General features: G+C 50.3%; 116 protein-coding genes and 1 other annotated feature (2 of these 117 cut by a window edge). Of the genes, 45 read left to right on the top strand and 71 right to left on the bottom strand.

The features are described from left to right. The 3 genes in view from FGB90_RS01160 to FGB90_RS01150 are tightly spaced (at most 34 nt apart) and all read right to left on the bottom strand, a layout consistent with a single transcriptional unit that may run on beyond the window. On the bottom strand, positions 1-422 hold the 5' portion of the coding sequence (locus FGB90_RS01160; RefSeq protein WP_138808739.1) for a DUF1648 domain-containing protein. It extends 76 nt beyond the left edge of the window; only the first 422 of its 498 coding nucleotides appear in the window; it begins with the start codon at positions 420-422; its stop codon lies beyond the left edge, outside the window. Between the two features lie 34 nt (positions 423-456). Then, positions 457-1653, bottom strand: a complete 1197-nt coding sequence (locus tag FGB90_RS01155) for a glycosyltransferase family 4 protein (protein ID WP_138808738.1) — start codon at positions 1651-1653, stop codon at positions 457-459. Next, entirely contained in the window at positions 1650-2948 is a 1299-nt protein-coding gene (locus tag FGB90_RS01150) for a UDP-glucose dehydrogenase family protein (protein ID WP_171051654.1), read from the bottom strand. The genes FGB90_RS01155 and FGB90_RS01150 overlap by 4 nt, the downstream gene beginning before the upstream one ends. Before the next feature lie 186 nt (positions 2949-3134). On the opposite strand from FGB90_RS01150, the gene FGB90_RS01145 reads away from it, so the two are divergent. Beyond that, positions 3135-3959, top strand: a complete 825-nt coding sequence (locus tag FGB90_RS01145; RefSeq protein ID WP_138808736.1) for a UTP--glucose-1-phosphate uridylyltransferase — start codon at positions 3135-3137, stop codon at positions 3957-3959. 147 nt (positions 3960-4106) lie between these two features. Here the strand turns inward: FGB90_RS01145 and fabI are convergent, their stop codons facing one another. The 3 genes from fabI to FGB90_RS01135 all read right to left on the bottom strand — a co-directional run bounded on the left by fabI (position 4107) and on the right by FGB90_RS01135 (position 7579). Then, entirely contained in the window at positions 4107-4886 is a 780-nt protein-coding gene (gene fabI / locus FGB90_RS01140) for an enoyl-ACP reductase FabI (protein WP_171051738.1), read from the bottom strand. Positions 4887-5267: 381 nt separating this feature from the next. Then, the gene (locus FGB90_RS19535) at positions 5268-5441 is read right to left on the bottom strand and encodes a hypothetical protein (protein ID WP_171051631.1); all 174 of its coding nucleotides are present in this window, start codon (positions 5439-5441) and stop codon (positions 5268-5270) included. A gap of 101 nt (positions 5442-5542) precedes the next feature. Further along, positions 5543-7579, bottom strand: coding sequence for a cation:proton antiporter (locus FGB90_RS01135; RefSeq protein ID WP_138808734.1), 2037 nt, complete (start codon positions 7577-7579; stop codon positions 5543-5545). 209 nt (positions 7580-7788) lie between these two features. On the opposite strand from FGB90_RS01135, the gene prpE reads away from it, so the two are divergent. Then, positions 7789-8529, top strand: coding sequence for a bis(5'-nucleosyl)-tetraphosphatase PrpE (gene prpE, locus FGB90_RS01130; protein ID WP_138808733.1), 741 nt, complete (start codon positions 7789-7791; stop codon positions 8527-8529). A 31-nt stretch (positions 8530-8560) separates the two neighbouring features. Here prpE and FGB90_RS01125 read toward each other — a convergent pair whose 3' ends face one another. From FGB90_RS01125 to FGB90_RS01110, 4 genes are read right to left on the bottom strand one after another with little or no spacing between them, the layout of a single operon-like run. After that, a complete protein-coding gene (locus FGB90_RS01125) occupies positions 8561-9397 on the bottom strand; it encodes an RluA family pseudouridine synthase (protein ID WP_281280025.1) in 837 nt (278 codons plus the stop codon). Positions 9398-9440: 43 nt separating this feature from the next. Beyond that, a complete protein-coding gene (locus tag FGB90_RS01120) occupies positions 9441-10235 on the bottom strand; it encodes an NAD kinase (RefSeq protein ID WP_138808732.1) in 795 nt (264 codons plus the stop codon). Positions 10236-10252: 17 nt separating this feature from the next. Beyond that, a complete protein-coding gene (yjbM, locus tag FGB90_RS01115) occupies positions 10253-10891 on the bottom strand; it encodes a GTP diphosphokinase (RefSeq protein ID WP_138808731.1) in 639 nt (212 codons plus the stop codon). 49 nt (positions 10892-10940) lie between these two features. Further along, positions 10941-11339 (bottom strand): UPF0738 family protein, encoded by a 399-nt coding sequence (locus FGB90_RS01110; RefSeq protein ID WP_138808730.1) that lies wholly within the window; start codon positions 11337-11339, stop codon positions 10941-10943. A gap of 256 nt (positions 11340-11595) precedes the next feature. On the opposite strand from FGB90_RS01110, the gene FGB90_RS01105 reads away from it, so the two are divergent. The 5 genes from FGB90_RS01105 to FGB90_RS01085 all read left to right on the top strand — a co-directional run bounded on the left by FGB90_RS01105 (position 11596) and on the right by FGB90_RS01085 (position 14812). Further along, positions 11596-12177, top strand: a complete 582-nt coding sequence (locus FGB90_RS01105; RefSeq protein WP_438502666.1) for a CYTH domain-containing protein — start codon at positions 11596-11598, stop codon at positions 12175-12177. A gap of 13 nt (positions 12178-12190) precedes the next feature. After that, entirely contained in the window at positions 12191-12760 is a 570-nt protein-coding gene (locus FGB90_RS01100) for a lytic transglycosylase domain-containing protein (RefSeq protein ID WP_138808729.1), read from the top strand. A 377-nt stretch (positions 12761-13137) separates the two neighbouring features. Continuing rightward, on the top strand, positions 13138-13515 hold the full coding sequence (locus FGB90_RS01095) for a globin domain-containing protein (RefSeq protein WP_138808728.1): 378 nt from the start codon (positions 13138-13140) through the stop codon (positions 13513-13515). A 33-nt stretch (positions 13516-13548) separates the two neighbouring features. Then, the gene (locus FGB90_RS01090; protein ID WP_138808727.1) at positions 13549-14475 is read left to right on the top strand and encodes a ClpXP adapter SpxH family protein; all 927 of its coding nucleotides are present in this window, start codon (positions 13549-13551) and stop codon (positions 14473-14475) included. Positions 14476-14626: 151 nt separating this feature from the next. Further along, a complete protein-coding gene (locus FGB90_RS01085; protein WP_138808726.1) occupies positions 14627-14812 on the top strand; it encodes a hypothetical protein in 186 nt (61 codons plus the stop codon). 81 nt (positions 14813-14893) lie between these two features. Here FGB90_RS01085 and pepF (FGB90_RS01080) read toward each other — a convergent pair whose 3' ends face one another. The 4 genes from pepF (FGB90_RS01080) to mecA form a co-directional block, all read right to left on the bottom strand. Beyond that, on the bottom strand, positions 14894-16711 hold the full coding sequence (gene pepF / locus FGB90_RS01080) for an oligoendopeptidase F (protein WP_138808725.1): 1818 nt from the start codon (positions 16709-16711) through the stop codon (positions 14894-14896). A 217-nt stretch (positions 16712-16928) separates the two neighbouring features. Continuing rightward, positions 16929-18182, bottom strand: coding sequence for a competence protein CoiA (locus FGB90_RS01075; protein WP_138808724.1), 1254 nt, complete (start codon positions 18180-18182; stop codon positions 16929-16931). 131 nt (positions 18183-18313) lie between these two features. Then, a complete protein-coding gene (gene cls, locus FGB90_RS01070) occupies positions 18314-19825 on the bottom strand; it encodes a cardiolipin synthase (RefSeq protein WP_138808723.1) in 1512 nt (503 codons plus the stop codon). Positions 19826-19970: 145 nt separating this feature from the next. Then, positions 19971-20621: an adaptor protein MecA gene (mecA, locus tag FGB90_RS01065; RefSeq protein WP_138808722.1), complete on the bottom strand. Its 651-nt coding sequence runs from the start codon at positions 20619-20621 to the stop codon at positions 19971-19973. Positions 20622-20910: 289 nt separating this feature from the next. Between mecA and FGB90_RS01060 the strand changes: the two genes are divergently transcribed. Next, a complete protein-coding gene (locus FGB90_RS01060) occupies positions 20911-21588 on the top strand; it encodes a TerC family protein (protein WP_246056001.1) in 678 nt (225 codons plus the stop codon). A 267-nt stretch (positions 21589-21855) separates the two neighbouring features. On the opposite strand, the gene spxA is transcribed toward FGB90_RS01060, so the two are convergent. The 7 genes from spxA to FGB90_RS01030 form a co-directional block, all read right to left on the bottom strand. Then, the gene (gene spxA / locus FGB90_RS01055; RefSeq protein WP_138808720.1) at positions 21856-22257 is read right to left on the bottom strand and encodes a transcriptional regulator SpxA; all 402 of its coding nucleotides are present in this window, start codon (positions 22255-22257) and stop codon (positions 21856-21858) included. Positions 22258-22708: 451 nt separating this feature from the next. Further along, on the bottom strand, positions 22709-22840 hold the full coding sequence (locus tag FGB90_RS20045; RefSeq protein WP_268877395.1) for a hypothetical protein: 132 nt from the start codon (positions 22838-22840) through the stop codon (positions 22709-22711). A 40-nt stretch (positions 22841-22880) separates the two neighbouring features. Beyond that, positions 22881-23450, bottom strand: a complete 570-nt coding sequence (locus FGB90_RS01050) for a GNAT family N-acetyltransferase (RefSeq protein ID WP_138808719.1) — start codon at positions 23448-23450, stop codon at positions 22881-22883. Positions 23451-23792: 342 nt separating this feature from the next. Further along, positions 23793-25181, bottom strand: a complete 1389-nt coding sequence (argH, locus tag FGB90_RS01045; protein WP_138808718.1) for an argininosuccinate lyase — start codon at positions 25179-25181, stop codon at positions 23793-23795. After that, complete coding sequence (locus tag FGB90_RS01040; RefSeq protein WP_138809918.1) at positions 25130-26425, bottom strand: argininosuccinate synthase; 1296 nt, start codon at positions 26423-26425, stop codon at positions 25130-25132. Before FGB90_RS01040 ends, argH begins: the two co-directional genes overlap by 52 nt. A 527-nt stretch (positions 26426-26952) precedes the next feature. Beyond that, positions 26953-28179, bottom strand: a complete 1227-nt coding sequence (locus FGB90_RS01035) for a putative glycoside hydrolase (protein WP_171051653.1) — start codon at positions 28177-28179, stop codon at positions 26953-26955. Between the two features lie 188 nt (positions 28180-28367). Further along, positions 28368-30215 (bottom strand): UbiD family decarboxylase, encoded by a 1848-nt coding sequence (locus tag FGB90_RS01030; RefSeq protein ID WP_138808717.1) that lies wholly within the window; start codon positions 30213-30215, stop codon positions 28368-28370. Between the two features lie 206 nt (positions 30216-30421). Between FGB90_RS01030 and FGB90_RS19530 the strand changes: the two genes are divergently transcribed. The 4 genes from FGB90_RS19530 (at position 30422) to FGB90_RS01015 (ending at position 33921) form a co-directional block, all read left to right on the top strand. Next, the gene (locus FGB90_RS19530) at positions 30422-30589 is read left to right on the top strand and encodes a hypothetical protein (RefSeq protein ID WP_171051652.1); all 168 of its coding nucleotides are present in this window, start codon (positions 30422-30424) and stop codon (positions 30587-30589) included. Positions 30590-31252: 663 nt separating this feature from the next. Then, positions 31253-31633 carry a hypothetical protein gene (locus FGB90_RS01025; protein WP_138808716.1) on the top strand — a complete coding sequence of 127 codons (381 nt, stop codon included), beginning with the start codon at positions 31253-31255 and terminating at the stop codon, positions 31631-31633. 448 nt (positions 31634-32081) lie between these two features. Then, positions 32082-32639 carry an HD domain-containing protein gene (locus FGB90_RS01020; protein ID WP_138808715.1) on the top strand — a complete coding sequence of 186 codons (558 nt, stop codon included), beginning with the start codon at positions 32082-32084 and terminating at the stop codon, positions 32637-32639. Between the two features lie 283 nt (positions 32640-32922). Next, positions 32923-33921, top strand: a complete 999-nt coding sequence (locus tag FGB90_RS01015; protein ID WP_246055999.1) for a sodium:calcium antiporter — start codon at positions 32923-32925, stop codon at positions 33919-33921. 465 nt (positions 33922-34386) lie between these two features. Here FGB90_RS01015 and FGB90_RS01010 read toward each other — a convergent pair whose 3' ends face one another. The 3 genes from FGB90_RS01010 to FGB90_RS01000 form a co-directional block, all read right to left on the bottom strand. After that, entirely contained in the window at positions 34387-34959 is a 573-nt protein-coding gene (locus FGB90_RS01010; protein ID WP_171051651.1) for a peroxiredoxin family protein, read from the bottom strand. Positions 34960-35050: 91 nt separating this feature from the next. Further along, positions 35051-35347 (bottom strand): hypothetical protein, encoded by a 297-nt coding sequence (locus FGB90_RS01005; protein ID WP_138808713.1) that lies wholly within the window; start codon positions 35345-35347, stop codon positions 35051-35053. 118 nt (positions 35348-35465) lie between these two features. Further along, entirely contained in the window at positions 35466-36605 is a 1140-nt protein-coding gene (locus FGB90_RS01000; protein WP_138808712.1) for a dicarboxylate/amino acid:cation symporter, read from the bottom strand. 195 nt (positions 36606-36800) lie between these two features. Next, positions 36801-37072, top strand: a binding site (T-box leader). A gap of 84 nt (positions 37073-37156) precedes the next feature. On the opposite strand from FGB90_RS01000, the gene trpS reads away from it, so the two are divergent. After that, positions 37157-38146: a tryptophan--tRNA ligase gene (trpS, locus tag FGB90_RS00995; RefSeq protein ID WP_138808711.1), complete on the top strand. Its 990-nt coding sequence runs from the start codon at positions 37157-37159 to the stop codon at positions 38144-38146. Positions 38147-38290: 144 nt separating this feature from the next. Next, a complete protein-coding gene (locus tag FGB90_RS00990) occupies positions 38291-38491 on the top strand; it encodes a hypothetical protein (RefSeq protein WP_138808710.1) in 201 nt (66 codons plus the stop codon). Positions 38492-38892: 401 nt separating this feature from the next. Here FGB90_RS00990 and FGB90_RS00985 read toward each other — a convergent pair whose 3' ends face one another. From FGB90_RS00985 to FGB90_RS00975, 3 genes are all read right to left on the bottom strand, one after another. Beyond that, positions 38893-39888: an aldo/keto reductase gene (locus FGB90_RS00985; protein ID WP_138808709.1), complete on the bottom strand. Its 996-nt coding sequence runs from the start codon at positions 39886-39888 to the stop codon at positions 38893-38895. Positions 39889-40066: 178 nt separating this feature from the next. Next, positions 40067-40813, bottom strand: coding sequence for a YjbA family protein (locus tag FGB90_RS00980; RefSeq protein WP_138808708.1), 747 nt, complete (start codon positions 40811-40813; stop codon positions 40067-40069). 73 nt (positions 40814-40886) lie between these two features. Further along, positions 40887-41123: a YuzI family membrane protein gene (locus FGB90_RS00975; protein WP_246055996.1), complete on the bottom strand. Its 237-nt coding sequence runs from the start codon at positions 41121-41123 to the stop codon at positions 40887-40889. A gap of 92 nt (positions 41124-41215) precedes the next feature. Here FGB90_RS00975 and FGB90_RS00970 point away from each other — a divergent pair, with 92 nt between their 5' ends. Next, on the top strand, positions 41216-42580 hold the full coding sequence (locus FGB90_RS00970) for an amino acid permease (protein WP_138808707.1): 1365 nt from the start codon (positions 41216-41218) through the stop codon (positions 42578-42580). Here the strand turns inward: FGB90_RS00970 and FGB90_RS00965 are convergent. The 8 genes from FGB90_RS00965 to FGB90_RS00930 all read right to left on the bottom strand — a co-directional run bounded on the left by FGB90_RS00965 (position 42561) and on the right by FGB90_RS00930 (position 50740). Next, the gene (locus FGB90_RS00965) at positions 42561-43196 is read right to left on the bottom strand and encodes a LysE family transporter (protein ID WP_138808706.1); all 636 of its coding nucleotides are present in this window, start codon (positions 43194-43196) and stop codon (positions 42561-42563) included. The two genes, FGB90_RS00970 and FGB90_RS00965, sit on opposite strands and share 20 nt — an antisense overlap. Before the next feature lie 1032 nt (positions 43197-44228). Further along, entirely contained in the window at positions 44229-44513 is a 285-nt protein-coding gene (locus FGB90_RS00960) for a hypothetical protein (protein WP_138808705.1), read from the bottom strand. A gap of 93 nt (positions 44514-44606) precedes the next feature. Then, positions 44607-45434 (bottom strand): DUF2268 domain-containing putative Zn-dependent protease, encoded by an 828-nt coding sequence (locus tag FGB90_RS00955; protein WP_138808704.1) that lies wholly within the window; start codon positions 45432-45434, stop codon positions 44607-44609. Between the two features lie 468 nt (positions 45435-45902). Beyond that, the gene (locus FGB90_RS00950; protein ID WP_138808703.1) at positions 45903-46523 is read right to left on the bottom strand and encodes a response regulator; all 621 of its coding nucleotides are present in this window, start codon (positions 46521-46523) and stop codon (positions 45903-45905) included. Between the two features lie 47 nt (positions 46524-46570). Continuing rightward, on the bottom strand, positions 46571-47785 hold the full coding sequence (locus tag FGB90_RS00945) for a sensor histidine kinase (RefSeq protein ID WP_138808702.1): 1215 nt from the start codon (positions 47783-47785) through the stop codon (positions 46571-46573). Then, positions 47778-48788, bottom strand: a complete 1011-nt coding sequence (locus tag FGB90_RS00940; protein WP_138808701.1) for a cell wall-active antibiotics response protein — start codon at positions 48786-48788, stop codon at positions 47778-47780. The genes FGB90_RS00945 and FGB90_RS00940 overlap by 8 nt, the downstream gene beginning before the upstream one ends. A gap of 178 nt (positions 48789-48966) precedes the next feature. Then, the gene (locus FGB90_RS00935) at positions 48967-49755 is read right to left on the bottom strand and encodes an ABC transporter permease (protein WP_138808700.1); all 789 of its coding nucleotides are present in this window, start codon (positions 49753-49755) and stop codon (positions 48967-48969) included. Further along, on the bottom strand, positions 49736-50740 hold the full coding sequence (locus FGB90_RS00930; protein ID WP_138808699.1) for an ABC transporter ATP-binding protein: 1005 nt from the start codon (positions 50738-50740) through the stop codon (positions 49736-49738). The genes FGB90_RS00935 and FGB90_RS00930 overlap by 20 nt, the downstream gene beginning before the upstream one ends. A 197-nt stretch (positions 50741-50937) precedes the next feature. Between FGB90_RS00930 and FGB90_RS00925 the strand changes: the two genes are divergently transcribed. From FGB90_RS00925 to FGB90_RS00915, 3 genes are all read left to right on the top strand, one after another. Beyond that, positions 50938-51825: an aminoglycoside 6-adenylyltransferase gene (locus FGB90_RS00925; protein WP_171051650.1), complete on the top strand. Its 888-nt coding sequence runs from the start codon at positions 50938-50940 to the stop codon at positions 51823-51825. Further along, the gene (locus tag FGB90_RS00920) at positions 51806-52513 is read left to right on the top strand and encodes an MmcB family DNA repair protein (RefSeq protein WP_138808697.1); all 708 of its coding nucleotides are present in this window, start codon (positions 51806-51808) and stop codon (positions 52511-52513) included. The genes FGB90_RS00925 and FGB90_RS00920 overlap by 20 nt, the downstream gene beginning before the upstream one ends. A 137-nt stretch (positions 52514-52650) precedes the next feature. Next, the gene (locus tag FGB90_RS00915) at positions 52651-53679 is read left to right on the top strand and encodes a hypothetical protein (RefSeq protein WP_138808696.1); all 1029 of its coding nucleotides are present in this window, start codon (positions 52651-52653) and stop codon (positions 53677-53679) included. 265 nt (positions 53680-53944) lie between these two features. On the opposite strand, the gene FGB90_RS00910 is transcribed toward FGB90_RS00915, so the two are convergent. After that, positions 53945-55387: a carbon starvation CstA family protein gene (locus tag FGB90_RS00910; protein ID WP_138808695.1), complete on the bottom strand. Its 1443-nt coding sequence runs from the start codon at positions 55385-55387 to the stop codon at positions 53945-53947. Positions 55388-55651: 264 nt separating this feature from the next. Between FGB90_RS00910 and FGB90_RS00905 the strand changes: the two genes are divergently transcribed. Then, complete coding sequence (locus tag FGB90_RS00905; protein ID WP_138808694.1) at positions 55652-56428, top strand: class I SAM-dependent methyltransferase; 777 nt, start codon at positions 55652-55654, stop codon at positions 56426-56428. 424 nt (positions 56429-56852) lie between these two features. Here FGB90_RS00905 and FGB90_RS00900 read toward each other — a convergent pair whose 3' ends face one another. The 6 genes from FGB90_RS00900 to FGB90_RS00875 all read right to left on the bottom strand — a co-directional run bounded on the left by FGB90_RS00900 (position 56853) and on the right by FGB90_RS00875 (position 64089). Continuing rightward, positions 56853-57599: a LytR/AlgR family response regulator transcription factor gene (locus FGB90_RS00900; protein ID WP_138808693.1), complete on the bottom strand. Its 747-nt coding sequence runs from the start codon at positions 57597-57599 to the stop codon at positions 56853-56855. Beyond that, positions 57596-59338, bottom strand: a complete 1743-nt coding sequence (locus FGB90_RS00895) for a sensor histidine kinase (RefSeq protein ID WP_138808692.1) — start codon at positions 59336-59338, stop codon at positions 57596-57598. The genes FGB90_RS00900 and FGB90_RS00895 overlap by 4 nt, the downstream gene beginning before the upstream one ends. Positions 59339-59409: 71 nt before the next feature. Further along, positions 59410-60339 carry a ribonuclease H family protein gene (locus FGB90_RS00890; protein ID WP_138808691.1) on the bottom strand — a complete coding sequence of 310 codons (930 nt, stop codon included), beginning with the start codon at positions 60337-60339 and terminating at the stop codon, positions 59410-59412. Positions 60340-60683: 344 nt separating this feature from the next. Continuing rightward, positions 60684-61835, bottom strand: coding sequence for a thiolase family protein (locus FGB90_RS00885; protein WP_138809910.1), 1152 nt, complete (start codon positions 61833-61835; stop codon positions 60684-60686). Positions 61836-61850: 15 nt separating this feature from the next. After that, complete coding sequence (locus FGB90_RS00880; protein ID WP_138808690.1) at positions 61851-62996, bottom strand: acyl-CoA dehydrogenase family protein; 1146 nt, start codon at positions 62994-62996, stop codon at positions 61851-61853. A 331-nt stretch (positions 62997-63327) separates the two neighbouring features. Continuing rightward, positions 63328-64089, bottom strand: a complete 762-nt coding sequence (locus FGB90_RS00875; protein WP_138808689.1) for a 3-hydroxyacyl-CoA dehydrogenase — start codon at positions 64087-64089, stop codon at positions 63328-63330. A gap of 135 nt (positions 64090-64224) precedes the next feature. On the opposite strand from FGB90_RS00875, the gene FGB90_RS00870 reads away from it, so the two are divergent. Beyond that, positions 64225-65943, top strand: coding sequence for a WG repeat-containing protein (locus tag FGB90_RS00870; RefSeq protein WP_138808688.1), 1719 nt, complete (start codon positions 64225-64227; stop codon positions 65941-65943). A gap of 63 nt (positions 65944-66006) precedes the next feature. Here the strand turns inward: FGB90_RS00870 and FGB90_RS00865 are convergent, their stop codons facing one another. Beyond that, positions 66007-67122: a M20 peptidase aminoacylase family protein gene (locus FGB90_RS00865; RefSeq protein ID WP_138808687.1), complete on the bottom strand. Its 1116-nt coding sequence runs from the start codon at positions 67120-67122 to the stop codon at positions 66007-66009. Between the two features lie 149 nt (positions 67123-67271). Next, a complete protein-coding gene (gene htpX / locus FGB90_RS00860; RefSeq protein ID WP_138808686.1) occupies positions 67272-68192 on the bottom strand; it encodes a protease HtpX in 921 nt (306 codons plus the stop codon). 178 nt (positions 68193-68370) lie between these two features. On the opposite strand from htpX, the gene FGB90_RS00855 reads away from it, so the two are divergent. Beyond that, positions 68371-68784, top strand: a complete 414-nt coding sequence (locus tag FGB90_RS00855) for a YflT domain-containing protein (RefSeq protein ID WP_171051649.1) — start codon at positions 68371-68373, stop codon at positions 68782-68784. Positions 68785-68932: 148 nt separating this feature from the next. On the opposite strand, the gene FGB90_RS00850 is transcribed toward FGB90_RS00855, so the two are convergent. Continuing rightward, positions 68933-69784 carry an AraC family transcriptional regulator gene (locus FGB90_RS00850; RefSeq protein ID WP_138808684.1) on the bottom strand — a complete coding sequence of 284 codons (852 nt, stop codon included), beginning with the start codon at positions 69782-69784 and terminating at the stop codon, positions 68933-68935. A gap of 49 nt (positions 69785-69833) precedes the next feature. Continuing rightward, entirely contained in the window at positions 69834-70328 is a 495-nt protein-coding gene (locus FGB90_RS00845; RefSeq protein WP_138808683.1) for a DinB family protein, read from the bottom strand. A 77-nt stretch (positions 70329-70405) separates the two neighbouring features. On the opposite strand from FGB90_RS00845, the gene FGB90_RS00840 reads away from it, so the two are divergent. Then, positions 70406-70708: a hypothetical protein gene (locus tag FGB90_RS00840; protein ID WP_138808682.1), complete on the top strand. Its 303-nt coding sequence runs from the start codon at positions 70406-70408 to the stop codon at positions 70706-70708. A gap of 52 nt (positions 70709-70760) precedes the next feature. On the opposite strand, the gene FGB90_RS00835 is transcribed toward FGB90_RS00840, so the two are convergent. Continuing rightward, complete coding sequence (locus tag FGB90_RS00835) at positions 70761-72365, bottom strand: ABC transporter permease (RefSeq protein ID WP_138808681.1); 1605 nt, start codon at positions 72363-72365, stop codon at positions 70761-70763. Beyond that, positions 72346-73269, bottom strand: a complete 924-nt coding sequence (locus FGB90_RS00830) for an ABC transporter ATP-binding protein (RefSeq protein WP_138808680.1) — start codon at positions 73267-73269, stop codon at positions 72346-72348. The genes FGB90_RS00835 and FGB90_RS00830 overlap by 20 nt, the downstream gene beginning before the upstream one ends. A 153-nt stretch (positions 73270-73422) precedes the next feature. Here FGB90_RS00830 and FGB90_RS00825 point away from each other — a divergent pair, with 153 nt between their 5' ends. Then, positions 73423-74013 (top strand): TetR/AcrR family transcriptional regulator, encoded by a 591-nt coding sequence (locus tag FGB90_RS00825; protein WP_138808679.1) that lies wholly within the window; start codon positions 73423-73425, stop codon positions 74011-74013. A gap of 355 nt (positions 74014-74368) precedes the next feature. Beyond that, positions 74369-75130, top strand: a complete 762-nt coding sequence (locus FGB90_RS00820) for a histidine phosphatase family protein (RefSeq protein WP_246055994.1) — start codon at positions 74369-74371, stop codon at positions 75128-75130. A 96-nt stretch (positions 75131-75226) separates the two neighbouring features. Here FGB90_RS00820 and FGB90_RS00815 read toward each other — a convergent pair whose 3' ends face one another. From FGB90_RS00815 to FGB90_RS00800, 4 genes are all read right to left on the bottom strand, one after another. Beyond that, positions 75227-75673 (bottom strand): NUDIX domain-containing protein, encoded by a 447-nt coding sequence (locus FGB90_RS00815; RefSeq protein WP_138808678.1) that lies wholly within the window; start codon positions 75671-75673, stop codon positions 75227-75229. Continuing rightward, positions 75670-76011 carry a hypothetical protein gene (locus FGB90_RS00810; RefSeq protein ID WP_138808677.1) on the bottom strand — a complete coding sequence of 114 codons (342 nt, stop codon included), beginning with the start codon at positions 76009-76011 and terminating at the stop codon, positions 75670-75672. Before FGB90_RS00810 ends, FGB90_RS00815 begins: the two co-directional genes overlap by 4 nt. Next, complete coding sequence (locus FGB90_RS00805; RefSeq protein ID WP_138808676.1) at positions 76008-77264, bottom strand: S41 family peptidase; 1257 nt, start codon at positions 77262-77264, stop codon at positions 76008-76010. Before FGB90_RS00805 ends, FGB90_RS00810 begins: the two co-directional genes overlap by 4 nt. A gap of 139 nt (positions 77265-77403) precedes the next feature. After that, positions 77404-77607 (bottom strand): hypothetical protein, encoded by a 204-nt coding sequence (locus FGB90_RS00800; protein ID WP_138808675.1) that lies wholly within the window; start codon positions 77605-77607, stop codon positions 77404-77406. Between the two features lie 83 nt (positions 77608-77690). Between FGB90_RS00800 and FGB90_RS00795 the strand changes: the two genes are divergently transcribed. Both FGB90_RS00795 and FGB90_RS00790 read left to right on the top strand, forming a co-directional pair. After that, the gene (locus FGB90_RS00795; protein WP_138808674.1) at positions 77691-78158 is read left to right on the top strand and encodes a DinB family protein; all 468 of its coding nucleotides are present in this window, start codon (positions 77691-77693) and stop codon (positions 78156-78158) included. Continuing rightward, a complete protein-coding gene (locus FGB90_RS00790; protein ID WP_138808673.1) occupies positions 78155-78556 on the top strand; it encodes a VOC family protein in 402 nt (133 codons plus the stop codon). Before FGB90_RS00795 ends, FGB90_RS00790 begins: the two co-directional genes overlap by 4 nt. On the opposite strand, the gene FGB90_RS00785 is transcribed toward FGB90_RS00790, so the two are convergent. Both FGB90_RS00785 and FGB90_RS00780 read right to left on the bottom strand, forming a co-directional pair. Further along, entirely contained in the window at positions 78549-78749 is a 201-nt protein-coding gene (locus FGB90_RS00785; protein WP_138808672.1) for a PspC domain-containing protein, read from the bottom strand. The genes FGB90_RS00790 and FGB90_RS00785 overlap by 8 nt on opposite strands. Before the next feature lie 77 nt (positions 78750-78826). Next, on the bottom strand, positions 78827-79135 hold the full coding sequence (locus FGB90_RS00780) for a hypothetical protein (RefSeq protein ID WP_138808671.1): 309 nt from the start codon (positions 79133-79135) through the stop codon (positions 78827-78829). Positions 79136-79376: 241 nt separating this feature from the next. Between FGB90_RS00780 and FGB90_RS00775 the strand changes: the two genes are divergently transcribed. Beyond that, positions 79377-79661 carry a DUF6199 family natural product biosynthesis protein gene (locus tag FGB90_RS00775; protein ID WP_138808670.1) on the top strand — a complete coding sequence of 95 codons (285 nt, stop codon included), beginning with the start codon at positions 79377-79379 and terminating at the stop codon, positions 79659-79661. A gap of 151 nt (positions 79662-79812) precedes the next feature. On the opposite strand, the gene FGB90_RS00770 is transcribed toward FGB90_RS00775, so the two are convergent. Beyond that, on the bottom strand, positions 79813-81945 hold the full coding sequence (locus FGB90_RS00770; RefSeq protein WP_138808669.1) for a type IA DNA topoisomerase: 2133 nt from the start codon (positions 81943-81945) through the stop codon (positions 79813-79815). A gap of 135 nt (positions 81946-82080) precedes the next feature. On the opposite strand from FGB90_RS00770, the gene FGB90_RS00765 reads away from it, so the two are divergent. Continuing rightward, a complete protein-coding gene (locus tag FGB90_RS00765; protein WP_138808668.1) occupies positions 82081-82269 on the top strand; it encodes a hypothetical protein in 189 nt (62 codons plus the stop codon). A 172-nt stretch (positions 82270-82441) separates the two neighbouring features. Beyond that, entirely contained in the window at positions 82442-82594 is a 153-nt protein-coding gene (locus tag FGB90_RS00760; RefSeq protein WP_246055990.1) for an aspartyl-phosphate phosphatase Spo0E family protein, read from the top strand. A 175-nt stretch (positions 82595-82769) separates the two neighbouring features. Here FGB90_RS00760 and FGB90_RS00755 read toward each other — a convergent pair whose 3' ends face one another. After that, positions 82770-84509: a nitrilase-related carbon-nitrogen hydrolase gene (locus FGB90_RS00755; RefSeq protein WP_138808666.1), complete on the bottom strand. Its 1740-nt coding sequence runs from the start codon at positions 84507-84509 to the stop codon at positions 82770-82772. Positions 84510-84621: 112 nt separating this feature from the next. Here FGB90_RS00755 and FGB90_RS00750 point away from each other — a divergent pair, with 112 nt between their 5' ends. Continuing rightward, positions 84622-84933 (top strand): hypothetical protein, encoded by a 312-nt coding sequence (locus FGB90_RS00750; protein WP_138808665.1) that lies wholly within the window; start codon positions 84622-84624, stop codon positions 84931-84933. A 7-nt stretch (positions 84934-84940) separates the two neighbouring features. Here the strand turns inward: FGB90_RS00750 and FGB90_RS00745 are convergent, their stop codons facing one another. Further along, complete coding sequence (locus tag FGB90_RS00745; protein ID WP_138808664.1) at positions 84941-86311, bottom strand: S8 family serine peptidase; 1371 nt, start codon at positions 86309-86311, stop codon at positions 84941-84943. An 83-nt stretch (positions 86312-86394) separates the two neighbouring features. After that, positions 86395-87903, bottom strand: a complete 1509-nt coding sequence (locus tag FGB90_RS00740; protein ID WP_138808663.1) for a S8 family serine peptidase — start codon at positions 87901-87903, stop codon at positions 86395-86397. Between the two features lie 467 nt (positions 87904-88370). Here FGB90_RS00740 and FGB90_RS00735 point away from each other — a divergent pair, with 467 nt between their 5' ends. From FGB90_RS00735 to FGB90_RS00715, 6 genes are all read left to right on the top strand, one after another. After that, positions 88371-89597, top strand: coding sequence for a dicarboxylate/amino acid:cation symporter (locus FGB90_RS00735; protein ID WP_138808662.1), 1227 nt, complete (start codon positions 88371-88373; stop codon positions 89595-89597). Positions 89598-89730: 133 nt separating this feature from the next. Further along, entirely contained in the window at positions 89731-89901 is a 171-nt protein-coding gene (locus tag FGB90_RS19525) for a hypothetical protein (RefSeq protein WP_171051648.1), read from the top strand. Positions 89902-90488: 587 nt separating this feature from the next. Further along, on the top strand, positions 90489-90779 hold the full coding sequence (locus tag FGB90_RS00730; protein WP_138808661.1) for a DUF4190 domain-containing protein: 291 nt from the start codon (positions 90489-90491) through the stop codon (positions 90777-90779). A 54-nt stretch (positions 90780-90833) separates the two neighbouring features. Continuing rightward, complete coding sequence (locus FGB90_RS00725; RefSeq protein ID WP_138808660.1) at positions 90834-91520, top strand: Na-translocating system protein MpsC family protein; 687 nt, start codon at positions 90834-90836, stop codon at positions 91518-91520. Positions 91521-91609: 89 nt separating this feature from the next. Then, positions 91610-91771 (top strand): DUF1540 domain-containing protein, encoded by a 162-nt coding sequence (locus FGB90_RS00720; RefSeq protein WP_138808659.1) that lies wholly within the window; start codon positions 91610-91612, stop codon positions 91769-91771. Positions 91772-92134: 363 nt separating this feature from the next. Further along, complete coding sequence (locus FGB90_RS00715) at positions 92135-92314, top strand: hypothetical protein (RefSeq protein ID WP_138808658.1); 180 nt, start codon at positions 92135-92137, stop codon at positions 92312-92314. Between the two features lie 127 nt (positions 92315-92441). On the opposite strand, the gene FGB90_RS00710 is transcribed toward FGB90_RS00715, so the two are convergent. The 4 genes from FGB90_RS00710 to FGB90_RS00695 all read right to left on the bottom strand — a co-directional run bounded on the left by FGB90_RS00710 (position 92442) and on the right by FGB90_RS00695 (position 96459). Beyond that, the gene (locus FGB90_RS00710) at positions 92442-93095 is read right to left on the bottom strand and encodes a carboxymuconolactone decarboxylase family protein (protein ID WP_138808657.1); all 654 of its coding nucleotides are present in this window, start codon (positions 93093-93095) and stop codon (positions 92442-92444) included. A gap of 138 nt (positions 93096-93233) precedes the next feature. Next, entirely contained in the window at positions 93234-95036 is a 1803-nt protein-coding gene (gene pepF, locus FGB90_RS00705) for an oligoendopeptidase F (protein ID WP_138808656.1), read from the bottom strand. A gap of 338 nt (positions 95037-95374) precedes the next feature. Beyond that, positions 95375-95917 (bottom strand): hypothetical protein, encoded by a 543-nt coding sequence (locus tag FGB90_RS00700; RefSeq protein ID WP_138809906.1) that lies wholly within the window; start codon positions 95915-95917, stop codon positions 95375-95377. 8 nt (positions 95918-95925) lie between these two features. After that, on the bottom strand, positions 95926-96459 hold the full coding sequence (locus FGB90_RS00695) for a dihydrofolate reductase family protein (protein ID WP_138808655.1): 534 nt from the start codon (positions 96457-96459) through the stop codon (positions 95926-95928). Between the two features lie 299 nt (positions 96460-96758). On the opposite strand from FGB90_RS00695, the gene FGB90_RS00690 reads away from it, so the two are divergent. Next, entirely contained in the window at positions 96759-98111 is a 1353-nt protein-coding gene (locus FGB90_RS00690; protein WP_138808654.1) for an amidohydrolase family protein, read from the top strand. A 69-nt stretch (positions 98112-98180) separates the two neighbouring features. Here the strand turns inward: FGB90_RS00690 and FGB90_RS00685 are convergent, their stop codons facing one another. Together FGB90_RS00685 and FGB90_RS00680 are read right to left on the bottom strand one after the other, a co-directional pair. Beyond that, the gene (locus FGB90_RS00685) at positions 98181-99563 is read right to left on the bottom strand and encodes a hypothetical protein (protein WP_210237222.1); all 1383 of its coding nucleotides are present in this window, start codon (positions 99561-99563) and stop codon (positions 98181-98183) included. Positions 99564-99609: 46 nt separating this feature from the next. Next, complete coding sequence (locus tag FGB90_RS00680) at positions 99610-100959, bottom strand: LuxE/PaaK family acyltransferase (RefSeq protein ID WP_138809904.1); 1350 nt, start codon at positions 100957-100959, stop codon at positions 99610-99612. Positions 100960-101227: 268 nt separating this feature from the next. On the opposite strand from FGB90_RS00680, the gene FGB90_RS00675 reads away from it, so the two are divergent. After that, a complete protein-coding gene (locus FGB90_RS00675) occupies positions 101228-103090 on the top strand; it encodes a terpene cyclase/mutase family protein (RefSeq protein ID WP_138808653.1) in 1863 nt (620 codons plus the stop codon). A 209-nt stretch (positions 103091-103299) separates the two neighbouring features. On the opposite strand, the gene FGB90_RS00670 is transcribed toward FGB90_RS00675, so the two are convergent. After that, positions 103300-104016: a DUF2071 domain-containing protein gene (locus FGB90_RS00670; RefSeq protein WP_171051647.1), complete on the bottom strand. Its 717-nt coding sequence runs from the start codon at positions 104014-104016 to the stop codon at positions 103300-103302. A gap of 125 nt (positions 104017-104141) precedes the next feature. On the opposite strand from FGB90_RS00670, the gene FGB90_RS00665 reads away from it, so the two are divergent. Then, on the top strand, positions 104142-104504 hold the full coding sequence (locus FGB90_RS00665; protein ID WP_138808651.1) for a hypothetical protein: 363 nt from the start codon (positions 104142-104144) through the stop codon (positions 104502-104504). A 41-nt stretch (positions 104505-104545) separates the two neighbouring features. Here FGB90_RS00665 and FGB90_RS00660 read toward each other — a convergent pair whose 3' ends face one another. Continuing rightward, positions 104546-104872, bottom strand: coding sequence for a DUF3221 domain-containing protein (locus FGB90_RS00660; RefSeq protein ID WP_138808649.1), 327 nt, complete (start codon positions 104870-104872; stop codon positions 104546-104548). Positions 104873-104956: 84 nt separating this feature from the next. Between FGB90_RS00660 and FGB90_RS00655 the strand changes: the two genes are divergently transcribed. The 6 genes from FGB90_RS00655 (at position 104957) to FGB90_RS00635 (ending at position 110011) form a co-directional block, all read left to right on the top strand. Then, on the top strand, positions 104957-105547 hold the full coding sequence (locus FGB90_RS00655) for a hypothetical protein (RefSeq protein ID WP_138808647.1): 591 nt from the start codon (positions 104957-104959) through the stop codon (positions 105545-105547). Positions 105548-105832: 285 nt separating this feature from the next. Then, positions 105833-106906 carry a Delta(5) desaturase DesA gene (gene desA / locus FGB90_RS00650; protein WP_138808645.1) on the top strand — a complete coding sequence of 358 codons (1074 nt, stop codon included), beginning with the start codon at positions 105833-105835 and terminating at the stop codon, positions 106904-106906. Positions 106907-107044: 138 nt separating this feature from the next. Continuing rightward, a complete protein-coding gene (locus tag FGB90_RS19520) occupies positions 107045-107200 on the top strand; it encodes a hypothetical protein (protein ID WP_171051646.1) in 156 nt (51 codons plus the stop codon). Between the two features lie 134 nt (positions 107201-107334). After that, positions 107335-107769, top strand: a complete 435-nt coding sequence (locus FGB90_RS00645; protein WP_138808643.1) for a hypothetical protein — start codon at positions 107335-107337, stop codon at positions 107767-107769. Between the two features lie 122 nt (positions 107770-107891). Next, positions 107892-108854, top strand: coding sequence for a calcium/sodium antiporter (locus FGB90_RS00640; protein WP_138808642.1), 963 nt, complete (start codon positions 107892-107894; stop codon positions 108852-108854). 305 nt (positions 108855-109159) lie between these two features. After that, complete coding sequence (locus FGB90_RS00635; protein WP_138808641.1) at positions 109160-110011, top strand: DUF2268 domain-containing putative Zn-dependent protease; 852 nt, start codon at positions 109160-109162, stop codon at positions 110009-110011. Positions 110012-110053: 42 nt separating this feature from the next. On the opposite strand, the gene FGB90_RS00630 is transcribed toward FGB90_RS00635, so the two are convergent. The 5 genes from FGB90_RS00630 to FGB90_RS00610 all read right to left on the bottom strand — a co-directional run. Next, positions 110054-110506 (bottom strand): NUDIX hydrolase, encoded by a 453-nt coding sequence (locus FGB90_RS00630; RefSeq protein ID WP_138808638.1) that lies wholly within the window; start codon positions 110504-110506, stop codon positions 110054-110056. Between the two features lie 26 nt (positions 110507-110532). After that, the gene (locus FGB90_RS00625; protein WP_171051645.1) at positions 110533-111249 is read right to left on the bottom strand and encodes an alpha/beta fold hydrolase; all 717 of its coding nucleotides are present in this window, start codon (positions 111247-111249) and stop codon (positions 110533-110535) included. Between the two features lie 38 nt (positions 111250-111287). Next, positions 111288-111767: a tetratricopeptide repeat protein gene (locus tag FGB90_RS00620; RefSeq protein ID WP_138808634.1), complete on the bottom strand. Its 480-nt coding sequence runs from the start codon at positions 111765-111767 to the stop codon at positions 111288-111290. Between the two features lie 146 nt (positions 111768-111913). Next, positions 111914-113179, bottom strand: coding sequence for a (Fe-S)-binding protein (locus FGB90_RS00615; RefSeq protein WP_438502677.1), 1266 nt, complete (start codon positions 113177-113179; stop codon positions 111914-111916). 25 nt (positions 113180-113204) lie between these two features. Further along, positions 113205-113932 carry the 3' portion of an FAD-binding oxidoreductase gene (locus FGB90_RS00610; protein WP_138808630.1) on the bottom strand. Its footprint extends 721 nt past the window's final position, so only the last 728 of its 1449 coding nucleotides appear in the window; its start codon lies beyond the right edge, outside the window; it ends in the stop codon at positions 113205-113207.

Here is a 113932-nt window from a genome sequence, read left to right as displayed (position 1 = left end):
AAAACAGCTGCCAAAAACGCGGCTGCCGGCCACATCACCGCCCGCTCCGCCTCCCCGGCCGCAAGAAGAATCGACTGGTACTGCATCCAGAAAAACATAAGCTGCATCACAAGGAGTCCTTTCAGTAAAAAGGAACCCAGAATGTCCTGCAACTGTTCCTTTTCCTCCAGGGTGGCCCGGACCGGGATTGAGACCATGGCGGGAAAATAATAAGCAGGGATCATCACGACCATTAGAAAAAGAGCCATGCCGGGCACAAAAAAGATAAATGGTTTAGACGCCCAGCTTGTCACTTCGCCAAGGTGATTGATATGTCCCGGCGCTCCCCCCGGCATACTGTCCCAGCTGACAATCGTCATAATTATCATGGCAGTTGCAACAGCAGCTGCTGCTGCCAGAAGTAACCTGTCCTTTCGTTTCAACGTAAGCTCCCCCTCTCACCGGGTCTCTGATCACTTACGTATCATCTAAGGGATTGGTTTCAGGAGATGCCGATCTCTCTGCCATACTGATCAGGCCGAAGAATCTCCAGGCATCAAGCAGCCTTTCTGCTGCGTGACGGAACTGAAATGCCGTTTCAACGAGTGTACGCCCGTTTTCCGTCAACACAGAGGTAAAGGAAGGATTCTGAAGGCAGTAATCAATCGCTTCTGTATATAATACCGGGTTCATACAGTCTGATATCAGCCAGGCGTTCTGCCTATGGAGCACCACTTCCCCATTACCGCCTCTGTCTGTTGTAATAACCGGGATTCCTGCAGCCATCGCTTCGTAATGAACCCGCGCAAGAGGCTCCTCCCATAAAGACGGGCATACAAAAATATCCCCTGCCAGAAACAGGTTTCCAATCAGGTGTGCAGGCACAAATCCAGTGAAAATCACCCGGCCCTTTAATTTCGCCGCCTTCCACTGAAGCTTTCTTGTGTAACGGTTCATACCGTCATCGCTGAACCACTTGCCCCCGGCCACCATAAGAACGAGATCAGGATACTTTGAAAGTAAAGGAATCAGTGCATCCATCAGGATATGTGGACCTTTATTCCTCGAAAGACGTCCGGCAAAAAGGACGACTGTACGGTTTTCCACCCCATACCGCTTCCGGTAAATGTTCCTGAGCAGCGTTCCTTCCTCCGACTTTCGATCAGGGAAGAGACCGAGGTCGACCCCGGAATAAACGACACGTGTTTTCCCTTCAGCCTCCGGAAATCTTTCGGTTACTTTTTTTCTTATAAAATTACTGATCGTAACAATTCCTGCAGCTGACTCGATCACCCGCTCCCCGTCTTCTGCACTGATTTTTTCAGGTGCCAGCATATCGTTATGAAGCCCCAGGACAAATTGTGTTCGAGGCGCTGCATCGGCGTAAGTGAGAAAATCCAGGGGACGGTTAAACACATGGGCAAAATCGTAGTCTTCCTCCGTCAGGTGCGCTGCCACTGATTCCGTATAAACTTCTTTGGGAAAACGCACATACCTGATCCCGTTTTGCACTTCGTTTTCCGGCAGTGACGGATCGGTAATCGAACAGACTGTCAGATCAAGTGCAGCAGCTGCGAAGGGCGCTGTACCATCTATGAACATTTGAATGGCACCGCCTTTTACAGCCGGTGCAGGAAGACTCTCCGTGCAGATCAAAACAGCCTTTTTCTTCACTCACCGTCATTCCCGTCAGAAAAACGGGCAACAGCTTTGTAACAGAGACCGGCCGCTTTTATTTTTTCAGGAGAGAGAACGTTCCTGCAGTCCATCACGGTGCTTCCTTTCATCATCATGCTTACCGTTAACCAGTCCGCTTCACGGAAAACATCCCATTCCGTTGCAAGTGCCAGTGCGTCGGCATCCGTTACAGCACTGTACATGTCAGGGTGGGAAACGATCCCTCCAGGTGCTTCCTTTACGACAGGGTCATAGGCCAGAACCTCTGCCCCTTTTGCCTGAAGTGCATGAATCAGTGCTGCAGCCGGTGAGTGGCGGGTGTCATCGGTATCCGGTTTAAAACTCAGGCCCCAGACAGCTATTCTTTTCTGACGAAGTGTCCCCAGCTCCCCTTCCAGCAGCCGGATATAGTCACCAGCAGTCCTGGTGTTCACTTCAGCCGCAGCCGGGAGAAGAACGGGTTTCAGTCCTTTTTTTTCGGCTGCATATATAAGGGCGCTCAGATCCTTCGGAAGACACGATCCCCCATAACCGAGACCAGGACGAAGAAAAGCCGGACCTATTCGGGGATCCGCACCTATTCCCCTCGCCACTTCCTCCACGTTTACGCCATACGCGTGGCAGATGGCAGCCATTTCATTGATAAATGATATTTTCGCAGCAAGAAACACGTTGGAAGCGTACTTGATCATCTCAGCACCGGTAAGGGAAGTGATGTGCCATGGAGCGTCAATAAATGAAAACAGCTTCCTGACTGTTTCCACACCCTCCGCACTCCTGCTTCCTGCCACCATTCTGTCCGGGTTAAGGGTATCCGCGAGGGCGGTTCCTTCCTTCAGAAACTCAGGGTTTGATACTACGGTAAACAGGCTCCGGTCCTTCTTTTCTGCAAGTTCTGCGTCAATCCATTCATTCGTCCCCGGAGGCACTGTACTTTTCGTCACGATGGTTTTTCTTACAGTAAGATTTTCCGCTATATCCGAAACAGCTTCCTTCAGAAAGGTCAGGTTGGGTGAACCGTCCTCTTCAGGAGGTGTGCCTACTGCAATCATAATCACATCCCCGTGAGAGTAGGCTTCTTTCTTTTCCCCTGTAAATTTCAGCATCCCGCTTTTAAGAACCCTGGCAAGCACATCATCCAGACCTGGTTCATAAAATGGGACTTCCCCGTTCATAAGTCTGTTCAATTTGCCGGCATCCACGTCCAGACAGACAACTTCATGACCTTGATCAGCCAAAACACATGCGGTGGTAAGCCCTACATAACCGGCACCGGTAATCGTTACTTTCATTGCCCGTTCCTCCCTGTCAGCACACGTTTTCCTGCTATATCGTACTGGCATTTCCGCTGTTCGTGCGGAGCAGGTAAAAAATGTGCTGATGCCCGGTCATTCACTGCGCCCGTTTGAGCGGGGACAAACTTCAGGCCGCGTGTTCGGGGAATAAACAGGTAATAAGACATTGAAAGGAGGATCGCCATGGAAATCAGAAAAGCGATTATTCCTGCAGCCGGATACGGAACGAGAAGCCTGCCCATTACAAAAGTTCTTCCAAAGGAAATGTTTCCTGTTGCCGGGAAGCCGGCAATCCACCATATTGTGGAAGAGGCTTCCCTTGCCGGAATAAACGAAATCCTGATCGTTGTATCCCGTAATAAAAATATGATTCTTGATTATTTCGACCGCTCACTTGAGCTTGAGGCCTTTCTTGCAATGAACAATAAGGAATACCTGCTTGAACAGACTGTTCTCCCGGATGTTCACATCCAGTATGTACGCCAGCCTTTTGCGAGAGGGCTCGGGGATGCTGTCCTTCTCGGTGAACGCTTTGCAGGCTCCGCTCCATTTGCCGTACTGCTTCCGGACGACCTGTTTGTCAGCTCCGAAAAACCGGCAGTCAGCCAGGTGCTTGACGCTTTTACATTAACCGGTTCCAACATAGTTGGTGTGCAGAAAGCCCCTCACGAGGAACTTCACCAGTACGGTGTTGCAGCACCGGCCTCCCCCGGTCCAAAAGGCAGTGTCTTTGCACTGGGTGATCTCGTGGAAAAGCCGAAAAAAAATCCTCCATCAAATCTTGCTGTCTGTGGACGTTATGCCTTCACACCTGAGATTTTCTCTTACTTAAAAAACGGAAAACCCGGTGCCGGCGGTGAAATTCAGCTGACTGACGCGATGAAAAGCATGCTCGGGGAGCATCCCTACAGTGCTGTCGTTATAGAAGGAGAGCGGTTTGATCTTGGTAAGGAGGATGACTACTACAGGGCGATCGCCTGGCATTTAAACCGCAGAAACGGCTCGTGAAGAGGTCCTGGCACCCTGTGAGGTAAGTTGAGTTACTTGTGGTGAGGTTAGGGGGGCCGCGGAGCCACAGAATTGCGCGTCGACAGGGAAGTCTGGACAAAAAAAGACAGCCTGCCATTTCAATGCAGGCTGTCTTTCAGTTTCAAATTACATCATTCCGAGTGTGCTGTAACCGCCGTCCACATGCAGAATTTCACCTGTAATGGCACGGGACATGTCACTGAGAAGGAAAAGAGCAGAATCTCCCACTTCCTCCTGGGTTACCGTCCGCTTAAGCGGGGCTTTCTCCTCAATTTCCCTGAGGACTTCGTTAAAACCGCCGATGCCTTTAGCTGCAAGAGTACGGATCGGTCCGGCAGAAATAGCATTTACGCGGATGTTCTCTTTCCCCAGGTCGTTTGCAAGATATTTTACACTTGCGTCAAGTGAGGCTTTTGCCACACCCATTACGTTATAGTTCTTCACTACACGTTCGCCGCCAAGGTACGTCAGCGTTACAATTCCCCCGCCTTCCGTCATGAGAGGGCGTGCGGCTTTTGTGACTGCCGTCAGCGAGTAGGCGCTGATGTTCTGGGCAAGCAGGAATCCATCACGGGTAGTATTAAGATACTCTCCATCGAGCTCCTCGCGGTTTGCAAACGCAATACAGTGGGCAACCCCGTGGATCGTTCCCACCTCTTCCCCGATTTGCTGGAATGTACGTTCAATTTCCTCATCATCAGTTATGTCGCAGGGAAGTACAAGTGAATCGTTACGTTCAAGTCCCTCCGCAAGCTGTCGGACGTTTCGTTCCAGCCGCTCCCCGGCGTATGTAAAAATCAGTCTTGCTCCTGCATTTGCAAGTGACTGGGCAATGCCCCAGGCAATACTTCTTTTGTTTGCTACACCCATCACTACATATGTACGGTTCGATAAATCCAGATTCATCATAATAATACGACCTCCCCTTTGTTTATAAGTTCATATTAAGAGCTGGTACTAAACTTAATGCAGATTTATTATAACAGAAATACAGGACAATTTCACTTTGTTCCCTGCAGGACAGATCGAAAGAGGCTGGGCCAGATGGGTTTTTTCAGTCGCAGATTGCTGCTATTACTCCACTACAGGCGGACGGTTTCCGCGGGCAGGGCCTCAGCCAGCAGAGCAGTTACCGTGCTTCTTCCTCTGCCAGTAGCGCTCCGGCTTCGTATAAAAGTAACAATTTCTACGAAAAAAGCCAACCAATCATATATACCGCCTGCTGACTTTTTGAGGGAGTCTTTTTTAACCACTACTTATGCCCCTGCCTCAGTGATCCGTTACTTATTACCCTTTACTGGTGTGAATGTTCTTTCTTTCGTACCCGCAGTCCGGACAGTTGAAGATCACATTCTGATTGGACTGCGCTGTAAGAACCTGATTAAAAGTATGCCGGCGCTGACAGCCCGGACATTCCACTATAGGTTCTGAAGATACATCGGGTGCTTTTGGTTCAAACATCTTGATTCTCCTTTACAAAACAGCTGGATGATCTTTTTCACCGCCTGGTTCCGGGGTTTAGTGGCGGCAGTTACTTTTTATTATCTGCAGAAGCCTCCTGTTCAATCCCTGCTCACAATTGTCGCCTTTGTACCACGGTCATCCACGGCTGCCTCCTCAGGGAAAAGGACGATAAAACTGACAATCCTTGTTTTCTGAATATAAACGGGAAGACGCTCCAGCTGATAGTGCCAGCTTACTGTTCCTCTCCGGGCACTGAGTATAACCAGGAGATCTGTCTCATCGAACGTATCGTAAAACTGTTCCCTGAGGTCAGACCAGTCAGCCGCTTCCCCTGATTCCACGGAAATGGAAGGCTTTATGCTGTCCAGAATACCGGTATACTTCTCAGCACCCTCTCCGACAGAAATAACGAGTAAAGTGGCACTCGTTCGGCTCGCCAGTTTTTTTAAGGTCCTGAAAGCTTCATCCGAACCTGACATATGGTCGAACCCTTTTGGAATAACCACCACAATTCTTTTTGTCAGGTTTAACGGGTGTGACAGTTTACTCACAAGAACCTGTCTGTCAGTGGTATCAATGACATCATCAAGCACGTTTCCGAACATCCCTCCGTGACGGCTCTGTTCACCGTCCCAGCCTGCAACAACCATGGAAATCCGGTTATCGGTCATGGCGTAACTGATCCGCTTGGCTGCATTTCCCCCTGCACGTGTAAGAGGGTGAACGGGTACGTCTGCTGCAGCTGCGTAAACTACAGCGTGGCCAAGCATTTTCTCAGCTCTGGCAATGTTCTGCTCACGGTTCTCCTTTCCTCCCTCCACGACCGTCATGGGATAGAGAGGCTCAGTGGAGAGGGGGTTTCTAAGAATGATTGCCAGTTCAAGAAGGTGATCCATCGTATATGGATTTGCCATCGGGATGAGAATTCTTTCAGGTACCTGGTCTGCACGGACAGGCTCATTTTCCTCGGCATATGCAAGCTTTCGCCCGAAGTGTTCTGTTACGAGAGGACCTGTAATACACGTCACAAGAATCATAAGAATGACACCATTTACAACCGCCACATCAAACAGACCCAGATCATACCCCACGAGGGTGGCAGCCAGCGTTGCAGCCGCCTGGGGGATCGTCAGACCGAACATGACCTCCCGCTCGCTTGCCGAGTAGCTGTAAAGCCTCGCTGCAGCTGCTGCAGCAAGCCATTTACCGGCATTAACAAAAGCGACTACTGCTCCTGCCAGCACAAGTGATGAAGGGTTTTCAATCAGTACCCGAAAATCCATGAGCATTCCGACCGATAACAGGAAGAAAGGGATGAACAGGGCGTTACCGACAAACTTAATCCGATTCATAAGAGCCCCGTTTTCAAGGATCATTCTATTCAGGGCAAGCCCTGCAAGAAATGCCCCGATAATCGGCTCCACACCCGCAAGAACCGCAAGAAAAGCACAGATAAACATAACGCTCATTACAAATACATAATCGAGCGAACCTCCCCCGCTGATTCTTCTGAAGAACCTTTTCGAAAGAAACGGGACTCCGAAAATGACAAGAACCGAAAATGTGGCGAGACTGACAATCAGCTGCCCCCAGAACATCAGTGTGAGTTCGCCCTGAACAGATCCGGCAACGACAGCAAGTACCAGCATAGCAAGAGTATCGGTCAGAATTGTCCCGCCGACACTCGTAGTAACAGCTCTGTTTTTCGCTATACCGAGCCGGCTTGCCGCAGGGTAGCCGAGAAGAGTATGGGATCCGAGAAGGGATGCGAGAAGGATCGATGACCCGACCGGGTAACCAAGGAGAAGGCCCGCGCACAGTCCAAAAACAAACGGGATGAAAAAAGACATAAGACCGAATACTACACTTCGCCGACGGTATTTCTTAAACCCGTCGAGGTCGATTTCCAGACCAGCTACAAAAATGATATAAAGAAGACCAACCGTTCCCAGAATGACGATCGTTTCATTTCTCTCAAGAAGACCAAAGCCGTTCGGGCCGATCACCATACCGGCAACTAGAATACCGATAATTCCCGGTACCCGTAAACGTGACATTACAAGGGGAGCAATAAGAAAAATGACCATGGCTAAAGCAAAAATAAAAACCGGATGTGCTGTGGGTTCCTGTATCATGTCATGCTCCTTTACTTAAAATTATGTATGTACAAGTCACACGAAAAGATATCGTATGATAACTGACGGAGCACTGTCAATTACAGAACGAGTTAAAAAAATTTCGATTATTTAGCTGTATTCGTGGAATTTCACCATTATGAGGATTCATCCCCGGACACAATAATAATGGATCTGCTACACTGAAATAACTTAAGGAGGCGCTGCTTTTGTTTGATATTATCGGTGATATTCACGGATGTTATGAAGAAATGGATACTCTTTTACAGAAAGCCGGCTACAAAACAGATACTGAGGGTCTTTTATCCCATCCGGACCAGCGCACGCTCGTGTCACTTGGCGATCTTACCGACCGGGGTCCCTATAACACCGAGGTTCTGAAGTTTGCCATTACCAACTGGAAAGCAGGCCGGCTTCTTTACTGTCCCGGGAATCACTGTGACAAACTCTACCGCTACTTCCTCGGCCGCAACGTCAAAATTAATAACGGTCTCGAAACAACCGTAGCCGAACTGGATAAACTTAACCGGAAAGAGTACACCTTCATTTCGGAGGGATTTAAGAAGATGGTGGAGAACTCCCCTCTCTACCTTGAGCTGGACAGAGGCGGGCTCGTTGTGGCTCACGCCGGCATCCGGGGAGATCTAATCGGAAAAACGAGTAAAAAAGTAAAAACATTCGTCCTTTACGGCGACATTACCGGTGAAACCCACCCTGACGGACGGCCGGTAAGGCGCGACTGGGCGAAGGAGTATACACATGATACGTTCGTTGTCTACGGCCATACTCCGGTGAAAGAGCCCCGTTTTCTGAATCATACGGTAAACATCGATACAGGATGCGTGTTCGGGAACACGCTCACCCTGTTTCAGTGGCCGGAAAAAACAACGATTTCCGTTGATTCAACCCTGCCATACGTGGCAGAAAAGTTCCGGGAGCCTGGAGAGTAACGCCCAAAAAAGAGCCTGATCCGAAAATGGATCAGGCTCTTCGCCAGAGATTATTCATATCCGCGGGTATATCCGCCTTAAATTGCAGTAGTTTACCGGTAATCGGATGTCTAAAAGAAGTTTCTGCTGCATGAAGAGCCTGACGGCCAATGAGGCTGCCGTCCCCTCCGTACAGAGTATCTCCAGCCAGCGGATGTCCTTTGTGTGAAAAGTGTACCCGGATCTGGTGTGTCCTGCCCGTTTCGAGATGAACCCTGACAAGCGTTAACCCGTTCCCTTCGCCGATGACTTCAAAATGCGTTACCGCCCTTTTTCCTCCCGGCTGAACGGTTCTCTCAATAATACTGCCCGGTTTCCTGCCGATTGGCTGATCGATCTTTCCGCACTTTTCACTGAGCGTGCCCTGGACGATTGCCAGATACGTTCTGGCTGCCCCTTGCTCGGAAAGCTGATGATGGGCATAACGGTGTTTGGCCAGAACAACAAGACCGGACGTGTCCCTGTCCAGTCTGGATACAGCATGAAACGTACTGGGAATTTTACGTTGTAAAAAGTACGCCGCTGCAGCCCCTGCAAGTGAGCGCCCCGGGCTGTCAGGAGAAGGTACTGTCGGAAGGCCCGGGGGCTTGCTCACAACGAGAAGGTGATCATCCTCGTAAATTACCATTAACGGCAGATCAATCGGAACAATGGCCGGAGACGGCTGCTCAGGAGGAAAGACAACGGTAACAAGGTCGCCTTCTGCAACAGTACTTCTGACCGTCTCCTCCACTCTGTTCAAAAGCAGCTTCCCACCACCGTGTTTAATTTCAGCCAGTGTTTTTCGTGACATATTCCGGTGACTCCGCAAAAACTCACGGAGCAGCATACCGTCGCAGGTACCCGGGACGACCCACTCAGCCTCGGGAAGATCAGTCATCAATGAACGATTCCTTTACTCTTTTCCAGAACGGAAACGGCCGGAAGCGGGCAAACCGCACTTTTTCCTCTGCTACACGGCACTGAATCGATTTTACGTCCTGCTGAAGAAGCGTCAGGTGATCAATCGTAACCTGGAAATCCACATCATTTTTCGGTTTCAGAAGGCACGTGTGATGCTGAGGCAGCACAAGCGGTGAACCGATCGTCCGGTAAACCCTGTTATTGATCGACGCCATCTCCGCGAGCTGAATGGAAGCGAGGGACGGGTGAAGAATCGCACCTCCGAGTGCCTTGTTATAGGCAGTTGAGCCTGAAGGTGTGGAAATGCAGAGCCCGTCTCCCCGGAACGTTTCGAAGAGTTCCCCTTTGATTTCAATGTCCATCACAAGCGATCCTTCCATACTTTTGATGGAACATTCATTCAGAGCAAGAAAACGTTCGCTTTTCCGGTCACCGTTGTGGCGGACAATCACTTCAAGAAGCGGGTATTCAACGACCTTAAACGGCGTTTTGGCAATGTGAATGACGAGCTTTTCCACTTCGTCAGGCTGCCAGTCGGCGTAGAAACCAAGGTGGCCGGTATGTACGCCGACAAAAGCTGTGTCATCCAGGCGGTGGCTGTATTCATGAAAGGCTTCCAGAAGTGTTCCATCGCCGCCGACTGATATAACTACATCAGGTTCTTCCTTGTCATGTGAGAGTTCAAATTCATGAAGGTATGTTTTCACTTTCCGGGCGATCGCATCAGACGTTTTGTCGCCGCGGGAGGTAACCGTATATTTCATCGGACATCGTCCTTTCCTTACCCGTTCGGCTTGTTGAGGGGATCTGTGGTTGATGAGATGATTTTCTGGGCTTCCCGCACTTCACCGCGGATTTGTGACATTTCTTCATCAAGGCGGAAGGCTGCTTCCGCTGCCCGGTGCAGACGCGCCTCGATTTCACGGGGTATCTGACCGGAATATTTGTACTGCAGGGAGTGCTCAATCGTCGCCCAGAAGTTCATGGCGAGCGTCCGGATCTGCAGCTCAACGAGAACCGGGTGCTCACCGTCAATCGTCTGGACCGGGTACTCAAGCACCATATGATAGGAGCGGTAGCCGCTTTCCTTTTTATGCTTAATGTAGTCGATTTCATCGACAATCCTGAAGTCATTGCGGATTTTGATCAGTTCCACGACAGTATCGATGTCACCGACAAACTGGCACATAATCCTGATACCTGCCAGGTCGGTAATGTTCCCCTCGACCTGATCGACAGGGACCCCTTTCCGCTTGGCTTTTTGCAGAATACTTGAAACCGGTTTTACACGTCCTGTGACAAATTCAATCGGGGTGTGTCTGGGAGAGTGCCGGTACTGTTCACGGATTCCTTTAAATTTTACTTTAAGCTCGTCTACTGCCTGCTTATAGGGAGCAAGCAGTTCTTCCCATTCCTTCATGTTTCATCACCACCGCCGTTGGTCTCTGTACAGCCTGGGGCTCCTTTTGTTACCGGCTGTGAAAAGCCTTTTCAACTGCTTCCATCATTTCGTCCCCGTAATTGGCATTACCTTCGATGTTATCCACCAGGTAGTCAACCTCCTGCCAGAAATCAGACAGCGTGATCCGTACTGTTTCCCTTTCGGCAGAAGAAAGTTCAAGGACAACCGGTACAGCTTCCCCTCTGACGGAACTGAGCGCTTCCCAGGAAGCATCCGGGAAGCGGATATATGTAAAGGATGATTCATCTTCTATTACGTAGATCAGTGTTTTGGCATCCGAATCAGCAAGCATGCGGCTGCCGGCTTCAAGTGTTTCAAGATCGACTTTCGATTCATCAGTTTCAGTTTTCACAATGAGCTCTTTTCCGTTCCGTTCGAGCTCGGATATGGTCCATTGTCTGGTCATCGTACATTCCTCCAAAAAACATAAATCACTTACTTACGTAAGTTTATCATAATTCGCTTCTGTACGTTAATGATACCCTTAATCCTTCAGTAAAAGCCTCATTGTCTTACGCCGGGCTGTGTGAAATAATAAAACAGGAATGTTAACTTAAAAAAGACGAGTGCACCGCCGCGGAAAGCGGGCGAATGGCACGCAGCTGCTTCCGTTTGAGTCACATAATAAATAAATACAGCAGTATTCTAATAGAGCAGGTGAAATGATGAACCAGGAAATTGAAATCGAATATAAAAATCTTCTGGATGAAAACGAATACTCCCGTTTAAAGGATACTTTCTTTACCCGGGACACTCCTTTTTCACAGACGAACCATTACTTTGATACAGAGGATTTTCTATTAAAAGAACACGGCTCCATGCTCAGAATCCGCGAAAAAAATAGTGGTTACGTTCTGACACTTAAACAGCCACACGAAAAAGGACTGCTTGAAACACACCAGAATCTTTCGGAAAACGAAGCCGATGCGGCCTTTAACGGATCAGGTATTCCGGAAGGTGACGTTCTGCATCACCTGAACAAAAGTCTGAATGTGGAAGGCAGGTTCCTCACCTATCTCGGGAGCCTTACTACGAAGAGACTTGAGACTGAGATGGATGAGGGTCTCCTTGTACTCGATGAAAGTACTTATCTTGGAGTTACAGATTATGAGCTGGAATTTGAAAGTTCTGATGAAGACCGGGGCAGAAAAGCGTTTCAGCAGCTCCTCAGGGAATTCAGCATCAAAGAACGACACACCATGAGCAAGAGCCACCGCTTTTTCAATCGCTCCCGGAATAACTAAAGGACGTGAACCTATGCCTTTTCAGATCGATCCGAATCATTACCAGTGGCAGCTTTTCAAAAGCTTCGCCTCCCGACTGGAACAGTCACTGGGGCAGACTTCCTCTTTTAAGAACCTGATGTCCCAGGCAGCTTCACCAGTACAGCCGGAAAAAGTACACGCGCCCAAGCCTGAGGGGCATTCGGGAGGCAACATTGGAGGATCGGATTATTCCTCTTTGATTGCCGCAGCCGGAGAAAAACACGGTGTCGATCCCCGGCTTATCCATGCCATCATCAAACATGAATCCGGCTTCGACCCTGAAGCAAGAAGCCACGCCGGTGCCATGGGGCTAATGCAGCTTATGCCCCGGACTGCCCAGGGTCTCGGTGTGGAAGATATTACAGATCCGGCCCAGAATATTGACGGCGGTACACGCTACATCCGTGCAATGCTGGATAAATACAACGGCAATACAGAGCTTGCCCTCGCTGCTTACAATGCCGGACCCGGTAATGTTGACAGGTACGGTGGTATTCCGCCATTTGCGGAAACACAGGCATATGTTCCAAGAGTGATGGAGACATACAGTCATTCAGTCTGAACCTTCCCCCAGGGGAAGGTTTTTCTGCGTTGCGGAAAGGGGCTGGGACATAAGGAAAGTGTTTAGATTAGAATCCGAACAAAAAGCTGATAAGCGGATGAAATATTCGCCGACTCCTGCGGGAGGAAAAGCGCAGGTGAGACCCCGCAGTGCGAAGCACGCGGAGGCTCAGCCGCTTCCCGCGGAAAGCGGCGAATATTTCAGGAGCGATTTACCTGCACCGCATATTGGCTGTTCGGATTTTCGTCTGTGAAAATACTTCTGTTCCCAGCCACTTTCTGCGTTGCGGAAATCCTTATCAGAGTCAGATTTGTTGCCCATTATTCATATGCTTGCTACAATAATCATAAATTACGGATAGCAAAAGGAGTTTGAAGATGAAGAAGGCGCGTACACCTTATGATCTAATCGGAGAACAGACACTGGACAGACTGGTTGATGCCTTCTATACAAACGTCGCGCTCGATCCGGAACTTGCCCCTCTCTTTCCTGATGACCTGACGGAGACAGCAAGAAAACAGAAACAGTTTCTGACACAGTTTCTCGGAGGTCCGCCAGCCTATTCCGAAGAGCACGGGCATCCGATGCTGCGGGCAAGGCATATGCCTTTTCCCATTACACCCTCCCGGGCAGAAGCCTGGCTCAGGTGTATGGATGAGGCCATGGACGAAACAGAACTTGAAGAGCCGTTTCGCTCTGCATTTATGGAGCGCCTGACACAGACGGCCCGCCATATGATAAATACAACGGAGTAACAACACTCCTTTACCGGAGGAGGGGGACGACATATGAAAACCAGAGAAAACAGCACCGTATGCTATGACGACTTAGGGATCTGTTGTCCGGAGGAACCAGCTTCCTTTTACATGCAGAACCAGGGAAAAAAACCCCTGGAAATATATATGTTTATCGACCCTCTCTGCCCTGAATGCTGGGCACTTGAGCCGATTATTAAAAAACTTCAGATGGAGTATTCCAGGTATTTTAAAATCCGGACTCTTCTCGGCAATCAGACAAGACGCATGCAGCCCTGCCCCGACAGAAAGAAAGCCACTCGCAACCAGCGGCAGATGGCAAAAGCCTACGATGAAACAGCTTCCCGTACAGGGATGCCGTGTGACGGGGATGTCTGGTACGAACAGACGATTTCCATGCCTTATGCAGCTTCACTGGCTGTAAAAGCCGCAGAACTTCAGGGTGGTGCAACCGGAACGAAGTACCTGCGCATTCTTCGCGAGGCTCTTTTCTGCCACAAGAAGAACATTGCAGACGAAAATGTCCTTCTTGAAGTGGCCGCAAAAGTCAAAGGGCTGGATCTGTGCGAGTTCCAGCATGATCTCCACTCTGAAAATGCGGAAAAAGCGCTTCGGGCAGATGCCTGCACTACGCGAGAAATGGACGTGAACACCCTCCCTACGCTCGTCTTTTTTAATGATGATGTAGATGAACCGGGGCTTAGTGTACCCGGCCTCTACGATTATGAAGTGTATGCAGGAATTCTGAAGGAAATGCTCGGCTACGAACCGGAAAAATGTCCGCCTATTTCCATAGAACGGTTTTTAAAGTTCTATACCCTCTGCGCATCAAAAGAAATCGCCGTTGTGTTCAACATGACGTGCGAAGAAGTGGACCGGGAGATGAAAAAGCTCCAGATTCAGCAGAAAGTCAAGTGTCTTCCGGTAAAATCCGGCAACCTCTGGCGTTATACCGGCTGATTCAGCTCTCAGCCATACAGTGAGAAAAGCTGCTCCTCCAATGAGGAAGCAGCTTTTTTTCTGTTTGTGTACGCCCGGGTATGTAATGCACTGGAGGTTTCCTGCATAAAATGAGGACAGGTACCAGCTGATGAAAAAGGAGTGTCGCAACTTGCAGTTTCAGAATGTCATAATCATGACCGGTGTCGTTCTCATACTCGCAAGCTTCTGCCTGACGTTACTGAGTCTGATGAATATCTTTCCCAAATGGGTCGCTATGCCTCTTCTTTTAGGCACCATCGTTTTTACAGCACACACGATCAACCACCGTCACCGCTTTAAAGGGTTTAACGGATGACGGATTCCCGACAGTAATGCAGAGAAACCCCTGAGGAACTTTCCGCAGGGGTCTTTTTGGTGCAGGCTGAAGCTTCACCGGTTATTTTTCTTCAAAAAGCAGTTCCTCCAGCTCGGAAAGTGTTTCCTCGAATACTTTCATTGCCTGTTCAATTGGTTCCGGGGAGGTCATATCCACCCCTGCTTTTTTCAGTACCTCAATCGGATAATCGGAGCTTCCGGCCTTAAGGAAATCAAGGTAACGGGTGACGGCCGTGTCCCCTTCCTCCTGAATCTGTTTTGCCAGCGTTGTTGCTGCACTGTATCCGGTAGCGTACTGGTAAACGTAGAAATTGTAGTAGAAGTGTGGAATCCGTGCCCACTCGAGTGCAATTTCCTCGTCCACGACAATGTTTTCCCCAAAGTACTTCTTATTGAGGTCATAGTAAATCTCAGAAAGAAGGTCAGGTGTGAGGGACTCACCATCTGCAGCTCTCTCGTGAATCAATTTTTCAAACTCAGCGAACATCGTCTGACGGAACACCGTCCCCCTGAACCCTTCGAGAAAATTATTCAGGAGATAAAGCCGCTTCTGCCTGTCATCCGTAACTTCAAGCAGGTGATCGTTTAACAGTGCTTCGTTGCACGTGGACGCCACTTCCGCCACGAATATGGAGTAGTTCGCATACGGGAACGGCTGATACTTGCGCGTGTAGTAGCTGTGTACCGAATGGCCGAATTCATGGCTGAGCGTAAACAGGTTGTTTACATTGTTCTGCCAGTTCATCAGGATATAAGGCATTGTTCCATAAGCACCGGAAGAATAGGCACCACTGCGTTTACCCACGTTTTCCTCCACGTCCACCCATCGATTTTCAAAGCCTTCCTGAACGATGCTTACATACTCATCTCCAAGAGGTTCAGCTCCCTTTTTTACAAGCTCCCTGGCTTCTTCGTAGGAAATTTCCATTTTCACATCCTTCACAAGCGGCGTGTAAAGGTCATACATGTGAAGTTCGTCCACGCCCAGTGCACGCTTGCGCACATCAACATAACGGTGAAGGAGGTGAAGATTTTTATTTACTGTGTCCACGAGCTGGTCATACACCACTTCGGGAATATGGTTTTTGCTCAGTGCCGCCTCGCGTGCAGAACTGTAGTTGCGGACACGGGCGTTAAAAAGGTTCTTTTTCACATTGCCGCCGAGCGTGCTTGCAAAAGTATTTTTATATTTTCCGTAGGTTTCATAGACAGCCTTAAATGCAGCCTCACGGACTGAACGGTCGTCACTTTCCAGAAACCGGAGATAACGGCCGTGGGTAACCTCTGTTTCCCTGCCGTTTTCGTCCTTTACTTTCGGAAATTTCATGTCGGCGTTATTAAGCATCCCGAATGTATTGGACGGTGAACTCGTCACTTCACTTACCTGGGCCAGAAGAGATTCTTCTTTTTCCGTCAGTACATGAGGACGGTTTTCGTTCAGCTCGTTGAGCATATGCTCATAAAGCTTTAAATCCTTATGCTCCTCGACGAACCCTTTCAGTTTTCCTTCGGGGATTGACAGAATTTCAGGTGTTACAAAGGAAGCTGTACTACTGACCTGGGAGACGAGCTGGGATGCCCGGTCGTTGAGCCCCTGATAAAAGGAGTTTGTTGTATCCTGGTCGTATCTCATATGGGCATATGTATAAAGGCGGCCCAGTTTCTTTGAAATTTCATCCTGGTAGCTGAGCGCTTCGTAAAGTTTGTCAGCGGAATCTCCAAGGTGCCCTTTGTATTCTTTCATTTTCGGAAGCATGTCTTTCACTTCCTGAAAACTCTCTTCCCACTTGTCATCAGTTTCAAAAATATCCTCGAGATTCCATGTCAGTTCTTCGGGAATCTCCTCTCTCTTCGGCAAAGCTGTTGTCTGTTCTGCCATACCGGCACCTCCAAATGTCATGAGTTTACTTTTTTACGGGCTTTGTTAAAGCCGCCTGTTTATTATACTTCAGATCCATCACTGGATTCGTTATGTGTGAACAGTCTTTCTGTTCATCACGGCAATCCAGGATGCATAAAAGTGCTTCTTCTCTAACTTCGCCGGTCACCACTTAATCCCTTCTTTTTTCCGAAAAAAACTTTGACAGTCGAAATAATCAGCTGTTAAACCAGTGTTCCTTCCAGTACTTTTTCATATAGTTTTGAATATGTTCATCGTCTTTAAGAAGAATATCCATCGGCTTTTCCACCGTAATATGACGTACAACTTCATATACAGTGTTTCCTGCTTTAACGAGGACGCCAAAAGAGACGAGAACATCGAGGTATTCTGTGAGCAGAAGCACGGCCATTCCCTTCCTGCCGAACGGCAGGTCCCGAATAATAAACCGCTGATGTTCTGCATGCCGCAGAAAAGAAGCTGCAAGCTGGTTCACACTGAATCTTATTCCCGGGCTGATCTCATTGATAAATCCAAGAAGTACCCATGACTGCCACAGTAAAGGCGGGGTGTGAAGAAAAAACTGCGATGGAAGTGGAATGAATGCCAGTGCGGGGAAAGTCGAAAGGTTCTTTCCAAAACTGCAGAGCAGACGGGAAATGTATTTTTCCCCGGTATTCAGCCTGCCGTTACGCCTCCGACTTCTCGCAGATGAAACTTCTTTTTTCCAGTGCACGAAGTAGTCATCCACTTCCCGGCCCGTAAGTTGAAGTCTGTCCGTTTCCGGATGAAAAAGCCGGTCTGCTGTAAGGTCGCCTGCACGTATTGGAGTAACCGGGATAAAGACTTTAAGGGGAGAGAGGAATAGAAAGGGGCCATGAAAATAAAAGGTGCCTGTTACGTAGTTCAGATAAACTGCAGAAAGACTGAGGATACTGCCGTTAGCCGGACAGGAAGCAAGAAAGCCGTCCAGGGCAGACATACGATCCACTCTGGTTTCCCGCCCTGCTGATTTGTTCTCAGTAATGCCCAGCCACCTCAGTGCGTATCCGTTCTGCTCGTATTCCGCTGTCCTTTTCCTGAACTGCTGAAATGGAATGGAAGAATGCTGAAGCTCAATCACGGCTGTGTACTCTTCTGTTTTGTAACAGAGATCGGGCCGTCTGCCGAGGTGTGGGAGAGGATATTCAATGTGGGGATTAAGGTGCTGCTCACGAAGCCAGTTATAAAGAAACCATTTTCCCTGAACATGTGCTTCCGTTTCTTTCTTCATCGAGGCCGTACATAACGGTGAGTGCAAGTGGGCAAAGTGCCAAGCTTTTTTTGTACCGAGCTTCAGTACCAGCGGTTCTCCGCATTCCGGGCAGAAGAACTGCTCGGTCAACCTGAGCTCTGTAAGCTCTTTCCTTGTCCAGGCGTCACTCAGTATAAAGGTACTTCCATCGTTTTTGACCGCTGTCAGCATAGGCATCAGTCCTCTCCATCGAATGGATTAATTATACAGTTCAGGGGAACGTACGTTCAAGCGAAACGATGGATTTCCGTCCGGACCTGCGGCAAAAAAAGAACCGCACTCTGAAATCAGTGCGATTCCCCCTGTCATTAAAGCAGTGGCGACAGCAGTCTGGAAGTTGACTCGATGAGTTTATAGAAAAACGACCTGCGGATAAAGGTTTCCTGTCTGATCACGTTTGAATGCTCCATGTCATAAACAAAGTCACTGGCAAGCGCTTCGACACTTCTCGTTTTATAAAGGAAGGCGTTGACTTCGAAATTAAGATGAAAGCTGCGCATATCCATATTCGCCGTGCCGATCGAAGCGATTTCGTTGTCGACAATGATAATTTTACTGTGCATGAAGCCCCTGTGGTATTCGTAGATTTTAACCCCCGCTTCAAGGAGCTCCGGAAAATAAGAGCGTGACGCGTGAAAAACAATCCGTTTGTCCGGTCTGCTCGGCACGAGAATCCGGACATCTATTCCACCCAGTGCCGCTATTTTTATTGCCGAGAGCATGTCCTCGTCGGGAATAAAATAGGGGCTCGCAATCCAGATTGATTTTTTAGCAGATGTGATCATTGTAAAGAACAGTTTCTTAATAACCTCCCAGCGGCTGTCCGGACCGCTGGCGATCATCTGGACCCCGCCTTCGTAATCTGCATCCGGGAGTGCAGGGCTGAGGTACCCCGGTTTAAGAGCCGTTTCCCCGGTGACATAATACCAGTCTCTGAGGAAAATAAGCTGCAGACTGCGCACCGCTTCTCCTCTCACCATAAGATGGGTATCACGCCAATGGCCGAAATAACTGCTTTTCCCCAGATATTCATCTCCAATATTCAGCCCGCCGATAAACGCGCTGTTCGAATCGACCACAATGATTTTCCGGTGATTCCGGTAATTGATCTTGTTTGTAAAGAAAGGAAGCTTAACAGGGGCAAACGGCACCATTTCCACTCCTGCGCTGTGGAGCTCCTGTATGTACCCCTTCGGCAGTTTCCAGCACCCTACAGCGTCATAAAGAAACCGCACTTCAACCCCTGCCCGGGCTTTTTTCATGAGAATGTCTTTGATCTCACGGCCGAGTCCGTCGTCACGGACAATATAGTATTCCATGTGAATGTGCTCTTCAGCTGCATTGAGAGCTCTTTTAATATAGGCGAATGTTTCCTTCCCGTCAGTGAGCACCCTGGTATCAGACTGAAACGAAATGGGATTGTTGGCAAGGCGATGGGCCAGGCGGAACAGTTTCTGCTGATTCCCGCGCATCAGGCCGAGCTGGTCTTCATCCAGGGGACGGTTTCCTTCGATTTTATAGAAGGCCTGTTCATCCATAATCGCCTTTTTGGTAAAGGATCTTCTTTTTCTGTAATTCTGACCGAACATAAGATAGAAGATAAAGCCGAGTACCGGGAAGACACCGAGTACCATAAGCCACGTCAGCGTTTTCGTCGGGTTCCGGTTTTCAAAAAAGATGACGACAGCGATAAAGAAGGCTGTCAGTGAGAAGAAAATCGATGCCCAGCCTACCAGCCAGCCTTCCCAGTATTCACGTGTCAGAAATAATCCTGCTACAACGATGGCCAGAAACAGAATAACCTGCAGTCTCTTTAACATCCGTTCTCCCTCTTCTCTTTGTCTCAACAGGAGTTTGTTCTTTTTCCATTATAACGCAAATCGGTCTCTTTCAGTATGCTGCGTCTGCCACATTCAGGAATGTAATGGAGACAAAAAAAAGAGCCGACGTACAATCGGCTCCCTTTTAATTGAATTGCCCGCTGATCACCTTCAGGGCATTGTCTCCTACGATCTCTTTTCCATACTCCCGGATCCGGTGGATCGTAATATCTGATTCATACCCGTACTCCAGCATGCGGCTGAGATGGTTATCCTGCTCTTCATCCGTAAAACGTTCGTCAAGTGTAACGTAGATATAATAGCGGCCTTCGAAATGGTAAAGACTTGTTTCGACTTCCTCGTCAAAAGCCTTGCTCAGGCTGATCACATCTTCAAAGTCGTTAAAACCGATGACAATACTGAGTGTGAGTTCCTTTTCACCGTCTTCATCCTCTGAACGGACACGGCCTTCAAGCATTTCTGCAATATTATCATCCACACTCTGCGCATCTTTTTCGTCGCCTACCGGGATCTCCAGCTTAACGTTGCCGTCATTAACCTGCCCACGGGTAACGATTACTTCCAGACCACGCTCAAGTGCATGAACCTGAACCCAGAGAGGACCATCGATTTCGAAATTTTCCTGGTCGTTCGCCTCGTTCATCATTTCGAAAAAGAGCTCTTCTCCCCGCTCGCGGTTATACCAGATCTCGTCTTTATCAAAACCACGTTTTTCAATATCTTTATATGTGATGAAAAACTTTAATGTTGTATCATTTACACGTTCGATCTCCATGTGCTGCTCACCCTTCCGATTGAGAATTGGTGCACGCCAATCTGCCTTCGCTGTTCTCATTGTTTACCCTGAATGATGTGGTTTCAATCAACCGGGCTTAACTCCATTTTAAAAGAATTACGGTTCAAATGAAATAGTCCTGCTTATATTCATCTTCTCTCTGCCTGCCGGTTCTGATTCTGGTACAAGTTGTATAAGGTATTATGAAATGAGTTTTTGAACAGGCCTGCACCGCCGGAAATTTATGATTTTAACTGATTTTATCGTTTATGAGGGGAGGAATCAACCATTGAATTCAGATTTTTTTGTCGCATTACTTACAATAATCGGAATTGATCTGATTCTGGGAGGTGACAATGCCATTGTGGTTGCCATGGCCTGCCGGAAGCTCCCTCCTCACCTCAGAAATAAAGCCATTTTTATCGGTATTCTCTTCGCCATAGCGGCAAGAGGTCTGTTAACCGTTATTGCCATTCATTTATTGTCTATACCCTATTTAATGGGGATTGGGGGCATTTTATTACTTTATATTGCCTACAGGCTGCTGACGGCCCCCGAAGAGGAGACAAATATCGCAGGCTCAACCGGGATAATCGCGGCTATAAAAACGATCGTTATTGCCGATATTGTCATGGGGTTTGACAACGTCCTTGCTGTAGCCGGGGCGGCGGACGGAAATATCATTCTCGTCATGACGGGCCTGGTCATCAGCATCCCCATCCTTATCTGGGGCAGCCGTCTTATCCTGTGGGCGATGAAAAAGGTTCCTTCCATATTATATATGGGCGCCGGAGTTTTAACGTTCACCGCCGCCGGAATGATTGTCCATGAGCCGTTTGTCTATTTCTGGCTGCTGGACCACGGCATTCCCGTTTATGCGTTTTCAGGCGCCCTTACAACAGCGATCCTGCTGGTCGGCTGGCTGAGAAATAAGGTCAGGAATGTCATCGTCATCCAGGCTTCCTGAATTTACCTTCTGAAAAGCTGCTTTCGGAAAGGTTTTTGTTTTATTCCGCTGCAGGCGGACGCTTTCCGCGGGCATCGCTTCAGCACAGGAAGATTTCCTGCTTCTTCCTCTGCCTGTTATGCTCTGAAGTCTACTGCGTCGAAGCAACTCGAAGATAACTCACGGAGTAATCGCTCGTCGCTGGAGTCATAATTAACAACAATTTATACGAACACAGCTTACTGAAAAAACACAAAGCCTTCTGCATTTGACAGAAGGCTTTTGTACTTATTCGTTTACAAGTTTTTTAGCTGCTTCCTGAAGCTGGAACGTTCTGACTTTACGCGGCAGGAAACGGCGGATTTCAGCTTCATTGTAGCCAACCTGGATGCGCTTCTCGTCCAGGATGATCGGACGGCGCAGAAGGCCGGGATGGTCACTAATCAGCTGAAACAGATCCTGAAGCGGCATATCGTTGATATCCACTTCAAGTTCCTGAAAGACCTTGGACCTTGTGGATATAATTTCATCGGTGCCGTCCTCTGTCATGCGGACCACCTCTTTAACTTCATCCACTGATAATGGTTCGGAAAAGATGTTACGTTCCACAAATTCGATATCGTGCTCCTGAAGCCACGCTTTAGCTTTTCGGCAAGAAGTGCAACTTGGCGATGTGAACAACGTTACCATGTAAACCGATTCTCCCTTCCATTCTTGTAAGTTCCATGTATAAAAAAGCACATTGTCTGCTCTCTCTTGTGTGAAGGTTACAACTCTTATTATACAATAATAATTTTAATTTGGCCATATGTTTTTGTCAAAAAAACTTATACGGACCTTATACAACGTGTATAACTTATTACGAGCAGAATTATATAGTATATACCACGTTTTGAAGGTATCTAAACACGTTCGCGACTTTTCTCGGTTTGTATGAGAAATGCTGAACAAACTAAGGTGTAAAAAAACGAAGCATTGCCGGTGTACAATAAGTGCAGCCCTTAATGAGAGCCCTTTCATTATCACTTACGTTTATGTATTCTCAACCTGCATCTACAATTATAACATGGAAAAACTGCCCCCGGGGGCCCGGGAACAGTTTTTCACTCTTTTTTAGAATTAAAGCTGCGGCAGCCGGACGTCAGGCGATCGTTTTCGACTGAGACGTAGGCTCACGCCGCGGGATCCGATTGACTTCGTTCCATTTCCGTTTTAAAAGGTCCTGCCACAACTGCTTTTTACGGTTTTTGCGACGTTTCTCTTTACCCTTCATCGAAAACTCACTCCTTTTTTTATTCCGGCCGTAAAACGGCTTATGCCTCCGGCCGAGCTTTTTCTTCCTGCTCTTCAAACGTAAATACTTTATCTGTATCTTCATACGATTCACCGTACAGTTCCTCGTCCTTATAGGTGTGAATCGTTTCGTATGTCTGTCTCATTTTATTATAGATACTTTCTTCCGTTTCGTTCGTCGGTGACCAGTACAAAATTTCCATTTCATTAATTTTCCCTGTATCAAGTGAACGTCTGCGGTAGCCGATTGACTTGGCATGTTCAAAACCTTCACGCTTGTAGAACCGCTGACGTTTTTCCGTGTCCGTATCTTCATAGTCCACAGGTTCCACTTCGAGAATGATCGGCTTATTCCTGCTTTTAAGCTTATCAAGCAGCTTTTTTCCGATTCCCATTCCCCGCGCTTTTTTTGAAACGAACAGATAGTCAATGAAGATAAAATCCTTCGCTTCCACATACATCAGCACATGGTATTCGCTTTCATCCTTTTTATAGATGTCTTTCTTTTCCTTCAGGAGAAGGTCCATGTGCTCCTTGGATTTCATTTCCTCGACCGGAAAATACTGATTGAGTTTGTCATACCAGTTCATTGTCCGTTACCTCCATCATTTCTGCTCTGCGGTGGGGCTCTGCAGAGCTTCTCTACCTATATTATATGCCAAAAAGGCCAAATGACAAAATACGAGGAGCGGCGGTAAGGTAATAAACAATGTGGTACTTCCAACTAAGAGGCGTACACAGGCAGATAGGTAAGAAAAGCGCTTGCATCCTCCTGATTTCGTATACCTGTGATCAGACTAACGTCTTAATACACTAAAGCAGAAATAAAAATGACCCGGGAAGAGTATGTTTCTTCCCGGGCCATTTCCTTTCTTTCATGTCTGCTGAAACAAGGGTCAGTTCCTTGCGCAGTGAGGCTCGAGGGCATGTAATCAGCCCTGTTCCTGAAGTTTCAGTTTTTCCTTTGCCAGGCTGAGCTGCTTCTCGACCTCGGAAAAAGCAGTCCCTCCTTCGCTGTCCCGTTTGCCGACGACGGTTTCAGGAGAAACAGCTTCAAAAACATCCGATTCGATCAGCGGACTGAATTCTTTCAGATGGTTAAGATCAAGCTCCAGCAGCACCAGCCCCTTCTGGATCGCGTCCAGTACAATACGGCCTGTCACAGCATGTGCCTCCCTGAAAGGCATCCCTTTTTTGACCAGGTAATCGGCCAGGTCCGTCGCGTTGCTGTAATCGGTAGTAACAGCCTTTTTCATTGCGTCCGTATTTACATTCATTGAACCGATCAGAGGAGCAAGCAGGCCAAGGGACCCTTCGATCGTCTCCACTGTATCAAACATTCCTTCCTTATCCTCCTGCATGTCTTTGTTATAGGCAAGCGGGAGTCCCTTCAGAACCGTGAGCAGCCCCATCAGGTCGCCGTACACGCGCCCTGTCTTTGCTCTAAGCAGTTCGGGAACGTCAGGGTTTTTCTTCTGCGGCATAATACTGGAACCGGTGCAGAAAGCGTCATCGAGCTCAATAAAGTTAAATTCCTGGCTGCTCCAGATCACAAGCTCCTCAGAGAGCCTCGAGATGTGCATCATCATGATCGAAGAGGCACTGAGGAACTCCAGAATAAAATCCCTGTCACTGACGGCATCCATGGAGTTTGGATAAACGCCCGAGAAACCGAGAATTTCCGCCGTTCTTTTACGATCGATGGGAAAAGTGGTACCGGCCATGGCGCCGGCTCCCAGCGGTGATAGATCCACCCGTTTCATACTGTCCAGAAACCGCTCCTTATCTCTTTCCAGCATCCAGAAATAAGCAAGCAGGTGGTGGGCAAGCGAGACCGGCTGGGCACGCTGGAGATGGGTGTAGCCCGGAATCATCGTGTAAATATGGTCTTCCGCCTGTTTCAGAAGGGCCCCCTGCACAGACTCAATTAATTCAATTACAGTCTGTGTATGCTTTTTCAAATACAAATGCATATCTGTTGCCACCTGATCGTTCCTGCTTCTGCCTGTGTGCAGTTTTCCGCCGACCGGTCCGATTTCATCAATCAGAAATTTTTCAATGTTCATGTGGATGTCTTCATCAGCCTCGGAGTACTCCAGTTCACCCCGGTCCATCTTTTCCTTCACCTGAATGAGGCCCTTACGGATGAGGGAAGCTTCCTCTCCTGATATGATCCCCTGCTCGGAAAGCATCTGTACATGGGCAAGGCTTCCCTGTATATCCTCTTCAGCAAGTTTCTGGTCGAAGCCGATGGAAGAAGTGAGACGGTCTACGAGTTCATTTGTGTCTTTTGTGAAACGTCCTCCCCAGAGTTTTGACATGCAGCAGCACCTCCTTTTTCCGTGTGTACATCGGCGTACACTTTCGTTGAAAGCCCAAAGAGTTTAATGAATCCTTCTGCAGCCTTGTGATCGAAGGCGTCTCCTTTGGAGTAGGTAGCCAGGTCCGCGTTGTAAAGGCTGTTCGGTGATTTTCTTGCCACTACAGTATGCATGCCTTTGAACAGTTTCACTTTTATCGTCCCGCTGACTACTTTCTGGGTTTCGTCAATAAAAGCTTCCAGTGCTTTTTTAAGAGGCGAGAACCAGAGGCCTTCATATATCAGCTCTGTCATTTTCTCATCAATTCCGGTTTTATATTTGGTCACTTCACGTGGCAGAGTGAGAAGTTCCAGTTCCTTATGTGCCTGAATCAGAATAAGTGCAGCTGCATTTTCGTACACTTCACGTGACTTGATCCCAACGAGACGGTTTTCCACGTGATCGATCCGACCGACACCGTGGGCCCCGCCAAGCAGATTCAGCTTTTCAATAAGGGGAACGAGATCCATCTCTTCCCCGTTAAGAGCCACAGGCACCCCATTTTTGAATTCAATATCAACATATTCAGGCTGATCGGGGGTCATGGAAACAGGAGCCGTCCATTCGAAAGCCTCTTCGGGGGCCTCCGCCCATGTATCCTCCAGAACTCCCGCTTCACACGCGCGGCCCCAGATATTCGCATCAATGGAAAACGGCTTTTCTGTGTTGACCGGGACATCTATGCCTTTTTCCATGGCATAGGCGATTTCCTCGTCACGGTTCATTCCCCACTCACGCACAGGAGCCACAACTTTCAGGGACGGATCAAGTGCCTGGATGGACACGTCAAAGCGTACCTGATCGTTTCCTTTTCCCGTACAGCCGTGCGCAACCGCCACTGCTCCATGAGCGTGCGCCGCCTCAACGAGCTTTTTGGAAATGAGCGGACGGGATATGGCGGAGGATAAAGGATATTTCCCTTCATATAGGCAGTTTGCCTTCAGCGCGGGAAGGATGTATTCTTCGGCAAATTCCTTTTTCCCGTCGATGACGATGGCCTCTTTTGCCCCTGTGCGAATGGCCTTTTCCTTAATGTGGTCGAGGTCCTTCCCTTCACCTACGTCAATTCCCAGCGCTACTACGTCGTAGCCGTAATGGTCTTCGATCCATTTAATAGCCACGGATGTATCAAGGCCCCCGGAGTAGGCCAGAATGACAACCGGTTTATTTCCTTCGTGCTGCTGGTGCAGCGAATCTGTATGCATGTTATTCACAGTGATCTCCCCTTCTGTCTGATTATTATTGTTTGTATAAAAATCCTCGAAATATTGTTTTTATACATTCTAATTAAAAAAATAATGTTCATTCACTATTTATTCAATGTTAGCGGCGGCGTGCCTGTTTACCCTGTTGAAACCTGCGCCGTTCACGGCGGAAAACACAGGAACGATTGGGCTTATCCATCAATATCCGTTCCTCCCTCCCGTTTGGTCGATGGTATGATTATAAGATTAAAGAGATAATTATTCAACCCATTTTTCAAAAAAATCATAAAAAAACCTCAGGAATGTTTCCTGAGGCTTTTCATTCAAGAAGGCTGTGTTCGTATAGATTGTTTCTATTAATCAAATTAACTATAGAGCGAAAGGCGGCGACTCCGGCGGGAAGAGCAGGAGCAGAAGACCCCGCAGGGTGATTTTCCCGAGGAGGCTGAGGCCCTGCCCGCTGAAAGCGTCCGCCTGCAGTGGAATAAAACAACAATCTTTTCCGAAAACAGCTTTCAGGAACCTGTTCAGTCCTCTTTTCCGACCAGGTAATCCACGCCTTTGGTATAGCGGTTGCCGGCATTCCAGAGCAGGAACTCGTCAACGCCGTTTTCGTAAAGGGCACGAATCTGTGCTTCCACTTCATCGACTCCGTAAGGGATGTAATTACCTGCTCCAAGATAAGAGGCCGTAAAGTCCTGCAGCCATGGACGTGAAACCGGCGGCTCGTCCAGCTCTGCAAGTTTGTCGTTTTCAAGCTTAATGTATTCCGTTACCAGTTCGTATGGGTATAGATCCGGCTTGTCCAGACCGAAATGTGCCGTCCAGTGACTCGGATAAATCATAGAGCTGATCACGTCCACGTGCTCGGAAATCCGGGTAAAGTTCTGGCCGATCCCCGGAGCTTCCGGAAGCGTTGCCGTGTAGCCGAAGATGTCCACACTCACATCCACATCGTAAGGCTGCAGCCGTTCATTGGCATACTCAACAAAATCGGTGACCGCATCAACGCGTCGCTGTACGTTGTCTCCTTCACTGTCTTTGTATTCTCCGACATCATAATTCAGGTCTTCATCCCGGCGTTCGAACCCTTCAGGATACCTCACATAGTCGAATTGAATCTCCTGAAAGCCCATTTCCGCAGCCTTAATGGCGATATCCACGTTATAGTCCCACACTTCTTTCAGGAACGGGTTGACGAAGGCCTCACCCCGTCTGTTTTTCCAGACAGACCCGTCGTCATTTGTAAACGACCATTCAGGCTTTTTCTCGGCCAGCACCGTATCCTTGAATACTACAACCCGGGCAATCGGATACACTTCATGCTCTTCCAGTCTCTCCATCATTGCTTCCGGATTGCTGATGAAGTTTTTTGAGATATCTTCGTACGGTGAACCTTCGTCAGGCTTGTAGGTGAGCCAGCCGTCATCATCCTTAACATCAATCACCATGGAATTCAGATCCGTATTGTCCATCAGATCGATAAGGGTATCCATCCGGGAGCCCCCCGCTGAATGTGCCGTCACGAAAATACCGCGGACCGCATCAGGGTATTCAAACGTGTACCCTGAATCAAAGCCGAACCGTGCCACTCTCTCCGGCCATTCACGTACTTCCAGCGCCGTTTCCTTGGTGCCATGCTCCCCCATAACCACTGTCTCATTTTCCTCTGCGTACCCTGCATTTGTCCCAGACAGCCAGACTGCAAACCCTGCAGCAATCGCGCCGACCGTGAATCTGAATTTTTTCCCCATCTTTTCACTACCTTTTCATAATATGTAACCGGGCTTTTCCCCTTTGCCACCATTATACAATGGAAGGAGATATTAACCAATGACTATTCTGCTTTCCGTTCGGTCAATTTATCATTTCCTCTATCCGAAGCATTGAATCCTCACTCAAAATAAAAAAAGAGTACCCCGCAGGATACTCGTAATAAACGTTATTCTTCTTTCTTTCCATTATAGTCAGCCAGATCGGCTCCGGCTTCAAAAAATCGCCTGATATTTTTTTCAACACTCTCATCGGCAATAAGCGGCGGGGCGTGATGAGGTTTAATCCGGACATCGATAATGACATTGTCGCAGCCCCAGTGCTTATTTTCATATCCGCTGTTTACGCCGTATATATCGTGTGACGGGTTACTTCTCGTAAATGTAACCCAGACAAAATCAGCGATGGAATTACTTACAAAGTCACTGTCATCACAGAGAAGAATCATGGGACACGTTCCGGTGTCTCCTTCTTTCTGCTGAATGGCTGAGCTCAGCGCCTTTATTTCCTCCTCTGCCTGTTCATACGTTGAAAAAGCAGACCCCTGAACGGCAATGACGCCGGGAATGACAAGACGGGGATTTGTAACTCCCGGAAGCTCTTTTAATACAACCGGTACTTCTTCACACAGTTCCCGCTTTTTATCCCCATAGGCGGCAAATACAACCTTGCTTCCGGTGTTGAGGCCTGTCCCGGAATAATCAAGGGTGTCGATGGTTGTGTTCGTCTGAAAGTGAATATCACGCTGCAGGTCGATCCGCTCCAGGATATACCGGAAAAACGCCGCTTCATCGTGTGTATCCAGCGGCTGTTCATCCTCTGCTGTAATAAACAGATACTTGGCCAGGCTCAGCTGTCCGGTTCCCAGGATCCTGTTTGCGATCGTAAGCAGCTCCGCCGGCTGTTTCACCTGCTGATAAGGGGTATACCGTTCACTTCCAATGGCCAGAAGAAGCGGATGAACGCCTGCCGCATCCACTGCATGTACTTCCTTCACACCCGGAATCTCCTGTTTAATCGCATCACCGGTTAACTCATGGATCAGGTCTCCAAAGGATGTATCTTCCTGGGGCGGCCGGCCGACAACAGTGAAGGGCCAGACGGCTTTATTTCTTGCGTAAACCTTATGGACTCTCATCAAAGGGAACTCATGGGTCAGGCTGTAATAGCCGAGATGATCCCCGAACGGTCCTTCCGGCTTTGTTTCATCAGGGTAAATCTCTCCGGTTATCACAAAGTCAGCATCATGACTGATACAGTAACCATCTTCATAGCTGTATCTGAATCTACGTCCGGCAAGCATGCCTGCAAAAGTCATTTCACTTAAGCCCTCAGGAAGCGGCATGACAGCTGACAGTGTATGGGCAGGGGGCCCTCCGACGAAGATGCTCACCTTTAACGGTTCCCCTTTTTTATTTGCTTTCGCCTGATGTACACCAATTCCACGGTGAATCTGATAGTGCAGCCCGATTTCCCGGTTGAGCTCATAGTCATTCCCGCTCAGCTGCACCCGGTACATTCCGAGATTGGCGTTCATAATACCGGGCCGGTCGGCATCTTCACTGTAAACCTGAGGAAGCGTCACAAAAGCCCCTCCATCGTCAGGCCAGTGCTGAATCAGCGGTAATTCGGAAATGGAGATCTCATTAAAATCAGCCGGCAGACCCGAACGCTTTTTCCAGGGAAGCGCCTTGGAAGCGGCCAGGCCTGTACGGGCATGTTTAAATGGATTTTTAAGGGCTTTTACCGGATCATTTCGTAAAGCCACTACGTTCTGTGTGGAATCCCATGTTTTTCTGAAGATGAATTTACTCCGTTCAAGCGTCCCGAACAGGTTCGAGACAGCAGGAAATTCGGAACCTTTTACGTTCTCAAATAACAGAGCCGGCCCTCCGTTTTCATAGACCTTTAAGTGTATGGCGGCCATTTCAAGGTGCGGGTCAACTTCCTCACGGATACGGATTAAATGTCCGTGCTTTTCAAGATCAAGAATACATTCTTCGAGGTTTTGATACATTGTTTCAGACTCCCAGCAGTAAAGTTATGTTTCTCCCATTATATCGTCTGTGAGATAAATTGTCTTTCCCGAGAGTATGCAATGGAAGGTAAAGCCGACTCAAAAAGATCAGTTTCAAGGTAAGGGGAAAACTTCAGGAATTTTATGGAATATAACTGTTCTCCTGTGATAAACTGTCGATAGTTCATACATCGGGAGGTTTTCGTGTGCTTTTAGTCATTGACTGGGGCGATGTCGTCTATCAGCTGATCACGCTGGTTGTCCTGATCGGAATTCCGGCACTGATCGTTTATTTTATTGTTTCGTCAAGACGAAACAGAAAGAGTATCGAGGAAATAAACAGAAAGCTTGATCACCTTGAAAGCAGGAAGTAAATAACGCGCCAGGATCCGGAAGGCTTTTTCCTTCTTCGGATCCTATTTTTGTTGGCTGTGTTAAAGTATTTTGTTTATTTACGCTAACTGGGCTCCCTTTCCGCGGGAGTGTCGCGGGTACTTACAGATAAGGTGATTATTCAGCTTTTTTTTAAAGCTCTGTTAAAGTTCGTTGTTGATTTTCGCTCACTGCGCTCCCTTTCCGCGGGCACCACTGCAGCCCGCACAGATGTTAGCGTGCTTCTTCCTCTTCCAGTTTCGCTTCGAAGTGTCTGCGTTGAAGCAGCTCGAAGTGGACTCACGATGTAAACGCTCGTCCCTGCGGGGTCTTCCGTTGGTGCTTCTTCCTCTGCAGGAAAAGCTCCGAAGCAGCCTGCGTCGAAGCAGATCACAGCATACTCATGAAGCAGATGTTCTTTGCTGTTCCCGCAGGAGTGTCGCGCGTTCGCTCCAATCAACTTTTAAATATTAACATTAGGATTTAACAGAGCCTTTTTTTATAAGAAACCAAAGGGTCTATGTAAGTATTTTTTCTTAATAGTTCATTGTATTTGCCCCATCTTTCAGATAACGAGTTCCCAAAGGGGGAGTATTCGTTAACGCATCCCAGACATCATTAAACCAAGCTTTTATCAAAAGCCACCAGGTGAAGGGAGTTAGAATATGAAAATATTTTATTTTGGATTTTGTGTATTACCAGTCCCGTTCCTAATACTCTATGCAGATTATTATGGTCGGTTTATTGGGGAAATCGAATGGATTGGATATACACATTGGCTGCAATTGTTCTATTTAGGTTTTGCGATTCTGCTTGGATTTTCAGGAAGTCGAATACGCTTAAGGTGGTTTGTGGCAGGGGGCTTGTTAAGTATAGTTTTGCAGGTAATCCTTATGAACTTAATGATAGATCCTGCAAATAGCTGGTGGTTTAGCCCCTTTACCGCTAACCAGATTATAGTTATATCCTCATCGTTATATTTCTTTATTCAGTTTGTTGTACGCGGTGTATTTAAAGGTTTGTCGATTTGGTTAATGAACAAGTGAATAGTAACGATGGTCGGAATTTTTCCACGGGGGAGTGGATCAGAACCAATTCATTAATAGTGTTTATGGCTCCAGGGGGAAAGTATCAGCAGAAGACTTCGCAGGGTGTTTTTCAGGAGGCTGAAGCAATGCCCTCAGAAAACGTCCGCCTGCATCGTCATAAAAAAACAATCTTTCCGGATACAGATTTCTATTAAGAAAACAGAACCTCTCCTCTTAGTCTGGCAGATGCGCTTCAGCTTTCTTAAGAATCCCCACTGCGTCCGGGATGGGGTCATGTTTTGAGGCGAGTCCTCATACCTGTTAAACAGACGGTGTAAGCTGCTGAAAAAATGATTGACACGCCGCCTGAGTCTCCTTATAATCTATAACAATATATTTTTTTAAGGTTGTTGATGTTTAGGATTCTGCTGTTGTGATAAACAAAAAATTAAAGGAGGTCAAAACGATGGAACGAGTAACGCTTACACAGATCCTCAACCATGAGGTTACGCAGAAGTTTGTAAAGAGATCAGGCCTTGCCCATGCTGTGGCAGTTTCCGAATATGCATTCAGGCTGGCAAAAGTCCATGACGTAAATCCGGATCTTGCCGTAAAAGCCGCATTTCTTCATGATATTGGGCACTACACCTGGTACAGAAACGGCAAATGGGACTACTCTCTTTATAAGGAAAACGATATTCACGCGATCAAAGGTGCCGAGCGTGCCCATAAACTTCTGATCCGCCTGGGCGAGCACCCTGTAAATGCCAAGAAAATTGCCCTGGCAGTGCTTCTGCACACCGATTCCTACCTTCCTGAAGGAGACCTGAAGCTCGATCCGCTTCAGCACGTTGTGGCCCTTGCAGACAAGAAAGATGAGGAACCGGGCGGAAAACATCATTACAAAACGATCAGTGATGAAGAAGCCGAAGAACGCCTCGGAAAACTGGACCGGCTCGTTGAGCAGGCATTAAAATCGGAAAATCAGAAATCTGCATTGGCTCAGTCAGCCTCCGTGTCCTGATTGGGCCCTCTTTGTACCTTCCTGTATCGATACGGGAAAGTTTCCGTTGACGGCCCGTCACAGTCATGCTAGATTGATAGTAGAAAACAGCTCCATCAAAAAAGGGGAGTAGCGACCGGGAAGCCGGTTGACGGGTCGTCACTTCGGCACACTGTGCCCGGTCCGTTGAGCTCATGCGAATAGGCATAAGTCCGCAAGACCTTTTTATGAAAGTAATCTCAGTGTTTTTGAGATGCCTTTCATAAGAAGGTCTGTTTTTATGTCCAAAAAAGGAGAAATGGTTATGATCCCTTTTGCAGTTTTTGCTATAGCTGCTGCTGTGACAGTTTACGCAGCGGTAAAATTATCAGTTTATGCGGATGTGATCAGTGAACGGACTTCACTTGGGGGGATGATGGTCGGAGTGCTTCTGCTCGCAGGAGCCACCAGCCTGCCCGAGGTGACCACCAGTACAACTGCCATAATCGTAGGCAGCCCGGACATTGCTGTCGGGAACGTGCTGGGGAGTAACCTTTTTAACCTGCTCATTCTGGCTGTATTTGATGTGGTTTACCGGAGGCGCAAACTACTTGCGCAGATCCACAGCGGCCACCAGCTGAACGCTGTTGCAGGGCTCGGCCTGATGGGACTTGTCCTCGTCACCATTCTCGTTCCTACGGGCGTCTCTGTATTCGGTGTGGGAATAGAAACGGCAGCTCTTGTCCTTTTTTACGGTCTGGCCATGCGGGAAATGAGCGCACATGAGCGGGCTGTGCCTGAAGTTGCAGCGGCTGCTGAAGAAGACAGTGCTGCCGCAGAGTTCCAGGGACAAAACGTCACACTCCGAAAGGCAAAACGGGGTTTCGCCATCAGTGCGGCGGTCATTTTCGCATCCGGTTCCCTTCTGACTGTATCCGGTGAGAGGATCGCGCTTATTACGGGGATCGATGCCAGCTTTGTGGGAAGTTTTCTCATCGCGGCAGCCACCTCCCTTCCGGAAGTCGTCACGGTTCTCGTGGCCCTGAGACTGGCAAATTACAATATGGCTGTCGGGAACATTCTGGGCAGTAACGTTTTTAATATGCTTATTCTTGTGCTGGCGGATATTCTGTTCCGCTCCGGACCGATTCTTGCAGCAGTGAGTCCTGCCATTGCGGTGACGGCACTGTTTGCGATTATGCTGAATCTGATCGTCATCGCCCATCTTCTGTACGCCAGGTACAGCGACCGGAGCCGGCTTTATGTTGTGCCGTCGATTGTGCTGATTGTGGTTTACTTTGTGGCTACGTATGTGATTTTCTGACAGCCGGAAAGCACCCCTGGGAATGACTATTGAGGCCCCCACCGATGGTGAGGGCCTTTTTTGTGTTTAGAATTATAACTGTCGATTTTTCAAAATACACTCGCTTGCCGCGGGCAAGGCTTCAGCTAGCCGGGGAAAAGCGCCCCGGCGGATCTTCCGCGCTTGCTTTTCCCGCAGGCGTCTCGTGATTTTTGAACAATCAACGAATATGTAACGAAAAAGGATACCTTCTGATAAAGTTAAAATTACTATAACCAACATAATCAGAGGTATCCTTATGGACCTGTAACCTCCCGGAAAATGATGCTGCTTTTACCGTCAATGATTTCATTGAAGCTGTGCCAGGTGAAGCCTTCAGTGATTTCCTGCATTCAACAGGCTGTCCTGCCTACTGTCCAGGGGTGATGATGAAGCTGATCTTATGCGCCTTCACACCATCCACTTTCTCAGGAAGAAAGACAGTTTTTACTCCGCAAAAAACGGATCTTTTTCGATAAGATGAGGAGTAAGCGGTCCCAGCACCCGGCGCTGGATCTGATTCTGTTCGTCCACGAGGTACACCGTCGGCATGCCGATGATTTCAAACTGCTTTTTCACTTTCCCATCGCCGTCCACTAAAATCGGAAGGCTCTCCCATCCGGAGAAGTAATCGTGGAGATCAGCATCGTCGTCGATGGATTTCAGGTGCACTCCAACAATCTCCGTGTTCTCAAGCTTACCGGCCTGCTTCAGCTCCTGAAGCCCGCCCCAGTGTTCGGTGCAGACTTCACACCAGGTAGTGAAGAAAACGACAGCTGCTTTTTTTCCGTCTGTTAAATCATAAAGACTCTGCCTTTCCCCGTTTTTATCAGGAAGCTGAATATCAGAGACTGTTTCTCCTTCCTGAACCCCTGCTGCCGGAGCTTCGGCATCCGCTTCCACCATGGCACGCTGGGACTGCGCCCAGTCGTGTTCCGACTGTGAAGCCCAGAAAGCTCCCGCAGCCAGCAGAAGGCAGGTGATAATGAGCGGCCATTTGCGCAGATGAATAATTCTCATAATCATTCCCCCTTTTCATCTCTCCTACATAGGTATGTCCAGGGGGACAGGTTCATGCATGTTCCCACATGTGCAAAATAAAGGGACATATTCAGTCCTTTTTCCGCTCTTTTGCGCTGTATTTTTTCCGCAGATTTTCCTCGTCTTCCTTACTGACCTCGGATTTTTCATAATCCCTGTAGCGTTTTAAAAAAGTGTAGGGGATCATGTCCGGCTCTTCAGTCCGTCTTATATGGTGGCGAAACCTGATCGAGCGGATCAGAAATCCCCCGCCAAGCAGGATGAGGGCGCCGTAAATAGGCAAGTGTGATTCAGTCCCGGCCACGCCGTAGACAGCAAGTCCTGCCGCTCCGGCAATCAGGGCGTACTGAATAAATCTGATAAGCATACCCTTGATCTCCTTTCCGCTGTTGTCTGCTCTTTGTTCAGTATAGCGGAAGCCGGAAGATGAAAACAAAAAAAGATGCACCGGAAAAGCTGAGCGGCTTTCCGGTACATCTGGGAAGTTATTCTTTTGAAAAACGGTTGACGATCATGTTGATGGCGCCATCACCGGTAACGTTTGTAGCTGTACCAAAGCTGTCCTGTGCCATGTAGAGCGCAATCATGAGACCGATAGCCGCTTCTGTAAAGTTAAGCTGCGTGGAGAGAACTCCGATCGCCGCCATAATCGCCCCGCCGGGAACACCCGGTGCAGCAATCATAATAACTCCCAGCATCATAATTACGGGAAGCATCATGCCAAACGTCGGCACTGAAAAGTCTCCAAGGACGCTCATGACCGCCACGGAGGTTGCCACGATCGTAATGACACTGCCGGAGAGGTGAATCGTCGCACAGAGCGGGACTGCGAAGTTCGCCACGTTTTCCCTCACATTATTTTTCTTGGCCTGTTCAAGCGTAACCGGAATCGTGGCGGCTGAACTCATTGTACCCAGACCCGTAAAGTAGGCCGGCAGCATGATTTTCAGTGCTTTAAACGGGTTCTGTCCCGTAAGTGCACCTGCTGTTATAAACTGGATTGTCAGCCAGATCCAGTGAGAAGCAATCGCCACAAGCAGGACGACACCGAACACGCTCAGGGTGTTAAACACTTCACCCTCTGCTGCAATTTCAACGAAAATACTTGCGATATAAACCGGAAGGAACGGGATGATGATTTTTCTGATCACCAGATCCACAATTGCCTTGCCTTCTTCAAAAAACGCCATCAGTGTGGCACTTTTTGTTTTAGCGACACCAATACCGAATACGAATGCCGCCACAAGTGCTGTCACAACTCCCATCAGAGGATCGAGCTGGAATTCAAAGAACGGTGCGAGGCCGTCTCCGTCAGAAACAGGAGCCTGCTCTGTGGAAAGACGCGGAACCACAGCAATGGCCACAAAAAAAGCAAAAATACCGGCGAGAATCGTGGAGATGTACGCCGTCCCCACTGTGGCACCTACCAGTCTGCCCGAGCCCCCGCCAAGTTTGGACACCCCTGCGGCAATAAAGAACAAAATAATAAATGGAATAATAAAATTAATAAATTCCCCAAACAGTACCTGAATTGTGACGAAAGTCTGCGTTAGCCAGTCAACCCCCAACAGACCAATGAGAATACCGGCGACAATACCTGCCACAAGTTTCAGAATCAGCTTCATCTTCTTTTCTCCCCTTCCCTTTCTTGCTTCACACGCGGATTGTCCTCCACACATGAACATTTGTCTTTTTTATGAACATGGCTATTATCTTGCCTGTTTTCTGCAGAAATTTCAAGCACTAAAGTAAAAGTTCGATTATTCAGTTAATTACCCGCTTGCATCCGGGTCCGGCACACGCTATAATGATTTCAATACATTTGTGCGATGAGAGAGAAGAGTAAACTCCAAAGTGCCTTTTCAGAGAGTCTGCGGCCGCTGTGAGCAGACAGGTACGGGAGTTGAATGGCCTTTCGAGCATTCAGACCGAACGCCTGTCCAGTAGGCTCTGACGGATTTCACCCGTTACAGTGAACCCCTTTCCTCTGCTGCTTTCCGGCTCGGAGGAGAGCGATTCGAGTGATGTTTCGGCAGTACAATTGTGCTGCTGGAGCGTAAACAGGGTGGCACCGCGGTCCATCGTCCCTGAGTTTTCAGGGATGGTGGGCTTTTTTGTATGCTCTTTTCCTCATTTGTATATCAGATAATTCCAATTTGAAAGGACGAAAAACGACATGAAAACCATCTTTTCCGGCATTCAGCCAAGCGGTACCCTCACCATCGGTAACTATCTCGGTGCAATGAAGCACTTCGTTGAGCTTCAGGAGGACCATGACTGTTTTTTCTGTATCGTCAATCAGCACGCCATCACGGTTCCACAGGATAAAACTGCACTCAAGCAGCAGACACGTTCACTTGCGGCCCTCTATCTTGCAGTAGGGATCGACCCGGAGAAATCCACTCTGTTCATCCAGTCGGAAGTTCCGGCCCACGCCCAGCTGGCATGGATGCTCCAGTGCACGAGCTATATCGGTGAGCTCGAGCGCATGACACAGTTCAAGGACAAATCCGCCGGCAAAGAAGGAGTAAGTGCGGGACTTCTCACCTACCCGCCGCTTATGGCAGCAGATATTCTGCTTTATAAAACCGACATCGTACCCGTGGGCGAAGACCAGAAGCAGCATCTCGAACTGACACGAAACCTTGCCGAGCGTTTTAACAGCAAGTTCAACGATATCTTCACTGTTCCGGAAGTGCGGATCCCAAAAGTGGGCGCCCGGATCATGAGCCTCACCGAGCCCGAGAAAAAAATGAGCAAATCTGCCGAAAACCAGAAGAGCTTTATTTCCATGCTCGATGATGAAAAGACCATCATGAAAAAAATCAAGAGTGCGGTGACGGACTCTGAAGGAACTGTCCGCTACGATAAGGAAAATAAACCGGGTGTAGCAAACCTCCTGAGTATTTACTCAATATTTTCAGGCGAGACAATAGAAGCAATTGAAGCGAAATATGAAGGAAAAGGCTACGGTGAGTTCAAGACTGATCTGGCTGAGGTGGTTGCCGCTTCCCTCAAACCGATTCAGGACCGTTACCACGAACTGGTTAACAGCGAGGAGCTTGACCGTATTCTGGACGAAGGCGCGGAAAAAGCGAACCGCCGTGCCTATAAAACGCTTGTAAAAGCAGAGCGTGCTATGGGACTCGAACGAAAACGCCGTTAAAATGAGCGAGGCTGGAACATGGTATAAACACCTTGGTCCAGCCTTGTTTTGTATATGCAGTATTTTCCAATAGTCGGAATCGGGTTACTTTTCAGACAGGGAAATGTTATAAAGGAGACACTACCCTGAATGGAGGTTTTTGCTTTGAACCATCCAGTCTGGCTCCTTTTACTCATGCCGGTTCTTGCAACTTCAGTCATCGTCCTGCTCGATCTCGTGCTGGTGGGAAATTCATTTTCTGCTGCCGTACACTTTCCTTTTTTCGTGCTGTTCTTCCTTGCAGGGCTGATGGCATTCATGAGCAGGAAGCCGGGGCAGTCGTCCCGTCATTCTGCGGTGCAGTAATTTAACGATTGAACAGTAAAAAAACTCAGCTGAACAGGAGGGCCCTCACAATCGGTGAGGGCCTTTTGCTGTAGGCAGTATTATAACGGTTGATTGTTCAAAAATACACTCGCTTGCCGCGGGCAAGGCTTCAGCTAACCGGGAGCAGCACTTCTGCTTCTTCCTCTGCATGTTCATCTTCGAAGCTGTCTACGTCGAAGCAGCTCGAAGCCTGCACAGGATGTAAACGCTCGCAGTTCTTGCTTTTCCCGCAGGCGTCTCGTGATTTTTGAACAATCAACGTATGTAACCAAAAAGGATACCTTCTGATAATGTTAAATCACCACAACATAACAGAATCAGAGGTATCCTTTGTTTAAAGCCTTCGTTTTGCCGATGGTCCCAGACTTTTTTTACCTGAATTAATTATTGTCTCCGGGAAGGGGAGCTTCTTTTGAAACGAGATTTTCTTCCTGAAGCTCCTGCCAGAATTCCTGAGGGATGGTTTCGTTCAGTGCGTCTGTATCCTCTTTGATCCGGTCCGGTCTTGTAGAGCCCGGAATAACGGCTTCAACAGCAGGATGAGCCGAAGAAAACTGCAGGGCTGCTGCTTTAAGGCTTACGCTGTGGTTATCAGCCACCCTCTGCAGGGTGCGTACATGATCCTTTACGTCCTGGTCAGCTTCTGCATAATCATAGTGATTTCCTCCGAGCAGTGCTCCCGAATTATAGGGAGCTCCGACGACGATGCCGCTGTTCCGTTTTTCAGCGAGCGGCATAAGCAGGTCGAGGGACCGCTGGTGATTCATAAGCGTATAGTGAGTTGCCTGCAGGGACAGTGTCGGAACGGTTTCCTCCAGCTGCAGGGCAAGTTCGATCGGCTGGGGCATGTTTACCCCAAGCCCCCATTCACTGATGACTCCCTCCTGTTTCATCTGATTCAGGACGCGAAAAGCGCCTTTTCTCGCTTCATCAAACAGGGAGATCCACTGGTCACCGTGGAAATCCGGGGATATATCGTGAACGTATACAATGTCCAGGCGGTCAGTCTGCAGGCGGTTAAGGCTCTGTTCAATGGAACGCTTAACTGCATCCCCAGTGTAACTTTCCTCGATTTTGTTCTGCCGCCCGTGTTCAAACAGCCCTTCCTTCTGTTCGGTTTCATCTGAAATGATCCGTCCCACTTTGGTACTGAGCAGATACTCATCACGTGGTTTGTTCTTGAGAAACTCGCCCAGTCTGGACTCTGCAAGCCCTGCACCGTAAAACGGGGCCGTATCAAAATAGCGGATCCCTTCGTTCCAGACGGATTCTATAGTCTCCTGGGCTTCCTCCTCGGGGATGTCCCGAAACAGATTGCCAAGAGGAGCTGTGCCAAATCCGAGTCTGCGGTCAAGGAATGTTTTTAAAATACTCATGATTCCTGCCTCCTGTCTGAATGATCGTTACAGAGTCCCTTATTTCCTTCAGACAGGTGGATTAAACTCATTCAGTATTAATGCATGTGGAAATAAAAAAAGGCCATGACGCTGGACAGTCATGACCGTTTTTTACATTCTTTTTCTCACAGTATCATCCGGATTGGATTACATAAGCCTACTTGACACTTTCACCCTGCTGAAGATCCCAGAGCTTTTCAAAGAACGGCTGTCCTTTAATCATTGCCTGGCAGAAATCGTCGTGTTTTTTCGACCAGCCGTCTTTAATATCCTCAAACAGCCCGTCCCACGCCTGGTCAAATGTGCATTCCTGAATGAAAGCATACTTCTGCGGTGCCCATTCAGTATACCAGTAGCGCAGTTCGGCAAGAGTGGCTTCTGCATACAGCTGATCAAGCGCCATAAACAGGATCTGCTTGACCTGCCGCTCACGGCGTACCAGCCCGTGCATAAATGATGGATCCGGTGACAGGATATGATACTCTTTCTGCAGATCATAGTACCCGGTAAAATAATCGCGCATCGGTTCATCTTTTACGAGTTCCAGAACCTGTCCTTCCTGACGGGGCACCATCCGGCTTTTCCTTACCGGGGTGTTGTACCCCATTGTGTCAACTACGATGCAGCGGTCACCGTCCGTTGCCACAAAACAGTAATCGAGCTCCAGACGCTGACTGTTTTTCCTCACGTAACTCTGCTGATGAACATCCGCCAGAAGTTCCTCCGGCAATTCCTGAAGTGAATTCTCTATGTAGTCAAAAAGATGCTCGGACAGCTTAATGATGACCGCCTGATCGAGAAGCTCGATCCGGTCTTCTTTCCGCCATTCAAAAAACTCACAGACATTGTAGCCGTTTTCTTCACCTTCAAACCAGTTCACCCATACATCCCGCAAGTGGAGCATGACAAGAACCCCCTTACTACGTGACTTTTGTATCCCTCAGTATGGTCAGGGGCTATCCAGTTTATTCCACGGTTCAGAGATTTTTATTTTCCCCGTCCTTTTCGTCCCCGTCCTGGTCAGGAAAGTACAGTGCGCCGAAAATCAGCCCCATCCCCAGGAAAAACAGGTAAAATTCCGGCCTTGATGCCATAAAGCCGAGATACTTGATAAAGGAAAATCCCACTGTAAACAGGTTTAAATAGGCGATGAATGTTACGCCTCCTGCAACAGCAAAACCGTAACCGGTCAACAGTGCGAAAATTCTCATCATCCCGGAGCACCACCTTCGTTCGTTTATCTTTAACTTACATAATTGGCCGTTGCCGCCGCACACTAGAAAATACAGAAAGCGAGGGGCGGTATATGGCAACACATGCAAGCAAGGACGAAGAAAAGAAAATTGAATGGTGGCAGCTCTCCCTTCTCGGCGTTGCTGCCACGATCGGCACAGGTTTTTTCCTCGGTTCGGGAATTGCCATTCAGATGGCCGGGCCTTCGGTTATTTTTGCCTACATTCTGGCGGCTATAGGTACTTATTTTGTGTACGAATCGCTTGCCAAGATGACCATCGCAGATCCCCAGTCCGGCTCTTTCAGGACGTATGCTAGAAAAGCCTACGGCCACTGGGCCGGCTTTTCAAGCGGCTGGGTATACTGGGCATCCGAAATTCTTATTATGGGAAGCCAGCTTACCGCACTTGCGATTTTTACCCGCTTCTGGGCGCCGGGCATTCCTTTATGGGTTTTTGCGGCAGTTTACGCAGCTCTCGGTATTGTCGTCATCCTGATGGGCTCCTCCGGGTTTGACCGAGTTGAAAATGTGCTTGCGGTTATGAAGGTAGCCGCTATTCTCATGTTTATTGTTCTTGCAGGTATTGCCATCATGGGCCTCCTCGGCGTGACTCCCGGCCCTGTAACAGTGCCTCAGAGTGTTGATTCCTTTTTTCCAAACGGGTTCAGAGGACTGCTGCCGGCTCTGATTTTCGGTTTCTACGGATTCGGCGGAATTGAAATTATCGGACTACTGGCCATGCGGCTGAAGAAAATGGATGAGGCGCCGAAAGCGGGTAAAGTGATGCTTCTTGTTTTAGGCACCATTTACGCAATTTCAATCGGTCTTGCCATCGTTATGGTGCCGATAGCCAATTTTGTAACCGATGAAAGCCCTTTTGTCACTGCGCTCAACCGCTATCAGATTCCCTATGTGACCCACGTGTTCAACGGCGTGTTTATTATTGCAGGTTTTTCCACTATGGTCGCCAGTATGTTTGCTGTAGTGAGAATTCTCACCGTGCTCGCACAGGACGGTGACGCTCCGGCATTCCTGGGAAAAAAAATTCATAACAAAACCGCTCTCCCTGCCATCAGTTTTATGGCAGCCTGGCTTGTGGTCAGTGTCATCTTCTCCGTCCTTATGCCGGGGAAGATTTATGAATACTTCACCACTGCTGCCGGGATTATGCTTTTATACAACTGGATTTTCATTCTCGCTTCCTGGGGCAGGCTGCTGGAGCTGACCGGAGGCGAGCAGGCCAAACGCGTTCTCGGGTTCATTCTGGTGGCACTGGTCGTAACCGGAACTCTCTTTTCCCCGATCAGCCGGCCGGGATTTTTTATCTCCCTCGCTTTCGTAGGCCTGGTGGCTATAGTGACCCTTATGATGCGTAAACACTGGAATAAACCGAAGGATCCGGATATGCCGAGCCTGTTTACGAAAATAAAACGCTGAATGCCTGCCAGGCAAAGTACGCACCAAAACCGAGCAGGGAAAGAGCGGACAGGACGGATATCGCGTAGAGAACACGGCTTGTCAGCATATTTTTCATCGTACTGGAGAAAAAAGCCATCGTAACGTCCCAGATGGCGATGCCGAAGAAAATGGCTGCCACGTACAGAATAACTTCAGATGTCCCGTAATTGGTCACTGTTTTTGCAAGTACAGACCCGAAAATCCCGAGCCAGAACAGAATTGTCAGTGGATTGAAAAGGGACATGAGAAAACCGGAAGTAAATGATTTAATATAAGTCTGCGTGGGTCCCGCTCTGTTCAGGGATTCGGTACGGATATCCCTTGCACCGAGAATCGCTTCTATGCCCGTGTACAGCAGTACAAATGCACCGAAAAGCCAGAGAAACACCTGAACAAAAGGGAGCCCAAGCAGGTGAACAACTCCAAGAAATACAAGAAGCATGTAAATGCCGTCCGCTGCTGTTGCACCAAGGCCGACAAGCCATGAGTGAATAAAGCCGTTCTTGATGCCCCGGTCAAGCTGCGCTGCATTCACCGGCCCGATCGGTGCTGCCAGTGAGAGCCCCAAAAGCACATATGTTAAAAGCACACCCAACTTCCCCGCCTCCCCTGTACGATCTCTGCTTGTACAGTATATTGGGACGAGTAGGTGTTTATCACCATAAAAGAGTATGTTTCGAAGTTGGATTCTTTTTTGGGGCGGCCCTTTGTATCATCAAATGCCGGAGGTGCGGTTTTTCAGCTGCTTTATCCGCTTTTTAATTACCTCAAATGCGGAGGGCTCGTTTTTCAGCTCCTTTAAACGCTCTCTTAATTACCTCAAATGCAGGGGGCTCGTTTTTCAGCTCCTTTAGACGCCCCCTTAACTACCTCAAACGAAGGGGGGCCATTTTTCAGCTCCTTTAGACGCTCCATTAATTACCTCAAACGCAGAGGGCTCGTTTTACAGCTCCTTTAAACGCTCCCTTAATTACCTCAAATGCAGAGGGCTCGTTTTACCGCTCCTTCAAACGCTCTCTTAACCACTTCAAACGCAGAGGGCTTGTTTTTAAGCTCTTTAAACGGCTCCCTTATTTACCTCAAATGCAGAGGGCTCGTTTTTCAGCTACTTTTATCCGCTCTTTAATTACCTCAAATGAAGGGGACTCGTTTTCAGCTGCTTTATCCGCTTTTTAATTACCTCAAATGCGGAGGGCTCGTTTTACAGCTCCTTTAAACGCTCTCTTAACTACCTCAAATGCAAAGGGCTCGTTTTTCAGCTACTTTATCCGCTCTTTAATTACCTCAAATGCGGAGGGCTCGTTTTTCAGCTACTTTATCCGCTCTTTAATTACCTCAAATGCAGAGGGCTCGTTTTTCAGCTACTTTAAACGCCCCTTAACCACCTCAAACGAAGGGGGGCCATTTTTCAGCTCCTTTAGACGCTCTTTAATTACCTCAAAGGCAGAGGGCTCGTTTTACAGCTCCTTTAAACGCTCCCTTAATTACCACAAATGCAGAGGGCTCGTTTTTCAGCTCCTTTAGACGCTCCCAATCTGCTGAAATGCCTGCGGAAAGCATCCGCCTGCAGCGCAATAAAACAACAATCTATCCGAAAACAGCTCAAAAAAAAGATGACCGCTGCGGGTCATCCTTTTTTGCCTGACACTTCAATTTCTACTTTTTTGCCACCAGCGGTCAGGTATGTATAAACTTCCATTTCGGGATCAATCTTAAGAAGCCCCTGAACATAAGGCTTTACAAGGTCCTTAAAGTCCTCGGTTACTCCTTCGTTCTCAAGCACCCCAAACACATACATTTTCTGATCCTTGGTCAGAAAGGTCAGATAACCGGCGGGGTCGTTATTCTGAGTCACAATATTAAGTACCTGGGCGTCTTCTCTGAAGAATTCCGGTGAAAAATAAATCTGCACGGTGCCATTCCTCCTTAAGGTGAGTGTACCCGGAAAGACCGGTGCACATACCGCCCTTCTATGCCGGAGGATTGAAAAAAAGAAGGCCCCGCTCTAATGGGGCCATCCGGATTCCTGCAGGATTTTCTCAGCCGGTACTTTCAGCCGTGCCCTGCCTGTATGTTCAGGTGTGTGTTTAATATAGTCCCCGACCAGGTGGTAGCCTGCAGCGTATCCGATCATCGGAGGCAGTCCGTCACCACCGTACATAAAGTGGTCGTGGTGCCGCCGGTTTTTAATCCGCCTTTCTCTTCGAAGTACGTTATCCCACCATTCCATGCACTTTTCCTTTGAATGCAGACCCGTCCACGGAGCGAGCTCTTTTTCTCCCAGGGCTTTTTTGACTGCCGCTTCTGCGAGACCTTCCATGACCATCGATTCAAGCAGGGTAACAGAAGCTTCGTCGTTGTTCTGGGCCATCAGCCTGCACGCGTGATTGTACTCGTGTGTGAGCAGGGCCTTCATCGCCGGAAGAGGAAGGGTTTCGTCCACAAAAAGCACAATGCATTCCGGAAATGTCACACCATTCTTACGGTTCAGCCTTTTGAGGAGCTCCTCGTTTTCCATATCAATGGGCAGTAAATATACTGGGATGTCAGGACCTTTCCAGTACTTTTTAAACCGGGCAAAGTGATTACTAAGCTCATCTGCTGCTCCGCTTTTCGTCATCTTCCGGTAAAACCCCTGCCAGTCCCCGTCAGGGCGGCGCAGCCCCTGGCCGAGAAGGTACTGGTGCCACCCGATCAGGTAGGGGCGGTTTTTAAAATGATCGAGCATCGGCTCGCACACCGTCTCTGCCTGATTCCTCAGCAGAAATTCAGGTGCGTCCGTACCAGGCTTGCCGCTATCTTCAGGAATTATATCATTTAAAATGATTCCCACAGATCAGTCACCTCCACCTTTATACATATGAGCGGCAGAGGAGTTTTCATGTTACCGGCATAGAGTGGAAGGAACAAAAGTACTGACGGGCTCTTTAATATAATGCTCCACGCCGTCCGTTCGCTTTCCTGTTATTTACCAAATTAATTATGCAGCGAAAGGCGGCGACTCCAGCGACGGGCGGTTACTCCGTGAGTTATCTTCGAGTTGCTTCGACGCAGACGGCTTCGGAGCTTAACCGGCAGAGGAAGAAGCAGGAAACCTTCACCTTGCTGAGGCCCTGCCCGCGGAAAGCGTCCGCCTGCAGCGGAATAAAACAACAATCTTTCCGAAAACAGCTTTTTGATAGAACTTCAGAAGGCGTCACTCTTAACCTCATTTAACTAAAAGACCTTTCATTATCACAATCCGAATCTTGCAATTTCCCTAACAATAAAAAAGCCGGGCGATACGCCGGCTTCTGGTGGTCTAGACGAGAGAGTGTTTATTTGCATAGATGGCTGCCTGGGTACGGTCTTCCAGTTCAAGCTTGGTGAGAATATGGCTTACGTGGGTTTTCACTGTTTTAATTCCGATAAAAAGTTCCTCACTGATTTCCTTATTGGATTTCCCTTTACCTATGAGTGAGAGCACTTCTTTTTCCCTTCTGGTCAGCTCATCGTGTTTCGGCTTATTGCGCATCTGCTGGAACATTTTCTGCGTGACCTGTCCTTCAAAAGTCGGCTCGCCTTTGCCGGCTTTTCGGATGCAGGCAGCAATTTCAGCTGCACTCGAGGTCTTGAGTATGTAGCTGAAGGCCCCGGCATCCATGACAGGAAACAGCATTTCATCGTCCAGGTAGCTGGTGAGAACGATTATTTTTGCAGGGTGGCCGCTGAGTGCTTTCGTGGCTTCCACGCCGTTCATGTCGTCCATCAGCAGGTCCATGAGAATGACGTCGGGATTCAGTGCCTTTGCCTTTGCCACGGCTTCACGTCCGCTTTTGCCTTCCCCCACTACATCCATGTCAGGTTCGGTCATGAGATATGTGCTCAGGCCCATACGGACCATTTCGTGGTCATCAACGATCAGGACTCGTATTTTTTCCATCGGTTATGCCTCCTTTATATATATGGTGGAAAAGAGTTTAAGAGCGGCTACTCGTCTTCCCGGCTGCCGTTCATTTCTTTTGCCAGTGGGACGCGGATCCTGATGGTTGTGCCTTTGCCCGGATAGCTCAGGACCGAAAAATAGCCGCCCATTTCCTCGGTTCTTTCTTTCATTGTCGTAAGTCCGTATGAAACTGAAGGGTCTTCCTTCTTCGCTTCCATATCAAAGCCGGCACCGTTATCGGAAAGGGTGACCACCAGACGGTCATCATCTTTTTTTGCCGAGAAACGGATCGTGTCGGCCCCGGAATGGCGAAGTGCGTTTGAGAGCGCTTCCTGAATGACGCGGAACAGCTGATCCTCAATTCCCGGATCGATATCCGGAAGGTCTGCCTCCCATTCGAATGTGAGCTGGGGATTTTTCTGGCTGAGTTCCGAAAAAAGGGCATTGAGAGCTTCACCGAGTCCCTTGCCTTCCAGTGTGATCGGGCGGAGATGCATGATGAGTGCCCTCAGCTCCTGCTGGGCTGCGTGGGTGATCGTTTCCACCTGATTAATAAGTTTCTTCGCCCGCTCAGGATCGGTATCCAGTACCCTCGGAATGGCCCCGAGGCTCATACTGACGGCAAACAGCTGCTGGCTCACGGCATCGTGCAGATCCCTTGCCAGCTTCCTGCGTTCCTCAAGGCCGGCTGCTTTCTCTTTTTCGTCAATCAGCCGTGCATTTTCATTGAGAACCCGGTGCATGGAACGGATCTGGCGCTCATAACCGTCTGTCATGTCATTGATTTCCCCTGCCAGACGTGTCAGTTCATCGTCTCTTGTCAGCTGAATCCGTTTGTCGAGGGATCCCCGCTGAACCTGCTTGAGCTGGAAAACGAGGTGTGTCACCGCCCGCTTCAGCCCGCTCGTATAGGAAAAAGAAAAGATAAAGCTGATTAATAAATACAGAAGAGCTGCACTGAATAGAACAATCAGTACGAGTTCAACATCCGAAGCAAAGCGGTAGACCCGTGCAGGGAAAGTGTTTCCATCTGCGGGTCCGGTGTAAAAAGTGGCATAAAGCCAGATCACAACCCAGGCAGCAAGGATCCATGCCCCTGCTGCTTTCAGCTGAAGTCTTAGCCCGTCCCAGATAACCCCGTGAAGCTTTTTTCCGGATTCCGGCACAGGCTGCTTGTCCGGCTGTGATGGTTCTGATGCTGCAGCAGTTTCGTTTTCGGTAACAGAAGTTTCATCATGTCTTCGTGAATGATCAGTCAACAGCCATAACCTCCACTGCCCCGATATTCGTCTTGACGTTCAGGACCACTTTCTGCACGGCATCATCAAAATTGACACTCGTATAGGTGCCTGAACCGCTGTCGCCGAACAGGCTGGCTTCACCAACGTTGGCACGGGCGTGGACTTTAATGGCCATGTCTTTCGGAACGGTTACTTCCACCGCCCCTATAAACACGTCAATGTCCAGGTAATTTACTCCGTCTTTCAGGACAGCAGTCGTAAGATCAACCTCCACCGCTCCGATCGTCGTTTTAATATCGGTATTGTGCAGCTTCCATGGCCGGCGGCCGAGGGAGACTTCCCCGACAAACTGGCTCACTCGCTCCACGTCACTTCCCCGGTGTCCCTCTGTGTTTCCCCGGTTTTTCTTTTCGTAATGAGCGGAAGCATATTTATTCACGTGCTTATTTACGTGCTTATCCATATGCTGTCCCATATGTTTACCCAGGTGTTTTTCCACCTGATCCTTCGCACGCTTCGTTTCTTCTTTTGCCCTCTGTTTTACATCTTCGATATCCCTGTTCAGGGCATCTCTGTCAAACGGTTCACTCTCATCATCATAGTCTCCGCTGTTTTCCCTGCTGGTGGAGGCCTCATCTTCCTTATCACGGTCAAAGACGACGACGGTGCTGCGGTTTCTCAGCATCTGGAAGCCTGCAAAGATGATGAGGAGCGGCCATGTCCAGCTCCAGAGATCGGCAAGGGTGTAATAAAACCATCCTGCACGGTTTCCGAGAAGGACGATTCCGGCTGATGTCACTGCGGCTCCCCAGAAGAGCCGGCCGAAGCGCCACTTGTCCCGCCTGGCAAAACGGTACGTTTCCCACAGGCCTTCAAATAACATTTTTACGCCGATGGCTACAATAATGAGCGGCCAGTATGTGGAAATCATCTGCCCAAAGCTGGCGTCGATGATGCCGGTGTTGTTAAGCAGATAAAGGACGCCAATGGCAAGTATGATGAGTCCGATAAATTTGTTCATGGTGCTGACTCCTTTCCTGTTGAAGTACGAGTACGGTCAGTTGTCCGGCTGAAAAATCCGGTTTTCTGTATCGGGCCGAAGACCGGGGCCGGCCCGCCGTTTTTATGATTTTGAAGGCGGCCGGCTGCATGACACCCGGTTCGGAAAGACGAACTTCTTTCTTTTTCCATTGTAGCGTTTATGAGTCACCCCGCCAATGGATTTTTTTGAGGATGAGGGTGTAGCTGACGATGGTGAAGATGAGGAGCATGCCCATGTTCTGCAGGACATTTGTGCTCATTCCGGACATGAGGAGTTCTCTCAGACCTTCGGCTGCATAGGTGGTCGGTACGATGTACGAGAACCACTGGAGGACGAGCGGGAGCTGGGAAAAGTCCACGAGTACGGGTGTCATGAAGCTGATGATCATCATGAGTGCCTGGACGACGAGGTTGGTGAGCTGGATGTTGGGTGACCAGAAGCCCAGGAACACGCCGACGGCTACTACGCTCAGGATGGTGAGTGTGATGAGCGGGATGAGCCAGATGCTGAAGCTGAAACTGATTCCGTAGACGGCCTGACCGGCGATGGCCATGATCGTAAACGACGGGAGGCTTACGATGAGGCCTCTGAACATGTTGGCCAGGATGAAGTTCACCTTTTCTATAGGCAGTGACGCGTAAAAGGTGAAATGTCCCTGGTGCTTCTGGAAACTGATTTCCTGGGCCATGACGTTAATGCCCATGATGACGAGAGCGAAGAGCATGTTTCCGGTGATGATGCGGACGATCATTTCCTCGGTTGGGTTGATGGTGAAAAAGTGCAGAAACATGAGTATGGAAAACGGAATAATCGACGCCAGGATGAAGATGAAGGCCCACTGGTCGCGGATAATGCAGAACTGGATGCGGAACAGGATCCAGATTTCCGCCAGAAGCTGACGGAGGACATTGTGTTCGTAGCGTTCATTAAGAGCCGGCTGCTGCATACTGGTTCTCTCCTTTCGTTTCTGTTGGGGTTGCGGTTTCTTCGTTTTCATCGCGGTCGATATGGAAATACACATCCTCGAGGCTCGGCGGCATGAGGGAGTAAGTCTGAACGGTGGTGCTCCAGGCTGTGTTCAGTTCCTCCAGAAGTGCCGGGGCTTCCTCCTTTGAAATCAGGACACGGAGGCGCTGGTCGGACAGACGGGAAACGGTGCCGTGCTGGTCGAGTGAAGCCTCAAAATCAGGTGCGTACGTTTCGTGCCCCGGGGCAGTCGTGATCTCACATTTGAGGCGCTGATCCACCTCGGCTTTCAGCTCTGCGACGCTGTTAATGGCAAGAAGCTGGCCGTGGTTGACGACGGCGACCCGGTCAACGACCTGCTCGGCTTCGAGTATGTTGTGTGTGACAAGAATGACGGTGGCCCCTTCCCGGTTGCGTTTCCGGATAAGATCCCAGACGAGGCGGCGTTTTTTCGGGTCCAGTTCGTTGGTCGGTTCGTCGAAGATATATACACCGGCTTTACCGATCAGGGTGGTGCCGATACCGGTGAGGCGCTTCTGGCCGCCGGAAATGTTTTTGAGCATTTTCCCTGCCACTTCAGTAAGCTCCAGTTCCTCTATGAGTGCGGCGGTTTCCTCTTTAGCCGGATTTTTCTTCATCCCCCGGAGCCGTCCGGAAAAATAGATCGCCTCTTTTACGGTGAGGCTGGTGAGGGCGTGGGGCTCCTGGGCGTAGTAGGCCACTTCGCGTGCAACGGTTTTCATCTGTTTCAGGACGTTTGTGCCTTTGTAGTGCACCTCCCCTTCCGTCGGTTTGAGGTGAGCGACGAGCTGTTTGACGAGGGTGGACTTGCCCGCTCCGTTCGGTCCGAGCAGCCCGAGAATTTCCCCCTGGCGGATCGTGAAGCTGATCGCTTTGTTGGCGGTTACTTTTCCTTTTTTGTAGGTTTTCGTTACGTTCTCGATATGAAAGAGTGGTCCTGTCATGGTTAGCGCCTCCTGCGTTTTGGTGGATGATGTCTGATTCACGTTCGCTCCTGCTGATCTGTTTCTATCTTACTGCGGCGGGAATCCGGTGCACACGGGCGGGGGACGGTTTGCGTCTCCGTCTGAGGTCTGATTTTGATGTCCGCCTCTGCTCCTCCTCTGCTATACTGAACAAAAAGCAATCAAGGAGGAGCCGGATGAAAAAGCGTACATATGAAACGATGATCGATCTGATTTTATCCGTGGCACGGAAAGACGACCGGATCCGGGCGGTCGTTATGAACGGATCAAGGGTAAATCCGAAAGTGGTGCCGGACCGTTTTGCCGACTACGATGTGATTTACTATGTAACCGGCCTGCCGTCTTTTACTGCGGACCATTCCTGGGTGGACGTGTTCGGTGAGCGGCTCATCATGCAGATGCCCGAGGACAAGGTGCTGCCCCCTCCCGACCGGAACGGCCGCTTTCCCTATCTCATGCAGTTTGCGGACGGAAACAGAATTGACCTGACCCTCGCCACTGCGGATGCGGTGCCGGCACCCGGTGAGACGGACTCCCTTTCGGCGGTGCTTCTCGATAAGGACGGGCTGATCGGGGAGCTCCCTCCCCCCTCGGACGCGGATTACCGGGTAAAAAAACCGTCTGCAAAAGAGTTCGCAGATGTGGAAAATGAGTTCTGGTGGGTTTCCCTTTATACAGCAAAAGGGCTTGGCCGCGGGGAAACGTTGTACGCGAAGGGGACGCTGGAGGGGCCGGTGAGGACTGCCTTTATGCGTATGCTCCGCTGGTACGCCGGACTCAGGACAGACTGGACCGCCAACACGGGCTCGTTTGACAAATGGCTGCCGCACTTTATTGAAGAGGAGCTTTACGAAAGAGTGCTCCGTACCTATCCTGATGCTGAACCAGATCACATCTGGTCAGCTCTTTTAACGATGGCGGATCTTTTCCGTGACGTTGCCGGATCTGTCGGGCGTGAGCTTGGTTATCCGGCAGCACCTGAAGCTGAGAGTGTCCGCCGTGAATTGAACAGCCAGAAAAAGGAACAGGAAGAGGTGACTGTGAATGGAGAGCGCCCTTCATGAACACGTCAAAAAACAGGCCCTCTACTGGCTCAAAAAGAAGGTGACCGACCTATGCGCCAGTGAAGTGAAACTGTATGCAAGAAGGAAAAAACTGAAGGCTGACGCCGTTGGGATCAATATTAAGCGGAAAGAAACCCGGATTATCGAGGTAAAAGTTTCCCGGAGTGATTTTCTCCGTGATGAGGTACTCCGGGCTCCCTACGGGTACCATGCGATTGCGGACTATGCCTATCTCATGACTCCCGCAGGCCTTATCGAGCCGGGTGAAATCCCTGAAGGATACGGCCTTCTTGAAGTCGACGATTATGACAATATCACTGTGCGTAAAAATCCACGGAAGAATCCCGGGCCGATTCTCCGCCTTGAAACCGTCATGAAGCGCACAGCCCAGGCAGCGACAAATGCCGTTCTGTTTAAAGAGCTGTCAAGGGAAACCAGGGATACTACAGCGGGTGCCTTTGCCCGGAATGCCTCGGTTCACCTTGTTAGTGCCACTTGCCCGTTCTGTAAAAAAAGAAAGAAATATCTCACCGGAAACGACCAGGAAACGGTTCCGTGCAGTGCGAGAGGATGCAGGGAACTGATTCCCCTTAAAAAAGCACGGGTGCACGTAGTCTCCTCCTACAATGAGGCGTTTTTCAGACAGATGCAGGCGTTCTATGAGCAGGACGGAAAAAAGGAAGATTAGGGTCTACTGGCATAATAACTTTCTAAGTATATAGAATTGTACTAAGTCTTTAGAAGGATATCAGAAGAAGACGCCGAAGTACTGCATGGATGACTGCCGGCTGCCGCGGATATTATTTTCTGGGAGGATGAACGTCCATGTCTATCGTAAACCTGGCGATGAGGACGCTGCCGTTTTTCGTTTTCAGACTTTTGGTCTACGCCGTGTTCGGACTTGTGTCGCTGACGTTTCTCGGGCTGATGATCGGGTTTGGCATTCTTTTGTTCCGCTGGTTTGAATTCGCTTCCGGTTTCTTCATTCTGATGATGATTGGTACGTTTTTTGGTGTACTCGGTATTTTACGATTCATTGAGCGCTATTTTCTGTACATGGTAAAAGTCGGCCACGTGGCGGTTGTGACAGAGCTTTTGCGGACCGGGAAGGTGCCTGAGGGGAAAAATCAGATCGAGTACGGAAAGGACCAGGTAAAAAACCATTTCGGTTCGGCGAACGTGGCTTTCGTTCTTGACAAAATTGTGTACGGTGCAGTGCGTCAGATTCAGCGCTGGCTGTTCAGGGTGGGAAATTTCTTCAGTTTTGTTCCAGGAGCCCAGAAAGTAATCAGAATTCTGTCCAAAGTGATGGAAGTGAGCCTGAGGTACATTGATGAGGCTGTGCTCAGCTATGTAATGTACCGGAAAAGTGAAATGGATGAACGCCAGGTGGACGCTCTTGAGCGTGACAGTGTCTGGAAATCCGCCTGTGACGGGGTTGTTCTGTACGCACAGAGCTGGAAAAAGATCGGCCTGACTGCAGCCGGCATCGTGGCCGGTATTTACGTCCTGAATTTCGCTGTGTTTCTCATTGCCGTCTTCCCGCTGATGGCAATCGGCTCGGCTGTTGCCTCAAGTGCCGGTGCCGGCGCGGTGATCGGGTATTTTGCCATTATCGGGGCCTATATTTTCACGTCTATGTTCAAGCGCGCAGTCGTTGACCCCCTGGCCATGATCGCTATGGTAAGAACGTATCAGCTCAGTGTCCGGGAAACGGAACCGAGCATCGATCTCCAGCAGAAGCTCCTCGGCGTGTCATCGAAGTTCAAGGAGCTGTTTAACAAAAGTAAGGGAGCCCCTGCGGGTGCCGTTGCAAGCGAGCCTGTAAAAAAGGACGTAACCCCGACAACATAAAAAGAGAAAGAGAGTGTCACCAGGAAGACGGCGACACTCTCTCTTTTTTTCTATTGACTCTATTAAAGCTTAATGGTGGTTTCGAAAATTGATTGGAGCGAACGTGCGACACTCCTGCGGGAAAAGCACCGACGGAAGACCCCGGAGGGCGGTTTTCCCGAGGAGGCTGCAGTGGTGCCCGCGGAAAGGGAGCGCAGTGAGCGAAACTCAATAACAGACTATACCTGAGCCTTTCTATATTAACTGCCCGGAAACAGTCTGCTGATTAAGCCGCTTTTGAAGCATCCTCATCTAGACTGAATTCCTTCTCTCCTCTGTTAAGGCGCATCTTCCAGGCAAACAGGCCGGTAAGAGCCGCTGTACCAAGACCGGCAATGACGTAGGATACCGTCATTGGAAGGCCAAATCCGATTGGAGCGCTCGCAATAAAGGTGATGGCCACCATGGTCATAAAGATGGCAGGCACCGTGGCCACCCAGTGATTTTTATACTGAATGCCGAGGTACATGGCCCCTACGAACAGGGCAATGGCACTGATGGCGGCATTCGTTACCCCGAAGTAACGCCACAGGATGGTGAAGTCCATGTTTGTCAGGATAAAGGAAACTACAAACAGTGGAAGCGCCACCCAGAGACGGCTCGCAATCTTGATCTGAGGAAGTTTAATATAATCCGCAATGATCATTCGTGCTGAACGGAATGCTGTATCCCCGGAAGTAATCGGGAGAACGATAACACCAAGTACAGCAAGGGTACCTCCTACAGCTCCAAGAAGAGTAAATGCCACTTCACTTACGACGAGACCGGCACCGCCGCTGTCGATAAGAGCCGCGAGATCCGTTCCGTAGAACAGGCTCATGGCAGCTGCAGCCCAGATCATGGCAATAATCCCTTCCACAATCATCATTCCATAGAAAATTTTCCGTCCGTTACGTTCATTCTGTGTGGTACGTGAAATAATTGGCGACTGCGTGGCATGGAAACCCGAGATCGCACCACAGGCAATGGTAATCATAAGGATCGGGAAGATGGCCTCTCCCCCGGGATGCATGTTCTGCAACGTCAGTTCCGGAATCGGTGCTCCGGTTGTGATCAGCATTACCCCGATTCCGACAGCACTGATTAACAGCAGGGCGCCGAGGATCGGATAAATCCGCCCGATAATTTTATCCACCGGCAGAAGCGTGGCAAAAATATAGTAAACAAAAATGATTCCGATAATGACACTTAGTCCCATCCAGCCGCCGATCAGGTCAAAGATCAGTCCCGCAGGAGCTGTGACGAAAACGGTTCCAACAAGAAGCAGAAGAAGAACTGCCACAAAGTTAACGATATGTCTCATTGGACGGCCAAGAAATTTTCCGGCCAGCTGAGGGAGATGGGCCCCTCTGTTGCGGATCGATATCATGCCTGTCAGATAGTCGTGTACGGCACCTGCAAAAATACAGCCGACAACGATCCAGATAAACGCCACCGGACCGTAAAGCGCACCCATGATCGGTCCGAAGATCGGACCTACACCGGCAATGTTCAGAAGCTGAATCAGTGAGTTCCGGTTCGTTCCCATGGGTATATAATCGACACCGTCTTTCATACTGTAAGCCGGCGTTTCCCGTTGTTCCTTCACACCGAATATTTTTTCAATCAGTTTTCCGTAGGTAAAGTAAGCAGCGATAAGAAGAACAATTGCAAGAAGAAATGTAATCATCGTGCAGCACCCCGTTTCTGTTTCGTTCCTGTTTTGAATACGCTTTCATTTTAGCATGGGGAACCGAAAATTTGTCGAATTTGTGACATCATGTCGAATCGGGTGCTCAAGATGTCGTTCCTGATGTTTCAGTTGCAAAGATTTTGGGTTGATTTGCACAATCAAGCGTTTACATGGGGTTTGATTTCTATAAAAAGTTGTTTATCAGGCGGGAATGTTTCATAATAATTTGTAAAGGATCACAACCCAAAAGGAGTGTGCCGAATGGATTACATAGAGTACAACCGGCGTGCATGGGACAAAAAAGTCGATCAGGGAGTGAAGTACACCCGCTGTGTGGACAGTGCCACGATTGAACGTGCCCGGAACGATGACTGGGAAATTACCGTGACAACCGACAAACCGGTGCCCCGCGACTGGTTCCCGGAGTCTTTGAAAGACCAGCGTGTCCTCTGCCTCGCTTCCGGCGGCGGCCAGCAGGGTCCGGTTCTGGCAGCGGCTGGAGCAGACGTCACGGTGCTTGACGTATCGGAAAAACAGCTCGGCCAGGACCGTTCTGTTGCAGAACGTGAAAATCTGTCATTAAAAACCGTACAGGGAACGATGACGGATCTTTCCCGGTTCGAAGATGAAAGCTTTGATATTGTTGTTAATCCGGTTTCCAACCTGTTTATTAAGGATATCCGGCCTGTCTGGAAAGGGGCCGCCAGGGTACTTAAGCAGGGTGGAACGATGATTACCGGTTTCACCAATCCGATCGTGTTTATGTTTGATCCCAATGAAGAAGCCAAGGGACGCCTCGTTGTTTCCAACCCGATTCCGGGTTCCACGCTCGACGGGCTCAGCTATGAGGAAAAACAGGCAGCCATTGAATCAGGTGAGCCGGTGCAGTTTTCCCATACCCTTGAAGACCAGCTTCAGGGCCAGGCGGATGCCGGCCTTCTCATCGCCGGTTTTTTTGAGGACGACTTCGGGGGTTCCCGTCCCCTGGACCGCTACAGCCGCTCATTCATAGCCACACGGGCACTGAAAATGGGCTGATAAAGGCCACAATACCCAGTTAAAGAGAAAGGCCCTCACCATCGGTGAGAGCCTTTTATTGTATTCACCAGTCTAATCTAATGGTTGATTGTTCAAAAATACACTCGCTTGCCGCGGGCAAGGCTTCAGCTTGCCGGGAGGGGAACTTCTGCTTCTTCCTCTGCAGGTCGCTCTTCGTAGCTGTCTGCGTCGAAGCAGCTCGAAGTATTCACAGGATGTATACGCTCGCAGCTCTTGCTTTTCCCGCAGGCGTCTCGTGATTTTTGAACAATCAACGAATATTACACAAAAAGACTACCTGCTGATAGTTAAGTTAATATCCTCTGTTTGAAGAATTGCAATAGGAATCAAGCCGTGTTGCAGATGGCCCTGACTTTGAAACTGCAGAAGGTTTCGGACAAAGCGCCTAGATGGCGCCTCTGCTTCACAGTTCCAGCTGCTCACGGAGCGCTTTAACGTAGTTCCGGCTTACGGGAATTTCCTCGCTGCGCCCCTCCACCTTCACCTGATACGCTCCGTTCATCCACGGAATAAGTTCCGCCACGTGATCCAGGTTCACCATATAGCTTTTATGAGTCCGGAAGAACCGGTACGGCTTTAATTTATCCTCCAGGTCCTTCATCGGCATCTTCGAGCGGTATTCCCGGGCAGGGGTGCAGATCACCGTCTCCCGCTCCTCCCTGTAAAAATAGGAGATATCCTCCGGCACAACGTAGACGATGCGCCCGTGATCATCCACCGGCAGTCTCCCTGTCCTCCCCTGAGATATGCGGGTTTCCGAGTTTTCATTTTTCTCCCTGAGACGGGCTTTTACAAGATTCATCGTTTCGGCCAGATCTTCTTCATCGAAGGGCTTGAGGAGATAATCCAGTGCCTGGACCCGGAATGCTTTGGCTGCGTAATCGGGGTAGGCGGTGGCAAAAACGATGAGAGGAATCTGCTTCAGTTTTTTAAGGGACGCTGCCAGATCCATTCCCGACATCCCCGGCATTTCGATATCAAGAAAAACGAGATCAGGTTCGTGACGGACGATGAGTTCAAGCGCTTTTTCCGCCGAACCTGCCTCCTCGATTACGTGTACTCCGGAGAAGGAGCCGAGAAGAAACCGGAGTTCGTCCCTGCTGTTTGGTTCATCGTCCACTATAATCGTACGGATCGTTTCTGTACTCATTTCCTTTCTCCTCCTTCCAGCTGTATTGAAAACGTCATCCTGGTGCCTTTTCCAGGGCTGCTTTGAATGTCCATTGCCGCATCGTCCCCTGCGTACATAATGAGTCGACGGTTCACGTTTGCAAGACCGAGTCCTGTCCCCGTTTCCGATGTGACCCTGCTTTTTCCCACTTCCCGGATCCGCTCTTCCGGCATCCCGGCTCCGTTATCTGTGACCGAAACCGCGGCCCTGTCGCCTTCTTTTTTTACCTCAATGACGATTTCCCCGCCGTCCTCCAGGTTTTTAATCCCGTGCTTGACCGCGTTTTCCACCAGGGGCTGAAGGGTCATTGGCGGGACTTTGGCAAAGAGCACATCCTCTTCAAGATCAAAGCGGACAGCGAGCCTGTCGGAGAACCGGGCCTCCTCTATATCCAGGTACGCCCGTACGTGGCGGATTTCATCTCCGAGGGAGGTTTCAGTGACATTGGCACCGGACAGATTCTGGCGGAAGTAGCGGCTAAGGGAGACGAGAACTTTACGGGCTTTATCCGGATCGGTCCGGATGAGCGAGACGATCGTATTGATCGTATTGAATAAAAAGTGCGGCCTCACCTGTGCCTGGAGCGCCTTTATTTCCGCCTCCCGGGCAAGTTCTGAATGCCTGTCCACTTCGGAGAGCTCAAGCTGGTGACTGAGCATGACCGACAGTCCGTGGCTGAGCTCGACCGTCGTCGGTGTCACTGCGTCTTCCTGGGTGAAGTAGAATTTAAGCGTACCAATCGTCCTGTCCTTCATTTTTAACGGGGCAATGATGGCCGTCTGCAGCGGGCAGTCACGGTGACCGCAGTAAACATCTTTCCGGTCTGCGATGAGCGGTTTTCCATCGGCAAGCACTTTACGGGTGGCCCCGGTTTTGATCTGTTCGTTCGTGTCGTGGAACCTCTTCCCTGCCCCTGCGAACGCCATCACGTTTTCCCGGTCGGTTATGGCTACGGCGTCAACCCGTGTTTCGTTGAGGAGGATATCACAGGTCGCTCTCGCCGACTGAGCGTTCAGTCCCTGCCTCATATACTGGAGGGTGTAATCTGCCAGTCTGAGTGCTTTCTGTGCCTGGATCGCTCCTGAGCGCTCCCGCTCATCACGGACATTTCTTACAATCAGAATAAAGATCGCAGCGCCAATTCCGTTGGCCACGATCATGGGAATACCGATACTTTCCACCAGCTGGAGGGCCCGGTCAAACGGGCGCGCCATGGCGAGAATGATCGCCATCTGCACCGTTTCGGCAATCGCTCCGGCAAAAAAAGCCGTCCTGAGATTAACGAGACGCTTCTTTTTGTAGAACCAGCCGGCAATCACACCGGCCAGAATGGTGGCAAGCCCGCAGGCTAGTCCTGTAAAGCCGCCGAGGAAAATTCTGTGTACTCCGGCAATCATCCCTGCTCCAAGTCCTACAGCCCAGCCTCCAAGCAAGCCGGCCACAACGACCCCAATCACCCTTGAATTGGCAATGGCTTCTCCTTCGCCGAGCTCAAATGCCCAGCGTATGTATGTCGCTTCCTCAGCGTTGACCGCAAGCCCCGAGTAGGTACCGAGAATTCCGAACAGACCGAACATCACCATGACGTTCAGCTTGTGCCGGGAACTGATATCCCGCCGTTCGATCAGGTGACGGACAAACCTGAACCGGGTCATTATAAACGCTGCAGCCACGATGATTCCGAGCCGCTCCAGCATGGCCAGCATCAGTTCCCACATCGTCCTCTTCCTCTCTGCGAATGTTCTAACAGAGAGTATACTCTTTTTTTACTGCGAGGCAAAATGGCAGCTCATCCGAGCATCGGCCGGCTCGGACCGAACGTGGCCACCTCGCAGATTTCCTTTATCCCGTGAAGCGGGCTTATGAGTGGAAGATCGGCAAAAACAATGAGAGGAAAGGCTGCCATTCTGGATACGACGGTATAGTAGGCTTCATTCTGTTCCTCAGGCGGCATCCTCCTTAAGAGGTGAACAGCGTGTTCGTTGATCCGTACCGGCTCCCCTGTCGGCTCAAGGGTAAAAAATACCGCCTGCAGTACGTCCACAAGAGTGCGGCCGAAAAAACACGGCTGTTTGTTTTCGTCGAGCACGACCCACCTGCTGCCTGCCGTCTGCTGAAAAATAAACCTTTCTGCATCCTCTATCATGTCAGTATTACAGAAAGGGGAGGCTGAAGGGAGCCGCCAGTTCTGCAGAATCCGCCTGTTTTCATTAAATGTCCGTTCCCGTGGCCGGGCATGGGGGCAGACTGCTTCGATAAAGGCCACAGGTTCCGGCACCCCACCTGCTTCACTCTTTTCAATCTCAGGGGGATCACTCCACTTGTACGCCCTGCTCAGTCTGTGAGAGGCAGCGTAGTCCATAATCGGAGGCAGCTCACTCCGGTGCTTCAGACGAAGATCCACCCCGCCTGCCCTCAGCTGCTTTAAATCGTTCAGTGCCCTGATCACCCAAGGGGGGACAGGCCTTACGGGAATTCTGATCCCTTCGTAAAGATCGATCATATGCTGAAAATCGGTTACGAGAGTTACCTTACGATCCTGGTAATGCTTCATCAGTTCAGCTGCTTTATGAATGGCAAAACACTCGGCCCCGACCGATTGATGGGACTTCGTAGTGGCTGTAAAAGCGTAATAGGATTTTGATATACCTTCCGACCGGACAATGCCTGCGCCAATCTTCTTTTCCGTGGAGCTGCCGTCACTCACATAAAACGCCACCGGTCTCTCCTCCTCTATATCAGTGCCTGTCTGTATGTCATATCTATGACGGAGAGGCCGCTGTCATGCAGAAAAACCCCTGCCTGGTGCGAACCGGGCAGGGGCGGGTTGTCTGTTTTCTATTTGGACGATGGGGTTTTGGATGGGTTTTCTGCCGCATTGCGTAGCGTTTAATTTAATTTGACTGGTTATGGATTATTTCTAACTGGTTTTAGATTAATTCTAACTGATTTTGCATTTATTCTAACAAAATCCCTGATTATTCTAACGTATTTTGTATTTATTCTAACAAAATTCCGATTTATTCTAACACTTTTCCAAAATTAAGGTCTGTTCACCTTTTTTCAGTCCAGTCTTTCTATGATCGTTGCGTTGGCCATTCCGTAGCCTTCGCACATCGTCTGAAGGCCGTATTTTCCGCCGGTCCGCTCGAGCTCGCTCATCATCGTTGTCATAAGCCGGATCCCGCTTGCACCGAGAGGATGACCAAGGGCAATTGCCCCGCCGTTTGGATTCAGTTTTTCCGGATCGGCACCTGTTTCGTGAAGCCAGGCGAGAGGAACAGAAGCAAACGCCTCGTTCACTTCAAAAACATCGATGTCACTGAGCCTGAGACCTGACTTTTTCAGAGCCAGTTCTGTTGCCGGAATCGGCCCGGTGAGCATCATTGTCGGATCAGAACCTGTCACCACCCTTGTGTGGATGCGAAAGCGCGGTTTCAGGCCGAGCTGATCCGCTTTTTCACGGCTCATAACGAGAACAGCGCCGGCACCATCACTGATCTGACTGGCGTTTCCGGCATGAATTTTCCCATCGGCTCTGAACACCGGTTTCAGTTCGCCGAGCGTCTCTTTTGTTGTCCCGGGACGGGGACCGGTATCCGAGGAGATCGTCTCAGTGGAGCCGTCCTCAAGTGTCACCGTAACCGGAACAATATCACGGTCAAAGCGCCCGTCTTTCTGTGCCTGTAAAGCACGGTCGTGACTCATGGCAGCGTACTCATCAAGTTCGGCGCGTAAAAACCCCCACCGGTCGGCAATCCGTTCTGCCGATTCGCCCTGGTGCACAATCTCAAAACGCTCTGTCAGTCCCGGGCTCGGTTTCGCTCCCTGGAAGTTGGATCCCATCGGCACACGTGTCATATTCTCAACCCCTGCAGCCACCACTGTATCCATGTCCCCTGCCAGAATTGCCTGGGCAGCAAAATGGATCGCCTGCTGGCCGGATCCGCACTGCCGGTCGATCGTTGTGCCGGGAACGTGTTGAGGGTAGCCGGCGATGAGGGCCGCCTGGCGTCCGATATCCCCTGCCTGTTCGCCGCTCTGTGTAACACATCCCATGATGACATCCTCTATTTCAGCCGGATCGATACCGGCCCGTGAAGCAAGTTCCTTCAGGGCAATGGCTGCCAGATCCTCTGAGCGCACATGCTGAAGGAGCCCTTTTTTTCTTGCAACCGGGGTGCGGACTGCATCGACGATTACTGCTTCTTTCATCATTCTGTCTGCCTCCTAGAGTCCTATTTTCTTAGCGATGATCGTTTTCATAATTTCATTGGTTCCAGCGTAGATGGAAGAGACCGGCGTGTCCCGGTAGCGTCTCGCTATTTTGTATTCTTCCATATAACCGTAGCCGCCGTGAAGCTGCATGCACACAGTGGCGGTGTGCCTGGCTGTTTCCGTGAGCTTGTATTTTGCCATGCTCACCTGTTTCACCACGTCCTCGCCCTTGATGTGGCGGTCGATCAGGTCGTCGAGAAAGGTGCGGCCCATCTCAATTTCGGTTGCGATTTCCGCCAGTCTGAACCGTGTATTCTGAAAATCACTTACCGCCTGGCCGAACGCTTTTCGAGAGCGGGTATAATCGATGGTATCATGAAGCATTTCCTCAGAAGCCACCTGTGCCCCGATGGCAACCGCGAGGCGTTCCTGCTGCAGTTTATCCATCATGTAGAGAAACCCTTTGCCTTCCTCGCCGAGGAGGTTTTCAGCCGGAACCCTGCAGTCTTCAAAAATCAGTTCGGCGGTGTCCTGGCAGTGAAGACCGATTTTGTCCAGCTTTCTGCCCCGGGAAAAACCTTCCGTGCCCCGCTCAACAACGAGAAGGCTCACTCCTTTGTGCTTCGGTTCTGCTTTCGGATCTGTTTTGCAGGCAACGACGACGAGGTCGGCGTGTATGCCATTTGTGATAAACGTTTTCTGACCGTTCAGCACGTAATGATCGCCCTGTCTGATGGCAGTCGTTTTAATATTCGCCAGGTCAGATCCGGCGCCGGGTTCGGTCATGGCAAGAGCTGTGATCGTCTCACCGGTCGTACATTTGGGCAGCCACCTGTTTTTCTGTTCCCCGCTCCCGTAGTCGGTAATGTACGGGACGACAATATCGTTATGAAGCGATACACCTACAAGCCCGGTGCCGACCCGTTCCAGTTCTTCCTCAATAACAACACTGAACCCCCAGTCGGTTTCAGCGCCGCCGTACCGCTCAGGCAGATCCGGACAGAGAAAACCCTGCTGGCCGAGTTTTTCCCAGAACGTGCGGGGAATGATTCTGTCCTCCTCCCACTTGTCGTAGTGGGGATAGGCTTCTTTTTCAAGGAATTTTCTAAGTGCCTGACGGAAGATGTGGTGGTCGTCCGTTAAGTATGGATGAGTCATCGTGCGGGCCTCCTTTTTGAGTAGTCGTATCTGAAGTCTTCTGATAAGCTGTTTTCGGAAAGATTGTTGTTTTATTTCGCTGCAGGCGGACGCTTTCCGCGGGCATCACTTCAGCCTCCGACGAATTCCTGCTTCTTCCTCTTCCAGTTAAGCTCCGAAGCCTGCTCCGTCGAAGCAACTCGACGATTAATCACGGAGTAAACGCTCGTCGCTGGATTCGCCGCCTTTCGCTGCATAATTAACTTGGTCAATAACAACAATCTATACGAACACAGCCTTCTGATAAGACTGTCTGCTTAATTCCTTTTTCCTTTTGGACGTGCACAACCGGCTACTTCGGCTGCATGCGGATCGCTCCGTCGAGGCGGATCACTTCCCCGTTCAGCATGGGATTTTCGATAATCGCCCCTGCGAGCCGGGCAAACTCTTCCGGTTCCCCGAGGCGCTTTGGAAAGGGCGTCATGGCACCGAGGGCGTCACGGGCTTCCTGCGGCAGGCTTTCAAACATGGGCGTGTTAAACAGTCCAGGAGCAATTGTCATCACGCGGATTCCATGCGCGGCGAGTTCCCTCGCTATCGGCAGCGTCATCCCCGCAACACCGGCTTTGGAGGCGCTGTAGGCTGCCTGGCCGATCTGTCCGTCAAAGGCCGCTACCGAGGCCGTGTTGATGATCACGCCGCGCTCTCCTGTATTCTCGTCAGGTTCGTTCTGCTGCATTTTTTCCGCGGCAAGGCGGATGACATTGAAAGTTCCTTTCAGGTTCACATCGATAACGTTTGAAAAAGACTCGAGTGCGTGAATCCCCTTCCGGCCGTTCACTTTTTCCGCAATTGCGATTCCTGCACAGTTTACAACCGCGTTAATCGGACCAAAATGATCTTCCCCTCGGGTTAGAGCTGCCGAGACACTCTCCTCCTCCGTCACATCTGTCCGGACAAAGAGAGCGCTTTCATTTTCCGCCGCGCGACCTCGTTCGACGTCCCGGTCAAGGATCACCGCACGGCCTCCATTTGCGGTAATATGCAAGACTACTCCTGCCCCGAGACCTGATGCGCCTCCGGTTACGGCGGCAGTAATTTGACTCATTTTCATGGAATGCCTCCTTTTCCCTCTATTTTAACTGAATAGTCATTCATATGTAAGAAATTTCTGATACTTCCCTTCATTCCGAACGGAACGCCCAGTACTGCCATAAACTGAGATTAAACGGAAAAGGGAGCTGTGCATATGTATGCCAGGATTTTTGTCCCCCGTCTGTTCCCTGCGAGCCTGAAAACGGCGGGCGGAACCAAATGGGGCTATATTAACGAAACCGGACAGTTCATCATTATTCCGGAGCTGGAGGCTGCCGGCTCGTTTCAGGAAAACGGGCTGGCAGTAGTCACGATGGGGCTTGCCGGTATTATTAATGAAAAGGGGCAATTCATTGTCCCCCCTGAATATGAGGTGATTTCCCCTTTCAGTGAAGGGCGGGCCGTGATGATCAGAAACAGCCGGTACGGACTTCTGGATGAGACCGGTGCAGAGGTGCTTGAGCCTTCCTATTTCTGGATCAGCGATTTTAAGGAGGGAAGGGCCGTCTATCAGGGAGTGGATGATCCCATCCGTTACGGGTATCTCAACGAAAGCGGCACACCTGTCGTACCCGCTCAGTATTATTATGCGTATGACTTTTCGGACGGGAAAGCACTCGTTCAGAAGGATGGCGATTCTTATGCCCTGATTGACAGAGACGGAAACGTACTTCAGGATTTTTCCTACAGCCAGATGATGGGGCTCAGTGAAGGTCTCATCGTCTTTCGGGAGACTTTTGATGTAAAAGCCGGTTACGTGAATGAAACCGGGGAGATCGTAATCGAACCCCGTTTCAGCGTTGCACTGCCTTTTGAAGAGGGTCGGGCAGTAGTAAATATCAGTGAGGCAGTCGAAAATAAGTACGGACTGATTGACCGGAACGGTTCCTATATAATCGAACCGGTCTACAACGATATCATTCTGCTCGGCAGCAGAAGAGCCGCTGTCGGTAAAGCCATTCGCCCGGATAAACCGTTTGCGGGGTCGGTTTATGCCATTGCCGACAGTTCAACTGGCGCTATTCTCACTGATTTCCTGTATGACAGCGCTGCCCCCTATGACCGCGGTTACAGTTCTGTAACCCGGGGAACCGTTTCCTTTTTTATAAATCGTGATGGTATGCCGGCTCCAAACCTTCCCGTTGTGTCCGGCAGCGGCCTGCTGAGCTTTGAAGGGAATCTGATCCGGGCATTTACCGATCTCAGACTCTCCTACTATGACCGGAACGGCAGGCTCGTATGGGCGCAGAATACCGTCATTCCCCTGTCGGGAACCGTTTATATCCAGGAAATGAAGTACCGGCCGGACCCGAATTATCTCATCTACTACCCTCAGTTCAGGGGCATGCCTGATCAGGCCGGGGAACGGAGCGTAAATAAGGAACTTCGCCGTCTGTCAGGAATCAGGCCCGTTACGCCTGAAGAGACTGCAGATGGCACCTATTCGGGTGATTTTAACGTTCTCTTCTACCGGAGTGATCTGAATGTCCTTGAGCTGAACGGGTATGACTTCCCTTTCGGTGCCGCACACGGGATGCCTTACCGGACGACGGTTTCTGTTAATATACGGAATGGACGCATTTACACACTGTCGGATTTATTTAAGGACGATGCGGATTACGTAACTGAGATCAGTGAGATTGTCGGGCAGCAGATCGAGGAAAACCCGGACTATTTCTTCCCGGATGCTTATACAGGCATCTCCCCGGATCAGCCGTTTTATGTTACGGATGATTCCCTTGTTGTGTACTTTGCTCCGTATGAAATTGCCGCCTATGCTGCCGGGTTTCCGGAGTTCCCGATTCCCTTTACGCAGATTGAGGAGCTGATTGACACATCCGGAGAGTTCTGGTGCAGTTTCAATGAATGCTAGTGTAAAGCACGTAAAACGAAGGACGCCCCTGGCCTCGAATCAATAGAGGCTCAGGGGCTTTTGTCAGTTATTTTTTTCAAGTGCGCGCATCACAGCGCAGCTCATAACCTTTACTGCGTCAGGAATGGCGCTTCGGTCAAACGTCATGTCCGGGTGATGAAGCCCGGGAGAGAGTCCGCATCCGATGGCAAGCATCGTCGCTTTTACCTGCGGCCGTTTAATCGTGTAGAAATGAAAATCATCGCCGCCGGTTGTGACAATGGCAGGACGGCAGGCGTCAGAGCCCAGAGCCCCCTGGATCCCCGCTTCCATAACCACCGCAGCCTCCTCGTTCAGAACCGCTGCAGGCATATCCGCTTTTATTTCCGTCGTAATATCGATCTCGTGAAAGTCGGCGATCATGCGGATCATCCTGTCAAACTTACTTATCATCGAGTCCATGACCTCATTTGTCTGAGCGCGGGCATCCACAGTAAACGCAGCATTTCCGGGGATGATATTGGCACTTTTTCCCCCGGCCTGAAAACCGGTCACTTTCATTGACTGGGGCACCATCGGGTCAAAGTGCATCCCGTTTATGGCCATAACAAGTTCCGCTCCCACCTGGACGGCATTGGTATTGAGATGAGGCCTTGCCCCGTGTGCATCTTCCCCTCTGATCGTTCCTTGAATCAGCCGGGCGGCACCGTGTGATATAGCAGGTGCAAACTCCCCGGATCCGAGCTCCTGATGAGGGCGAAGGTGCATGCCGAATAAGTAATCGGCGTCGTCAACGACCCCTTTTTCAACCATTTTGAGCGCCCCTGTTCCCTTCTCCTCTGCAGGCTGGAAAATAAATCTCACGGTTCCCTGAAGCTGATCCCTGTTTTCGAGCAGTTCTAGGAAAGTCCCGAGAACGATCGTCATGTGGGCGTCGTGACCGCAGGAGTGGTTGGCCTGAAACGTGCCGTTTACTTCCTGCCAGAGGGCATCAATATCGGCGCGGACAGCCACCACCGGATGGCCCTGTCCGATTTCAGCTGTAAGGCCTGTACAGTCATCAAACGTCCGGGCAGAGACACCTCTGGATTCAATAAAGGATTTCAGCCAGGCTGTCGTTTCTGTTTCCTCCCAGCTCAGCTCCGGATTACTGTGCAGATGTTCGAAGATATCGTTAAGTATTTCGGCATTGGCTGTCATGGTGTCAGGCTCCTTTTTCAGATGATTCTATCTATTATAATGGTTTGCTTGGTTTTCCGAAACAGGCTGGTGGATCTTTTTCTCTTATAATCTGACTCAGTGAAAGAAAAGAGCCTCTCCCAGGCGGGAAAGGCTCTTATTCTTTGATTCTACTGTTCTTCGAGACGGCGGATCCGCTCATCGAGATCCGGGTGGGATGAGAAGAGCTTGGAGATGCCGCCTTTGCCGTTGATTTTCATTGTTGCAATTGCTGTGTCGTCACGTCCGTCTTTGACGCTGGCACGGTCCACATACGATTTCAGTGAGCGCAGGGCGTGTGCCATTTTGTCGCGTCCGGCAAGGTCCGCTCCGCCGCGGTCAGCGTGAAATTCACGGTAGCGGGAGAACGCCATGACCACAAGGCTTCCGAGAATCGAGAAGAGAATCTGGAAGATAAAGATCGATGCGATGTGAACGATGATCCGTACCCCGTCGTTTGGTGCGAGACGGGATGCAAGGATCGCCGCGATCCGGGAGAAGAACACGACGAACGTGTTAATAACACCCTGGAGCAGCGTCATCGTGACCATATCACCGTTGTTGACGTGGGCTACCTCGTGGGCGATAACCCCTTCGATGGCGTCGTCATCCATCGTCTGCAGCAGGCCTGAGGAAACGGCTACGAGTGAGCGTTTCTTCGATGGACCTGTAGCAAATGCGTTAACTTCCGGACTGTTGTAGATGCCTACTTCAGGCATGTGCATAAGTCCTGCAGCGCGGCTCAGACGATGGACTTTTTCCACTACCATCCGCTCCTGGCTGCTCATTGGACCGCCCGGGTCGATGACTTTTACTTTCATCATCGTTTTAGCCATCCATCGGCTCATGGCAAGGGAGATAAAGGATCCGGCAAAACCGACAATCAGGGAGAAGACCCCGAGTGCCACATAATCAATTCCCAGGATGCCGCTTCCATCCTGAAAGCCGCCTTCTCCGATGCCTGTATACATCGTAATCAGCGACCAGACGATCATGATTGTCGTCAGGACGAGAATATTGGTAAGAATAAAGAGCATAAATCGTTTACCCATTCGTTCGCTACGCCTCCATTTTACGAGTCTTATATCTGCGTGAATAGTTTAACATATTTTCGCACTTTACGGTGTACCGAGTTATCACTGTAAATAAATCTTCACTTTTTTGCCCGCTGTTTAACGGGTTTTAATCACGGGAAACGGTAAGTATACCGTAAAAATGAGGAGGATTATAATGAGAGTGGAAGTTAAAGGTGTTTATGAAACAGCTGAGGAAGCGATTCGTGCGATTGAAAAGCTTCGCCGTGAGGGAAAAACAGCGGAGCAGGTGACCATTGCGTCGAAGAAGGAACTGGCCCTCGGAAAAGTAGCCCGGGAGACAGATGCCCACGTGCAGGATCTGGATGAGCTTGAGGATCCTGACCGGGATGACGGCTTTTTTGATAAGGTGAAAAACGTACTCGGGGGTGCCAGCGGTCCGGATAGTGATGGACAGAAGCTCGAGGATCTCGGGCTGAACGAGGAGGATGCCTCCCGCTTTGAAGAGGACGTTCAAAACGGCAATATTCTTGTCATCGTAAAAGATATGGGTACTGTGCCGAATGCTGCGGCTACGGATGATACGCGGGATCCGCGGACGGGTGGATAAAAGACAGATGAAGGCTGCCGGCAATGATTCAGCACGCTTCAGTCAGACCGGAAAAGCACCGGTCTGATTGCCAAAACTGGGAAGCGGCTTCACTCACTGCCTCAGAGGCTGACCTGAAAGGGATACATCACCCCTTTCAGGTTAGCCTCTATTTTACCGGAATCCAGATTTCGGAGTACAGATCAGGGCACGCCGGATCCTCGTCTGTGTACTTTTCAAAGTCCGGAGTGCCGGCATGTTCGTAACTGCTGGATGGGAACCACTCGCTCATAATCTGTTCCCAGGCTTTCTGCATGGCGTCCGGCATCGGCCCGTGGACTTCAAAAACAGCCCACGTTGAAGCGGGGATGGTGAGCTGATCAAACTGCTCGGGTAAAGCCCCTTCGTATTCAGTAGCTACCCAGTAGTCCATTTCCTGATTGCCCTGGTCAATACATACGCCGAGCACGCCGTCAATCTGACCCTGATTGAGCCTGAAGAGTTGTTCACTTGTGCCATCGGCATTCACTTTCCCCCATAGTTTCGGGATTTCTGTCTGCTGGGCATTGTTCTCCAGTGTCATCCTCTTTTTAATTCCTGCAACGTTAAACGATTCCCTTTCCACCATTCTGTACTTCATCGGCTTTTCCCCTTTCAGTGTTACCTGAATAACCAGGCGGTTGTAGCACGCAAACTCTGCTCCGGGTTTTCTCGCTTCCTTCGGGGTTATTCCGTGCTGCCGGCGAAACGCCTTTGCAAAGGATTCCGGTGTTTCGTACCCGTACCTGAGGGCTGTGTCCAAGATTTTCGCTTTTCCTCTGCTCAGCTCCTCTGCAGCGAGTGTCAGCCGGCGTCTGCGGATGTATTCTCCCAGTGATATTCCCGTCAGAACTGAAAATGCGCGCTGAAGGTGGGCCGGTGAGACGTGGGCAGCCTTCGCTGCCTGATCGACCGATACAGGTTCCGGCAGGCACTCTTCAATATAATCGATCGTTCTTCGAAGTGATGCGACCCACTCCACATGACCACCTCCTGATTTCATTTTAAATGGGTGTCAAATGATAATCCTGTCATTTTAATTCTGATGATGACCGGTTCCCGGGAATGGCAGGAAGTTCTCTTCCTATGACATTAGCTGATACCGGCTTGTGCCCGATTTCCCTTGCCCAGACGGAAAGCTGTCCCATATGGTGAATTTCATGGGCGATGATGTGCCTCAGGACGTCACCTTTTCTGTACGGGACCGGAGCCCATTCTGCCGTGACTGTCCCCTCAAGATCAGGCACGCCGCTTTCGAGCAGATTTCTGACCTCTCTGTTCCATTTATCAGAAAGTGTTCTGACCATATCAAGAGAGCGGACGGACTCGAAGGATACGGGCTTGTCCGGGAGCCCGTAAACCGCACGGATCCAGCTGTATTCTGCATCAGCCACATGATAGAGCGTGAACAGAATGCTTCCGGGGCCTCCTGTTCTGTCTTTCAGCAGCTCCTCTTCAGAAAGCTCCGCTGCCCATTCAAACCACTCCTCCCTGACCTGCCAGTTGTATGTAAAAAGTGTGAGCATCTTTCCTTCCTCCTCTTCATCTGGTAGTTTATGTTAAACTTATTCTACCATTGCGGATTGATTGAGAGGTGACTTGTATGCGCTATTTAATAGAAATTCTCAGAGTGGGACTGATTATATTTTTCCTCGGGGTAATCGGAGGTGCTCTGCTCAGGTACCTTTACAGCAGTATTGGAGTGGATACGGATGGACTTGCCTGGGTCGGCAATGCAGGCATCCTTATCCTGATTTATGTGCTTTACCAAAACAGACTCCAGCATACCGGCTGGCTGAAGAAAGAAAAAGTCAAAAAGCTTTCTCCTTCTCTGACACGGGCGCTGGTCAGCCTGGCCGTTATCGTAATCGCTGTACCTGCAGTCATAGGCCTGATCACCAATTAAGCAGGGAAAAAATGAAGCCCGCCTTCATAAATGAAAGCGGGCGTTTTTTATATTACCCTGCTATATCTCTTCTTCTGTACCCGGTAAAGCCGGCAATCACCAGCACAGCGGCCACAAGCGTAAGGACAGCGAGGACAGTGAAACTCAGCTCTTCCACCGGTACCTGCGGAACGTACCCGAAAGGCGAAAGATTCTTAAGCCACTCGGGAAACTGGAGCAGCTCGCCAAGGTAGACAACGAGAAAGGTGTAGCCGAGGTACGCCCAGATAAAACCGCTGAACTTCGGCAGCACACCGATAAGAAACACAGCCGCACCGATCATGATCCAGACAGCAGGCAGGTAGACCATGGCTGCTTCAAACACCATGGAAAATGCCATCGGATCATCCATAACCCCTGCAGCTGCAGCCCAGAGCCCGGACACGGCGAGAAAAAGCATCAGAGCGCTCGTAATCATGGCAAGCAGGAAGTAACTGCCCATCGTTCGCCCCCGCGAAACCACACGTGTGAGAAGATGGTCGATGCGCCCCTTCTTCTCCTCCCCTTTCAGCTTCAGCATCATCATCAGCGGCGGTACCGTGCAGATCATCGCTATGACCGCCATCAGCATCGTCAGGTACTGCTCGGTCAGGGACAGTGCGGCATCCGGTGCGAGGATTTCCCGCATCATCTCGCTCGCTTCAAAAAACGCTTCCAGGTCCCCGAGAACGGATCCGTAGGAAACACCGAGGACAACCATACCCACTGCCCAGGAAATCAGGGCGGTCCGCTGAAGCCGGACGCTTAAACCAAATGGACTCTTCAGAAACGCGGAAGCCTGTTTTTTTCCCGGACGTGAAGGAAGAAAACCGGCTTCGAGATCGCGGCGGAGATTCAGGTAAAAGGCGAGAACCAGAAGCACACCGGCGATTCCGATGGTGACAAAAACAGGCCACCAGTAATTATTTACATACGCTTCGGTGCGAAGAATCAGACCGAGCGGTGATACAAGTGAAAGCCCTTCGCTGCTCACATCGCCGATGGCCCTTAGAATGTAGGCGCCGCCGAGTACGGCAAATGACAATCCCACCGTTCCCCGGCTGCTTTCGGAGAGCTGTGCAAAAAGAGCCGTTACACCAGCAAAAAAGAGTCCTGCCGCGCCGAGTGCCGCACCGAATAGCAGTGAGCCTGCAAAATCGATGGACTCGATGCCGACGACTGCAAGGCCGACTCCTGTGAGAAGGGCCACTGCCGTGTTGACAACGGTCATTACGACCAGTGTGGAAGCAAGGGTGGACAGTCGTCCAACCGGAAGGGACCGGATCAGTTCCACCCGCCCTTCTTCTTCATCAGCGCGCGTATGGCGGACGACAAGAAGAATGTTCATGATTGCCGTTACCACAGCCATAAACAGAAGCATCTGGTGAGCCATCATGGCCCCTTCGTGGTAGTTTTCAAGTCCATACCCAGGGCCGAGCATGGCGGTCATCGCAGGGTTTTCCATCGTGCCTGCCATGGCCTGCTTTTCTTCCTCGCTCATGTAAAGTCCCGTAAAAGAAGCGGCGGTGGAGACATTCAGCAGGACGATCGCCGTGATCCAGATACTGAGACGGAGACGGTCCCTCCTGATGAAGAGGCGGCTGAGCCGCCCCGTGCCGCTAAACAGTCGTTCTGCCATCCGTGTCAGCCTCCTCCCCGCCGGTGCCTTCGTAATGACGCATAAACAGATCCTCCAGTGTCGGTGGTGCACTTTCCAGTTTGACAACACCGAATCGGCTCACATGGCGGATAATACCGTCCATCTTTTCACCGTCAGCCTGGAAGGAAACAGCTCCGTCCTCCTGTTTTACATCATGGACGCCGGGGAGATCCTTCAGCCCTTCCAGCGGTTCCTTCGTTTTAACGAGCATGCTCGTACGGGTCAGGTGACGCAGGTCATCGAGCGTGCCCGATTCAATCATCTCACCACCGCGGATAATCCCGACCCGGTCGCAGAGACGTTCCACTTCGGAGAGGATGTGACTGGAAAGAAGAACCGTCTTACCTTCCGCCTTCACTTCGGCCACACACTCCTGGAATACCCGCTCCATTAAAGGGTCGAGCCCGCTTGTAGGTTCGTCTAAAATAAACAGATCCGCCTCGCCCGCAAAAGCCGATACAAGAGCCACCTTCTGGCGGTTTCCCTTAGAGTATGTCCGGCACTTTTTGGACGGGTCGAGCTTGAACCTTTCAATGAGTTCCTCCCTGCGGTTCCCGGCAGCCTTTTTCCCCCTGAGGCTCAGCATGAGGTCGATTACCTCACCGCCCGTCAGGTTCGGCCACAGGTTTACATCTCCCGGTACGTAGGCAATCCGTTTATGAAGCTCAACGGCATTTTTCCAGACGTCCTGACCAAAGATGGACGCTTTTCCCTCTGTTGCTTTTAAAATCCCGAGCAGAACCCGGATCGTTGTTGATTTCCCGGCACCGTTCGGTCCGATAAACCCGTACACTTCTCCCTGTTCTACATTTAAATTCACACCGTTCAGTGCGGTAAATTTACCAAACCGCTTCGTCAGTCCATTCGTTTCGATTACTTTCATCGGGATTCCCCCCTGCGGCTTCTTAGTTTTGAAATATTTATACCGATATAGTTCATAATATATATAAATGGATCTGATTACAATAGATTTATGAACTATTTCATTTGTCTTATTACAAAACTTTGCTGTAATATAAATACTGAGGTGAACGACATGGACGGATTTCAGCAGCGCCGGGAGCAGAAAAAAAAGGACATTCTTACAGCCGCCCACCGTCTGTTTATGACGCACGGCATCCAGAAAGTGTCCGTATCGGAGATTGCCCGCACAGCCGGGGTCTCCCAGGTGACCATTTACAACTACTTTGAAAATAAACATACCCTTGTTTACGAATCGTTTCTGTTTTATGTGGACCAGGCGATGAAGGATTTTGAAGCGACCATTCAGAGCGATCTCCCGTTTCCGGAGAAAGTGAAACAGCTCATCTTTGCCAAAAAAGAGACAGCGAGCCGGATTCACCCGGAATACTATCAGTATATGATGAAGGAATACACGGCGGATGAAGGGAACATGATTGAGAAAGTGTATGCGGAAAAAACAATGCCCGCCTTGGCACGGCTTCTTGAGGAAGGCCGTCGGGAAGGATTTGTTGACCCCTCCATCTCACAGGAAGCGATCCTTTTTTATCTAAATATCCTGAAAGACGCCATGCAGCGGGAGGAAGTCTATGAACGGGTGCTTCCTCTTACAGAGGATATTACGAAGATATTCTTTTACGGGATTGTGGGGCGTGGAGGGGAGTAACGCAGATCAGCTTATTTTTATTTATTCAGGAAGGCCGTCCTGGAAGCCTGCTCACACCGAGCAGGCTTCCTTTTGTACCTGAATGTCCGAGACTGCCAAACTGACTGGGGGCCCTTACTTCTAAGAGGAATCTTTAAGTCGAAGAAAATATGATCTCGTCATGGGGCAGAATTACGGGTTCTTTTTCAGAATGAGCACGGAATTCATATCCTGTTTCCTCCCCTTCCTTTGAAAAAAGCAGTGGTTCGAACAGCAGCAGTCCGGCTCTGTACCGGAGAATGTAAGAGTGTGTGCACCTATCCGGGCTTTTTACATACATTGGCAGTGTCTGAAAACCCGAATGGAGGTAAAAACCTTGGATTTAAACCACCTTTTGCGTCAGCAGCGACATACGGCTAAACAGCTGGCGCTTCAGTGTTACCAGCAGGCGTTAAACGCCAGAAACCTCAAGCTTTCCCAGACCCGCAACAGTACAGCGTATCATCAGTACGCGATTCAGCAGCATTACCATCAGCTGATGTCGCATTATTACCGGGCGATGATTCCAGCTGCAGTTCATGACGAACGAAGGGGTGCCACCCGTTCTCTTCTTACTGACCTTCAGGCAGGCGGCCACATACTGTACGTGCGCCACGCCGAAGCCACCGTGGGAGAGGATCAGCCGAACCTGGACTTTGACGACTGTGCAACCCAGCGCAACCTGTCGGACACAGGACGTGATCAGGCTCGAACATTCGGAGAAACGATTCGTCAGCTCGGCATCCCCGTCGCAACGCCGGTTCTCACAAGCCCGTTCTGCCGGAATACGGAAACTGCCGCGCTGGCATTTGGCGAGGACGCGGCTGAAGTGGATCCGTTTCTGGTGGATATTTATAATCTCAGCTTTGAAACGAACCCGGACATTCAGCTGCAGACCCTTCAGGAATTTGCCCAGATGCTTGAAATTGAACCGGAGGAAGGTACCAACCAGATCATAATTGGCCACAGCTTCCCCCCTAACCTCGGCTTCGGTGAAATTCCCGATATGGGTGCCATCGTCATAAAACCGCTCGGGGAAAACAACGGGTTCGATGTAGTCGCCACCCTGACACTGGAAGCCCTTGAGGGTCTAGAGTAAATAGGCTGCCGGAAGCAGTAATGCTCCCGGTTTTTGTTTTGGAAAAAGGTAATATTACGATCGGCTTGAAGACTTTCGGTGGCCTTCGCATCAGCTTTATGAAAAAAGGTGCCTGTACAGTTCTTCCAGCTTCCTTCCCTGTGGCCCGGCAAGGACAGGAAGCCGATCAGGGTCCAGGGTCATCCATTGGTAATGATATATCCATCCGTTATCCTGGTCGCCGCTTTTTACGGTATGAGTAAAGCTGTCGGGGCACGGCCCGGCTGATGCATGGCAGTAGTAGCGTTTGTACCGCGTATTTCGTACAGGGCTGAAATAGCCGTATGTACCGAGCCAGGAGTTAACGGTAATTTCCGTAATTCCGGTTTCCTCTTTTACCTCCCTCTCCAGGCAGTCCACAATTGACTCTCCATGGATCAGTGTACCTCCAGGAACCTGTAAGCCGTCATATTCTCCTCCCTCCCGGGTCATGACGAGAAGTTCGCGGCTGCTGCCTCTCTGCCGCGTAATGTAAGCTGTCGTTTTCAGCACCGGGGAGGTCATTTGTTCTTCCCCCCAATATCATTTTTTATCAGGCTGTCGGAAAGGTACCGCCAGATAAGCGAAACGATTACACCAGGCAGTCCTGCTGCAATCAGGACCAGACCGAGCGGAAGAGCATGCATCATCATGACTTCCAGACGCCAAAGCCTGACAGGGGCAAAAGTACTGATAAGAGAAGGAAAAATAAAACCTGCGAATGTCATCACAACACCTGAGCCCAGAACGATTGTAAAGATGATGTGGTTAAAATCCAGCCGGATTTTACAGGCGTGCTGGGTCCATCTGAAAATCAGGGAAAAGGCTGCACTTGTAAGGGCGATTGGAGCCAGCGTCATCATGCGTTACATTTTCCGGTCTTTAAAAATGCCAGCGCGTGCCCGAGATCCACATCACGCTCGAGATGTTCCGGTGTCCACGGGATGTGAACGTGGGGCTCGACTCCCGTGCGGGACATCCCTTTTCCCTCATCAATACGCGACAGGCGTGAGGTTGGATACATCAGTTCGTAGCGCCTGTCCCATACAGCCGTTGCGAGGTTCGCGTAGTCGTTAAGCCCCATCGTCCCTCGCCCCATAACTGTTACTTTATCGGAGCGTCTGCATGCCTCGGCGAAACTGTCTCCGGAACTGCCGCAGTACACATCCGTAAGAACGACGATCGCCTCCGCACTTCCGATTCCCCTGATAAAAAGATCTGGCATGAGATCACTCAGGTTAAAGTGGGAAAACCCTCTGCCCCGATTTCGTTCCCACTCTGTTTTAAACGCTTCTATAACGAGACGGGCATCCGGATCCTGCACTGCTGCAAGCTGTTTCCTGAACTTTTCCGCTTCCCGCTCGGCATTGGCACTGGTGCAGTTAAACAGCATCACTTCATCTGTATCGCTGAGATCGACGCCTTCCTCCGGCATGAGGTACGGGAGAAGGGGCAGATAACTGGCGTCGCTGCCGCCGTAATTTGTGCGGACATCCATGATCAGGTGAGCGGCCTCATCCAGAAGAGTCTCATTGGTCCTGATTAGCTCACGGATCGCATCAGGGTTCATAAAATCAGTCAGCTTGATCAGTACAGTATCGCCAAGCTTTCTGATGGAATACACCGGACTGTACGGCTCCCGTTCATATTCCTGAAGTTTGATAACGGTGCCGTCGCTGAGCTGAATTTCTCCGTACCTTGCAAGCACAGGCTGCCAGTTTTCCCGTTCGGGGTGAACCTCGTCCAGCATGGATCCGTGCTTATTCTTCAGCTCCGCCACTGTCAGGCCGCCAACGGTGACAATCGCGTCCCCAGTATTTACGCGGTTTTCGCTGTGCACCTCGGTCACAAAGAGCCGGTCCCTGTACCGGCGTACCCGGAACCCCCTGTCCACCGGTACGGCTTTTAAATCAGTGAAATACATGTGCCGGTCCCTAAAGTCCATCAGGTACTCCTGGACGAGCTGTGTGAACCGGGCCGGGGTCAGTGTTCCGTCAGCCCTACAGCGATCCAGTTTTTCCTTAAAAAAATCAGGCCGGTCCCAGCCCTGTTTGTCCTGCCAGCCGGCATAGTCTTTGTGCATGATTGATACAATCTCGTGAAAAATCTTCTGCATCACTTCTGCCACCCCTACTTTAAATTTTCAAAACCAGGACGTAATCAGCTCAGGAATGATCGCCTCAATCCGTTCCCGGTCGGGCCCCATCGCCCGGTCGTACTTCTGAAAAACTTCCGAATCATTTTCTGTCCGGCGCTCACTCATCCTCTTTTCCTCCTGATTTAAAGGTGATCACTACAGCTGCGGCTAAAATGAGGCCGACAGCTGTATAAACGAACACACTGAAGTTTCCAAAAACGTCTTCAATAATCTCTGCACCGGTCGGCATGCCGAGAGCTCCTAGGAGAGTCAGCAGACAGACGGTTGTTACTGCACCAAGCAGAAAATAGCGTAACTTCATATAATTAAGATCCAGCAGCAGATTATTAAGCGTTTTCAGACTATTTCGTGATACGATAGATTCAAACAATTAAAGGACGTGACATGATGCTTGATTTGTTTAAATACAACTGGCAGGTACGGGAAGACTGGTTCCGCTGGTGTGAGGAACTGCCTGCGGAAGAACTTACGAAACGCCGGAACGGCGGTATGAATTCGATCTTACATAATCTTTTTCACGTGATCAGCTGTGAGGAGGTATGGGTATGCCGCATGATCGGGGAGCCGGTTCCACCAAGGGATATGAAGGCAGTCAAAAGCCTTGATGAAGTTAAAGACTACAGCGAAGAAATAAAGCTGCAGACACTCTCCTATTTCGAAAACTATGAACCTGAAAACCAGGTGGAGATTTCAAGGCGAAACAAAGCCACTCTCATCTATTCCCACGGGAAAGTGCTCAGCCATATCATTACCCACGAAGTCCACCATATCGGCCAGATTTCCGTGTGGGCACGTGATCTTGGCGTAAAACCGGTTTCAACTGATCTCGTATTCAGGGACTTTGAATCATGACAGCAGGTGCCCTTCATCACATTGAACTTTATGTATCGGATCTCGACCGCTCCGTTCAGTTCTGGGGCTGGCTTCTGGAGGAACTGGGCTATGAGCCGTTTCAGAAGTGGGAGAGCGGCCGGAGCTGGCGGCTCGGGGAAACATACATCGTGTTCGTCCAGACGGAGGATCGTTTCCTCGATGTGCCTTATCACCGCTGCCGCACGGGCCTGAATCATCTGGCTTTTCACGGCCGGTCGCGCAGACATGTGGATGAGCTTACCGCGCAGCTGCGGGAAAAAGAAGTGAACATTCTTTATTCTGACCGCCACCCTTACGCAGGGGGCGAAGACTATTACGCTGTTTTTTTTGAGGATCCGGACCGGATAAAAGTGGAGGTTGTGGCACCGGTTACCTGACCCTCAGCCCCGGAACACCGCTGTCATTCATAGTATTGACTAAAATGAGATACACCACTGCGGACAGGGGCAGTGTAACGAGGAAAATCAGCCGGATACCGAGGGCAGAAATGCCGCAGAATTCGGCAATGCCCCCGCACACCCCGCTGATGGACCTGTCTGTGCCTGATTTTCTAAGTGTGCGTCTGTTCATTTTTCAGCCTCCTCATAAGTGCCTTAAATAAATCCTTATGTTATCTGCTGCTGCGATAAGACATTATTGCCGGCTGTTTACTGGGAGGCAAAATGACCGGTAATAATGGTGATAATCAGGTACGCAAAGAAGAGGGAAAAGCCAAGATAAAGGATCCAGCGTCTTCTTTTCTCTCTGTAATTCCTGACCGTATTTGCCAGAAACAGCATCCCTAGGTAAAAGAATGCGGCTGAACTGATTACCTCGATGCCGTCAACGCCAATCTGGTACATAACAATGACAAAGGCCAGAAAGAGGATGCCGCCGAGCCCTACCATAATCAGCGATTTTCTGTTCGTTTTCTCCATCTGTACCGAACTTCTCTGGATATCACGTGGTGTTCTCATACTCTATCACTCCCCGCGAGTTCATAGTTGGTCTATCTTTACTTACGATTCAAACCGGCTGGAGTTTCATAGTCCGCAGTTCCGGCAGAGGCCCGGCCTGAGCAGGTTAGTATCCAGCTCCAATCAACAATTGGTTAAAATTGTATCACACCTGCCCGGCATATTATGCGAATTATGAAACTTTTTCTCCCGTTTCTCCGTAACCCGACTAAACACCCGAGGAAAACGGGAGGTCAATTACATGCTTTCAGACGTTATTTTAACTATCATGGTAGCCGTTCCACTTTACGCGCTCTTTCTCTGGGTTTTTTTCGACCCTGAAGGTGCAGCATTTTTCGGAAGCAGGTGGATGTACAGAGAACCTCCGGAGCTTTCGGATCCGGCTATTAAATTCTATAAAATTACAGCGGGGGCCCTGATCGTCATTCTTACACTGGTTCTTATCGTGGCAATGATCAACTACGAACCTCAGCCCGGGATCGGGGATATCATCAGCGACCTCGACAACGGGGGAGTTGATCCGTAAAAAGGATTTTCAGTGCTAAGTTCTCTAACGGTCACGTTAAGTATGCTAGTCGAACCAAGTCCGCTAGTTGCCCCAGTAAGTCCCTTAAACAAATCCCCCCTTCGTTAGACAGCAAAAAACGCTGCCGGTCAGCAGACCGGCAACGCTTAATTTATGTCTTTGCCGCAAAGGCGAACTTTATTTCCCCGTCTTTCAGCTCCAGGGCAGCGTCAAACTTCTTTTTACCCTGAAACCCTTTAAGTTTTCGTGTTTTCCCTTTCTCGCACAGTGCTTTAATGGTGGCCTCACTCAGGGGTTTCCCGAGAATCTTCTTCGGGAAAATCTGCTTGCATCCGGCTTTGTACTCGGAGCAGCCGTACACGCGGTATTTATCCATGATCAGACCTTTCTTACAGGCCGGGCAGCGGGCGATAGCGCCTCCTCCCCGGCTTTTTCCGCCCGACCCGGTTACTTCAGCATTAACTGTGAGCTTGTCGACAGCCTGACCGGCATCGGCTACGACTTTCCGGGTAAATGCGACCGTATTTTCGATGAAGGCCTCTTTTTTTCCCGCACCCTGACCGATCGTTTTCAGGTACTTTTCCCATTTGGCCGTCATAAGCGGTTTTGACAGAAGTGTTCCTTCCACCGCCTCGCACAGCAGTTTGCCTTTTTCCGTTACGGTGACAATGTTTTTCGTTACCGTAATGTAGTTCTGCTTAATGAGCGTGTCGATGATGCTGCTCCGGGTCGCTTCCGTTCCGAGACCCTCCACTTCCTTCAGGGTTTTTTTCGCCTCGTCGTCATCATCGATAATCTGGCCGCACGTTTTCATCATGTTGATGAGCTGGCCGGCCGTATACGGTTTTGGAGGCTTCGTTTCATCCTCTCTCCCCGTCACTTTTGCCGCAGCCTCCATACCTTCCTTTACCGGAGGCAGAACCTCATCTTTTTCCTGGCTTCTCTTAAAGAACAGCTCTTTCCAGCCCCGGTCCTTTTCCACACGCCCCTTTGTAAAAAAATCGAGGGTGCTGACGGCGGTGGTGATCGTCGTTTCAAGGTACGTGTAGTCCCGGTGAAACATGGCTAGGGTGCTGTTGACAATTTCCATATAGACGTTGCGCTGGTCCGTTCGCAGCCCCTGGATCGTCCCGGCGGCCGGTACCTTTTTAGTGGGCACGATGGCGTGGTGCTCCTGGACTTTGCCTCCGTCCACATAACGGCGGTTCGGCGCGAGGGAAGCCGGTTCGAAATCGGCTCCGGCAAGACGCTTGTAGCCATCGAGATTGCTGCGCAGATACTTGAACTCGTTTTCCGTAATGTGCTGGGTGTCTGTTCTTGGGTAGGTAACGAGTTTCAGCGGCTGGTCGTACAGGCTCTGCACGATTTTCAGTGTCTTTGACGGACTGTATTTGTATTTTTTGTTCATCGCCGTCTGAAGGGTTGAGAGCGAGTGGAGCTTCGGCGGTTTCTGGCGTTTCAGCTGATCTGCCACTTTCTTGACCATACCAGTCCCATCGAGCGGAACCTGATGCTTTTTCAGCAGTTCCCTCACTTCATCCTTTGTTTTAAAGCGTCCCTTTGCTTTTCCTTTATAGCTGCCGGCTTCGGTTTTGAAATGCCCTTCTATTTCGTAGAACTTTTCCGGCTTAAAGTTCTCGATCTCGATTTCACGGTCGCGGATGAGCTTCAGTGTCGGCGTCTGTACTCTGCCCACGCTGAACACGTCGCGTGCGCCTTTTTTCTGAATCAGAAGGGTGTACAGACGGCTGGCGTTAATTCCTACTACCCAGTCACTCACCTGGCGGGCCTGGGCTTCGGCGTAAAGAGGCAGATAACTTTCGCCGGGCTTCAGGTTTTCAAAGCCCTTTCGCACCTCATCCGCCTCGAGGCTGTTAATCCACAGGCGCCGCGTAGGTTTTCTGTTTGCCCCTGCCTGATCGATGATGCTCCTGGCGATGTTTTCACCCTCCCGGTCACAGTCGGTTGCAACGATGATTTCATCGGCATTTCGCAGCAGCTTTTTTACGATGGCAAACTGTTTGCGGGTACGTGCGGATGGTTTAAACTCGAAGCGGTCCGGAATGATCGGGAGTTTGTCGAGAGACCATCTTTTCCATTCTCCTGCGTATTCGTGGGGATCTTTCAGTTCCACGAGGTGACCGATTCCCCAGGTGAGGATTGCCCCTCCGGGAAAAGTGGCGCACGGGGATATGGAAAAGAAACCGTCCTCCTTTTTTACCCGGCTGAAGGCGTCTGCATAAGCTTTCGCCTGGCTCGGTTTTTCTGCCAGTATGACGGGCATTGCGCTGCCTCCTCTCGTCTAATGCGAATCTATGTTCCTATTTTATCAGATTCAGGGCCGGTCCGGGCATTTTATATTTCCGGTTTACAGAATTCTCTGCAGGGGAAGAGGAAGCAGATGGGGAGATGAGTGGTCATGAGAGTTATTTACGGAATGGAGAAGCTGAAAACATACCTGACAGAACAGGAATGCCCGGCGGACTTGAGAGAGATCGCCGAGCTGATTGAAACAAGACGGTTTCCGCATCTTCGCCCCTTTAAAAATCAGCTTGCCTTCAATCTGGATCACGTTGATCTCTGGATCCGCGATCAGGGTGAAAAGTAAGCAGTATGGCCCGCCGGCTCAGGCGGGCCATTTGTCTGTTCAAAAGACTATATCACCGTGTCGAATACATAGTACATTTGTATAAAGCTGGGATCGTTTGTCAAAGGCGGTTTACATACGCGAAATTTCGTAATAAATTTGTACTAACGTTATGACCAGGGAGGTTGGCACCATGATTAAAGAGCTGGAAAGCCAGATCTGTTCCATGAGGATGCTCATGATTGAAACGGCCGATGAGAAAGGGTTTACGCACCCTGACACCGTGGAATACAGCCAGGCGCTTGATGAGCTTTTAAACATTTATGATGAGTCCAGAAGCAACTGACAGATCAAAGTCACCAGATAAAATAAGACATTAAATCGTATAATTCCAATTTCCGCCGCCTTTTCCTGCAGTTGATCTCCTCTTATTCCATCCAAAACCCCACCCAATTTCTCCTGCATCAAACTAAAACAGACACATTTCCCAATGGAAACATGCCTGCTTTTCCGGAGTGATTTTACATAAACGGCGGCACCCGTGTGACCAATGGCCGGTAGTAATCCGTGCGGCGGGTGAGAATCAGTTTTTCCTGATCGAGCCACCAGTCTGTCTTCATCGTCTTAAACCTGTTCATGAGCACTTCCTCACGATCCTCTGATGCAATAACGGTCCTGTCGTTCGTGTAGTTCTGATCGAGATTATAGATGGCACTTCTGCCGAGAAAGCCTTTTTCGGAACCGATATAGTTCGCCACAATCGTGTACGCCTGTGCCCCCTTTGCCACTGCGTCCCACGTCGTCAGGGAGCCGATAGGGTACGGCGCCGGAAACATCCGCTGATTGATGGTCACTTCCGTACCGTAGCCGCCGCTCCAGCTGGCCGGCATACAGATCAGATCCGCACGTTTTACCGCAAGCACTCCCGCCACTTCAGGAAAAGTGGCATCATAGCCCACCATCATGCCCACGCGGCCAAAGCCGTCAATCGGCGTCACCGTAATTGAGGAGCCAGGCGTTGCCCACGGTTCATCCCACTCATCGAGATGAATTTTTCTGTGCTTTCCAATGACTTCCCCATCCGGACTGACCAGTACGGCAGCGTTAAAGAAATGCCGTTCCTCCCGCTCTGCAAAGCCGAACACAATATGAGCTTTCATTTCCCTCGCAAGTTGTTTCATTACCCCTACTGTAAAACCGTCATCGGTTTCCGCGTATTTGAAAATATCCTGCTTTCGTTCCGTTACCACAGGGCCGGTCAGACTTAGCTCGGGAAGGACAATCAGGCTCACACCTTCGTCAGTCTGTTCGGTCACCAGCCGGCGGACTTTTTCGAGGTTCGCTTCTTTATCCCCCAGAACCGGCTCGTACTGTACAGCAGCGGCGTAAATGTCCCGAGACGTGGTATTTTTCACATAGTCCCACGGGCCGAGAAATAGCATCAGGTCCTTGTAGCTGTCCATCCGCCGCTCCAGCATCCGCTCTTTTGCCTCGTTGTCGTAGTGAACAGGATCGATTTCAGCGTAAACGATTCGCTCCTCATCCTTACTTTCATCCGAGATATCCGAATACGGCGCTTCTGCCAGCTTTTTGCCGGAAGGTGACCAGACGGCGCTGAGACCGATCATGTGGAAGTCCTCTTCCGTATCGGAGCGGTTCGCACTCACCACGTACAGCCCGTTCATTTCCGCCCAGTGCTGCAGGAGCGAAATGGAAGCCCCGGAGGAATTGGTCGGAAAACAGAGGATATCCGCTCCGTTTACTGCTGCCAGCCGGGCACTTTCAAAGTAGGTGGAATCCTGGCAGATGATCATGGCGATATTGCCGATCTCGGTTTCATACACAGGGCAGCCTGTGTCCCCCCAGCACGACCAGTAGTTTTCCACCACCCACTGGTGGATTTTCCGGTACTTGCCGATATAGCCGGCAGGCCCAACAAGAGCCGCGGAGTTGTAGTACAGTCCGCTCTCAAGGTCGTGTTCCGCCATCCCGATCACGATGTACGTGTTGTACTCGCGTGCGATCTGGGCAAATTTAGCCGTCGTAATACCCGGAATCGTATCAATATACGGCGCAATCGCCGACCGGTCCAGATAGTGGTACCCGGTTGTGGCCATCTCGGGCGTCACGATCAGTTTCGCTCCGTTTTCCGCTGCTTCCCTCACCACTTTCATAAGGGAGCGGATGTTGGTGTTCCGTCTGTTCAGCTTCGGGTTAAACTGGACTGCCGCCACTTTGAACGGTTCTTTTTTCCGTGCCATCTGCCATCACCTCTTCTGTCTGTCATTATTCCCTGTCTACTGTAATCCATTTCGTTTTCCGGTGTCCAGCGTAATTTCCTGTATGTTACGCTTAAGCAGAGGAGGAATATTCTTGAAGAAAATACATACCGCTGTTTCAATTACGTTTATAACCAGTATCATTGTGCTTATTGGCGGGTTAGCCAACTTAATGACAAGCCTGGACCATCACCATCCGATTGCAGAAACGAGAGCCCTGGTACTCCTTTCCACGGGTGGAATACTCTTTTTTATGAGCTGGCTCACTCACATCGTTACAGACTATCTGATGAAGGAAGTCCAGCGTGCACAGGGGAGAGCCGAGAACCTCGAAAAGCAGCTTATTAAATTGAAAAAAACGTCTGACCGTCACGTAAACGGCCAGACGTCTTCTATTGATTCATAAACACAATCTATCTTGTCAGTGCAGCCTCCGCGTCCACAAGTCCGTGACCGAAGTACTCACTGTGACCGCCTCCGTCCAGCTTTTCGGCTGTCTGCTGAAGGCGGTTCACGACGCGCGCACGGCTGAAACCGGGGTTCTCCGACTTCACGAGCGCAGCCACGGCTGCCACTTTAGGAGCGGCCATGCTTGTGCCCATTGCCCAGCCGTAAGAACCACGCTCCACCGGGATGGTGCTGTAGGCACGGGATTCAGGCTGCTGCAGGGAGGTGTCCCCGTCCTCATTTGGCCATTCAGGACCAAAATCCCCGCCCGGGGCAGCAAGGTCCACATTGCGGAACCCGTAATTTGAGTAGTAGGTCAGCGTGTCACGGTCGCTGGTGGCGGATACACTGATCACACCGGGAATGTCAGTAAAGGTATCAAAGAGCGGCCCGCGGATTTTGCCCTCCCCCGGCTCGGTTGTTACCGGCTTGCCGAGATCAAAGGCGTTGTTTCCGTTCGCACCGACAATAATCATACCTTTCTGATTGGCATACTGAACAGCGCGCATGGATGACAGGCGCAGGAGACGGTCCTGCTCCTGATTGATGAACGTGTACGTTCCAAGGCTCAGGTTTGCCACATCCACGCCGTCATCGGCAGCCGTGGTGATGGCGTCGAGAATCCCCGCCCAGTTCATGCGGCCCTGATCGTTGGTGACACGGTAGGAGGCAAGCCCCAGCTCCGGTCCAACACCGAGGGAACGGCCGTTGGCAGCGATTGAGCCGGCAACATGGGTGCCGTGCATGCCGGAATCACGGTACGCGTCCTCTTCCCCGTTGGCATCCGGATGGAACGCTTTCCCCCAGAGGAGGTTATCCTCCAGATCCGGGTGGGTGAAATCCACACCCGTGTCAATTACACCGACAACCACATCGTGGGAGCCCTTTGTAATGTCCCACGCGGCTGTGTCGCCTGTAACTCTTTTTATATCCCACTGGTACTGCTCGAACAGATCCGCTTCCTCACTATTCTCAGCCGGGAAAAGATCCTCGTCCTTTTCAAACATCAGATCATTGGTCTCAATTTCAAAGCTGCGGCTTACTGCCGTAATTCCCTGTACGTCCCTGGCTGCTTCGAGAAACGCCTCGTCTTCAGCAGTGAGCGATACAAGACCCACTTCCGGTGCCTCGTAAAGGAGTTCCGCACCGGCCTCATACAGCTCATCGAGGGCCGCCTCGTTAATCTTCCCGCTGTTAAATAACACAAGATACTCCTGATCGTCACCGGTTTCCATTGGGTCCCCGCCGTCATTCCAGGCATGCGCCTGATGGCCGGCTACGAGTCCGCTAAGCGTAATACCGCCCACAAGGGTCCATGCAAAAAGAGACTTTTTCATCTGTTCATTACCTCCTGTACATTGATTTGAAAATAAATCAGGGCCGGTGAGTTTTCCACCCGGCCCCGCAGTTCAATTTAAGATCAGCGTGTCAGTGCCTGATAGGCATTTACTCGCCCGTGACCGTAATGACGGCTGTATCCGGGAGTGTCCACCCGTTCAGCAGACTGCTGAAGACGATTCTGTACCTGTCTTGGTGTTGGCTTTTTGCCGGTTTCCTCGTACACCTGGGAGATGTAGGCAGCTGCTGCTCCACTTACCTGAGGCGCAGCCATGGAAGTGCCGCCTTTCCAGCCGTATCCGTTCTCACCGAACACATCTTTACCCCGTGCAGACTGGCCGTCCATATACGTAGGAACTGTGCTCAGTACAAGGAACTTAAAGTCGTCAGCAGCATCGTACCCTTCAGGACCAAGATCGCCGCCTGGTGCACCGATGTCGATGGCGCCATTTCCGTAGTTCGAGTAGAAGGCGAGACGGTCATCTGTGTCAAAACCGCCGCCCATAGCAGAAACGGTAATCACACCAGGGATGGAAGCCGGTACGAACCACGCGGCCCCGCGAACGTCATACTCAGGGCCAGCATTTCCCTCGATCCACTCGGCCACCTTACGAGGGTTGCTCATATCCTGGGCTGAGTTACCGGCAGAAGAAACAACCGTTACGTTACGCTCAACAGCATAGTCGATTGCCCGCTTGTAGGCCACCACATCGGCTGCCTGGTTGTTGCCAAGGCGAACCCGCTCGCCTGTGGCAGGATCAGTATAGAACCACTGCCCTTTCACGCGTGTGCCGCCAAGGCTCATGTTGATAACGTCCACACCGTCATCGGCCGCAGCAATAATCGCGTCAGTAATCCAGATCTGCTGGGCGCCGCCTGTGTTGAATACCCGGTAGGATTTCAGCCCCGCATCCGGTGCTACCCCTTTCATCCGGCCGTTACCGGCAATCGTTCCTGCCACGTGCGTCCCGTGACTCTGGTTATCCCAGCTGTCCTCGGTGCCCGGTACAAACGTACGTGAGCCTTCCGGACCGCCGATAATGTTGTCCTTGAGATCCGGGTGATCAAAGTCGAATCCGGTGTCGATGACGCCGACTACTACGTCATGGGTACCGCTGTGCACGTCATGGCTTGCCCCGTTCTGAGTTGTTTTTTCAATATCCCACTGCCATCCGGATTCCCAGATGCTTTCATCCGGATCAAGGACACCCGGGTTGTCCCCGCCTGCAAAACCTTCGTCGATGTCAAAGTCAAACTCAGGCAGATCGAGCGTCACTTCCATAGAAGGTGAAACGCCCAGCACATCTCCTTCACTCGTAATCGCCTTCAGAAAATCAAGCGGCTCCTCGGTGGAAGCTTCGAGTACGCCGATTTCACCGATTTCGTACGTCACCTCTCCTCCAGCCTCAAGAATCATCTGCTCCACATCTGCAGGAAGGCTTTCGGATTTAAACGTGACGACAAACCGCTTCTCCTCCCCGTCGGATGTTACTTTCAGATCACCATCACCCGGTGAGGAAAAACCGAGCGAAGGCACGAGCAGCATCGCCGCAAGCGCCGCTGTCCCTGTTAACTTCAATGAACGTTTCATAAGCTATGTACCCCTTTCCAGATTGAATGTCCTAAAGGTACCACAGCCTACGGAAAATTTGTCAGAAAAATCTAAAAACAGTAGTTTCGCATCACGAAGTAAATTGGAACAGTCAACCTTTTGACTTAAAACTTTTAAACGCAAGGGTCTCACGCATGATGTGTTCGACAGAAACTGATATTCAAAATTTGTAAAAAATGATTCTTTCTTCCTGCAGGGTTATGGGACCGGAAATCGGATTATAATGAAGATTGTTTTCGATGAGACCTTTTTGCACAACTTAAGTCATGGAGCTGAAGACGGCGACTGCTGTGGAAAACTTCCTCCTGCAGCGAAATGAAACAACAATTCCGAATAAACCGTAAAATATCCTATCCTGCTTCCATTTCCTTCTCCTCTCCACAAACGCCCCACTGATGTGGTATCTTTAACGTTAAACCGGATAGAAAGTGAGGTTCCTTTTACATATGAAGAAAATTAACTTCCTTACGCAGATCCTGATTGCGTTCGTTGCGGCAGTGATTCTCGGCGCCATCTTCGGCCCCGATATCGCCGTAGTCGCACCGCTCGGGGATGCATTTCTGAGACTCATCCAGTTCATCATTGCACCATTGATTCTCGCTACCCTCGTCGTGGGCGTTGCCGGAACCGGTGACCTGCAGAAGATGGGACGGCTCGGCGGAAAAACCGTTGCCTACTATCTCGCCACTTCCGCTATCGCCATTTCGCTTGGCCTCGGGATGGGCTTTCTCTTCAGCCCCGGTGCAGGAGTGGACATCCCGCCGGAATCCATCGACGAAACCGCAGCCGATGTGGAACAGCCCGAGGGTGTTGTGGACACGCTGTTAAACATCATTCCGACAAACCCGTTTGAAGCTCTCGTGGAAGGCAATATCCTGCAGATCATCTTTTTTGCCCTGTTCCTCGGGATCGCCATCGCGGCAGTCGGACAGAAAGCCCGTCCTGTACTGACGTTTTTCGAAGGCTTCTCGGAAGTGATGTTCAAAATCACGAGCTTCGTCATTCTTCTGGCTCCGATCGGGGTATTCGGCCTTGTGGCACCGATCGTCGGTGATCACGGCCTCGCCATTCTTCTCCCCCTCGGGAAAGTCATACTGGCCGTGGCTACAGCGTGTATTCTGCACGTAGCCATCACGTACGGACTTGCCGTGAAAACGCTCGGCCGCATGAGCCCGATCAAGTTTCTGAAGGGAATCGCACCTGCCGGTATTTTTGCCTTCAGCTCGGCAAGCAGCGCCGGCACACTGCCAATTACGATGAAGAACACGACCGAAAACCTCGGCGTATCCAAGGGCACGAGCAGCTTCGTCCTTCCGCTGGGAGCAACAATTAACATGGACGGAACCGCCATTTACCAGGGTGTGGCCGTACTCTTTATTGCCCAGTTCTACGGCATCGAACTGACGATGATGCAGCTGCTGATGGTTGTTCTCATCGCAACTCTTGCCAGTATCGGAACCGCAGGCGTTCCCGGCGCAGGACTCATCATGCTCACACTCGTTCTCACGAGCATCGATCTGCCGCTTGAAGGAATCGCACTCATCGCCGGTATCGACCGGATCCTCGACATGTTCCGCACAAGCGTCAACGTCGTCGGCGACGCCACAGGAGCTGTCGTCATCGACCGGAACGAACCACTCGACGAAGATGAACACACTGCTGAGGAAAAATAAAACAGGATTCCCACTGTAACCGGAATCCTGCAGCAGACCAGGCCCCGCAGAGCTGCCGCTCTGAAGGGGCTTTTTTACTGGTGAATATATGCTGTATTCCATATAGACTTCTTCTTAAAGAAAGGATTTTAACATGATTTTTGCCATTTTTATTCTGATTGCATGTGCCGTTATTTTCTTTAACAAAACAATCACCATTGCCGAGAAGGTGAGAGACCGCCAGGACGTGGGAGAAGACCGCATCCACGCCTCTGCCGCCCTGATCGTCGGTGGATTTTTTGCTGTTATCCTGATTGGGTCATAGATGTTAGCGGTCGTATCACTTCGGAGTGTTTCTGCTGGGTTATGATACGATTCGGCGGTATTCGCATCACTTCCGGCTGTTTTTCCTGAGTTTTAATATGATTCGGCGGTAATTGCATCACTTCCGGCACATTTTCCTGAGTTTTAATACGATTCCGCGGTAATCGTATCACTTCGGGCTTTTCCTGCTGAGTTTTAATACGATTCCGCGGTAATCGTATCACTTCCGACACATTTTCCTGAGTTTTAATACGATTCGGCGATTATCGCATCATTTCCAGCTGTTTCTCCTGAGTTTTAATACGATTCCTCGATTATCGTATCATTTCCGGCTGTTTCTCCTGAGTTTTAATACGATTCCTCGATTATCGTATCACTTCCGGCTGTTTCTGCTGATTTTTAATATGATTCCGCAGCAGTCGTATCACTCCCCTCATTTTCCTGAGTGATGATACGGATCAAGGCTGGGTTTGAACCCTATTATACTTAGGGAAAAGTTCCGAATGAACGCCTCCGTATTGTTTTCCCTACACCCGCCGGAAAAGTAACGGGAGTACATAATAAAAATTTTACTGAAAGAGGTGCCATATGACAGACAATAGACCTGAAAAAACAAATCCGAAAGCCTCAACCGGGATGATTTTCGGCATTTTATCCATTCTTCTGTTTTTACTTCCTTTTGTGAGTATTGTGCTTGCTATTGCTGCAATTGCCCTCGGGTTCCTTGCTTTAAGGGAAATCCGTGCAACGAAGGAAAAAGGCAGCGCATTTGCACTGACTGCGATGATTACCGGGGCTGTTGGGCTGGTCATTCCCGCCGTGCTTGGGTTTCTCGCCTACTATATGTTTACAAACGGAACACTCGGCATCATTGTTTAAGCCGGGAGGGTTAGTGGAAAGATACCCCTAGACAAACTCCAAAGGATGAGGCATATGGACACAAATACAAAACCTGATTACGCTGAACTTGCCAGTTTCACCGGCCGCCTGTTCCGCGACAATTTCGGAAAGGGGCCGCAGTCGGTATATGCCTCAATTGAGCACCCTGTAGTGACCATATATCTGAGAGATTTTCTGGCCCCGATGGAGCGGGTTCTGGAAAAACAGAATAAAAATATGAAGATAGAAGAAACACGGGACCTGATGATGAAGGAAATAATCCCCGATATCCGCGCCCAGGTCCGGATTATGACTGGGACTGATGTGGCGAGCGTGTATTACGACTGGTCTATCGATAACCGCACCGGGCTGATCATCTGCGTGCTCAGTGATGAAGAAGACGCGCAGTTTGCCGATTATGAAGGAAAAAAAGAAATGCACGAACAGGTTAAACGGCTCAGTGAAATTGCCGAAAAGGCGCCAAATCTCATTGAATCCTCCAAGTTAAATGACCGAACACTCATTATCCGCCGGACCGGGATTCTTGTGGAAATTGAGAAGGAAATGATTCGTACAGGATTTTCCGAGCAGCTTCGCCTGGCAAAAAGGCGATTGGAAAAAAGACTTCTTGATACAGGGGTGTTTGAAACCATTCTGAAAAGCCGTGTGACAGACCGGTTCGTGGCCTGGGATTTTGATAAGGACAGAAGCTACATTGTTCTGATTCTGAAGCCTGAGTAATCAGGCTTTTTTTTACGTTTCGTTTCTGCCGGTCCGGGAACATCATAAATACAGTGGCATGACACTTTCAGTTACGGAGGTGATTTCCAGTGGTTCACGACGTTCTCTGTGATGTGGAAAACTGCGTATGGAACAGAAAAGGCCGTAAATGCGGAGCAACAGAAATTTTCGTTTCGAGCCGTAAAGGAAAGAAAGCCTCGGATCATCATGAAACTGACTGCCAGACTTTTAAACCAATTCAGGATGCATAACCCGATCTGCAGCAGGCCCATAGGATCTGCTGCTTTTCTTTATGCCAAATTATCCCGGTGGCATTCGCCGTATTTCCCGATCCCATCCTGATTCAAACGCCTTATTTTCCTCGCAGGGCTTGAAGTAAATCCAATCCCGGGTTATACTCGTTTATGTTCCACCCCAAACCTATACATGACCCGCGGTAATAAGTAGACAATAGAGCTAACTTATAAGCTGGGAAAGTCAGAGGGATATCCCTGTCTTTTCCGGCTTTTTTACGTTCCCGCTAAAGATACTCCATTTTTCTCCTTCCATAACGCGGGGCATGTACCGGTTGCGGGGTGGAGCCATTCCAAAATCAGAAAGAAGGTGTTCTCTCCATGACCAGTCATAATGCTGAAATGAACAGACACGACGAGAGAAAAGATTCCGGTAAGCAGAAAAGCAGAACGCGGAAGAACACTGAACAATCTGCTGGTTCGAATGCAAAAGAACAGGATTTGAAAATATTTGAAGAAGTGGATCAGAGAAAATCTTCCGGTAACTACCGTCCGTCTTAACTTGCCTCATTTACCTCCTGATCCGCCACCTATGAACCAGCCTGCCTCATGAATTCCTCTCCAGAAAAATTAATTTCCTCATTAAAAAGGACGGTGTCATTGAAGACAGCCGTCCTTTTACTGTTTATTAACGGTCGTAGGCATTCAGGGCATTCACGCCGTGGGCCATGGCAGATCCCGCTTTCAGTGCTGTTGCCACCATCACCGATTCGGTCAATTCCTCGGTGGTAATTCCCTTTTCTTTTGCCCCCATCGTATGAACATGGATGCAGTAAGGACAGCCTGTGACATGGGCTACAGCGATCGCAATCAGCTCTTTTTCCTTCGCATCGACGGCTCCGCCTTTCATGGCCGCCCGGTCAAACTGCATGAACGCTTCAAATGCTTCACCGCCCTGCTGGGCAACCTCACGCATCCGCTCGAAGTAGGACGCCTTGAACATTTCATCCGATCCTCTTCCGTCAAAACTGTTGTAGGCATTCACCGCGTGGGCAGCAGCAGAACCGGCCTTGAGAGCAGTGGCGACCATGATTGCTTCTGCTACTTCCTCTTTGGACGCCTCCTGCTTCGCTTTTCCTGTATGTACCTCAATACAGTACGCGCAGCCGGTGACGTGGGCTACTGCCACAGCGATCAATTCTTTCGTCTTCACACTCAGCTCACCCGGCGCCAGCGCTTTTTCATCGAACGCCAGAAAGGCATTCACCTGCTCCGGGGCAAGGTCCCGCAGCTCCCCGATCCGCTCAAAATGGGACAGTTTGTAAAGATGATCATCACTCATTTGATCTGCCTCCTTAAAATTACAGTCTTCATGGTTTCCATACCCCGATGTGAAAAAATGAAAACGGGTCTGATTGAAAAAAGCCGGGTGCCGTCTTGGGCACCCGGCTATTAAAAGAACACTATGCGCTGTGAGGGTTTAAAAGCTCTCTTCAAGCTCACTTACAAGGCGCCCCACATAGGCGACGGCTTTTTTCACAGGCTCGTCGGTGGTCATGTCAACACCGGCCTCTTTCATGAGATCGAGCGGCTTCATCGTGCCGCCGGCTTTCAGGGCACCGAGCCAGCGGTCGACTGCCGGCTGGCCTTCTTCCTTAAACGTCTCGGCAGCGGCGGTGGATGCCGTAAGTCCTGCCGAATAGGTGTACGGGTATAGCCCCATGTAGTAGTGCGGCTGGCGCATCCATGTGTAGCCGGCGCGCTCATCGATTTCCACCTCGTCACCCCAGAAGTCCTGGAGCACCTGCTGCTTCGTTTCGTTAAGAAGCGTTGCTGTTACAGGAACGTCCTGATCGGCTTTTGCGTACATCCGGCGCTGCAGTTCCCCTTCAAGAATATGAGTGACAAAGTTGTGGTAATACGTGCCGAGAGACTGCAGAATCACCCAGCGGCGCATACGGTCATCCTCTGTTTTGCCGAGAATGTGCTCCCGGAGCAGCATTTCGTTCATCGTGGATGGCGCCTCGATGAAGTAACGGCTCGGGCGTGTGCCGGACAGGCGCTGGTAGCGTCCTGCAAGGCTGAAATGCCCGGCATGTCCGAGCTCATGGGCGAGGGTGAATGCATCGCGCATGGAGCCGGTCCACGTCATGAGAATATACGGGTGAACGCCGTAAGGGCTGGAACAGAACGCTCCGCTTCTTTTCCCTACGTTGTCTGCCAGGTCAACCCAGCGGTCTTTTACGCCGCGTTCCATAATTTCCATATATTCAGGGCCCATCACTTCCAGTGAATCAAGGACGGTTTTGCCGGCTTCCTCGTATGTGGTATCCGGGTCGTATTCCGGATCAAGCGGTGCTTTCAAATCCGCGTAAGTCATTTTTTCAAGCCCGAGAACCCGCTTTTTCAGGCTCGCGAAGCGGCGCATGATCGGAGCCAGCTCCTCCTGAATAACGTCAAGCTGGCGGTGGTACATTTCCTGTGTCACCTGCTGGCTGTGAAGAAGGTAATCGGTAACGGAGTCAAAGCCGCGGAGACGGGACTCGATCACCTGCTTCTTTACTTCAGTGGCAAGAGTCGCAGCGTAGGTGTTGTTGTATGTTTTCAAAGTTGCGCTGAAAGCCTCATAAGCGGCACGGCGCACGTCGGTATCGGCACTTTCCTCGTAAGTTGAAAAAGTGTTAAACGTAAGCGGATAGCTTTGGCCGTTCACTTCAAAATCAGGGAACACCATGTCGGATGTTTTGCTGCGCTCGTAGATCATGTAGGGAGCTGTATGGACCTCACCGAAGGCTGCAAGCATTTCCTCTGCGTCCGGTGAAAGTCTGTGCGGCTTTGCTTCCATCAGGTCGCTGAGCGTCTTGTCAAACTCCCGGAGCTCCGGCACATCTGCCTTGAATGTTTCCAGCTTTTCATCGTCCAGCGCGAGAATTTCCGAGCGGATAAAAGCGAGATCGGCTCCTGTTTTTGAAGCAACCGCGCCCGCTCTTGCTGCATCGGACTGATTTTCGGGGTTCGTCCCGTCGCCGCTCTGTTTCAGCATGGCGTACGTTGTCATCCGCATCACACGGGCAAGGAGCTCGTCCGCTGCCTCAAGGCAGTTAAAGAGTGTCTGGGCACTGAGTCCAATCTGTCCTTTAAAACGGGTCACGTTTTCTGTGGCGGCAGGTATTGCCTGAAGCTCCTCCTCCCATGCCTCACGTGTTTCAAACAGGTCGGTCAGGTTCCACGTCTGGTCAGTCGGTACTTCCCGGCGGGTAAGCGTCTTTGCTGCAGTTGTCATATGTATCGCATCCTTTCACGTCTTTTGTCAGAATCGCACGTATTCTTTCGATTGACGAAACTTAAGTTCCATTATACCGGATAACAGGGGAAGATGGAATGATAGATGCGGAATTTTCTGATTATGCAGAGATATATATGAGGTTTCATGTCCGTGTGGGTGCGGTTTTTCTAACTGATTTTAAATTTATTCTAACGAATTTCAGGGTTTTTCTAACGGATTTTCGTTTTATTCTAACTAATTTTTCACTTATTCTAACAAAGCTGCTGATCAGACAGTTTTTCTGACTCCTTTCCTAAAATAAAAAACGCCCCCTAACGGGACGCATGATTCCAACCTTATTTCCACACTTTCCGGTACTTTTTCCGGTATTTTTCGTCCTCCTCCATCTCGATTAGCGCCTGAGCCCGGTCCCTGACTGCCGGGTCACCTGTCTCATCGTACAGCGCCTTCAGACCGGTGATGATATCATACCGGATGAGAGTGGCGTGTTTATGATCAGGCTCGCGGTAGCGGGCATCGAGATGCGCCATAACCAGATCATGCTGCTCTTTTCCTCCGAGAGCCACTTTCCAGATGGACTGGAGGCTGTGGCGGAGGGTGACGAACTTTTCGTCTTTCGTCACCTTCCACAACGCCGGAAAGTCGTCCAGTATCCGGTTTTCCGGGTCACTTTTCGCGAGCCCTGCAAGCAGCTGGGCACCCCGTGCCCTTCTGTGATTGTCCCTGTCCCCGAGCCAGCTTACGAGCTCGTCCCACACTTCATACGACCAGTCCACCGCTTCGTCCACCTGGGCCGTAAGCTGGCTGAAGGCTTCCATCTGAAGTTCCCGGTCACTGCCTTCCAGCCGCTCGAACTGCCCTTTTGTTTCCCGATCCATGTTTCCCATCAGCTGTCCGCTCCTCTCTTTTTGTAGTGCAGCTCCACGAAATCACCGTACCGCTCAACGGAGTGGAGACTGAACATCTCTCTTACACTCGTCCTGTAAAAGAGAGGCCGGCCGCTTCCCAGTACGACCGGCGCGACGGTGAGGATGAGCTCGTCCACTGCGTCTGCTTTTAAAAGCGAATGGATGAGTCTTCCACCCCCTACGATCCAGATGCGTCCGCCTTTTTCACCCTTAAGCCGTTCAATGAGCTGCTCCGGGTTTTTCGTAAATGTCACGTGTTCGGAAGCCCTTTCCGGTTCCCTGGACACGACGTATCCTTCTTTTCCGGCGTACGGATAATCGCCGTCCGTTTCCTTCATCACCCAGTCGTATGTGCGCCTTCCGATTACGACCGTGTCCACGGTCTCGTAAAAGGCTCCGTAGCCGTTGTCGCCCTCCCCGGGTACTTCCTCGAGCCAGTCGACCCGGTCCTCTTCCGTTGCTATATAGCCGTCCACACTTACTGCAAGGTAAACTGCCGCTTTCCTGTTCATGCCGCATCGCCCCTTTTCATTGACTATAGCCGAAACAGGGGGGATCAATCCAGCGATTACACAAATCGCCCTGGATTCTGGACTCTGAATTTCTGCTAACCAGTTTCGCACTCTGCGAATTACGTCTCCTCAGCAGGCCGTTTGCCGCTAAACAGGCAATTTAGTTCCCAAAACTTTCGGCCCGGAAATCGATTCCGGGTTTATTTTCCGTGGGCCAAACCTCCCTTTTTGCCAGAATAGCAGTCTCCCTCTCCTGCGAGCGGGTATAGCCGTTACGTGATAAAAAAGGAGGGAGATCTTTGAAGCGGATACTGATAAAAAACGGTCTCGTCATGAACCGGCAGTTTGACACGGAGCAGAAGGATATTCTGATCGAAGGCAAAACCATCCGTGACATCAGGGCAGATCTTCATGCAGACGGCGCGGAGGTCATCGATGCAGCTGGTAAAATCGTCATGCCCGGCCTCGTGGACACTCACCGGCACGTATGGGAGTCCATTCTAAGGCACATCGGAACAGACTGGTCACTGCCGCAGTACCTGGAAAACATCTACTACGGAAACCTCGGTTCCCAGCTTAGTACAGAGGACATGTACATAGCGAACCTCTGGGGAGCGCTCGAGGCGCTGGACGCCGGTGTCACCACACTGTTTGACTACTCGATGCTTGAAACGCCGGAGCACGCTGATGCTGCCATCAAAGGCCTTGAGGATGCCGGCATCCGGGCGGTCTTTGCCCACGGTGTATCAGGCCGAGGGGAATACTGGGACCGGGAAAGCGAAAAGCGCCATCCGGCAGAGGATGCCCGCAGGGTAAAAAAAGAATACTTTCAGTCCGAGGACCAGCTCCTTACGATGGCACTCGGTGTCCGCGGGCCGGAGTTCAGTGCCTGGGAAACTGCTGTGGATGACATTAAACTCGCAGCAGAACTCGATGCGATTGCCTCCATGCATATCGGTTTTGGCGCGTGGGGCCCCCATGACCGCTCCATTACCCGCCTTAATGAGGCTGGGCTTTTGACAGACAGGCTGAACCTCGTCCACGTCAACCGGATTCAGTTGGAAGAGTACAGGCTCATTGCGGAAAGCGGTGCCTCTTTGTCAGTGACCCCCGAGGTGGAAATGATGATGGGCCACGGCTATCCCGCCACCGGCCAGCTTCACAGGCACAAGGGACTTGTGACACTAGGCGTCGACGTGGTCGTCTCTACAGCCGGTGACCTGTTCACCCAGATGAAGTTTGCCCTCCAGGCAGAACGGGCACGCCAGAACGAACAGATTCTCGATCGCGGTGAGATGCCCGAACAGCTCGGCCTGACAGTGAAGGATGTGCTGGCTTTTGCCACCCGGGACGGGGCGAAGGCGCTGGGGCTTGGCCATAAAACCGGCACCCTTGAACCGGGCATGGAAGCGGATATCACCATCATTGACCCGTCCTCCTTTAACCTGCACCCGCTGAATCAGTCTCCTGCCGGCGCTGTAGTGCAGAGTGCGCGGCCGGAAAATGTCGATACGGTTCTTACAGCCGGCCGGATCGTAAAACAGAACGGAAGGCTTGTAAAAGATGTTTCCCGTCTCAGGGAACAGGTCGCTCAGGCAAGTGAAAACGTGTTCCTGCGACAGCACAAAAACCGGGAAGTAAATGCGGACTGATTACGCGCATAGTGGAAAAAGAAATGGCTCTCACTGATGAGAGCCATTTCCTATGTGCAGGCGGTTCATTTATGAAGCGGCATCCCGTTTTTCCTCCACAGGATCCTCTTCAAGAGAAAGGGACTCATCGCTCTTTTCCCCGTGGCGTCCGATCAGCAGGATGTAGAGTACCACTCCGACACCGATGCCCCAGACAGGACCGTGCACGGCTGTGAGCATTCCGATCGCCAGCACCAGTCCCCGAGAAATATTTGTTTTCACCAGGTTCATAGCTACCCAGGCACAGGCAAAGCCGGTGAGAAGGAGGGAAATGGACAGTGCCACCGGAAAGATCGGCATAATGATGGCGATCACCGGGAGAAGCAGGCCAAGAGGCACCGCCATGATGTAGAAGTTCATCGGACCGTCGAATATGGAGTTCATGAAATTCCTGCCCTTTTTATACCGTTCGATAAGGAAGACCTGAACACCCGTCCAGATCGGACCGTGAATCCAGAGAAGCGGACCGGCTGTCATGATCTGTCCCAGGTTTCTCGCTGCGAGAATGAAGTGACTGCGCGTCGGGTTAATGTCGATTTTCTCGTCCTGCCGGGCTTTGTCCGCTCCTTTTAAGAGCGTATGGGCCACGACGAGGTCACCGAACGCCAGGACGTAGATGACAAGAGCAATCGGGAGTGCGGCGAGAAATACTTCCCACGAAGGCAGTCCCACCGCCCAGATGGATAGCGTCGAGAAGGTCTCCGCTACAGGCGGTACAAAGAGCCCCCACTCCATCGTGTACGTCATTTCCCCTGTGAAAAAGCCGACAATGCCCGCAGCCACAAGGGAAATCAGGAGAGCGTTGGAGCCTGCCATGATTTTCGACCTTGTATCAGGCAGTTTTGAAAACGGAATGGAAAACAGAAGCACAAGCACAATGATCCATGATGTAAGAAGGGAAAACGGCATGTCCGGCAGCCGGTTGATTTCCGACTGAAATGCGGCAATCGCCGCCCCCATGATGATTCCGCCCTTTAATGCCACCGGGATTATGGAATTGAATTTTTCCCCGAGCTTTGTCGCGCCGAAGAATAAAAACAGGATCGTCACCAGGATAAATATGGCCATCATGCCGTGAATCGCTTCGGTTCCCGGATTGAGCGTATTCATATACACAAGGGTGAGCGGCAGCGCAGGAGTAATCGCCCCTGCTGCATACACGTCACCGAACAGGACAGTCTGAGCGAGGACCCAGAACAGCATCACAAGACTCACTGTCCAGGCCACTTCAAACGACACTTCAAAATACCTCATCATAAGCGGTGTAATCGATCCGCACGTTGCCAGAAGAATCAGTCCGCCCTGAATGTGCTGGCTCGGTGAAAGCTTAAGGTGGACACCGGGCACCCGCATCGTAAACGGTCCCCATTTGATACCCGGCTGAATTTCCCCGTATTTCCTCTCTTTTCCCATAATTCCCTCCCAGTGTTGTTTGAATTTTCAGATCATAAAAAGCGTACTATTTGACTGCTTCCGCTGTCCGCTGATCGACGATCCGCTTTGCTTTGCCTTCGGATCTCGGAATTGCATTCGGCGGCTTCAGGTACACGTCCATACTGACGAGTGCCTGGGTTTTAAGGACGTACTGGATCTTTTTCACGAGCTCCTGCGCCACCGGGTCTGTGAGATCACCGTCCGGGAGTGCCTGGAAAAACGGCTCGCACACTTCCACGTGCAGCTCCGCGTGATCCATCGATCCTTTTTTCTTCAGGTGAATCTGGTAATGACAGACGAGCTCGTCCATCTGGAGGATGCTCCGCTCCACTTCCGATGGGAATACATTCACCCCGCGGATAATGAACATGTCATCGATCCGCCCTTTCACCCGGCTCATCCGGGCTGTCGTCCGCCCGCAGCTGCACTTTTCCCTCGTGAGGGAGGCAATGTCCCCCGTCCGGTAGCGGATCACGGGAAATGCTTCTTTCGTGAGACTCGAAAATACGAGCTCCCCGTCTTCCCCGTCAGGCACAGGCTCGAGCGTTTCCGGATCGATCACCTCGGCCAGGAAGTGATCTTCCGCAATGTGAAGGCCGTCCTGCGCTTCGTGACATTCCATGGCGATTCCCGGTCCCATCACTTCACTCAGCCCGTAAATGTCCATCGCTTTGATGCCGAACATTTCCTCGATGCTGCGTCGCATTTCCTCCGACCACGGCTCGGCCCCGAGGATGCCGTACGCAAGGCTTGTGGCGCGCGGATCGAGTCCTTTTTTGATCATCGTTTCACCGATGTTCATCAGATACGACGGGGTCGAGCAGATCACTCTCGGCATGAAATCCTGAATGAGCGTAATCTGGCGCTCGGTGTTCCCGCCTGAGACCGGAACCGTGGCGCATCCGAGCCGTTCAGAACCATTATGAAGCCCGAGTCCCCCGGTAAAAAGTCCGTATCCGTAAGCGTTATGGAGAAGATCCCCCTTACGTCCCCCTGCAATATAGATGGCACGGGCGACCATATCGGCCCAGTGGCTCACGTCGTTTTCCGTATAGGCGACAACGGTCGGTTTTCCGCTCGTCCCCGAGGAACCGTGAATCCGCACCACCTCGTCCATCGGCGCTGCCACAAGTCCAAATGGATAATTGTCACGCAGATCCTGCTTTTTTGTAAAAGGAAGTCTGCTGATATCCTCCGTTGTGTGCACCTCTGAAGACGATACCCCACTCCGGTCGAATGCCTCCCTGTAAAACGGGACATTCTTCTCCACACGGGCAAGCGTCTTTTTCAGCCTCTCCAGCTGCAGCTGCTGCATCTTGTCTTTACTGAAAACTTCTTCTTCAGCGTAGGTTGTCAATGTCCTTCCCCCTATCATAATTTTCACACGGTTACCCTTAATTTCGTCATAAAACAAGAGTAAAGGCTCGTGAAAGCGCTGTCAATAAGGATCGTACAAATTTTCTGAATTAAGTGACTATAGATCCATTTTCCCACGGAGTGCCGCCTAACCGTTATATACAGGATACCTGCCCCCGACCATCCCGGGCCGGCACAGTCGCTGCCCCTTTTTCCCCTCCCGGAAAACAGACACGCCTGCACGCATAGAATCGGTAACAGTGAATTCAACTGCGGGAGGTGCCGGCGTGCACAAACAGGTGAAAGACACGATCGCCCGATTTACTGACGCCCTGCGCGAGCGCCAGTCAAACGACGGTTCCTGGCGCTTCTGTTTTGAAACCGGCCCTACTACCGACGCCTATACAATCATTCTGTTAAGAAGCCTGGAAACGAATCAGGACGAATGGCTCATCGAAAGGCTCGCTGAACGGCTGAAGGCCATTCAGGATCCGGCAGGCTACTGGAAGCTTTACCCTGACCAGGAGGACGGTCACCTGTCGGCCACCGTTGAAGCCTACTTCGCCCTCCTGTATTCAGGACACGCCGATGCCGGCTCACCAAATATGAAGAAAGCCCGGGCCTTCATCGAAAAGCAGGGCGGCCTCCACAAAACCGGACCTTTTACCCGTGCCATGCTCGCCCTTAACGGCCAGATTCCCTGGCCCCGACTGTTCCGCCTGCCGATCGAGTCACTGCTGATCCCGCGCGGGGCCCCTGTGAGCATTTACGACATCGTCAGCTACGCACGGGTCCACATCGTCGCCGCTCTCACCGCCGCAAATAAAAACTACCACGTGAAAACCAGCAGCACCCCCGACCTCTCAGCCCTCGGACAAAGAAAGGAAGCGCCTGAACACCACGAGACGATGCGCCTGTTCAGTTCGATTGCTGCAGAAATTCAGAAACTGGCTGAAACCCCGAAACGTATGAAAACGAAGGCCTACAGGACGGCGGAACGGATGATGCTGGAGCGGATTGAACCGGACGGCCTTTATTTCAGCTACATTACGTCAACGGTCCTTATGATCTACGCCCTTCTGGCACTCGGCTACTCGAAATCCGATCCGGTCATTCAGAAAGCGCTCGCCGCGATCCGTAACCAGGTTTGCCTCACTACCCGGCACGCCCATATCGAATTTGCCACTTCCACCGTCTGGGATACCTCTCTTTTAACCCACGCGCTTCAGCGATCCGGGGTCCCTGAGGAGGATCCAATGATCTCAGGAGCCGTCAGCTACGTCCTGTCGCGGCAGCATACGCTTTACGGAGACTGGGCATTCAACAGTCCCGACACACTCCCTGGTGGATGGGGATTTTCGGATATCAATACGTTTCTGCCCGATATCGACGATACGACTGCTGCATTGCGCGCGGTAAAGAGGACCGTTTTTTCACGTCCTGAATTCCGTGAATCCTGGACACGGGGAACGGCCTGGGTGCTTGGGCTGCAGAATTCGGATGGCGGCTGGGGCGCTTTTGAGAAGGACACCGTCAAGCGGCGGATTACCCTTCTTCCTTTTCCCGCTGCGGACCGGGTGCTGATCGATCCTTCCACCGCAGACCTGACCGGCCGGGCGCTGGAGTTTCTCAGCAGTGACGCTAACCTTCTTCTGCCCCATCCTTCGGTAGAGAGGGCTGTTGATTGGCTTGTAAAAAACCAGGAGCGCGACGGCTCCTGGTACGGACGATGGGGCATCTGCTATATTTACGGGGCGTGGGCGGCATTAACCGGCCTCAGTGCAGCCGGGTTCGGACGTGAAGAGGATGCGGTTAAACGGGGGGCTGAGTGGCTCATGGGAATTCAGAACGAGGACGGCGGCTGGGGCGAGTCGTGTACGAGTGACACGGCGGGACGCTACGTCCCGCTCCGTGCGAGCACCCCCTCCCAGACGGCGTGGGCGGTGGATGCGCTCATTGCTGTTGAGCGTAGGCCGACTGCGGCGATTGACCGCGGCATCCGGTACCTGATCTCACATGCCGGTAAAGAGAACCGCTATCCGACGGGAGCCGCGCTTCCCGGGGACTTTTATATTTATTATCACAGCTATAATTACATCTGGCCGCTTCTGGCGCTGGGGAATTATTGGAGGAAGTATGGGGCGGGGTGAATGTTTCAATTTTTTAAATTGGATTTGTCATTAATTCTAACGGAATTTGGGTTTTTCTAACTGATTTAGGGATTATTCTAACTACTTTGGGGATTATTCTAACAAATTTAAGGATTATTCTAACTAAAATTCATTTTTTTCTAACTAATTTCTGATAACGACCGGCAAAAGCGCCCGGCATACACGATGCCGGGCGCCGGTTTCTGTTTTCAGCTCACAGACGGGATCCGTTTCCATTCATGAGCGACATCGCGCATGACAACCGCAGAGTCATACGTCATATCGCTCTCTTTAATACCAAGTGTGTCTGCAAAGAACGTGGCTGCAGAACTTTCAACGTGAAAAGGCTTCATGTTCCACGTATCCGTAAGGAGACAGATACCCTGACTGCAGTTATCCTCCCGTCCGGGCGAATAGCCGTCAGCCCCTTCCCTGAAGAAGTCGGAGATTTCCTGAAAAGAAGAAAATACACTCGTTTCCGGGATGGTGTCAGTGTCATGGCCCTTAAAACGCATGGTCGCGCTGTTGTCCTTCGCGGTCATCGAAAAGTCAACCTGTCCATCCTGATCTGTTACTTCAAATGACGAGTAATGGGTAAATCCCGGAAACAGCCTTCCTCCTGCCAGACTGTTCATTCGGGAGTCCGTATCTCTTCTGAATATGTAGACGCCTTCTCTTTTCGTGCCGTTTTCCTCCCATTCCACAGCGATGCGATGAGCAGCATTATTGCTCGAAATCCCGCACGGTATTTTTGACAGCACTTCCGGACGCATATCCTCCATCCGGATCTGGCAGATGCCGATAATCGCTTTTCCTTTCACCAGTTTCGGCCGAAACGGTGTTGGCAGGACGCGTGCTGCCACCTTCGCATCGAGCTGGTAATTAATCAGTACCCTTCTTTTGATAACCCCTCTTACTGTGTTCATTGCTGCCCCTCCCTTATCTCTGCGCTTTTTCCAGTATATCATTCTGTCACTTTTTCCTCTGCATCGGACCTGCACCCGTGCCTACTTTCTCCCATACGATAACGGAGTGAAGGAGGATGATTGTGATGAACAATAATAACCATATGAATCACATGAACAACATGAATGGAAACGGGATGAATGGGGAGCAGATGACCCAGCAGCAGATGCAGGAACTGTGCCAGCAGTATATGCACCATATGATGCAGCTGCAGACTCAGGAGGGTCAGATGGTGGAGGGCATTATTAATGGTATGGACCAGAACGGCGTGCACATGCTTCTCCCGGACGGCGACACAGACGACCAGCAGATGCGCTTCTATCCAGGCGGCGGCTGGGGCGGTGGCTGGGGTGGCGGTTATGGCTATCCGAGACGTTTCCGTCGCTTTCGTCCGTACTTTTTCCCGTTTTTCGGAATTCGGAGCTTTTTCTTTCCATTCTTTTTCTAGTCATCACGAAAAACACATGCGATGCGGATCGCATGTGTTTTTTAATTCAGCAATTTAATTGACCTTGCTTCTTTCCGAGGCGGCAGAGATTCCTCCGTACCGCTACCGGCCCTGATCCGTACTCTGTCTCCAGGTTCGGGGAAATCGTTACGGGTGTAAAACCAGACAAGATCGCTCTCGTACTTTTCGAGTTCGCCAGCGGAAAATGGCAGCTCAGACGGGGCTTCCCCTCCCGTGTATACGAGAATTGCGTCCCGCTCGGTTTCAATGACGGTTCCTTCATAAAGAGGGAAATATGTCTGATAGACAGTGATGCCCATAAGAATTACAGCTCCTGTAACTGTAATTAAAAGTATCGATTCTTTCATGCGGGGTACCCCCTTTTTTACCAGTATAATGTTAATCTCTTCCTGTGAAAATGATAAACTGGCAAAAGAAAGGAAGATGCTGCGATGAAAAACAAATGGTATAAAGCTGCAATTGCCGTTCTTTCCGCTGCATGTCTGTATCTGCTTTTCGATTCCATCGATGCACAGCGGACTTCGGATCAGAAATATAACACCTACATAATCGACCTGTACGGTGCACTTCAGCAGGCAGAGTATGACGTTTCTGTGCTGCTTGAGGAACCTGACGATGAGGAAGATTTAACCAGACAGGTTAACCGTCTGGCCTCAAGTCTTAAAGTACTGGACACTTATGCTGTCAGGAATCCACCCTATTTTGATGAGATTGGAAGCTGGCAGTGGGCTGAGTTCGGCAGACTGGCGGAACTGATCTCTGAAGGTACGGAAGAAATGCCTCCTTTTTTTGAAGGAAGAGGGCTTAGTGAACCGGAAAGAAAGGTGCTGGAGATTTTTCACGAGGATTATATGCTGCGGATCATGGATCTTATGACCGTCAAGGATGAGGACGGTTCTCTTATTGAACTTCCCGCCCTTACTCCGGATGAATTCAACCGGATGCAGGATGCTGTTGAGTGGAAAAAAGATGCCGGGTATCCGGGTCCGGACAGGTGGCTTCAGAGACTGCAGGACAATTAGATTCATAATTCCCCTGTCCGGTTAATACATCTGTACCATGCCGGCTGGAGAGGTCCGGCACAAAGTACTTTCCCTTTGGCTGCCGCCAATCCCACGGCAGCTCTTTTTTTGCTGTCATTTCCTTTTTCGTAAGGATTCTGTCGCAATCTTTGCTTTCTCACACGTAAATTAAAAAAATTTCTGGTCATAATACCGGAGAAGGCGTATACTAAGTATTAGTACCTGGTCACAAAAAAATCAATTACCATTGCATAAAAGATCATCGGAACTGAAGAGGAGGCAAATATGAGTTTACTGAAAGAAAAGAATCTCCGCAAACAGACACTGCCATTTACAAAAGGGAGAACGAAGGATGGGGTGCTTCAGCTGATTAATACCCTTGTGCCGTTTTTTGCACTCTGGGTGCTCGCCTACTTCAGTCTGTCTGTTTCCTACCTGCTTACACTGGCTATTGCGGTTATTAACGCCGGCTTTACGGTGAGGATCTTCATCATTTTTCACGACTGCTGTCACCAATCGTTTTTTAAAAGCCGCCGAGCCAACGAAATCGTCGGCACTATTACGGGAATTCTGACCCTGTTTCCTTACTCCCAGTGGCAGCACGACCACAACGTCCATCATGCTTCCAGCGGTAACCTGGATAAGCGCGGTGTCGGGGATCTCTGGATTCTGACAACGGATGAATACCTGGAATCCTCCCGCTGGGTCCGTTTTAAATACCGCCTGTACCGGAATCCGTTCGTCATGTTTATTCTCGGGCCGATTTATGCGTTCATCATTGAGCAGCGCTTTAACCGGAAAGACGCGCGCCGGAAGGAACGGATGAATACGCACCTGACGAATGTATCGATCGTTGCAATAACAGCTGTCATGATCATGCTCGTCGGCTGGCAGGCGTTTCTCATGATTCAGTTCCCGATTTTCCTGATCTCGGGCTCGGTTGGAATCTGGCTGTTTTACGTGCAGCACCAGTTTGAGGATTCCTATTTTGAATGGAAGGAAGAATGGGAGTACGTGCGGGCTGCCGTGGAGGGAAGTTCATTTTACAAACTTCCGAAAATCCTTCAGTGGATCACGGGCAACATCGGCTACCATCACGTGCACCACTTGAACCCGCGGGTGCCAAACTACAACCTGGAAAAAGCTCATAAAGAGAATAACGATCTGCAGAACGTCCCTACAGTAACCCTCACTACCAGCCTGAAATCACTTAAATTTCACTTGTGGGACGAGAAAAAAGGAAAGTTTATCGGTTTCAGGGAGATGAAAAAACGCATTAAAGCGGAAAAAGCCCGCGAACTGCTGGTCTATGCTTCCGAAACGGTGAAAAGCAGAAAACACAACGAAAACACAGGATAAAATCACTTCAGCCGGCTCCACTCCAGGGGTCGGCTTATCAGTTGGACATTAATTAACTTTCAGGAAAAAAGAGGGCATTACTGCGGGGGTTCCGGGAATAGACTGCATTGAGGCGCAAACTGGAACAGGGGGCTATTCATGCACTATACCCGCGAGGAAATAACGCTGATGCTCAGACACTTGACTGATGAAGAGCTCGTCAGGGTCCACGACTACATCAATCACCTGAAAAACCGCCACTACCTGGCACCGGTTGTGAAAAAAGAGAAGAAACGGCTGCAGAAACAAACCTGAGACCCGGCTCTCAGGTTTTTTGCTATGTTTAAAGGTCAGCCTGGTACATTCAAAATTCCAATTCAGCAATAACATCCAAATTATGGTTCCCACATGCTAACATAGAGGTAAAGACAGGCTTAACGGAGGCTAGTATGAAACTAACAGCAATCCTCATTTCAATCGTAATTGCCGGCGCACTTGTTTTCACGGCAGCTGACGGCATGATAAACAGTGAAAGCGGACGCCAGATCATTTACACAGGGGAAACCGACCAGTCCTCCATTAAGGTCACCTCCAGGCTTGAAGAGAAATCTGCGGGAAAAGATACGGTTGAAGCTGATTCACGGCTGTGGGACAGAGAAAATACCGAAGAGGTGATAGTGGTGATCGGTAATCACATTGATGATGAGACGCTGGTGCTTGGAGAAACAGAGCTCGATCACGTGGATGGGAGCACATTGGTGTACTTGACGGACGATCTTCAAGAGCTCATCCAGACCCGAGGTAATTCTCCACTCAACCTGACTGCAGAGATACATATCAGTGGAACTCCTGTTGAGAAACTGGAGCTCGTGCCAGTGAACTGACTTTATCTTTCGTCCTCAGAGACAGGTAAATGCCCCTCCCCCTTTTTACAGAATGGATAAAAATGACTCCTTCACTATAAAATATAGGTGAAATAAAAATCTGTAAAAAAAGAGCTGAGGCTATGTTACCGTACATACTGCTGGTCGGGGGATTTCTCCTGCTCATCAAAGGTGCCGGATGGTTTGTGGACGGCGCATCCAATATCGGAGCGCTTTTAAAAATATCCCCTCTTGTTATAGGACTTACGATCGTGGCTTTCGGAACAGGTGCACCGGAAGCAACCGTCAGTATTCTCGCAGCTCTCAAGGGGAGTGCTGATGTGGCGGTCGGCAACGTGGTTGGAAGCAACCTTATTAACATCACCATGGTGGTCGGCGTTACCGCCATCATTGCCCCCATCACCGTCAAAAACCAGACGATTCGCAAGGAAATCCCTTTTGCCCTCCTGTCTGCCGTCGCCCTTCTCATCTTCATGAGTGATTCCTACCTGGAAGGCACAGCGGTCACTTCAATTTCCAGAAGCGAAGGCGTTACCCTGCTGCTGTTTTTCACAGTGTTTATGTATTATATTATCGAAGCGGCACGGAACAACCAGGATCAGTCGTATGGCCCTCCCCCCCATGATACATCTGCCTCAGGCTGGATGAAGCAGATCATTCTGACAGCAGGCGGACTTGCCGCGATCATTTTCGGCGGGGAGCTTGTGGTGAGAAACGCCCTTGAGATCGCCTACCGTTTCGGTATGAGTGAGACGCTTGCCGGCTTAACGATCGTGGCTGTCGGTACCGCCCTTCCGGAGTTCGCCACGTGTATTACTGCAGCACTTAAAGGAAAAAGTGAAATTGCAGTTGGTAATATTATTGGGAGCAACATCTTTAATACGTTCTTTGTCATCGGTCTTGCCGCGATCATTCTGCCTCTCGACGTGGACGCCCGTATGATCGTTGACGTGATCCTCATGTGTGTGATGACCGTAGTGCTGCTCGTCTTCTCCCGTACCCGGTTTGCAGTGGGAAAATACGAAGGTGCGATCCTTACAGCCGTTTACCTGATCTACCTCGTCTATATTATTTTCAGGAATTAACCAAGCAGCTGGGACATAAGGAAAGTGTTTAGATTTGAATCCGAACAAAAAGCTGATAAGCGGATGAAATATTCGCCGACTCCTGCGGGAGGAAAAGCGCAGGTGAGACCCCGCAGTGCGGAGCACGCGGAGGCTCAGCCGCTTCCCGCGGAAAGCGGCGAATATTTCAGGAGCGATTTACCTGCACCGCATATTGGTTGTTCGGATTTTCGTCTGTAAAAATACTTCTGTCCCAGCCTTTTTTTGCGGTTTCACGCTGGATATTTATGTTAAAGTGGTCATAAAAGAAAGTACGGTGAGGGGAAATGGCTGATGATGTTCAGTGCATAAACATGGTGCCGAAGTTTCTTGATTTTTACGAGCGGGCAAAAGAAGCGGACCCTGAATCCAGATGGAAGCTGTGGCAGAAGCATTACGGTTTTGCCGCCGTGCAGCCCGGTGAGGAAGGGCAAAAAATGGCCCGGGAGCTGCTTGATGGCGCGTGGGAAAAATACGGGGAAAAAATCGATCACCTGAGGAGCTGGAAGCCTGAACTTGAGGATCTTAAACAGACGCTCACTGAAGTAAAAACGCTCCTCGGCTGCGGGGAACAGGTCTCGTTTACCGTTATTTATTTTGCAGGCGGGTTTGAAGGCAATGCATTCGCGGCGCAGCTGGATGAGAACCGCATGGCCCTCTGCCTTCCGGTTGAAAACGGCACGGACCGGGTCACGCTGGTACACGAACTGACGCACATCGTTCACTCCCACACTGCAGGACTGAGTGGGGAGTGGGAGCGGACGATTGGAACTACGGTGATCCAGGAGGGGCTTGCCACCCATGCAAGCAGAGTCCTGGTGCCGGGGCAAAATGAAGAAGACTACGTGGAACTGGAACCGGGCTGGCTGAACTCGTGCAGGGAAAACCGCTCAGCAATCCTAAACGGAATCGTGCCCTGCCTTCATGACGCATCCGGCGAAACTGTAACCCGGTTTACCTTTGGCAAAGGAACCACGGGACATGCAAGGGAGGCTTACTTTGCCGGCTGGGAGGTCGTTTTTTATCTTCTTGAGCAAGGGAAGTCCCTTGCTGAGGTGGCTGCCATTCAGGAGAAGGACCTGCCTGACTTTACAGGCCGCGTCCTCTGGGAAATGACGGGAAACGTTAAAATGCAGTGAAAATAACAGAAGCCGGTTTCCTGAGGGACCCGGCCTTTTTGTTCATTTCAGCTTCTGTTTATGTACATTTTCCTCCTGCATCATTTGGGAATTCTGGATGAAGTTGATGAGAAACTCACGGTCTTCAGGAAAGCTTAATATGAGATTATTTATTCCCTCTATATTCTTCCAGTCAATGGCGTAAATCAGCCCGTCCGGATCCTGAATTACCTTCTCTCCGCCAGTCAGACGAACCGAAAAGTAATGCACCTCAACCGACAGACCATACTCTTTCTGGTACCCTTGCTTCACATTAATTTTTTCAGTCACCTGTACATGGTACCCGGTTTCCTCCCAGAGCTCCCTGACACAGCATTCTTCAAACGTTTCACCTTTTTCAATCCCGCCTGAAGGTATGGTCCATCTCTTTTCTTCTTCCGGCTTTCCCTGAAGCACCATGAGAAGTTCACCTTTTTCGTTGATACAGATCCCTGCTGCACCTGACCATTTTTTCATTTCCTCTCCCCTCACTGCCCAAAACTTTACGTAACCAGTTTCCGAACCGCTCTCACTACGAGTTCCGGTTCATCTTTATGGATATAGTGACCGCTGTTTTCGGCAATTTCAAACGAAGATGCAGCAGAATTACCGGCCATCTCTTTCTGCATCGTGTGCCAGAGTGCCTGGGCTTCCTGCGAGTAGTGATCTTTTTTCCCGGCTGACAGTACGGTTATGGGGAGGTCCTGCTTGAGCGCTGCACCCTGAAGCTGACGAAGACTGTCACCGAATTCCTCATCGTTTATCTCCAGGGTGAATTGCCGGTGGTAGGCTTCCCGGAAGGCTTCCGGCATGAGAGGTAAGAATCGTTCCCGGTAATCGCCCGGCGTGGCATCAACGAGCAAGAGGCCGCACACATCGTCCGGATAGGCTGCTGCGTAAAGCTGGGCGTTGACACCACCGAATGAATGACCGACAAGAACAAAAGGCGGTTCCACGGAGGAATGTTCCAGCAGCTCCTTCAGTTCAGCGACCATGTCCCGGCTTGTACGGGAGCCTTCCGGAGGAGGTCCGCTCCTTCCGAGACCGGCACGGTCGTATGTAAACACCTTCGTGAGCTGTGAGAGGCTGTGCACGACCGGGTCCCACGTTCCTGAGTCGTCACCGTAGCCGGACTCGAGAACGACAGCGGGCAATTTGTTCCGGTTCCCTGCTGTTGTTGTGAAAAAATCCGTTCCATTAACGAGTATTTTTTTATTCAATAGGGGGCCTCCTTGAAGGTTAGCGAATTTTTGCGGTGTTATTCCCACACTTGATCAATCCGTGAAGCGTAAAATGCAATTGCTTTTTTGTAGAACTCAACATCGGTACTCGTGCTCGTATCTGCCAGGCACTTCAGCAGCAGCTCCATTGCCCTGCTGTGTGAGCCGAGGTTATGAAGAACCATCGCATAAAACACATCCATGGCGCGGTTTTCCGGAAACAGGGACCGCCCTTTCTCCAGCACATCACGGGCCTTTTCATATTCTCCAAGAGTGCGGTACGTACTGCCGAGCTGGACGTAGGCTTCTTCAAGCATTTTACCGGAAAGCCCGTTTGCCATGGCCTGCTCATATTCAGGCGCAGCCTCCCGCTCCAGTCCCTGCGCATCGAGGCAGGAAGCCAGGTGATAGGAAAGTTCGGGATCAGACGGATTCCGAGTGGACTGCGACTTAAACCATTGCGCTGCTTTTTCGTATTTTCCTTCTTCCATAAGTTCGAGTGCTTCGTTTAATTCCATATCTGCTTCACCCTTTTAGTACTAATTTATAAAAGCCAACTCTGCCTGCGTCTGCTGAATTCCCCCACACAAGAATACAGCAAATTCCAAAAAACGAAAATAAAAACAACTCCCTTATTACAGGAAGCTGTTTAGAAAACTCTCTATTACACTTCAACTGTCTCAGCGTTTTTGACTGCCTGGGCAAGTAGATCGACAATATGAACAGCCTGCACTTCACTACTGAGGTTTTCCCGCTCCACACCGGCTTTCATCTGTAAAAGACAGCCTGGATTTGAGGTGACGATACAGGAAGCCTTAGTATCCTTTACATCACTCATCTTCTTGTCGAGGATTTTCATCGCCATTTTTGGCTGAACAAGGTTGTAGATTCCTGCAGAGCCGCAACATTGATCTTTCTCCCGCATGGCAACATACTGCACACCTTCAATCCTGCCAAGCAGAGCTTCCACGTTCCCTCTTTCCTTCATGACATTTGAAAGGTGGCAGGAAGGCTGATACGTGACGAGCTGAGCATCCAGCTTCATTGGCGGAAGTGCAAGTGATGCCAGCAGGGTACTGATATCCATTGACTTCTCCGAAAACTGTTTCGCTCGATCCGCCCACTCCGGCTCGTCCCTAAGCAGAAATGGATACTCTTTCAGGCCGGCTCCGCAACCTCCCGCATTGGAAACAATCGCATCCACTTCAGCCTGTTCAAATGCCTCAATATTTTTCTTCGCCAGCATTTTCGCCTTATCCGTTTCACCGCCGTGGGCATGAAGGGCACCACAGCATTCCTGTGTCTTTGGTGTTACAATGTCGCAGCCTGCCTGCTTTAATAAAAACCTGGTGGACTCATTTGTCTCTGCAAACATAGTGCTCATTAAACAGCCCCTGAAAAAGGCGACCTTCTTAACTGCAGGCTTTGCTGCAGACTCTACTTCAGGTACTTCATTTAACTCTGATGGGGGGACTGCAGGCGGTACGACCCGCTCCATCGTAGCCGTTTCGCCTGGAAAGAGCTTAAATATACCTGATTTTCTCATTACATTCTGCATAGGGGTTCTTTCATACATATACCGAAGCCGGTGCAGTTTCTGCATCCGGTCATGCGACATAAATAACCAGTCAAAAGTCGCTTTTCTCAGAACTTTTACCGGCAGGGAATAGGATTTGTGTTCATTGATGACTGTTCGTGCCTGTTCAAGGAGGTGACCGTAATTAACTCCGGAGGGACAGGCGGGTTCACATGCGCGGCAGCCTAGACATTCATTCAGCTGGGCTTCTACCTCTGCATCAGGTTTCTTACGTCCCTCCACTACCGATCTCATCAGTGCGATCCTGCCTCTGGGTGAGCTGGCTTCGTTTCCACCGGTCTGTATATAAGTCGGACAGGAAGGAAGACAGAAACCGCATCTTGTACAGTTCATCAGCTCCTCATAATCCACGCGCTCCTTAAACGCTTCCTGTACGTTGGACTTGCTCACTTGACCCACCCCCTACCGTAATTCTTTTCCTTGCTTCCTTTGCAAACATTTTTCCCGGATTCATAATATTCTGAGGATCCAGTGCTGTTTTAATTGCCTTCATTGCTTCTACTCCGGCATCTCCAAGCTTCCAGGCAAGGTAGGGTGACTTCATTTCTCCTACACCGTGTTCACCTGTAATCGTCCCGCCGAGTTCAATAGCCCGGGCAAATATTTCAGCAAACGCTTCTTCAACACGATGCATTTCTTCCTCATCCCTCACATCAGTCATACATGTTGGATGGAGATTACCGTCTCCCGCGTGACCGAATGTACAGATTTCCACGTTATACTTTTTCGCTGTAGACTCAATAAACCGAACCATTTCAGCCAGCCTGGAACGGGGGACTGTCGCATCTTCCAGCATTGTTGTAGGTCTCCGGCGTGCGAGGGCAGTTAATGCTGATCGCCTGGCTTCTGTCAGGGCGAGCGCCTCTGATTCGTTTCGGGCTTTTTCAACAGAAATTGCCCCTTCTTTTTCACATATTTTCTTCATTTGTTCCATGTGCTCATATACAACGTGGGATTCCCCGTCCTGCTCCATGAGCAATACAGCACCGGCGGATGTAGGAAGCCCGATCTGGCTGAATGCTTCAACGGCTTCAAGGGTCGGCTGGTCCAGAAATTCCAGTGTTGCAGGAATAATTTTGGACGCAA

The organism is Alteribacter natronophilus, assembly GCF_006007885.1.
Lineage (GTDB): Bacteria > Bacillota > Bacilli > Bacillales > Salisediminibacteriaceae > Alteribacter > Alteribacter natronophilus.
This window is presented reverse-complemented; position numbering and strand designations above follow the sequence as displayed.

Coding starts and splice junctions, on each gene's coding strand:
- FGB90_RS00680 (WP_138809904.1), bottom strand. CDS start 100,959: ATGATAGGGGGAAGGACATTGACAACCTACGCTGAAGAAGAAGTTTTC.
- FGB90_RS01105 (WP_438502666.1), top strand. CDS start 11,596: ATGATGAACCAGGAAATTGAAATCGAATATAAAAATCTTCTGGATGAA.
- FGB90_RS00685 (WP_210237222.1), bottom strand. CDS start 99,563: ATGGGAAAAGAGAGGAAATACGGGGAAATTCAGCCGGGTATCAAATGG.
- FGB90_RS00940 (WP_138808701.1), bottom strand. CDS start 48,788: ATGAACAAATTTATCGGACTCATCATACTTGCCATTGGCGTCCTTTAT.
- FGB90_RS00725 (WP_138808660.1), top strand. CDS start 90,834: ATGGACACAAATACAAAACCTGATTACGCTGAACTTGCCAGTTTCACC.
- FGB90_RS00810 (WP_138808677.1), bottom strand. CDS start 76,011: ATGATGACGCTGGCTCCAATCGCCCTTACAAGTGCAGCCTTTTCCCTG.
- FGB90_RS00730 (WP_138808661.1), top strand. CDS start 90,489: ATGACAGACAATAGACCTGAAAAAACAAATCCGAAAGCCTCAACCGGG.
- FGB90_RS00770 (WP_138808669.1), bottom strand. CDS start 81,945: ATGCCCGTCATACTGGCAGAAAAACCGAGCCAGGCGAAAGCTTATGCA.
- FGB90_RS00900 (WP_138808693.1), bottom strand. CDS start 57,599: ATGAGTACAGAAACGATCCGTACGATTATAGTGGACGATGAACCAAAC.
- FGB90_RS00805 (WP_138808676.1), bottom strand. CDS start 77,264: ATGCAGAAGATTTTTCACGAGATTGTATCAATCATGCACAAAGACTAT.
- FGB90_RS00885 (WP_138809910.1), bottom strand. CDS start 61,835: ATGAAAGAAGCAGTAATCGTCGATGCAGTCCGCACCCCGGTTGCAAGA.
- FGB90_RS01005 (WP_138808713.1), bottom strand. CDS start 35,347: ATGCTTATCAGATTTATTCAGTACGCCCTGATTGCCGGAGCGGCAGGA.
- FGB90_RS00855 (WP_171051649.1), top strand. CDS start 68,371: ATGAGAGTGGAAGTTAAAGGTGTTTATGAAACAGCTGAGGAAGCGATT.
- FGB90_RS00930 (WP_138808699.1), bottom strand. CDS start 50,740: ATGACAGGACCACTCTTTCATATCGAGAACGTAACGAAAACCTACAAA.
- argH (WP_138808718.1), bottom strand. CDS start 25,181: ATGTCAAAACTCTGGGGAGGACGTTTCACAAAAGACACAAATGAACTC.
- FGB90_RS00915 (WP_138808696.1), top strand. CDS start 52,651: ATGTCTATCGTAAACCTGGCGATGAGGACGCTGCCGTTTTTCGTTTTC.
- FGB90_RS00950 (WP_138808703.1), bottom strand. CDS start 46,523: ATGGAAAAAATACGAGTCCTGATCGTTGATGACCACGAAATGGTCCGT.
- FGB90_RS00630 (WP_138808638.1), bottom strand. CDS start 110,506: ATGAAAAAATGGTCAGGTGCAGCAGGGATCTGTATCAACGAAAAAGGT.
- FGB90_RS00910 (WP_138808695.1), bottom strand. CDS start 55,387: ATGATTACATTTCTTCTTGCAATTGTTCTTCTTATCGCTGCTTACTTT.
- FGB90_RS00670 (WP_171051647.1), bottom strand. CDS start 104,016: ATGAACACAGTAAGAGGGGTTATCAAAAGAAGGGTACTGATTAATTAC.
- pepF (WP_138808656.1), bottom strand. CDS start 95,036: ATGACAACTGCAGCAAAGACGCTTACCCGCCGGGAAGTACCGACTGAC.
- FGB90_RS01120 (WP_138808732.1), bottom strand. CDS start 10,235: ATGAAATATACGGTTACCTCCCGCGGCGACAAAACGTCTGATGCGATC.
- FGB90_RS00985 (WP_138808709.1), bottom strand. CDS start 39,888: ATGAGTATTTTAAAAACATTCCTTGACCGCAGACTCGGATTTGGCACA.
- fabI (WP_171051738.1), bottom strand. CDS start 4,886: ATGAATCTGGATTTATCGAACCGTACATATGTAGTGATGGGTGTAGCA.
- FGB90_RS01145 (WP_138808736.1), top strand. CDS start 3,135: ATGGAAATCAGAAAAGCGATTATTCCTGCAGCCGGATACGGAACGAGA.
- FGB90_RS00775 (WP_138808670.1), top strand. CDS start 79,377: ATGCTTTCAGACGTTATTTTAACTATCATGGTAGCCGTTCCACTTTAC.
- FGB90_RS01100 (WP_138808729.1), top strand. CDS start 12,191: ATGCCTTTTCAGATCGATCCGAATCATTACCAGTGGCAGCTTTTCAAA.
- FGB90_RS00790 (WP_138808673.1), top strand. CDS start 78,155: ATGACAGCAGGTGCCCTTCATCACATTGAACTTTATGTATCGGATCTC.
- FGB90_RS19520 (WP_171051646.1), top strand. CDS start 107,045: ATGCACTATACCCGCGAGGAAATAACGCTGATGCTCAGACACTTGACT.
- pepF (WP_138808725.1), bottom strand. CDS start 16,711: ATGGCAGAACAGACAACAGCTTTGCCGAAGAGAGAGGAGATTCCCGAA.
- FGB90_RS00845 (WP_138808683.1), bottom strand. CDS start 70,328: ATGCTCACACTTTTTACATACAACTGGCAGGTCAGGGAGGAGTGGTTT.
- FGB90_RS00660 (WP_138808649.1), bottom strand. CDS start 104,872: ATGAAAGAATCGATACTTTTAATTACAGTTACAGGAGCTGTAATTCTT.
- FGB90_RS00735 (WP_138808662.1), top strand. CDS start 88,371: ATGAAGAAAATTAACTTCCTTACGCAGATCCTGATTGCGTTCGTTGCG.
- cls (WP_138808723.1), bottom strand. CDS start 19,825: ATGTTAAAGAGACTGCAGGTTATTCTGTTTCTGGCCATCGTTGTAGCA.
- FGB90_RS00935 (WP_138808700.1), bottom strand. CDS start 49,755: ATGCAGCAGCCGGCTCTTAATGAACGCTACGAACACAATGTCCTCCGT.
- FGB90_RS00795 (WP_138808674.1), top strand. CDS start 77,691: ATGATGCTTGATTTGTTTAAATACAACTGGCAGGTACGGGAAGACTGG.
- FGB90_RS01125 (WP_281280025.1), bottom strand. CDS start 9,397: ATGCTGCTCCGTGAGTTTTTGCGGAGTCACCGGAATATGTCACGAAAA.
- FGB90_RS00620 (WP_138808634.1), bottom strand. CDS start 111,767: ATGGAATTAAACGAAGCACTCGAACTTATGGAAGAAGGAAAATACGAA.
- FGB90_RS01050 (WP_138808719.1), bottom strand. CDS start 23,450: ATGAACTGGTATGACAAACTCAATCAGTATTTTCCGGTCGAGGAAATG.
- FGB90_RS00715 (WP_138808658.1), top strand. CDS start 92,135: ATGACCAGTCATAATGCTGAAATGAACAGACACGACGAGAGAAAAGAT.
- mecA (WP_138808722.1), bottom strand. CDS start 20,621: ATGGAGATCGAACGTGTAAATGATACAACATTAAAGTTTTTCATCACA.
- FGB90_RS20045 (WP_268877395.1), bottom strand. CDS start 22,840: ATGAAGGGTAAAGAGAAACGTCGCAAAAACCGTAAAAAGCAGTTGTGG.
- FGB90_RS19535 (WP_171051631.1), bottom strand. CDS start 5,441: ATGTTTGAACCAAAAGCACCCGATGTATCTTCAGAACCTATAGTGGAA.
- spxA (WP_138808720.1), bottom strand. CDS start 22,257: ATGGTAACGTTGTTCACATCGCCAAGTTGCACTTCTTGCCGAAAAGCT.
- FGB90_RS00875 (WP_138808689.1), bottom strand. CDS start 64,089: ATGAAAATGAGTCAAATTACTGCCGCCGTAACCGGAGGCGCATCAGGT.
- FGB90_RS00645 (WP_138808643.1), top strand. CDS start 107,335: ATGAAACTAACAGCAATCCTCATTTCAATCGTAATTGCCGGCGCACTT.
- FGB90_RS01035 (WP_171051653.1), bottom strand. CDS start 28,179: ATGGGGAAAAAATTCAGATTCACGGTCGGCGCGATTGCTGCAGGGTTT.
- FGB90_RS01030 (WP_138808717.1), bottom strand. CDS start 30,215: ATGTATCAAAACCTCGAAGAATGTATTCTTGATCTTGAAAAGCACGGA.
- FGB90_RS00825 (WP_138808679.1), top strand. CDS start 73,423: ATGGACGGATTTCAGCAGCGCCGGGAGCAGAAAAAAAAGGACATTCTT.
- FGB90_RS01090 (WP_138808727.1), top strand. CDS start 13,549: ATGAAAACCAGAGAAAACAGCACCGTATGCTATGACGACTTAGGGATC.
- FGB90_RS00800 (WP_138808675.1), bottom strand. CDS start 77,607: ATGAAGTTACGCTATTTTCTGCTTGGTGCAGTAACAACCGTCTGTCTG.
- trpS (WP_138808711.1), top strand. CDS start 37,157: ATGAAAACCATCTTTTCCGGCATTCAGCCAAGCGGTACCCTCACCATC.
- FGB90_RS00970 (WP_138808707.1), top strand. CDS start 41,216: ATGGCAACACATGCAAGCAAGGACGAAGAAAAGAAAATTGAATGGTGG.
- FGB90_RS01135 (WP_138808734.1), bottom strand. CDS start 7,579: ATGATACAGGAACCCACAGCACATCCGGTTTTTATTTTTGCTTTAGCC.
- FGB90_RS00615 (WP_438502677.1), bottom strand. CDS start 113,179: ATGAACTGTACAAGATGCGGTTTCTGTCTTCCTTCCTGTCCGACTTAT.
- FGB90_RS00975 (WP_246055996.1), bottom strand. CDS start 41,123: ATGATGAGAATTTTCGCACTGTTGACCGGTTACGGTTTTGCTGTTGCA.
- FGB90_RS00865 (WP_138808687.1), bottom strand. CDS start 67,122: ATGACAGCCAATGCCGAAATACTTAACGATATCTTCGAACATCTGCAC.
- FGB90_RS00655 (WP_138808647.1), top strand. CDS start 104,957: ATGAAAAACAAATGGTATAAAGCTGCAATTGCCGTTCTTTCCGCTGCA.
- FGB90_RS00635 (WP_138808641.1), top strand. CDS start 109,160: ATGGCTGATGATGTTCAGTGCATAAACATGGTGCCGAAGTTTCTTGAT.
- FGB90_RS01010 (WP_171051651.1), bottom strand. CDS start 34,959: ATGAGAATTATTCATCTGCGCAAATGGCCGCTCATTATCACCTGCCTT.
- FGB90_RS00785 (WP_138808672.1), bottom strand. CDS start 78,749: ATGAACAGACGCACACTTAGAAAATCAGGCACAGACAGGTCCATCAGC.
- FGB90_RS01025 (WP_138808716.1), top strand. CDS start 31,253: ATGAAAATATTTTATTTTGGATTTTGTGTATTACCAGTCCCGTTCCTA.
- FGB90_RS01075 (WP_138808724.1), bottom strand. CDS start 18,182: ATGCCTATGCTGACAGCGGTCAAAAACGATGGAAGTACCTTTATACTG.
- FGB90_RS01110 (WP_138808730.1), bottom strand. CDS start 11,339: ATGACCAGACAATGGACCATATCCGAGCTCGAACGGAACGGAAAAGAG.
- FGB90_RS01040 (WP_138809918.1), bottom strand. CDS start 26,425: ATGCATACAGATTCGCTGCACCAGCAGCACGAAGGAAATAAACCGGTT.
- FGB90_RS01095 (WP_138808728.1), top strand. CDS start 13,138: ATGAAGAAGGCGCGTACACCTTATGATCTAATCGGAGAACAGACACTG.
- FGB90_RS01150 (WP_171051654.1), bottom strand. CDS start 2,948: ATGAAAGTAACGATTACCGGTGCCGGTTATGTAGGGCTTACCACCGCA.
- FGB90_RS00695 (WP_138808655.1), bottom strand. CDS start 96,459: ATGAACAGGAAAGCGGCAGTTTACCTTGCAGTAAGTGTGGACGGCTAT.
- FGB90_RS00665 (WP_138808651.1), top strand. CDS start 104,142: ATGAACAATAATAACCATATGAATCACATGAACAACATGAATGGAAAC.
- htpX (WP_138808686.1), bottom strand. CDS start 68,192: ATGGGTAAACGATTTATGCTCTTTATTCTTACCAATATTCTCGTCCTG.
- FGB90_RS00920 (WP_138808697.1), top strand. CDS start 51,806: ATGGAGAGCGCCCTTCATGAACACGTCAAAAAACAGGCCCTCTACTGG.
- FGB90_RS00765 (WP_138808668.1), top strand. CDS start 82,081: ATGAGAGTTATTTACGGAATGGAGAAGCTGAAAACATACCTGACAGAA.
- FGB90_RS00640 (WP_138808642.1), top strand. CDS start 107,892: ATGTTACCGTACATACTGCTGGTCGGGGGATTTCTCCTGCTCATCAAA.
- FGB90_RS00710 (WP_138808657.1), bottom strand. CDS start 93,095: ATGAGTGATGATCATCTTTACAAACTGTCCCATTTTGAGCGGATCGGG.
- desA (WP_138808645.1), top strand. CDS start 105,833: ATGAGTTTACTGAAAGAAAAGAATCTCCGCAAACAGACACTGCCATTT.
- FGB90_RS00925 (WP_171051650.1), top strand. CDS start 50,938: ATGAAAAAGCGTACATATGAAACGATGATCGATCTGATTTTATCCGTG.
- FGB90_RS00780 (WP_138808671.1), bottom strand. CDS start 79,135: ATGAGAACACCACGTGATATCCAGAGAAGTTCGGTACAGATGGAGAAA.
- FGB90_RS00840 (WP_138808682.1), top strand. CDS start 70,406: ATGCGCTATTTAATAGAAATTCTCAGAGTGGGACTGATTATATTTTTC.
- FGB90_RS00815 (WP_138808678.1), bottom strand. CDS start 75,673: ATGACCTCCCCGGTGCTGAAAACGACAGCTTACATTACGCGGCAGAGA.
- FGB90_RS00880 (WP_138808690.1), bottom strand. CDS start 62,996: ATGACTCATCCATACTTAACGGACGACCACCACATCTTCCGTCAGGCA.
- FGB90_RS00745 (WP_138808664.1), bottom strand. CDS start 86,311: ATGAAAAAGTCTCTTTTTGCATGGACCCTTGTGGGCGGTATTACGCTT.
- FGB90_RS00835 (WP_138808681.1), bottom strand. CDS start 72,365: ATGGCAGAACGACTGTTTAGCGGCACGGGGCGGCTCAGCCGCCTCTTC.
- FGB90_RS00700 (WP_138809906.1), bottom strand. CDS start 95,917: ATGGATCGGGAAACAAAAGGGCAGTTCGAGCGGCTGGAAGGCAGTGAC.
- FGB90_RS00830 (WP_138808680.1), bottom strand. CDS start 73,269: ATGAAAGTAATCGAAACGAATGGACTGACGAAGCGGTTTGGTAAATTT.
- FGB90_RS01015 (WP_246055999.1), top strand. CDS start 32,923: ATGATCCCTTTTGCAGTTTTTGCTATAGCTGCTGCTGTGACAGTTTAC.
- FGB90_RS00740 (WP_138808663.1), bottom strand. CDS start 87,903: ATGAAACGTTCATTGAAGTTAACAGGGACAGCGGCGCTTGCGGCGATG.
- FGB90_RS00755 (WP_138808666.1), bottom strand. CDS start 84,509: ATGGCACGGAAAAAAGAACCGTTCAAAGTGGCGGCAGTCCAGTTTAAC.
- FGB90_RS00760 (WP_246055990.1), top strand. CDS start 82,442: ATGATTAAAGAGCTGGAAAGCCAGATCTGTTCCATGAGGATGCTCATG.
- FGB90_RS00980 (WP_138808708.1), bottom strand. CDS start 40,813: ATGCTCCACTTGCGGGATGTATGGGTGAACTGGTTTGAAGGTGAAGAA.
- FGB90_RS01020 (WP_138808715.1), top strand. CDS start 32,082: ATGGAACGAGTAACGCTTACACAGATCCTCAACCATGAGGTTACGCAG.
- yjbM (WP_138808731.1), bottom strand. CDS start 10,891: ATGAAGGAATGGGAAGAACTGCTTGCTCCCTATAAGCAGGCAGTAGAC.
- FGB90_RS00870 (WP_138808688.1), top strand. CDS start 64,225: ATGTATGCCAGGATTTTTGTCCCCCGTCTGTTCCCTGCGAGCCTGAAA.
- FGB90_RS00905 (WP_138808694.1), top strand. CDS start 55,652: ATGGATTACATAGAGTACAACCGGCGTGCATGGGACAAAAAAGTCGAT.
- FGB90_RS00895 (WP_138808692.1), bottom strand. CDS start 59,338: ATGTGGGAACTGATGCTGGCCATGCTGGAGCGGCTCGGAATCATCGTG.
- FGB90_RS19525 (WP_171051648.1), top strand. CDS start 89,731: ATGATTTTTGCCATTTTTATTCTGATTGCATGTGCCGTTATTTTCTTT.
- FGB90_RS01000 (WP_138808712.1), bottom strand. CDS start 36,605: ATGAAGCTGATTCTGAAACTTGTGGCAGGTATTGTCGCCGGTATTCTC.